Source organism: Pseudoalteromonas agarivorans (assembly GCF_024518735.1).
GTDB lineage: Bacteria > Pseudomonadota > Gammaproteobacteria > Enterobacterales > Alteromonadaceae > Pseudoalteromonas > Pseudoalteromonas atlantica.
Genome location: NZ_JANIGJ010000015.1, coordinates 1 through 83110 on the forward strand (window position 1 = coordinate 1; position 83110 = coordinate 83110).

The 83110-nt window shown below is 41.9% G+C and carries 103 protein-coding genes and 1 pseudogene; 97 read left to right on the forward strand and 7 right to left on the reverse strand.

What is annotated here, in order from left to right; genetic code table 11:
- The first annotated feature begins 152 nt into the window (after positions 1-152).
- The 9 genes from NQT65_RS18805 (at position 153) to NQT65_RS18845 (ending at position 7333) form a co-directional block, all read left to right on the forward strand.
- Positions 153-1433, forward strand: a complete 1281-nt coding sequence (locus NQT65_RS18805; protein WP_256851777.1) for an adenine nucleotide alpha hydrolase family protein — start codon at positions 153-155, stop codon at positions 1431-1433.
- A 146-nt stretch (positions 1434-1579) separates the two neighbouring features.
- On the forward strand, positions 1580-2074 hold the full coding sequence (locus NQT65_RS18810; protein WP_256851778.1) for a JAB domain-containing protein: 495 nt from the start codon (positions 1580-1582) through the stop codon (positions 2072-2074).
- 123 nt (positions 2075-2197) lie between these two features.
- On the forward strand, positions 2198-2632 hold the full coding sequence (locus tag NQT65_RS18815; protein WP_256851779.1) for a DUF6908 domain-containing protein: 435 nt from the start codon (positions 2198-2200) through the stop codon (positions 2630-2632).
- Positions 2633-2651: 19 nt separating this feature from the next.
- Positions 2652-3170: a L5-gp82 domain-containing phage-derived protein gene (locus tag NQT65_RS18820; RefSeq protein ID WP_256851780.1), complete on the forward strand. Its 519-nt coding sequence runs from the start codon at positions 2652-2654 to the stop codon at positions 3168-3170.
- A gap of 12 nt (positions 3171-3182) precedes the next feature.
- Positions 3183-3536, forward strand: coding sequence for a hypothetical protein (locus tag NQT65_RS18825; RefSeq protein WP_256851781.1), 354 nt, complete (start codon positions 3183-3185; stop codon positions 3534-3536).
- 138 nt (positions 3537-3674) lie between these two features.
- A complete protein-coding gene (locus NQT65_RS18830) occupies positions 3675-4013 on the forward strand; it encodes a hypothetical protein (protein ID WP_256851782.1) in 339 nt (112 codons plus the stop codon).
- A 133-nt stretch (positions 4014-4146) separates the two neighbouring features.
- A complete protein-coding gene (locus NQT65_RS18835) occupies positions 4147-5745 on the forward strand; it encodes a DNA sulfur modification protein DndB (RefSeq protein ID WP_256851783.1) in 1599 nt (532 codons plus the stop codon).
- Between the two features lie 130 nt (positions 5746-5875).
- The gene (locus tag NQT65_RS18840) at positions 5876-7027 is read left to right on the forward strand and encodes an adenine nucleotide alpha hydrolase family protein (RefSeq protein ID WP_256851784.1); all 1152 of its coding nucleotides are present in this window, start codon (positions 5876-5878) and stop codon (positions 7025-7027) included.
- A 54-nt stretch (positions 7028-7081) separates the two neighbouring features.
- Positions 7082-7333 (forward strand): hypothetical protein, encoded by a 252-nt coding sequence (locus NQT65_RS18845; RefSeq protein WP_175079833.1) that lies wholly within the window; start codon positions 7082-7084, stop codon positions 7331-7333.
- A 19-nt stretch (positions 7334-7352) separates the two neighbouring features.
- Here the strand turns inward: NQT65_RS18845 and NQT65_RS18850 are convergent, their stop codons facing one another.
- Positions 7353-7796 carry a hypothetical protein gene (locus NQT65_RS18850; RefSeq protein WP_256851785.1) on the reverse strand — a complete coding sequence of 148 codons (444 nt, stop codon included), beginning with the start codon at positions 7794-7796 and terminating at the stop codon, positions 7353-7355.
- 360 nt (positions 7797-8156) lie between these two features.
- On the opposite strand from NQT65_RS18850, the gene NQT65_RS18855 reads away from it, so the two are divergent.
- The 3 genes from NQT65_RS18855 (at position 8157) to NQT65_RS18865 (ending at position 9000) form a co-directional block, all read left to right on the forward strand.
- Positions 8157-8330: a hypothetical protein gene (locus NQT65_RS18855; RefSeq protein WP_256851786.1), complete on the forward strand. Its 174-nt coding sequence runs from the start codon at positions 8157-8159 to the stop codon at positions 8328-8330.
- 5 nt (positions 8331-8335) lie between these two features.
- Entirely contained in the window at positions 8336-8689 is a 354-nt protein-coding gene (locus tag NQT65_RS18860; protein ID WP_256851787.1) for a hypothetical protein, read from the forward strand.
- A 95-nt stretch (positions 8690-8784) separates the two neighbouring features.
- Positions 8785-9000: a hypothetical protein gene (locus NQT65_RS18865; RefSeq protein WP_256851788.1), complete on the forward strand. Its 216-nt coding sequence runs from the start codon at positions 8785-8787 to the stop codon at positions 8998-9000.
- A 45-nt stretch (positions 9001-9045) separates the two neighbouring features.
- Here the strand turns inward: NQT65_RS18865 and NQT65_RS18870 are convergent, their stop codons facing one another.
- Positions 9046-10116: a J domain-containing protein gene (locus tag NQT65_RS18870; RefSeq protein WP_256851789.1), complete on the reverse strand. Its 1071-nt coding sequence runs from the start codon at positions 10114-10116 to the stop codon at positions 9046-9048.
- Positions 10117-10318: 202 nt separating this feature from the next.
- On the opposite strand from NQT65_RS18870, the gene NQT65_RS18875 reads away from it, so the two are divergent.
- The 8 genes from NQT65_RS18875 (at position 10319) to NQT65_RS18910 (ending at position 16078) form a co-directional block, all read left to right on the forward strand.
- Complete coding sequence (locus tag NQT65_RS18875) at positions 10319-11695, forward strand: DNA cytosine methyltransferase (protein ID WP_256851790.1); 1377 nt, start codon at positions 10319-10321, stop codon at positions 11693-11695.
- A 174-nt stretch (positions 11696-11869) separates the two neighbouring features.
- Positions 11870-12091, forward strand: a complete 222-nt coding sequence (locus tag NQT65_RS18880; protein WP_256851791.1) for a hypothetical protein — start codon at positions 11870-11872, stop codon at positions 12089-12091.
- A gap of 47 nt (positions 12092-12138) precedes the next feature.
- On the forward strand, positions 12139-12414 hold the full coding sequence (locus tag NQT65_RS18885; RefSeq protein WP_256851792.1) for a hypothetical protein: 276 nt from the start codon (positions 12139-12141) through the stop codon (positions 12412-12414).
- On the forward strand, positions 12407-12619 hold the full coding sequence (locus NQT65_RS18890) for a hypothetical protein (protein ID WP_256851793.1): 213 nt from the start codon (positions 12407-12409) through the stop codon (positions 12617-12619). Before NQT65_RS18885 ends, NQT65_RS18890 begins: the two co-directional genes overlap by 8 nt.
- A 54-nt stretch (positions 12620-12673) precedes the next feature.
- The gene (locus NQT65_RS18895) at positions 12674-13036 is read left to right on the forward strand and encodes a hypothetical protein (protein ID WP_256851794.1); all 363 of its coding nucleotides are present in this window, start codon (positions 12674-12676) and stop codon (positions 13034-13036) included.
- A 90-nt stretch (positions 13037-13126) separates the two neighbouring features.
- Entirely contained in the window at positions 13127-13402 is a 276-nt protein-coding gene (locus NQT65_RS18900; RefSeq protein WP_256851795.1) for a hypothetical protein, read from the forward strand.
- Between the two features lie 246 nt (positions 13403-13648).
- The gene (locus NQT65_RS18905) at positions 13649-15082 is read left to right on the forward strand and encodes a hypothetical protein (RefSeq protein ID WP_256851796.1); all 1434 of its coding nucleotides are present in this window, start codon (positions 13649-13651) and stop codon (positions 15080-15082) included.
- A 318-nt stretch (positions 15083-15400) separates the two neighbouring features.
- Positions 15401-16078, forward strand: a complete 678-nt coding sequence (locus NQT65_RS18910) for a DNA adenine methylase (RefSeq protein WP_256851797.1) — start codon at positions 15401-15403, stop codon at positions 16076-16078.
- A 61-nt stretch (positions 16079-16139) separates the two neighbouring features.
- Here NQT65_RS18910 and NQT65_RS18915 read toward each other — a convergent pair whose 3' ends face one another.
- Entirely contained in the window at positions 16140-17075 is a 936-nt protein-coding gene (locus tag NQT65_RS18915) for a DNA-binding protein (protein ID WP_256851798.1), read from the reverse strand.
- A 198-nt stretch (positions 17076-17273) separates the two neighbouring features.
- Here NQT65_RS18915 and NQT65_RS18920 point away from each other — a divergent pair, with 198 nt between their 5' ends.
- From NQT65_RS18920 to NQT65_RS19150, 48 genes and pseudogenes are all read left to right on the forward strand, one after another.
- The gene (locus NQT65_RS18920) at positions 17274-18128 is read left to right on the forward strand and encodes a ParA family protein (protein ID WP_256851799.1); all 855 of its coding nucleotides are present in this window, start codon (positions 17274-17276) and stop codon (positions 18126-18128) included.
- A 44-nt stretch (positions 18129-18172) separates the two neighbouring features.
- A complete protein-coding gene (locus NQT65_RS18925) occupies positions 18173-19243 on the forward strand; it encodes a ParB/RepB/Spo0J family partition protein (protein WP_256851800.1) in 1071 nt (356 codons plus the stop codon).
- Positions 19244-19246: 3 nt separating this feature from the next.
- Positions 19247-19657, forward strand: coding sequence for a hypothetical protein (locus NQT65_RS18930; protein WP_256851801.1), 411 nt, complete (start codon positions 19247-19249; stop codon positions 19655-19657).
- A 109-nt stretch (positions 19658-19766) separates the two neighbouring features.
- A complete protein-coding gene (locus NQT65_RS18935) occupies positions 19767-20222 on the forward strand; it encodes a hypothetical protein (protein WP_256851802.1) in 456 nt (151 codons plus the stop codon).
- Positions 20159-21787 carry a hypothetical protein gene (locus NQT65_RS18940; RefSeq protein ID WP_256851803.1) on the forward strand — a complete coding sequence of 543 codons (1629 nt, stop codon included), beginning with the start codon at positions 20159-20161 and terminating at the stop codon, positions 21785-21787. The genes NQT65_RS18935 and NQT65_RS18940 overlap by 64 nt, the downstream gene beginning before the upstream one ends.
- A gap of 169 nt (positions 21788-21956) precedes the next feature.
- The gene (locus tag NQT65_RS18945) at positions 21957-22886 is read left to right on the forward strand and encodes a DUF2857 domain-containing protein (protein ID WP_256851804.1); all 930 of its coding nucleotides are present in this window, start codon (positions 21957-21959) and stop codon (positions 22884-22886) included.
- Between the two features lie 98 nt (positions 22887-22984).
- Positions 22985-24817, forward strand: a complete 1833-nt coding sequence (locus NQT65_RS18950; protein ID WP_256851805.1) for a DNA topoisomerase — start codon at positions 22985-22987, stop codon at positions 24815-24817.
- Positions 24817-25248 (forward strand): PFGI-1 class ICE element type IV pilus protein PilL2, encoded by a 432-nt coding sequence (gene pilL2, locus NQT65_RS18955; protein ID WP_256851806.1) that lies wholly within the window; start codon positions 24817-24819, stop codon positions 25246-25248. The genes NQT65_RS18950 and pilL2 overlap by 1 nt, the downstream gene beginning before the upstream one ends.
- Positions 25241-26086 carry a hypothetical protein gene (locus NQT65_RS18960; protein ID WP_256851807.1) on the forward strand — a complete coding sequence of 282 codons (846 nt, stop codon included), beginning with the start codon at positions 25241-25243 and terminating at the stop codon, positions 26084-26086. The genes pilL2 and NQT65_RS18960 overlap by 8 nt, the downstream gene beginning before the upstream one ends.
- Positions 26083-26325, forward strand: coding sequence for a putative periplasmic lipoprotein (locus NQT65_RS18965; protein WP_256851808.1), 243 nt, complete (start codon positions 26083-26085; stop codon positions 26323-26325). Before NQT65_RS18960 ends, NQT65_RS18965 begins: the two co-directional genes overlap by 4 nt.
- A complete protein-coding gene (locus NQT65_RS18970) occupies positions 26307-27116 on the forward strand; it encodes a hypothetical protein (RefSeq protein ID WP_256851809.1) in 810 nt (269 codons plus the stop codon). Before NQT65_RS18965 ends, NQT65_RS18970 begins: the two co-directional genes overlap by 19 nt.
- Positions 27117-27144: 28 nt before the next feature.
- Positions 27145-27618 (forward strand): transglycosylase SLT domain-containing protein, encoded by a 474-nt coding sequence (locus tag NQT65_RS18975; protein WP_256851810.1) that lies wholly within the window; start codon positions 27145-27147, stop codon positions 27616-27618.
- Positions 27531-28118 carry a PFL_4695 family integrating conjugative element protein gene (locus tag NQT65_RS18980; RefSeq protein WP_256851811.1) on the forward strand — a complete coding sequence of 196 codons (588 nt, stop codon included), beginning with the start codon at positions 27531-27533 and terminating at the stop codon, positions 28116-28118. The genes NQT65_RS18975 and NQT65_RS18980 overlap by 88 nt, the downstream gene beginning before the upstream one ends.
- Entirely contained in the window at positions 28115-30205 is a 2091-nt protein-coding gene (traD, locus tag NQT65_RS18985) for a type IV conjugative transfer system coupling protein TraD (protein ID WP_256851812.1), read from the forward strand. The genes NQT65_RS18980 and traD overlap by 4 nt, the downstream gene beginning before the upstream one ends.
- The gene (locus NQT65_RS18990; RefSeq protein ID WP_256851813.1) at positions 30205-30945 is read left to right on the forward strand and encodes a TIGR03747 family integrating conjugative element membrane protein; all 741 of its coding nucleotides are present in this window, start codon (positions 30205-30207) and stop codon (positions 30943-30945) included. The genes traD and NQT65_RS18990 overlap by 1 nt, the downstream gene beginning before the upstream one ends.
- A gap of 221 nt (positions 30946-31166) precedes the next feature.
- Positions 31167-31469 carry an RAQPRD family integrative conjugative element protein gene (locus NQT65_RS18995; protein ID WP_256851814.1) on the forward strand — a complete coding sequence of 101 codons (303 nt, stop codon included), beginning with the start codon at positions 31167-31169 and terminating at the stop codon, positions 31467-31469.
- On the forward strand, positions 31453-31668 hold the full coding sequence (locus NQT65_RS19000; RefSeq protein ID WP_256851815.1) for a hypothetical protein: 216 nt from the start codon (positions 31453-31455) through the stop codon (positions 31666-31668). Before NQT65_RS18995 ends, NQT65_RS19000 begins: the two co-directional genes overlap by 17 nt.
- A 21-nt stretch (positions 31669-31689) precedes the next feature.
- Positions 31690-32055: a DUF2976 domain-containing protein gene (locus tag NQT65_RS19005; protein ID WP_256851816.1), complete on the forward strand. Its 366-nt coding sequence runs from the start codon at positions 31690-31692 to the stop codon at positions 32053-32055.
- The gene (locus tag NQT65_RS19010) at positions 32055-32441 is read left to right on the forward strand and encodes a TIGR03750 family conjugal transfer protein (RefSeq protein WP_256851817.1); all 387 of its coding nucleotides are present in this window, start codon (positions 32055-32057) and stop codon (positions 32439-32441) included. The genes NQT65_RS19005 and NQT65_RS19010 overlap by 1 nt, the downstream gene beginning before the upstream one ends.
- A 2-nt stretch (positions 32442-32443) precedes the next feature.
- Complete coding sequence (locus tag NQT65_RS19015) at positions 32444-33049, forward strand: PFL_4703 family integrating conjugative element protein (protein WP_256851818.1); 606 nt, start codon at positions 32444-32446, stop codon at positions 33047-33049.
- Between the two features lie 2 nt (positions 33050-33051).
- Positions 33052-33849 carry a DUF3438 family protein gene (locus NQT65_RS19020; RefSeq protein WP_256851819.1) on the forward strand — a complete coding sequence of 266 codons (798 nt, stop codon included), beginning with the start codon at positions 33052-33054 and terminating at the stop codon, positions 33847-33849.
- Complete coding sequence (locus NQT65_RS19025) at positions 33840-35210, forward strand: hypothetical protein (RefSeq protein ID WP_256851820.1); 1371 nt, start codon at positions 33840-33842, stop codon at positions 35208-35210. The genes NQT65_RS19020 and NQT65_RS19025 overlap by 10 nt, the downstream gene beginning before the upstream one ends.
- Complete coding sequence (locus NQT65_RS19030; protein ID WP_256851821.1) at positions 35173-35544, forward strand: hypothetical protein; 372 nt, start codon at positions 35173-35175, stop codon at positions 35542-35544. The genes NQT65_RS19025 and NQT65_RS19030 overlap by 38 nt, the downstream gene beginning before the upstream one ends.
- Positions 35534-38392 carry a conjugative transfer ATPase gene (locus tag NQT65_RS19035; protein ID WP_256851822.1) on the forward strand — a complete coding sequence of 953 codons (2859 nt, stop codon included), beginning with the start codon at positions 35534-35536 and terminating at the stop codon, positions 38390-38392. Before NQT65_RS19030 ends, NQT65_RS19035 begins: the two co-directional genes overlap by 11 nt.
- A 249-nt stretch (positions 38393-38641) precedes the next feature.
- Positions 38642-39328 carry a hypothetical protein gene (locus tag NQT65_RS19040; protein ID WP_256851823.1) on the forward strand — a complete coding sequence of 229 codons (687 nt, stop codon included), beginning with the start codon at positions 38642-38644 and terminating at the stop codon, positions 39326-39328.
- Complete coding sequence (locus tag NQT65_RS19045; RefSeq protein WP_256851824.1) at positions 39325-39903, forward strand: hypothetical protein; 579 nt, start codon at positions 39325-39327, stop codon at positions 39901-39903. Before NQT65_RS19040 ends, NQT65_RS19045 begins: the two co-directional genes overlap by 4 nt.
- A 12-nt stretch (positions 39904-39915) precedes the next feature.
- Positions 39916-41436, forward strand: a complete 1521-nt coding sequence (locus tag NQT65_RS19050; protein ID WP_256851825.1) for a secretin GspD/PilQ domain-containing protein — start codon at positions 39916-39918, stop codon at positions 41434-41436.
- 8 nt (positions 41437-41444) lie between these two features.
- Positions 41445-42707 carry a hypothetical protein gene (locus tag NQT65_RS19055; protein ID WP_256851826.1) on the forward strand — a complete coding sequence of 421 codons (1263 nt, stop codon included), beginning with the start codon at positions 41445-41447 and terminating at the stop codon, positions 42705-42707.
- Positions 42704-43408, forward strand: coding sequence for a hypothetical protein (locus tag NQT65_RS19060; RefSeq protein ID WP_256851827.1), 705 nt, complete (start codon positions 42704-42706; stop codon positions 43406-43408). The genes NQT65_RS19055 and NQT65_RS19060 overlap by 4 nt, the downstream gene beginning before the upstream one ends.
- A 9-nt stretch (positions 43409-43417) precedes the next feature.
- Complete coding sequence (locus NQT65_RS19065) at positions 43418-45046, forward strand: GspE/PulE family protein (RefSeq protein WP_256851828.1); 1629 nt, start codon at positions 43418-43420, stop codon at positions 45044-45046.
- A 172-nt stretch (positions 45047-45218) separates the two neighbouring features.
- A complete protein-coding gene (locus tag NQT65_RS19070) occupies positions 45219-46406 on the forward strand; it encodes a type II secretion system F family protein (RefSeq protein ID WP_256851829.1) in 1188 nt (395 codons plus the stop codon).
- 24 nt (positions 46407-46430) lie between these two features.
- Positions 46431-46496, forward strand: a pseudogene (locus NQT65_RS20320) (prepilin-type N-terminal cleavage/methylation domain-containing protein); the annotation flags it as partial.
- A gap of 21 nt (positions 46497-46517) precedes the next feature.
- The gene (locus NQT65_RS19075) at positions 46518-46871 is read left to right on the forward strand and encodes a type II secretion system protein (protein WP_256851830.1); all 354 of its coding nucleotides are present in this window, start codon (positions 46518-46520) and stop codon (positions 46869-46871) included.
- A 4-nt stretch (positions 46872-46875) separates the two neighbouring features.
- Positions 46876-47373, forward strand: coding sequence for a type II secretion system protein (locus tag NQT65_RS19080; RefSeq protein ID WP_256851831.1), 498 nt, complete (start codon positions 46876-46878; stop codon positions 47371-47373).
- Between the two features lie 14 nt (positions 47374-47387).
- Entirely contained in the window at positions 47388-49112 is a 1725-nt protein-coding gene (locus NQT65_RS19085; protein ID WP_256851832.1) for a prepilin-type N-terminal cleavage/methylation domain-containing protein, read from the forward strand.
- An 11-nt stretch (positions 49113-49123) separates the two neighbouring features.
- A complete protein-coding gene (locus tag NQT65_RS19090) occupies positions 49124-51544 on the forward strand; it encodes a beta strand repeat-containing protein (protein WP_256851833.1) in 2421 nt (806 codons plus the stop codon).
- 6 nt (positions 51545-51550) lie between these two features.
- The gene (locus NQT65_RS19095) at positions 51551-51811 is read left to right on the forward strand and encodes a hypothetical protein (protein WP_256851834.1); all 261 of its coding nucleotides are present in this window, start codon (positions 51551-51553) and stop codon (positions 51809-51811) included.
- Positions 51812-51861: 50 nt separating this feature from the next.
- Entirely contained in the window at positions 51862-53901 is a 2040-nt protein-coding gene (locus NQT65_RS19100) for a Calx-beta domain-containing protein (protein WP_256851835.1), read from the forward strand.
- Positions 53879-54178 carry a helix-turn-helix domain-containing protein gene (locus NQT65_RS19105; protein ID WP_256851836.1) on the forward strand — a complete coding sequence of 100 codons (300 nt, stop codon included), beginning with the start codon at positions 53879-53881 and terminating at the stop codon, positions 54176-54178. Before NQT65_RS19100 ends, NQT65_RS19105 begins: the two co-directional genes overlap by 23 nt.
- 4 nt (positions 54179-54182) lie before the next feature.
- Positions 54183-54398, forward strand: coding sequence for a hypothetical protein (locus tag NQT65_RS19110; protein ID WP_256851837.1), 216 nt, complete (start codon positions 54183-54185; stop codon positions 54396-54398).
- 154 nt (positions 54399-54552) lie between these two features.
- The gene (locus tag NQT65_RS19115) at positions 54553-55014 is read left to right on the forward strand and encodes a TIGR03757 family integrating conjugative element protein (RefSeq protein WP_256851838.1); all 462 of its coding nucleotides are present in this window, start codon (positions 54553-54555) and stop codon (positions 55012-55014) included.
- Positions 55007-56092: a TIGR03756 family integrating conjugative element protein gene (locus NQT65_RS19120; protein WP_256851839.1), complete on the forward strand. Its 1086-nt coding sequence runs from the start codon at positions 55007-55009 to the stop codon at positions 56090-56092. Before NQT65_RS19115 ends, NQT65_RS19120 begins: the two co-directional genes overlap by 8 nt.
- A gap of 35 nt (positions 56093-56127) precedes the next feature.
- Positions 56128-57456, forward strand: coding sequence for an integrating conjugative element protein (locus NQT65_RS19125; protein ID WP_256851840.1), 1329 nt, complete (start codon positions 56128-56130; stop codon positions 57454-57456).
- Positions 57456-57800, forward strand: coding sequence for a hypothetical protein (locus NQT65_RS19130; RefSeq protein WP_256851841.1), 345 nt, complete (start codon positions 57456-57458; stop codon positions 57798-57800). The genes NQT65_RS19125 and NQT65_RS19130 overlap by 1 nt, the downstream gene beginning before the upstream one ends.
- 9 nt (positions 57801-57809) lie before the next feature.
- Positions 57810-59420 (forward strand): conjugal transfer protein TraG N-terminal domain-containing protein, encoded by a 1611-nt coding sequence (locus NQT65_RS19135; protein ID WP_256851842.1) that lies wholly within the window; start codon positions 57810-57812, stop codon positions 59418-59420.
- The gene (locus tag NQT65_RS19140; protein WP_256851843.1) at positions 59417-60196 is read left to right on the forward strand and encodes an EAL domain-containing protein; all 780 of its coding nucleotides are present in this window, start codon (positions 59417-59419) and stop codon (positions 60194-60196) included. The genes NQT65_RS19135 and NQT65_RS19140 overlap by 4 nt, the downstream gene beginning before the upstream one ends.
- 450 nt (positions 60197-60646) lie before the next feature.
- Positions 60647-61045 carry a single-stranded DNA-binding protein gene (locus NQT65_RS19145; RefSeq protein ID WP_256851844.1) on the forward strand — a complete coding sequence of 133 codons (399 nt, stop codon included), beginning with the start codon at positions 60647-60649 and terminating at the stop codon, positions 61043-61045.
- An 83-nt stretch (positions 61046-61128) separates the two neighbouring features.
- Entirely contained in the window at positions 61129-61419 is a 291-nt protein-coding gene (locus NQT65_RS19150) for a hypothetical protein (RefSeq protein ID WP_256851845.1), read from the forward strand.
- A gap of 47 nt (positions 61420-61466) precedes the next feature.
- On the opposite strand, the gene NQT65_RS19155 is transcribed toward NQT65_RS19150, so the two are convergent.
- Positions 61467-61679, reverse strand: a complete 213-nt coding sequence (locus NQT65_RS19155) for a hypothetical protein (RefSeq protein WP_256851846.1) — start codon at positions 61677-61679, stop codon at positions 61467-61469.
- Between the two features lie 329 nt (positions 61680-62008).
- Here NQT65_RS19155 and NQT65_RS19160 point away from each other — a divergent pair, with 329 nt between their 5' ends.
- The 5 genes from NQT65_RS19160 to NQT65_RS19180 all read left to right on the forward strand — a co-directional run bounded on the left by NQT65_RS19160 (position 62009) and on the right by NQT65_RS19180 (position 65491).
- Entirely contained in the window at positions 62009-62677 is a 669-nt protein-coding gene (locus NQT65_RS19160; RefSeq protein WP_256851847.1) for a hypothetical protein, read from the forward strand.
- A 279-nt stretch (positions 62678-62956) separates the two neighbouring features.
- Positions 62957-63484 carry a hypothetical protein gene (locus NQT65_RS19165; RefSeq protein ID WP_256851848.1) on the forward strand — a complete coding sequence of 176 codons (528 nt, stop codon included), beginning with the start codon at positions 62957-62959 and terminating at the stop codon, positions 63482-63484.
- Between the two features lie 129 nt (positions 63485-63613).
- The gene (locus NQT65_RS19170; protein WP_256851849.1) at positions 63614-64201 is read left to right on the forward strand and encodes a hypothetical protein; all 588 of its coding nucleotides are present in this window, start codon (positions 63614-63616) and stop codon (positions 64199-64201) included.
- A 225-nt stretch (positions 64202-64426) separates the two neighbouring features.
- Entirely contained in the window at positions 64427-64864 is a 438-nt protein-coding gene (locus NQT65_RS19175) for a hypothetical protein (protein ID WP_256851850.1), read from the forward strand.
- Positions 64865-64990: 126 nt separating this feature from the next.
- Positions 64991-65491: a hypothetical protein gene (locus NQT65_RS19180; protein WP_256851851.1), complete on the forward strand. Its 501-nt coding sequence runs from the start codon at positions 64991-64993 to the stop codon at positions 65489-65491.
- A gap of 124 nt (positions 65492-65615) precedes the next feature.
- On the opposite strand, the gene NQT65_RS19185 is transcribed toward NQT65_RS19180, so the two are convergent.
- Both NQT65_RS19185 and NQT65_RS19190 read right to left on the reverse strand, forming a co-directional pair.
- Positions 65616-66527 (reverse strand): site-specific integrase, encoded by a 912-nt coding sequence (locus NQT65_RS19185; protein WP_256851852.1) that lies wholly within the window; start codon positions 66525-66527, stop codon positions 65616-65618.
- A gap of 5 nt (positions 66528-66532) precedes the next feature.
- Positions 66533-66823: a hypothetical protein gene (locus NQT65_RS19190; protein WP_256851853.1), complete on the reverse strand. Its 291-nt coding sequence runs from the start codon at positions 66821-66823 to the stop codon at positions 66533-66535.
- Between the two features lie 635 nt (positions 66824-67458).
- On the opposite strand from NQT65_RS19190, the gene NQT65_RS19195 reads away from it, so the two are divergent.
- The 16 genes from NQT65_RS19195 (at position 67459) to NQT65_RS19270 (ending at position 77823) form a co-directional block, all read left to right on the forward strand.
- Positions 67459-68652 (forward strand): hypothetical protein, encoded by a 1194-nt coding sequence (locus tag NQT65_RS19195; RefSeq protein ID WP_256851854.1) that lies wholly within the window; start codon positions 67459-67461, stop codon positions 68650-68652.
- Positions 68653-68695: 43 nt separating this feature from the next.
- On the forward strand, positions 68696-68899 hold the full coding sequence (locus NQT65_RS19200; protein ID WP_256851855.1) for a hypothetical protein: 204 nt from the start codon (positions 68696-68698) through the stop codon (positions 68897-68899).
- 210 nt (positions 68900-69109) lie between these two features.
- Positions 69110-70282 (forward strand): primase/helicase family protein, encoded by a 1173-nt coding sequence (locus tag NQT65_RS19205; RefSeq protein WP_256851856.1) that lies wholly within the window; start codon positions 69110-69112, stop codon positions 70280-70282.
- A gap of 694 nt (positions 70283-70976) precedes the next feature.
- Complete coding sequence (locus NQT65_RS19210) at positions 70977-71246, forward strand: hypothetical protein (RefSeq protein WP_256851857.1); 270 nt, start codon at positions 70977-70979, stop codon at positions 71244-71246.
- Positions 71243-71488, forward strand: coding sequence for a hypothetical protein (locus tag NQT65_RS19215; RefSeq protein ID WP_256851858.1), 246 nt, complete (start codon positions 71243-71245; stop codon positions 71486-71488). The genes NQT65_RS19210 and NQT65_RS19215 overlap by 4 nt, the downstream gene beginning before the upstream one ends.
- A gap of 156 nt (positions 71489-71644) precedes the next feature.
- Positions 71645-71986, forward strand: coding sequence for a hypothetical protein (locus tag NQT65_RS19220; RefSeq protein WP_256851859.1), 342 nt, complete (start codon positions 71645-71647; stop codon positions 71984-71986).
- A 440-nt stretch (positions 71987-72426) separates the two neighbouring features.
- Positions 72427-72783 carry a hypothetical protein gene (locus NQT65_RS19225; RefSeq protein WP_256851860.1) on the forward strand — a complete coding sequence of 119 codons (357 nt, stop codon included), beginning with the start codon at positions 72427-72429 and terminating at the stop codon, positions 72781-72783.
- Positions 72784-72801: 18 nt separating this feature from the next.
- Positions 72802-73500 (forward strand): DUF2786 domain-containing protein, encoded by a 699-nt coding sequence (locus NQT65_RS19230; protein WP_256851861.1) that lies wholly within the window; start codon positions 72802-72804, stop codon positions 73498-73500.
- Between the two features lie 277 nt (positions 73501-73777).
- Positions 73778-74305, forward strand: a complete 528-nt coding sequence (locus NQT65_RS19235) for a hypothetical protein (RefSeq protein WP_256851862.1) — start codon at positions 73778-73780, stop codon at positions 74303-74305.
- Positions 74306-74404: 99 nt separating this feature from the next.
- Positions 74405-74869 carry a hypothetical protein gene (locus NQT65_RS19240; protein ID WP_256851863.1) on the forward strand — a complete coding sequence of 155 codons (465 nt, stop codon included), beginning with the start codon at positions 74405-74407 and terminating at the stop codon, positions 74867-74869.
- Between the two features lie 175 nt (positions 74870-75044).
- On the forward strand, positions 75045-75260 hold the full coding sequence (locus NQT65_RS19245; RefSeq protein ID WP_256851864.1) for a hypothetical protein: 216 nt from the start codon (positions 75045-75047) through the stop codon (positions 75258-75260).
- Positions 75261-75277: 17 nt separating this feature from the next.
- The gene (locus NQT65_RS19250) at positions 75278-75502 is read left to right on the forward strand and encodes a hypothetical protein (RefSeq protein WP_256851865.1); all 225 of its coding nucleotides are present in this window, start codon (positions 75278-75280) and stop codon (positions 75500-75502) included.
- Positions 75503-75691: 189 nt separating this feature from the next.
- Complete coding sequence (locus NQT65_RS19255) at positions 75692-76075, forward strand: hypothetical protein (protein ID WP_256851866.1); 384 nt, start codon at positions 75692-75694, stop codon at positions 76073-76075.
- A gap of 123 nt (positions 76076-76198) precedes the next feature.
- On the forward strand, positions 76199-76408 hold the full coding sequence (locus tag NQT65_RS19260) for a hypothetical protein (protein WP_256851867.1): 210 nt from the start codon (positions 76199-76201) through the stop codon (positions 76406-76408).
- On the forward strand, positions 76405-77157 hold the full coding sequence (locus NQT65_RS19265) for a hypothetical protein (RefSeq protein ID WP_256851868.1): 753 nt from the start codon (positions 76405-76407) through the stop codon (positions 77155-77157). Before NQT65_RS19260 ends, NQT65_RS19265 begins: the two co-directional genes overlap by 4 nt.
- Positions 77158-77499: 342 nt before the next feature.
- Positions 77500-77823, forward strand: a complete 324-nt coding sequence (locus tag NQT65_RS19270; protein WP_256851869.1) for a hypothetical protein — start codon at positions 77500-77502, stop codon at positions 77821-77823.
- Positions 77824-77830: 7 nt separating this feature from the next.
- On the opposite strand, the gene NQT65_RS19275 is transcribed toward NQT65_RS19270, so the two are convergent.
- Positions 77831-78526, reverse strand: coding sequence for a tyrosine-type recombinase/integrase (locus tag NQT65_RS19275; protein ID WP_256851870.1), 696 nt, complete (start codon positions 78524-78526; stop codon positions 77831-77833).
- A 419-nt stretch (positions 78527-78945) separates the two neighbouring features.
- Between NQT65_RS19275 and NQT65_RS19280 the strand changes: the two genes are divergently transcribed.
- The 8 genes from NQT65_RS19280 (at position 78946) to NQT65_RS19315 (ending at position 82999) form a co-directional block, all read left to right on the forward strand.
- Positions 78946-79221, forward strand: a complete 276-nt coding sequence (locus NQT65_RS19280; RefSeq protein ID WP_256851871.1) for a hypothetical protein — start codon at positions 78946-78948, stop codon at positions 79219-79221.
- A gap of 130 nt (positions 79222-79351) precedes the next feature.
- Entirely contained in the window at positions 79352-79774 is a 423-nt protein-coding gene (locus NQT65_RS19285; protein ID WP_256851872.1) for a hypothetical protein, read from the forward strand.
- A gap of 8 nt (positions 79775-79782) precedes the next feature.
- Complete coding sequence (locus tag NQT65_RS19290) at positions 79783-80112, forward strand: hypothetical protein (RefSeq protein ID WP_256851873.1); 330 nt, start codon at positions 79783-79785, stop codon at positions 80110-80112.
- A gap of 141 nt (positions 80113-80253) precedes the next feature.
- On the forward strand, positions 80254-80448 hold the full coding sequence (locus NQT65_RS19295) for a hypothetical protein (RefSeq protein ID WP_256851874.1): 195 nt from the start codon (positions 80254-80256) through the stop codon (positions 80446-80448).
- Between the two features lie 83 nt (positions 80449-80531).
- Positions 80532-81278 carry an N-6 DNA methylase gene (locus tag NQT65_RS19300; RefSeq protein WP_256851875.1) on the forward strand — a complete coding sequence of 249 codons (747 nt, stop codon included), beginning with the start codon at positions 80532-80534 and terminating at the stop codon, positions 81276-81278.
- Positions 81279-81411: 133 nt separating this feature from the next.
- Positions 81412-81858, forward strand: coding sequence for a hypothetical protein (locus NQT65_RS19305; RefSeq protein ID WP_256851876.1), 447 nt, complete (start codon positions 81412-81414; stop codon positions 81856-81858).
- 404 nt (positions 81859-82262) lie between these two features.
- Positions 82263-82457, forward strand: a complete 195-nt coding sequence (locus NQT65_RS19310; protein WP_256851877.1) for a hypothetical protein — start codon at positions 82263-82265, stop codon at positions 82455-82457.
- Between the two features lie 131 nt (positions 82458-82588).
- Positions 82589-82999 (forward strand): hypothetical protein, encoded by a 411-nt coding sequence (locus NQT65_RS19315; protein ID WP_256851878.1) that lies wholly within the window; start codon positions 82589-82591, stop codon positions 82997-82999.
- The last annotated feature ends 111 nt before the right edge of the window (positions 83000-83110 follow it).

The window sequence follows — 83110 nt, forward strand, 5'->3', positions numbered from 1 at the left end:
AAAACCATTTTCCAGACCTCAGAAAAGTCCAAATTTCTTTGCAATTTTTCACTTTTTCTGAAAAAGCATTCTAGGTTATGTAAAACGTAGCTTTCCAGACTTTCTTCAGATTTTAAATGTAACAGTAGTTTGTGGACTGGAAGGTTAAGCCAATGGAGCGCTTTCTTAAATCACTTCAGCAAAAACATCAAACCACTAAGATTGTTTCTATATCAGGCGCTAGGGATAGCGAATCAAAAGTAAGGGCTATGAACCTGAAAAAAAGAAATGAATCAGCTACAAAGGTCGTGGCTACAGGCCTTGGGTGGACGCAAGCCATCATCAAGGATTGGTCATTAAACGATGTTTGGCAGCTTTTTAAGGTTGTTGATGAATGTGAAATTGATAGCTATTCAGACCGTTTTGATGCTATGAAACGGCACTACAGCGCCGGTAACGGTGGGACCTGTGATCTGTTTGCTGGTATTCAAAACAACAAGGAATGTGGCGCTCGTTTTGGTTGTGTACTATGTGCAATGAATCCAACTGACCGTAGTTTAGAGGCGCAACTAGCTGTATCGCCTAAAACATATGGTTTTATGAAGCCTCTTAATGACCTTCGTACCTATATGATCAATACCTTGTTTGACTATAACAAGCGGTCATTACTGGGAAGGGAAATGAGGGACGGTTTTATTAAAGTTGGAATCAACCAGTATTCTATGGAGTATCGGATGGATCTCTTGCGATATGTGCTGACAATTCAGCAAGACGCCTTTGACCAGCATGGTTATCACCCCATTGACTTAATTGACTATCGTGAATTGCTTGCAATTCAGTATCACTGGTCAAGAGAAGGTGGGGAGCCTGAACCTGGTATGGCACTGAAAATATGGCACGAAATTGTTGAGGATGGTATGCGTTACCCCATCCCTCACACGGAAAAGATAGAGGCTGCATTCAGTCCTGTTTATATGTACTTTCCGCTTGAAGATTATATGAATAAAGACAACAGTATTGGGCTTGATGATGAAGGTTTGTACGGTGAGTACAAGCATTTAGCGAGAGTTTATTACCGTAACGGTATCAAACATCAAGTTGTCAAATACGATGAAAACAGCTGTTTTGAGGTTGTAACAGAAAATAGTAAGGCGATGATGTTTGTAGACTCTTTTTATCCCGATTTGGTTGAAGGGGGTTATTTAAAAAACAAATGCCCTACTGTTATGCTGAAGCACTTACTTGAAAGTGGCGTTGTCCGTATAGCTAAAGGAAGTATTGACCGATTGAACCGTGATGCGAAACGAGCTCAAGCCCTGTTTTCGCTCAGGACCACAACCGGCATTCCTGTGGACGAAGCTGTTCTTCGACTTTCTGTGCCGAAGAAAATCAAGGATAGAGTGGTTGAATTGACGAATAATACGTCACAAACTGAACTGGACTTCATACTATAACGAAAGCCCCGCATTGTCGGGGTTTTTTTATTATTCAAAGATGACTTAGTGATAAATGCTATATATACTGAATGTGATTATTGGCTTCTAGCCACAAAAAAAACAGGCGCTTTCGAGCTGCCTTCAACACGTAAAGAGGACTTAATATGTCAGTTAAATTTAATGTATGTGAAAATTCTTGTGATTATACGCTTACTGGTTCTGTTAATGAGCTTGAGATTATAGAGTTTGCTAACATTTTATCTAAGAAAAAGCTTCAAAAAGGCCAATTTATAACTAGCTCCTGCGATATAAAGATGCACTTACAGTGCCTTCTTTCAGATCTGGATTATGAGATTTTTGGCGTTGTTTTTTTGACAAATCAAAATCAAATAATTGAATCTAAGCAGCTTTTTAGAGGGACTATTAATGCAGCTTCTGTGTACCCACGCGAAGTTGTAAAAGAGGCGCTTTTTTTAGGTGCAAACAGTGTGATTTTCTATCACAACCATCCTTCAGGGATGACTCAACCATCAGCCGCAGATAAGGCGATAACTAATAAGTTGGTAAGTGCCTTAAAACTTGTTGATATTGATGTTTTAGATCATATAGTTGTGGGTTTTGAGGGATGCTTTTCTTTTAGTGAGAATGGGATTTTATAACAAAGAAGATTTCCTACGCTTTCTTTTATATTAAGCGCAGACATATAAATTTATTTATCGGCCATCGGCCAAAATCAAAACAGGCGCTTTCGAGCTGCCTTCAATACGTAAAGAGGAAATATTATGAAAACTGTATTTGAGAAAAACTACGATCTAATGGTTAAACTTGGAATTATTCTGGAAGACAATACGGTTCCTTTATACCGTAAAAGTATCTCTTCTGGTGTGATGGACTTAGTAGTTGAGCGCAATGAACTCACTGATGGTTTTAACGACCAGAAGTGTATTGGTTTTTCAATTGCACACTACTTTGTTCAAAGTGGTGATTTATGCTCAGACCCAATTATGGAAATCCTTTATTACCCTGATACTAAGATGGTTGAAGCTTATTCATTTGAAATGAGTCTTCCTCCAATGTACGAGGTGGTATACCCCCTTCCTGGAAAAGTTAATGTGAAAACCAAAAAGATGCAAAACTCATTTTTGCATAGCTGGTTGAACAACTTGGTAGCACAGGGGCATGGTATTAAATGGGAAGATCGCAGCGCTGCTGCCTAACATGGTATAGGAGCGCATTATGTTTCAAGCAACTATGGATTTGCCTCTAGGTGATTTTGCAGTATCAAACATTAAACCAAAGTGTTTACGCAATTCACTGTTTAAAGATGGGCAGTTTGAATCAAAAGTGGGTAAAGCTGATCGTATTTGCCGCCGCCTAATGAGAGTTAGGGTTTATCGAAATTTAAACAAGCCGGAATTCTATTCAATTCTGGCTATGGAAGGTGAAGATAAAGGTAAAGTGATTGGTTATGCTCGCTCGGTATTGCTCGAAAATTGCCAGTTGGTAGTTTCTGAGAAATCTAGGCTACGTGTATTGAGGGATAAGCGTAAGAACGTCCACGCTTTTTGCCAAGGTGTCATCGTTGATGCGTCAGAAGTGGTTCAGACGCTAGATGGAACTGAATGTGCGATTACATATAATCCGTACAAAATGGGCTCCTTCTTTCGTCGGGATGATGATTTACCGTATACTAATGATTGTACTCAGGCTCTATTGCAAGGTAGTGACGTGTATATAACAGAAAGCGCCTATTAAGGCGCTTTTTTTATGCGAATAGCGCTGGTATATTTAAGATGTCTATTTGGCTTCATAGCCACAAAAAAACAGGCGCTCTATGAGCTGTCTTCAACACGTAAAGAGGAAAATATGATTGTTGCACGACCTATTAATGAGCTAGAACCTTGTCTACTGGAAGGTAACAGATGTAAAGATTTGTATCTTTATGATTTGGACGGTAACTTGGTGGTTAGACAAAATTCACCCTATGAAGGGTGGACCTATGACGCACTGGAACACGTCAGCGAATCCTTAACGACCGATTATGAAACCCTGCAATTTGGGTGGGATGCATATTTGGGAGATAAAAAGGACAATTGCTGGGTTGGTTCGTCTGAAGTTTAGATTTTAAATAGATAAAAAGCTTCCATTAGGAAGCTTTTTTTATGACCCAAATTTGATATAGTCACAAGGTATATTTGGCTCCGGCCACAAATAAAACAGGCGCTTTCGAGCTGCCTTCAACACGTAAAGAGGAAACTTATGAATACTAAAAATGCAACAAAAGCCCTTGTACACTTTTACTTTGCTACAGAGTTACTAAAAGACCTGAGTGAAAAAGAATTATCGATAGGTGATGTTATTGGGGTTGGTGAAGATGTTTTCTTATTAGATTTATACCCTTATTCAAACCTCATTTATAAGGTCATGATTGACTTTGATATTGATGTTTGTGATATCAGGACGCATGAGCTTTACGATAGTTTGGCTGATTGCTTTTGGGGGATTGTTGAGAGAGATACCCAAGCGAACGAATTAGCAGTGATGCCGGATAAAGATGAATTTGAACTGGACGTTAACCGTCTAATCGATTCGCTCTAGTGAATAATTAAGCTTCCCAACAGGAAGCTTTTTTTATGTCCAAAATTTGATATAGTGGAATGGTTAACCGGCCTCCGGCCACAAAAAAAACAGGCGCTTTCGAGCTGCCTTCAATACGTAAAGAGGAAATATTATGAGTGTTACTATGTTCTATCGTGTATGTGTTACTGATTTCAATGCTGACCTGGCAAAGTGTGGTTATGACTTTGGTGAAATTAAAAGCCGTCATAAGGACGCATTCACCGCAGATCGTGCCGCATCTAAAGCCAGCAAAGGTGATTCAAGCCCTTCGCAAATGGCTTTTGAACTTACTACTGATGAAAAGTTGGAAGTGGGTGATAAGCCTGTAGAGTTGGTATGGAATGCTTATATCAAATGTAACCGCCAACGCGAAGTACGAAAGTGTGCAGACATCATGGAAAAAATGAAAACAGGCGAAAGCGCTGAAGAGGCGTGTAAATACCTGGTCCCACTTGATGAGTACAATCGCGATATGGAGTTTGATGAGTGGTGCGATAAGTTTTCAGAACCCGCGCAAAAACTCATTGAAGAAAATGAAAAGCGTATTCAGCAAAAAGCAGAGGAAGAAGCCAAGCGAGCTAGTATCGTTTCAAGCTTTGAAAGTGCTGCGAGTGAAATGACCTATTCGTTCCCTGCTGTAAAAGGCATCCAGGCGAAAAAGGAATTTTACATTGCCCAGGTGCCATTTAAGTATCTGGTTAAGTTTTTCACGTTTGCAGATGAGAGTCTTCCGGCAGAGCTTCGAGCTCAACGAAAAGTCAACATTAAGCATGCCAATGAAATAGGTCAATACGTAGTCGATAATCGTGAAGATTATGTGCTTCCGTGTTTGACTGTTAGCGTAAATGAAGCGATGGTATTTGACCCATTAAATGTAAATGGACTTGCAGATCGTTTAGGTGTTATTCGTATACCTTTGACTGCAAAGCTCCTTATAAATGATGGGCAGCATCGACGCCAAGCTGCTGAATTCTTTATGAAATATGATAAAACTCTAGGGGACGAAACCGTGCCTGTGACGTTTTATTATGATGAAGGACTTGAGCGGTCAAAGCAAATTTTCGCTGATTTGAATGCAAACCTGTCAAAGCCAAGCGCTGCGATAAATGCGCTGTATGATTTGCGTAACCCCTTCAATAAATTCGTTCTGGACGCTTTAGAGCGTCATCCAGAAATAAACGAGTTGGTTGATAAGGAGCAAACAACAATTGGTGGTAAATCTGAAAAGGTATGGTCACTGGTGCATTGGAAGAAGTTTGTTGAAAAGCTTCTCAACGCCAAAGAAAAGTCTTTCATTAACATCGATGATGAAAAATTGGATTCAATGAATCAGTTTTTCGACTTGGTGCTAACTGAATTGACCGGAAAAATCCGACTGTGGCAAAAGGTCATTAATAATGAGATCAGTTCAGAAGAATTGAGAAATTATAATGTGGCCGGTCACGCAGTATTTTTGGAGTCAGTAGCGCTTGCCTTATCGGGTATGTGCGAAAGCGATGAAGAAACTGTTAAGGAGGCAATTGACAAAATTGCGAGCGTTCCGACAGCCAAAGATGCATCACACTGGAATAACCGTTGTGTTGTAGCTGGGCGAATGGTTAAGACGGTCGATAGCGTCAAAGTGACAGCAGCCTACTTGCGACAAGTAGCTGAACTTGATTTATCCGAGAGTATGAAAGAAGCGGTAAGCCGACACGGTTTAGCAGCGTAAAAATAAAGGCGTCCTTCGGGGCGCTTTTTTTTTGCGTGAAATACGGTAGTATCTTAAATGTAACTAGCTTATTAGCTTACAAAAAAAACAGGCGCTTACGAGCTGCCTTCAACACGTAAAGAGGAAAAATATGGAAGCACTTCAATGTGAAGAGCCTATAAGGTTCGTATCTGGAAATGCGTATAGTCTTGATCTTGATTATTTGATTGAGAAAACTGACGGTGTAGACCTCCAAGCTTATGATATTTATGTCGTTTTTCTAAGTGGTGGCAAAGATTCGGTCGCGTGTTTGCTTGAGCTCATAGAGCAAGGCATACCCAGGGATAAAATTGAATGTCATCACCATTTAATCGATGGTGAAGGTCCTGAGTTTATGGACTGGCCTTGTACTGAAGAATATTGCAAAGCGCTGTGCAAAGCATTGGGCGTTAAGTTGTATTTTTCATGGAAGGAAGGTGGTTTTCTTCGGGAAATGGAAAGGGATAATGCGCCTACGGCGGCTGTTCTTTTTGAAACTCCGGAAGGTGAAACCAAAAAGGTCGGCGGTGATTCTGATAAGTTAGGAACCCGTAAACAGTTCCCAGCCCTGAGTGCAGACCTTAGAGTGCGTTGGTGTTCAGCATATCTCAAGGTGGACGTGGGGAAAAAGGTAATTAGTCATCAAAAGCGATTTGAAGGAAAGCGCACCTTAGTTTTAACGGGTGAACGCGCTGAAGAATCGCCCAGCAGGGCTCGTTACGCTAGTTTTGAACCACATGCCAGCTCAGCGACGAAAGTTGCTCAGAAGGACGCACAGGGCCAAAAACGAATAGGGCGCGATGGTAAAGTGATTTTCGATATTAAACGCAACAAAAAGCGTTTCGTGGATCACTATCGAATCATACAAAATTGGGAAGAAGAGCGAGTGTGGGATCTTATGAAGAAATACCGCATTTTGCCTCATCCTGCATATGTTTTGGGGTTCGGTCGATGCTCATGCCTTATTTGCATCTTTGCCAGTCCAAACCAGTTAGCAACCATTCAAACGTTCATGCCGAATCGGTTTGAGAATATTGAAGCGGTCGAAGCTAAATACGGTAAGACAATTCACTTTTCACGCAACAGCGAAAAAGAGGTTGTTCAAATTCCGTTAGCGGAAGTTGCTGCTAAGGGTAAACCTTATCAGGTAGATAAAAAGTGGTTAGAAATAGCCATGAATAGAGGTACGTTCGCTCATGACATCATTGTAGACAACTGGGAATTACCAGCTGGTGCATTTGGTGATAGTTGTGGACCAACGTAATTTTGAAAAAAAAAGGGCGCTTTCGAGCTGCCCGTTAAACGTAAGGAGGTCGCTATGAAAGCGAAGCAACGTGATGGGCCTCGGCTCGTCAAAAAGATGTTGATAGTGTTCGCCCACGGCTTACTAATTGACATCGCGGTTGGTGCGATATTTTTGGGTTTAGGTGCGTTACTTTTTGGGCCTACAACTGACACTAATATTGTAAAAGCTGTGTTTATACTGGGTATCGGAATAGTCTGCATAGTGGTAGCGCTGTTCATTCTGATCATTAAAGCGATTTTGCTTATGCGTTCAGATAAAGATTGATAGCCAAAAAAAAGCCCCATTAATGGGGCTTTTTATTTTTCTTCAGTTCTACTCGTTCCTGCTTGAGTTCAGCCAGTTTTGATTTGGCGTGTTGGATGGATTCAAGTGCCGTTACTCGCTGCATTAGCAATGAGCTCACGGACTCTTCTCGCTCCATACCCTTCAGACGTTTTTTTCTGGCATTGGTTGTTTCCTTTGCAATTGCGTCAGAAAGCTCAAAGGCCTCTTTCAAAGTTTTGCAAATGGATAAACTAGCCAGGTAGCTTTTATACATTTCTTGGTTGGGATGATCTGTATAAAAATCTACGGCTTCTTGGTACTTCTCAAGTGATATATCGATTGGTTTTTTAGTTGGCTTTGGCTTAACGGTCGGGGTGGATACTTTGCCTTTCAAGTTATAGCGTAGAGCTAACAGAGTATCGATTGAGACAGCTTGATTAACCGGTTGATTACTCGGTGTCATAGTATTACCTCATTACGTGTTGAAGGCAGCTCGAAAGCGCCTATTTTGCTTTTTGCCATTCATGGCAGGAGACGTTTAAATACTAGCCAATTTAGTAAGTGCTGGCAACTGGCATATTAGGCATGCCTAATTTCTTGATGAGAAAAATATTTCATATGGGCAAGTTTCGCTAAAACCGACTATTCCAATATTCCCAACAAGAACGCGCCTTATAAAATTTATAGGTTAAAAATGATGCCATGTTGGAAATTACGTAAATTGCTGGGGATTCCAATGTTATTTACCAGTGCCATCTTGTTTGGTATAAACATACACTAGACATATTTGACAGGTTAGGCTAGAAAGGTATACTAGACATATATGGCAGGTAGAAAGATTACAGAATTTCAGCGGATAGCTAACGCCAAAGGCTGGAGATTTGAAGATATAGCGAAGCGTTGGGAGCTATCCGAAAGGCAATTATCTCGTGTTGCCAGCGCTGGAAAAGTGAGGGATCTGGATGCTGTAAAGGGCTTGCCAGATAAAAAACAATAGCTGGAATGGAGGATATTTGGGTTGTGCAGAGAGTTTACGAATTAATAGGGTTGCTGGTTATATGCTCGCTTTCCTTATCGGTCGTAGTGGGTATTCCTTCCTTTGTTGCCCAATATTTTGCGTGGGATTTTCTAGCAGCAATATTTGAAACCAAGCAAGCCTTCTGGTCGGCTATCGCTGGATTTTGTGTCGTTGCCACGCTTCCCGTTATAGCTCTTACAGGGCTTAGTTCGTTGCCGGATGAAACCCAGGAAGATATTAAAATAGCAGGTATAGTGTTCGGTGAAGTTGTTTCCTGGATCGGCAAAGGGGTGCTTATCGCCGTAGGCATAGCACTTGTTTTTACGTATTGGAATTAAGCGAGGTACAAACGATGGCTCAAATATTGGTAAGAAAACATAGTGATTTTCTCGTCAATAAAGAAAGTAAATAACAAGTATTGGAAGGCACATAGATGAAAAACCATGTAAGACTACAGGGAATAGCTTTAATCACGGCTACTGTCATTTTATTTATCTCTTTGTTAATCAAAAATACGACTTTCATATGGCTTTCTGTAGCTGTGATTGTTTTAGGTGTAATTTCATTTTTTGTTACTCCATACATTGAATTAGTAATTAGAGCAAAACGAATTAACCGGTATCAACCACAACCATCTAAGAAAGTCTAATTTGGATTACAAGCAAAAAAAACAGGCCCTTAAAGGGCCTGCTTGTTATTGGAGATAGGCTTGTTCGTTTAGCTTAGTAGATATCAAATCTACGGCTGGAAAACGGTTGTCAATCACCGGCACGATAGACTTACTATCGTTCATATGATCACCAAAGCTGTAGACCCCATGACCACTATGAAAGAAGTGGAAACCTCCGCTGCGGTCCTCGATGAGATCAGCCAGAAGAGGGAAGGGGTTTTCATATACTTTTGCACCGTGATTGTTCGCGGCATCATAAGCATAATCATCAGTAAGGTAACTTTTTCTATGCAGTTGACGGTATTGGCCGTTAGCGAGCATTTTGATTAAGTGTAAAGCACGAACCTTTTCAGGTATCTCAGTTAGAGGCTTGAGTTTGTGAAGTTTGAAAGGTGAGAACACCTGACCTGACTTTACTTCTCTTCGCGTTACTGTGAGCCCTGGCATCAATTCAGCTTCAAATACACCATCGCGGCGTTCTTGATAGTTTGCGATATACAGATGAGCAATAACACCTGTAATGCACTCTGTTTGGCTTATATTGCGAACCCATTCAAGAAAGCAGCTGTAACCTTCAGCGTCTGATCCCACGTTCCAGTGAATTGTGTATTTCTCACAAGTCTTTCTGGCCTCAAGCGCATTGGCAAGAGTTGTTATGTGGATTGAACTACTGTAGGTGTGTACACGCACCTGGTACTTGCTAAAGTAAACCGTTTTAAAGCGAACATCCGTCCAGTTATTCCATTTTTCATCATCGATGATCATGAATGCTTCACGGAGTAGAGTTTCACGGCTCGCAAAGGCCGGTAAGTTAGAGTGGGTTAGTTCGTGTGACTCAATAGGGTCGTTGACCTTAGCAGTACGAACGTTATTTGATGTGCCGTTAAGTGTGTAGTTTACTAACTCCACCTTGCCGGATACAAAATCCCACGCTTCATTCAATGTTTTCATTGATACTGATGATTCATTGCTGCTAACTCGGTCTGGATGACAAGTTAAGGCTGCACGTTTGTACAGACGTTTCAGTTCAGTAAAATCAGCAGCAATGCCATTGCCAGCAGATGCGATCAACTCAATAGCGCTATGTATATTCATAGTGTTTCCTCTTTACGTGTTGAAGGCAGCTCATAGAGCGCCTGTTTTTGTGTTGCCAAAAATGGCGTAAATCACTTTGATTATAGGTGTATGTGCGTCGAGATACTAGACATTAGGGGGAATTTTGCTAACCTGGTGTTGATTATTAAATGACTAAAAAGGGCGCTTCCCAGCTGCCCGTAATACGTAAAGAGGTGAATGTATGTTGACAGTAATTAATACTCGTCTTGGCGAAAATCGCGGTGTACCTAGAGTGTGGCTTGAAGGAAGTAAGCTAAGTAGTAGCTTCCAAATAGGTCAAAAGCTAGACATCCAACTTGATCATGAAAAGAAAGTCGCTGTACTGAAAGTTGTACCTGAAGGTCGATTTTCAGTTTCCAAGCGTGACCGGAATGGCCGAATTTACCCGCTTATTGAAATTAAAGATGATGAGCTTGGTGAAATGTTTGGTGATGTAGGTGTTCTTCTTCGTGTGGTGGTCAAGAACGGTGTGGCTACTATTGAGGTTCATGGTATTGATCGTAAAACAGCAGAGCGCGTTGACCGCTTTAATCGTAAGGTTAAAAAAGGTGAAGCGCTTACTATCGGTTCGTTATTTTCAGGGGGCGGTATCATCGATGCTGCACTACATGAAGGTTTAACAAAGGCCGGTATTAACTGCTATACAAAATTCATCGTAGAACAGGAACGTCAGTACCTGGATACGATGGTAGCGAATCAACCAGAACTTTTCCGTGAAGATTCAATTCTTATCGAAAGTGGAATTGAATTTGTCGAGCTAAAGAACCCGCCAAAAGTGGATGTTCTAATAGCTGGCATACCATGCACAGGAGCTTCTAAGGCAGGAAAAAGTAAGAACAAAATAAAAGCAGCAGAGTTTCACGATGCAGCCGGTGCTTGTTTTTTCCACGCTTTGCAGTTCATTGGTCAGTGTCAACCAGGGTTAATAATTCTGGAAAATGTGCCTGATTACTTATCGTCTACAAGTATGGCTGTAATTAAGTCTGTGTTGGAAACCTGGGGCTATGAACTTGAGGTTGATGTTCTTAATGGCAATGAGTTTGGTTGCTTAGAGAATAGAGACAGAATGTGCGTAGTAGCTACGAGTAAAGGAATGCCTAAATTCAATATGGAGCTAGTCAAACCTTTACAGCAAAAACCCAGTAGTGTTTCTGAAATACTTGAAGATGTGCCGCTAGATGACTCTCGATGGAAAACTTATCAGTACCTAGTTGACAAAGAGGTTCGGGACAAGAAGGCCGGTAAGGGCTTTAAGCGAGCTTTATTGGATGGTACAGAATCATCTGTGCCTACAATTCGACGCTTGTACCATAAAGCCGGTTCAACGGATGCGTTTGTTAAACATCCTGACGGTGTACTGACTAGACTATTTACTGCTACAGAGCATGCAGGGGTGAAAGGAGTGCCGGTACGGTTGATTAAAGGTGTCTCTTCGACAATTGCGCATGAGCTGCTGGGTCAGTCCATTGCATACCCAGTCTTTACGGCTGTTGGCTTCGCGATTGGCAAGTGGGCTTCTGAAGCTTCAAACGACAACGATATGTTAAAAGCTGCCTAAAAATAAATGCATCCTTCGGGGTGCATTTTTTTATCGAGCATAGTTAAAAATGACTATGATGGTCATTAGTGCATTTTGATCTTTCTGTGATATATTTAAGATGTCTAATTGGCTTCACGGCCACAAATAAAACAGGCGCTTTCGAGCTGCCTTCAACACGTAATGAGGAACGCAATGAAATCATGCAACCGTATTTGCGATGTTGCTAACGATGGAATTTGTATGGGCGTTTGTGTGATGGGGCTGAATACTCAAGGGTATCGAGTCGCCTACCAAAGCAATAACGTCTATTTACTTCACACTTCACTTAATGGTTCACTAACTCAGTTCCCAAAGTCCGATACTGAGAAACACGACCGTTTAGTACAATTCGTTAAGCAACAACAAGCAATTTAATTAGAAGGCGCTTTCGAGCTGCCTGTTATACGTAATGAGGAATCACTATGAACAAGAGAATATCTTTAGCGGATACTATTTCACTGGGCGCTAAGCACTTTACAGACAGAGCAAATAAAGCTTCTTCGGAAACTGAAAAGCTTAGTCTACAACGTTGTGCTGAAGCTTCTGCCCGACTGGGTGCGAAGGTGAAGAAATTGCAGCAAGAACACACTGGTATGCCTTTATTTCAGGTAGTGAATGAACTTCCCGAACATCAAGTTTTGGTGCGAGAGCGTAAACTACGGTTTTCCCTCATCGATGGGGGGGAAGCTCATGCATAATACCTGGCAAGCGTTTCAGTGGTTTGATCTTGAAGCAGGGCCCGCAAGCCAGCTTGAATTAATGTGTAATACATTGAAGCAGGCTGGTAAGCAGTTCGACAATCAAATTGTCGAGCAATTGCTAAAAGATAGCCCCTTTGATGGCGATGTTGATGTGCAGCAGTTGGTTGATCAGTTCAACGATATGTTACACACTCTACATTAACTACGGGCATATATAAGAAAAAGGGCCGCGTTTATAGCGGCTTTTTTGTATCAAATGGAAAAAGAAAACAAGAATAATCGATTGATTAAAGGGTTGTGGAGTCTGACAGCTCTTAAAAGTAGTGACTACATAAGAATGGCTAAACAGTTACATCCTGATTTAACAGGCTCAAGATTGAGAGGTCTGATGTCCGGAATATCCAACAGGAATTATAGGCCAGCGACTAACCATGATGTTTTTCTGTGTGTTGTCGTTGTAAGCCACTGGGCTGGAATAGATAGCGGTTTAGTGGAAACTGTAAGCGATAGCGCGGTTGAAACCCTGCTAGATGAAGTGGATCGATTGATAGCGAACGCTGATACCGATCATTTTTCTAACCAGGAGAGGGTAAAAAAAGCACTAGGAAAACTTTTTTAGTTTTAAAAATGTTTTTTTGCCAAAAAAAACTTGATCGAATGTAAAAAACTTGCAACACTTAGGGTCGAGATATTTCCATAGGAGCTAGGTATGCAGATGCAACCATTAATTAGTCAAGAACGCATTCAGGAGCTAACGCGCATGCATTTGGCTGTGGAAGCTTCTTTGCTGCCCGATCCTGAAGGTAAGAAACAAGTAATGCGTGTACGCAGCCAGAACGGTGAAATAGACGCATTTTTGGCGATGGTTAATAAGCCCGAAGCAAGAACGTTTTCAACGATTGAAAGCGCATGGAAGCTAACAAGAAAATTGGGGATTAAAAATTTTGTAATTGATAATGAAAAGTTCGCCGGAGTAGCGGCATGATTTAGAAAAAACAAAGCCTCGTAGAAACGAGGCTATTTGTTCGAGTAGCAACAAACCGGTAATGGTTGGAAGCACTAGATATTGAATTCGCACCTCAAATATTAGTCGTTTCCCCCCAACTGGTCAAGTACCTTTTTGCCTAATAAAAGCAACTAGAAGTAAATATAAGTAAAAAAAGGGAAATTATGGGAAGCACAAACCCACGTTACTACTCGATTCCGTCAATATGGCAGGGGTCGAGTGGTGATGTCAGAGAATAGTCTATTAAAAAGCACTAGGCAGCTTCAGGATTACCAGAAGCGCCCTTCGACTGATTTCAATCAGATGATGGGCATTGGTAAGGAAGAACATTGCCGTTATGTGTGGTCATATCGTATAGCTGACGATAATTCGCCTTGGCGAGCTATTGGTACACGTCAATCAGGTAAAAAAACGTGCAAGCTGTTTCAATTCTATCTTGATGCATCTATCGGGCGTGATTGCTCGATGGACTGTTTTGTGTCACCTAATCAATTTTTTGATTGGCGCAATTCAAAGCAATTGGCTTCGCTGCATGCCAATTGGTTAGAGATTGATATCAATACGCCAGCTGGAACTACCAGAGAAACCAAAAAATCGCTTTCTAAAGAGCAAGAGGCTCAAGTAGTAAGCGAAGTATTTAATCAACTGGAATCACAGGGCGTACCTCTGCCAAGCGGCTATGTACTATCGGGCTCCGGCGGTGTTCATCTTTACTGGATGTATGACGGTGTTGACGCGTATAAATGGCGTGTTGCTGCATGGCGTGATATAGCCTCTTCTTTAGTGGGTAAGTTAAAAGGTGGAAACCTTTGGCATGTAGATCTTGGCGCGAGCAAAGACCCTGCGCGAGTGCTAAGAATGCCAGGTTCAAGACACGGCTCAACGAAACGAACTGTAGAGTTTTATTCTTGCGGCGATGTGTTTAGCTTTGAGGAAATTGCAAAGTCTTTAAATGTGCAAATTGCAAAACCTAAGCACCTCACGTTAGTTCAGCCTGTATCTACCCCTGCCAAACCACGCAAATCTCCCCCAAAAGATCCAAACGTATATAAAAACCCTAACGGCGGGAAACATACGATAGGCCAATGGTGGTTCAAGATATACACCCATATCCTTCAGCACATTAATAACAATCCTGTAAAAGAAGGGATGCGTGATAGTACGGCGTTTATATTGTTTGTGGCGCTAAGGCATATTCAGGATGAAGAGACTGCTTACCAGCGAGTAAGGCAACTTAATGAGAGTCATATTGGCCTAACGGACGAAGAGCTAGGCAAATACCTGAAGACGGCAAAAACAACTTTATACAAATACAAAAAGGATTCAATAGCGGGTTATCTACAACGTCAACTGGGTATGGATGTTTCATTTCTGTACCAAGACAAAGCCAAGCTAACACCCGAAGAAGTGAAGGCTGCTAGACAAGCTGCTGCGGTATCTACAGCCAAGAAGAAAGCCGAATCAACTCTAAGTCGCATCCTACGAGCGGTCAGAGAGCTTCTAACTCAAAATGTCACCCCAACTCAAGTAACTGTAGCTGCGATATGTGGCCGGAGTGAAAGAACGGTTAGACGTTATTGGTCGGAGGTAATGGGTCATCCGGTAATTAGGTCCGCTTCTATATATTCCCCCCCACAGATATGTCCGGTAGGTAACTAAATAAGGATTAAATTTGAGGTTATACGGTTACTACATAATAAAATAAAAAGAAGATTATTATTATTTCTTTGGGCCTGTGGAATTAGTGAATTAAGCCGTGAGTGTGGTCAATGCGTGTGGGTAACTTGTGGTCGGCTTGCCCGTCCATGAGTTATCCATATGCTTGTCCATACGGTAAGGCTGTTCCGCGTAGCGTAAATTCACAAGTCCATAGGTCGTAGCTTTGAATATTGAAAAATTAGGCATGCCTAATTTTAATTTATAGCATAGACATAACTGACTATGTTCGTTGGTATATTGTAATATGGGTTTTTACTTATGCAAAATTACTTAGGCTCTAAAAATGGTAGCGGTGTTTATCAGCGTATTGTGCAACTCATCCCGCCACATGATACTTTTATAGAGCCTTTCCTTGGTACTGGTGCTGTCTTACGTCATAAAGCGCCTTCTGGACGTGATATTGGAGTAGATTTAAACCCTCGTTGTTTATCTTCTTTAGAACATCCCAGTGCTGAACTTGTTCGTATGTGTGCCTTTCAGTTCTTGCGTGATTTTGATTTTCAAAATAATGGTCGCGTTTGTCTTTATTTAGATCCCCCCTATTTACCTAGTACGCGAACTAGCAATGCTCGATATGAACATGAGCTTACGGAAGACGAACACATTACTTTACTTGAGTTAATTCAGTCATTACCGGCCAATATCATCCTTTCTGGATACCCTAGCAAATTATATGATTCTGTTCTCGTTGACGGCGCAGGGTGGTGGTCCGATACCTTTCAGGCAATGTCCAGGGGAGGGGTCCGAACGGAAAAACTCTGGTGCAATTTTATTCCTGGGGAGGTTCACTATCACACGTATGCGGGAAAGAACTTTACAGATAGGCAAAGAATTCAAAGGAAGGCGGATAGGTGGGCCGCTAAAATAAAGAAGCTACCTATAGGCGAGCGCCAAGCAGTTATGGCCGCGATGATTCAGGCTCTTTCAGAAACATAGTTATAAATAACTATGCCAGCTGCAGCTGGCATAATAGGTATCGATAGGAGAGGGGAAATTATTATTCAGTCTGATTGGTTAATTTATCTATTACTTTATCTTGTTGTATTAACCGGCGCTCTTTGTCTGCATTATCTTTAGCTAGTTTTTCATTATCTACTTTCAACGCTGAAAACTTGTCTTCAGATCCCTTTTTAGCAGCTGTTAGCTCAGTTTCAAGCTCCCTAATCTTATCTTCAAATTTAACAGCCCGTTTTTCACTTTCTTCCATTAACCGGCGATAATCAACCGTACTGTTGCGTAAATCTTCGATTTGCTTTGCATCACGTTCGGTATTAGTTTCTAGCTTAGCAATTGTGGCTGTTTGCTCAGTGATTTTTTGATTAGCAACTTGAAGTTCTTGCGTTACTCTGCGCTGATTTTCTTTTACTTCTGTGACGTATTCTTCATTATTTTCAAGTTTAAGCTGCGATTTAGCAATTTCAGTGCGTAGCGCTTCGTTAGTTTCAGCTAAATTAGATTTGTCTTTATCGAGCTGAACAATACGATTCCTCAGCTCTGTTTCGATTCGTTGATGTGTATTGCCATTTTCACGACTTTGTTCTTCAAGCTGGTTGATTGCCTTTTGGCTTTGCTCAAGTAATGCTTGCTGCTTATGATATTTCTCTTCAATACGTTCCAGATCTTCAATTGCTTCTCTGACCTGCTCCCTGGCTTGCTCCGCAGCCTCCCTCCAGCGCTTTTCTGCTTCGGTATTAAATCGGCTAAATTCCTCTAAAAAAGACTGAGTAAATTTTTCAGAAAAACCAAGTCGTTCCATTAGGGATTGCTGATTTGCGTGCAACTCATCCCTCCACGCTTTGACATACTTATGAACGGTACTTGTACTACTTACATCCGGAATTAGAGATAGCACAGCTCTTACACTGATTTTTTCACCTTTGCCGTACAAGTCATTGCATATTTGACTTACTCGCTCTTGTAGATCTGCACTCATAATTTTTACTCTCATTCTATCGATAATTTGAGTTTATAATATAAACAAACGAACAGCAAACTTAGAACGAACGGTGTTCGTTCGTTTTTTTTGTTTGGGGTATTGTATCCCAGTTAAAAGTCAGTTAATGTATGTCTAACCAATACATACTGTATGGTTTATAAAACGGGTTTAAAGCCCACGCTCTAGGAGTTAATTATGGAAACTATTACACCGGTTAAGCCGTCCTTTGTCTTAAAAAAGGTGGCTAAATCATGCGTTCACTCAAATGAAAAGGGTGGAGTCGGCAAAACAACAGTTGAATTCAACCAGGCATACAGGTTGGCTGAACAAGGTTATCGAGTATTAGTGGTCGATTTCGACGGCCAGCGCAATATGAGCAAGCTTTTACTAGGTTCAATCAAAGAGGTTGAATGGGTAGAGAAAAACGGCTTTACGTCAGCTGAGCTCTTCAACTCGGATTTAGAGCAAGATGATATTGTTATGTATCAGTCTCCAATTCACCAAAACCTTCACGTTATTCCCGCGCATAAAGAGCGCATTGCAAATGTGCTTGCTGCTGGTAGGGAAGCGAAAAGTTTCATCGGTAATCCAAAAAGATATCTTGATAAAATTGATGTTGATTACATTCTTATTGATACGCCGCCATCGCTCGGTGTCACTCAGTTGGCAGCAATCAATACTGTTGATTACATTTTCGTGCCGGTCACTGTTGATGATTTCTCAAACGAAGGTCTGATTTCATTATTGAAGACCGTAAAGGCCGTTAAGACTGGCTTACGAGCTGGTGTTCAAATTGGCGGTGTATACATTAACTTCTTTAAAAAGCCAACTACACGTAAAGGTGAGAACCCTTACGCTGAAATTTTGGCTCAGATTGAACGGGATTATAAGCAGTTGTTAATACCAAATTATTTGCCGGATTCCCTGAGTATCAAAGAGGCGCGTATGGCTGGTAGAGCGTGTTGGGTTAGCCCTCCAAACGGTAACGCCGCTACGGTAGGTCGCGCATTCCGAAGCGCTATCGACGCTATTAACGACAGAATTAAGTAAGGGGATTGGTCATGAGTAAAAATAATTTAGACACTGGCGGTTTTATGGACCTCATTAGTGGTGTTCAAGGTGGTGACGTTGAATATGGCGTTGAGCTACCTATTGATGATGTTTATCCAGATCCAACACAGCCACGTACAGAAGGTCTTAATGATGAAGGTATTATGGGGATTGTAAACACCTTTCCTATAACCGGAGGAATTATTTACCCGCCTCTTGTTGAAGAGCAAGAAGATGGGCGATACATGATTATAGATGGTGAGCGTAGATGGCGAGCTGCTAAATATGCAGGCCACGACACTATTAAAGTAAGCGTTCGATTAAAAAGTTTTGATGCAAAGCATGCTGTTCAGGTAATTTCTAATCAAAGCGCAGTGAAGCTTGCGCCTAAAGACTTGGCTAGGTCTTACGAGGTTCTTAAAACTGCGGGTTTAACTCAGAAACAAATTGCCGATTGCGATCCCAATAAGTCTGTTGCTGATATTTCAGAAATCATGCAATTAAACAAGCTGGGAGTGGATAAAAAACTTAACTTCCTTGATGAGTTATACGAAAAGGGGGTTTGTAGGGATTATAGCACCTTAGCTGTACTGATTCGTTTAGCTCGCAAAGATGCTGATAAGACTAAGCAATTAATCGAATGGGCTGTTCAGAATGACAGCCTTACTAGGAAATGGGCAAAATCGCTGAGTGTTAAAGATTTAGAAACGCCTATTGATGACCAAATTGCAGCACTTGAAGAGCGAAAAGAGCACGAAAAGCGCCCTAATTCAAAAACCCCTACACCAGATGGAATGACCGGTGGTGGGGATGCTGATGCTGAAGAAGAGTTTCAGCTAGAAACCGAGCAAGATGGTGTTGATGCGACTGAAAAGGTACAAGCGGAAAAAGTTGATGAAGTTGATGAAGTTGATGAAGTTGATGAAGTTGATGGAAGTCTATTTCAGAAAAAGCGCGTGACTGAAATCAACGTTATGCACAATTCAAAGGTCGCTAAGTTGTTACTCGACCGTGCAGACAAGGAAGAGGGTTTTGCTTGGGTTCAATACGACAATAGTGAAGAACCGGCCTTTCGTGTTGATGTGTCTGAACTTGCTCTTATTTTTGTGGGTTAGACTATGAGAGTCAATCCTAACGCTTGGCAAAATGCAATGGGACTTCGGGGCTTCCTTGCCTCGGAGTTCCTTAAATATCATGGTCCTACTGATTTGGCTGCGGGTGTTTGCTTAGTAAAAAAAGCTAAACTTTATGGCTATTCAGAGCGCGATAGGGCTGTGCCAGGGCGAACGCTGCGAAACTGGATGGGCGGTGAGTCTGTTCCGCAATGGGCAGTAAAAACAATGGTTCGTTATATCTTGTCGAAAGGGTATGTTCCTGATAGTGATGAACAACTAGATGCTTTACTTGTTTACTTATTGGTAGATGCCGCAGATGATGAAGTGAATAATGTTTTAACAGCTACAGGTTTGAGCAACCTGAATCCAAAAGAGGTCGAAAACGCTCTTGATAGAATAATTAGGCATGCCTAATTTTACTATTATTAAATAAAACCCCTCGAAGTTCGGGGGTGTTTTCCTAGTACTCCTTTCCCCAAACTGTGATTCAATTGTTCCACTAAATATCAATGTGGGGTTTTGAATGTCCAGTAGTACACAGCTTAGAGCCCAGTTAATCTCTGAAATTGAAGATATTCTTGCTCAAACAGATGAGCTAAGACCCTTTCTTTCTGCATGGTCTGTAATAGAGCAAAGGTTTCGGGGTGTGGCTGATGTGGATGAGTCCTTTGATCCTGTTATGCAGGTTCATTGTCAACTTATGAAAGAGCAGACGCGAACGGCTCTAATTACTGAAGAGTTATTTTTTAACTGGTTATGCAGGCTTCCAGTTTTAAATAAAAACATTGTTTGTAAATCTACAGGTAGGGTATGGGAACCACTGATGGAGTCTTTTGAAGATTTCAGGGCGCATGCTGTAAATGTAGTAGCCAGTGATTGTCTGAATAACAGCGAAAAAATATATGAATTTCAACTATGGGTGGTGCAGTTATGCAACTGGGATGGCCTTGGAGCAGAAAGCAGCGTGAGCCTGCATTAGACGTAGTTCCATTAAAAAAAATAATAGCGGTATCAGATGAATATTGGGAGGCTTTATATTTCCCAATCATAGATTCTGTTGTTCGTTCTTTAGGTGTATATGAAAAGCAAAAAGGCAAACTGTATTCTGATTATGTTGATCAGTTTGTTCGTTTAGTCAGGAGAAGTAAGGGAACTGTGCAGGATGACCCGCTTTTAGTGCATCTTCATACGTTTAGCTTGTCAGTTGCGTTTTCATCCTTATATGTGGCAAGGCTTTGCCATTCCTTTGAGTTTACAGCCATTTCAAAGGTCAAAAAGACAAAAGGGGAGCGTTCGCACTTTTACCCCTGGGTGAATGTGCCGGTAGATTGCGAAATTAAATTGGCGAAGGTTAGCCGTCTTTATCCTGCTTATGTCTACGCGATATCCATATTCAATACAATGATGAACGATACTGGGTGGAAGTGGTTGCACAGTAAGCCTGAAGTTTTGAAAGGGGTAATCGATTCTATTTATAGTAATGGTGAAAAAGGGCTTTTTTCAGGCTTATTGGCCGATATGCGAGCAGCGCCATTAGGTCGTTCCGTTGAAAATTTACCTCAAGTTGAGACTTCTGATCCTGCTCCTGTGGAAAGTGAGGGGCCTGATAAAAGTGATTCACTCGACGATCTGATTAGTGGGCTTGGCGGTGGCGATGATAATGTTTCACTCGATGATTTACTTGATAGTAGTAATCAGCCTAAACAGTCTGAGGAAGACAAACTTGTAGCCTCTGATAAAACACCGAGTAATGACGGATTCGATTTGTCTATATTTGATAGTGAACCTGACAATAAAGGCACTGAGCAAGTGCCAGTAGAATTTCAGAGTATTACTGATAATCAAGTCGCACCAATAAATAATGACTCGGAAGAAGTCGTTTCTTCATCTGTAAATAAATTATCACCCCAAACTACTGAAGAGGGAACGCAGGTAAATTCGTCAGCTGATGCTTTGGATGAATTCACGGCATTCCTTGCTGCAACAACATCTTCGCCAGGTCCTGATAATGCTGCGGAAACCGAAGAGGACGAACCGGCATCAAATGAAGTGAAAAATACGAGTAAAGTACCAATTTCACACATTGAAATTAGTGATTCACCGAGTAATCTTGACAACCCAGGGATAAAAGAGGATGAATCTGCTTTGCTGTTCAGTTCGGAGTCATCTATCACCAATGATTTATTAAAATGGTGCTTGGAACAAGTGAGTGATCTGCCATCGCAAAACGGTGTTCATGTTCTATTGCGAGACAATGAAAAGGTTATCGTAGTAGAACGTGATAAAGGTGTGATGGAATTTGTTCGCAGTGACTACGATCTTGATAATGATGCAGCATACAAAACCGTGGCAGAGGAAGTGTTAACAGACCTAGAAATGTCACAGTCCTGGGTTGAAAATGAAGAAGGTGGAGACATTTGGGAAATGTCAATACAAGACGAAGTTGTGAATGTATTGTTGCTAAATGTTCAGGTGCCTACTTCCTATCAGTCCCTTGATGCTAATACGTATGCTTGGGTGGTAAAAAAGGATGGGATTGTTTAATATAGGTATGATAATTAATACCAAAGCATTATTAAATATCCGAAAAAAAGGTGTTCTGACAAATTCTGTCGTATTTTTTTGGTTAAAAATGTGGATAATTCCTGTTCAATTTTATCACCCGCGTATATAATTGTTAGTGGGTTTTTACAATTTAATGTGGGAAGGCAGTATGGACGCACATGCATTTGCGCGTACTCCATACCTAGTACGTGCGCCTCTATTAGTGAGGGAAATACTGCTGGCTCTTCTATCCGAAGCGGATAATAGTCAGCATCCTCTTATTGGTGTTTTTGGGTATGACGAAAAAACGTTCGACTTTGTTAGGCAGGGTACTTCATCGTCTCTATTGAAGCTTGCTAATAACTACGTGAAGGCGAACGCTGTTACTTTTGAAGTGAATGAGCGACTGCTTAAAACACTTCTTAAAAATATTGGGACTGAACAGGTTCCGTCTTGCCGCGAAACGTCTGAAATGGACTGTATTTATGGTCATCGTCAGGTTGTTCGTGAGCTTGTCATGTTTATGGCCGACTCTTTAACTGACACTTCTTCATGCGCAAACATGGATGGGATCATTAAATTTGACCCTGAAGTTCGTCGTATGCTTTCTCGCGCCGATGCGCGAAAGCTCGAATGGTTAGCTAATCAGATGGTTGAGCGCCGCTGTGTTAAATTCGCTTTCAATAAAGATAAGATACGTGAACGTACCTATTCCCATATGCGCTATGAGCGTAGAGAGGGAATTAAGGATATATTAGTGTCAAAGAAAGCGACTTACGCAATGATGTCTTTCCTTTTCTCTGAAGAAAATGAAGATTCTGTGAAAGCTCGTCGTTTCCGTTTGGGTGTTACTCCCCTTAAAGGTCGGCCAAAAACGGCTCCCCCATGTGACTACGCAGATTTTATTTGTTTATGGACAGCTAACCAAAAAATGTCTGAATTAGAGCGTTTCCTAATGGCACATCGTAAATTTGGGTACGGCTTTGATGTGTTGTGGTCGCTTTACCAACGTGCGCAAGATAGTGGTGAATTCGACCAACGCATCTTGGATGCGGTTAATAGGGAGCCAAATGTAGCAAAATTAGGCATGCCTAATTAGGCTACAGAAAAACCCCCCGAAAGTTCCCCTAGCTTTTCGCTGAATCTTATTGAAACTGACGCTATTGTAGTGTCAGTTTTTTTTTATGTGGTGCAGAAATGAAATTATATCTCTGTGAAAAACCTAGCCAGGGTGAGGACGTTGCCAAGTTTTTGGGGATGTCACCTGTTCATAAGAAGCAGGGATATTACCAAAATGGTGACGTGGCTGTTACCTGGGCGAGAGGGCATCTATTTAAGTTGCAACCGCCTGAGCATTATATGCCTGAGCTAAAAAAGAAATGGGCCTTCGATAAATTACCGGTAGTGCCTGAAGAGTACAAGTATGCTTTAGATGTAAAAGCTAAAGCGCAGTGGCGTGTTATTAAGGGCCTATTGAAAAAGGCGAAAGAAGTTTATATCGCAACTGATCCTGATCCAGAAGGTGAGTGTATTGCTCGAAACATTCTCAAATTCGCCTCATACAAAGGTGATGTATTTAGAGTGCTTTACGGTTCTACAGACAAAAAGACCTTAACTAAAGCGTTTTCTAATCCATTACCTGGTTGGGAAACGGAGTGGATGTATCATTCTGCGCAAGCGCGAGCAATGGCTGACTGGGTTGTGGGCATGAACCTTACAATGGCTATGACATTAGTTGTTCAAAAGCTTGAATCATCCGGAGGCTTTAAAAAGGCATTCCCTGTTGGTCGTGTAAAAACGCCAGCTGCAATGCTGGTTTATTTGCGTGAGCAAGCGATTAAAAACTTTAAGCCTGTGAAGTATTACGAGGTTGAAGTAGATGTTTATACGCAGGGTGGTGATCAGTTTACGGTATCGTGGGAAATTCCTGAGCGCGGATTAGTTGATGGCCGTTTGCTTGAGCGAAGCTATGCTGAAAAAGCGGTGGAGTACATTAAGGCGCAAAAGGTTGGGGTGATTGACTCCCTTACGAAAGAGGATAAGAGTCAGCAACCTCCTTTGCCTTATGAATTGACATCCCTGCAATCAGCTTGTGAGAAATATAATATCAGTCCGGATGAAGCGTTAGAAATTGCTCAGTCACTTTATGATAAGCCAAATTCTGCCACTACCTACCCGCGAACAGATACTGCTTATTTAACCAGTGGTCTAGCTGAAGATATTATTGAAACTGTTACGCACCTGGTTAAGTTGGATGCTTTCAGTACACTTTCTGACAAGCTTGATTTGAAGCGCCGTACAAAGGCGTGGAACGATAAGAAAGTTAAAGTGCATTATGGGATTATACCAACGGTAACAGCACTTAATTTTTCTCGTCTGACTGATAAACAAAAAGCCGTCTACTTGATGGTAGCAAAGCGTTATCTTGTTCAGTTTTTGCCGGATTATGTATACGAAAGTACGAATGTAGGTATCAAATTCGGGAATGTCGCTTGTAAAGCCACTTGTAACATTCCTAAATCGATGGGCTGGCGTTCTATTGAAGAGGGTGAAGATGAAGATAATTCACCTGAATTGCCAACTTTAAATCGAGGTTTGAAAGTGGGCGTTAAGGAAGCTCGCATTGTGGAGAAAACGACAAGAAAACCGTCACGTTATACGCAGTCCTCATTAGCGAAGGCGATGGTAAATATTTCATCTGAAGTCGAAGACACTGAGCTGAAAAAATTACTTAGTGATAAGGATGGAATTGGTACTGTAGCTACACGTCCCGCGATAATCAAAGATCTTATTAAATCAGGCCTTTTAATGGAAGAAAAACGCAAATTAAAGCCTTCTCGTTGGTTTGAAAAATATATGGTCCATGTACCTAAGCAAATGAAAGAGCCTGCAAATTCGGCGCTGTGGGAACGTGGTTTTCAGGCCATCAAAGAAGGTCAAATTACAACTGATAAATTCGTTGAATTTCAAGCCAAGTTTGTTCGTGGTGCGGTCAGTGAATTACACCAGTTATTTTCGGAGATTAAATAATGAAAAATGGGGTTCTTATATCAATAGCGTTTGGAATAGCAATTCTTAGCGCTTCAGTGCATGCGGAACAAGTAGCCACTGACCGGTATACGTTAATTACACCTACACCGGAAACTAAAGAAATTGATCCGTTATCGGTCAATATCCAATTGTCGTTTCCGCCAAGTGTGAAAACAGTGCGTGATGCAGTGAATTTTGTGCTGATGAATTCTGGTTGGGTGCTGGCACTTGATAAGTCAAATGATGAGGCGCTTGGTATTACGCTTGAGCGCCCATTACCACAGGTACATCGCAAGCTATCTCTAATGCCTCTGAGAACTGTTCTGCAAGTATTGGTGGGGCAGTATTACGTGCCTGTTGAAGACCCACTTCGTCGCATTTACACATTTGATTTAAAAGATGAATACAAAGGTTTGGTGAACCATGACTGAAAATAATATTGAACAAGAAGAAACCGGTGCAGACGGTTTGCCGGAGCTCGAAGAAAGCGCGAGCAAAGATAAGCCTAAAGGTGGCAATAAAAAGCCTCCTATTGGCTTTGTGGTTGGTTTAGTAGCCTTGTTAGGGGTTGCGGGTTTTGGGATTCAATACGCCATTAACCACTTAGGTATTTTTGAAAAAGAACCACAGGTTGTAGAAGAGCCTCCCGTGCCGGTTGTTTCAAATGACGTTATGGATAGCCCTTCAGGAAGCGACTTTTTAGTTAACGATCCTGCATTAGTAGCCGGTAGTTCAATGATGACCGGTAATAACGCTAATAACACCGATATGCAAACACAGGACGTTCAGGGTGATATCCCCCCTGAGCAGTTAAAGGGTATTAATGACTCTCTGGTTATGCTTGCTGAAGAGGTAGGCGGGATTGCTGGTCAGTTGAATAAGCAGCAGGATTCGTTAATTAAGGTGATGCAAAATCAAAATGCCTTGCTAAAGCAGTTTGAAATGGAAGTGGCTAGACGCGAGGCAAATGACGAAACGTTAACGAATAACGTTAAGGAAAATCAGCGGTGGTTAGGTGGTATTTCTAATCAGCTAAAAGAAATCGGTGTTGATGTGAAAGAAGCGTCTCAAGAATTTCCTATCGTTGTTTATAGCAAAAACGTATGGGGTGATGACGTTTTTTTAACAGTTGCTCAAAAGGTTGCACCTGACCAAACAAGTTTTCTTCGTGTGGGTGGCATTGTTGGCCGTTGGCGCTTAGTTGAAATTTCTGAGCATAAGGCTCTATTCGAGCATTTTGAAGGTAATAGAAAAGAGGTGATGCTATGAAGCGTATAGCTTTAATTTTGCTGTCAGTAGCGGCCTTGGGTGGGTGTGCATCAAGTTACGATACTCAACAGTCTACTTTAGTTGTAGATGATCGTATTGATGTTTTACAGGCCTCAGTTTCAAATCCGTATCCTGAATGTGATGCGGCGAAAGAATATCGTCGTGTTGCAAATCTTAGCGTTGAGCGTTCTGAGCGGGTTTATCTTCAAGAGGGGGCTTTATGTCAGCGTTCAGATTAAGCGTTTCTGCTATTGCTTTAGTGGTCAGTGTGGGCGTGTTTGCTAATCAGTCTAATGAGTCGGCTTCCTCGATCAAAAAAACGGATACTTCTGTAACGGAAAGCTCATTAACTAAGGCGGATATTGTTCATGCAAAACAGTGGAAGCTAACTGAAAAAGAGTATGAGCGTTATAAGCAGATCTTAAAATCTCCCCGTGCTTATTTTACGCCTGACCTGGATAAAAACCCTTTGCTCGCATTGGCGCTTGAAAGTGAGTCTGAAATAGATAAACAGCGCTACGCAGATAAGTGGGTTCAAATTCAGTTTGAAAACAATATCAAGGTGGTTAGCTGGCAACTTGAGGTAAATGAAGCATGGGAACGTGCTTTTCCTGGTGTGCCAAGGTTTGCGTACAAAAATCCTGAAACGTCTCATTATGCGGTGGCTAATATGAATGCGCCGGTCGCTAAATCCAATATGTCAGACATATTCAGTACAGCAAACAATCAACCATCATTAGATGAACTTTTACAGAGCAAGCCTAGAGCGCAATTATACCTTGCTATTGCCAATTGCGATGGATGTGTTGAAGCGTACCAGCGCCAGTATGAATTGCTTAAATCGGGCAAATATTCTGGTCTTGATATCCACTTTGTTGCTGACCCGACAAAGAAGCAGATTATTGAATGGGCTAAAGCTCGTGTAGCAGATAGTGGCCTTAACGCAGCGGATGTTAACCAAAGTCGTGTTGTGACATTGAATACTGCAAAAAAAGAAGTGAGCAAAGTGCCGTTTGTGGAGTTTGATTAGCATGTTCCGAAGGGTTGTTTGTTGCTTAATGTTCATTCTGTCACTGCCAGCGATGGCAAGCTTTAATGACCTTTTGGAATCGGTGTCTGATGAGACAGGCGTACCTACCGAAATTATTAAAGCGGTATGTACACACGAAAGCCAAAGTTATCACAACGGCAAGCGTCAGCCTTGGCCTTGGACACTAAATATTGGTGGAAAAGGGTTGTGGTTTAAAACTAAGCATAGCGCAGTGGCTTATGCAGAACTTGAACTGATGGATGGGACTGAACCCGTAAAGCTCGACGTAGGCATGTGTCAGATTAACTGGTATTGGCATGGAAATGAATTCGCGTCTGTTGGCGAATTAATGGACCCAAGGGCAAACATTCAGTATGCCGCTAACCATCTAAAAGATTTAAAAAAAGGTAAGTCATGGGAATACGCAATAGGCGCTTATCATTCGCCTTCAAATCAAGTAAGAGCAAAGAAATACGCTTCAGCGGTATTGTCTTCGTTCTAGCGTTTTTAAGCGCTATACCGCCGGTTAATGCCTCACAGTTAACCGAATTGGCTACGGTTGGTAAAACGAAGCCTGCTGAAGAATATTACACTAATCTAAGCTTCAGAGATTCAAAGGTTGATGCCGAAAAAGCGTCAAAGCTTCTGAAGGAGGCAAGAAAAAGTATATCGCGTGAAACGTTCTTTCCTCTTGTCCCAAGCAATATGCAGCCAGGTGTAATGAAGGGCTTTAAATTTAAAGAAACTAAGAGAGTTCAACCTTTTGCTGTTGTTGGGACCGACCCTTTATCTATCAAATGGTTGCGTTTTCGTTTTGATAAGTTAGCAGAGCTCAATGCTCCTATATATGTTGTTGAAGCTGAATCGTTCCAACAATTACAGGCGTTCTCGTCTGAATTTTCAGGTTTGAAATTTGTTCCATCTTCTGGTGATGGAATAGGCAAAGAATTAAAAGTAGGCGCTTATCCATTTTTAGTTACTTCAACGGGGGTTTGGCAATGAGTAATGATCATCCTATCGAGCGTTTGTTAAGACCAATTGCTGAATATAATGCAGCAACGGTATCGGGTGTTGCTGCTGGGTTAAGTGTTACCGCCCCTTATTATTGGATGATGACAGAGCCGGTATCGTATGCATGTGCTAGTGCCTTTAGTTATATAGGTTATAAGTATTTAGATGATGCCTTGCGCCTTAGTAAATACCAAAGAAATATCAAAACACTAAAGCCTTACTCTATAAAACCTGCTGACCTCCCAGTTTCAAAGTCGAAGTCTTTTTTGGGGCAAGGGTATCGATGGCAATCCATTCATACTCAGCGGCTATATGACACGACCAAGCCAGAAAATGAGGATTACACTAAACCGCCTGCTCGTTATGAGTGGGCAAGGCGTAAAGAGGTCAATTGGGAAAACACATTTGGTCTTTCTATGATTGCAAAAGCACTCAGAAGCCAGTCTCCCTACAATCCTTTAAAGTTATTTGATCTGACTCCTTATCCGGATATAGGTGGTACAGCTGCAATACATGGTGTTGGTGCTGATGAGGAAAATGAAACTTACTGGGACTTGGGCGAGCGAAATGGTCACGCGATTGTGCTGGGTACTACCCGTGTGGGTAAAACTAGGCTAGAAGAAGTTTTGGTGGCTGGTGATATTCGTCGGGGAAATAATTGTGTAATTGTTATAGACCCTAAAGGCGATGGTGAGCTGTTTCGCAGGATGTATGTGGAAGCGAAACGAGCTGGTAGAGAAGATGATTTTTACTTTTTCCATCTTGGTTATCCCGATGCATCGTGCAGATATAACCCTGTAGGTGAGTTCCAACGCATTACTGAAGTTGCTGGTAAAACTACTGCTCAACTTGGTGATGAAGGTAGCTCTTCTGCTTTCAAAGCGTTCAGCTGGCGTTTCGTTAATGTAGTAGCTCGCGCCTTGGTTGATGTTGGTGTAAGGCCAACAATTGATAATATCAACCATTACGTTCAGGACTTGGAAGATTTACTTTACTTGTACGCGAAAAAGGCCCTACAAACTGTTGATGATGATCCTGAATCATTAATAGAAGAACGTGCCGCGATGGTGCGTGATAAGCATCCTATGGTAGAGCGCAAAGGTAAAACTAAAACTACGGTTGCAATCATCGACTTAATGAAAGAACTTTTGCCTAAAGATAATCTAGGCCGTCAACTGCTACTTGCCAGTAACTATGAAAGGTCATTCTATGAAAAATTGGTTGCCAGTTTACTTCCGTTCTTGGACAAAATGAATACGGATAAAATTGGTAAGCTTCTTAGTCCGGAATATTTCAATGAAGAAGATCCGCGCCCAATTTTAAGTTGGCGTGAAGTGATACAGCGAAGAGGTATCGTATATATAGGCCTTGATGGTTTGACTGATAGGGAAGTAGCTACTGCTGTTGGAAATGCAATGTTCAATGATCTAGTGTCAAACGCAGGTCTCATGTACAAGCATGGTAAAGACGTTGGCCTACCTTCTCTTGATGGAAGTAAAAAGCTTAAATTCCCTGAGATTTACCTTCATGCTGATGAGTTCAATTCTTTGGTTGGTGATGAATTTGTTCCAATGGTTAACCAATCGGGTGGTGCGGGTGTCAGGATATGTGCGTATACCCAAACACTACAGGATATCGATGCGAAGTTTGGTAGCACTACCGGCAACCCTAAATCAATGCAGATCATAGGTAACTTTAATACCACCATTATGATGAGGGTGCAGAACGAGGAAACGGCTTCACTGCTTACGAGTCGATTGCCGAAAGTGCCTGTTAAAGAAGCTACATTAGTTTCGGGGGCAAGTAAGAAAGATGGCACTGGTGTAGGGCGTTTCGATGACCAAAACCAAGATCGTATATCTGAAGATAAAGTTCCAATGGTAGAGCCTTACCATGTTACGAGCTTGCCGAAAGGTCATGCATTTGTATTGAAGAATGGTAATCAGCTATTCAAAGTACGCTTGCCTTTATTTGATGATAAGGGGGATATAGAGCTTCCACAAAACCTTGTCGATATATGCGCGGATATGAATGAGCGTTATCGCACTGGTGAACTTTGGTGGGAGGAAGCTGCATAATGGCTAAAGCTAAGTCAGAACAGCAAAAGCAGACAGATAAAACGAAACGTCATGGTGTGTTTACCAAGATTGTTCTTTTTGTTATGGCACTTCCAATTACCGTGATGGTGACAATGATTATTTCTATTCTGGTTGAGTGGGGGTTAATCTGGCATTGTGATGATGGCCCAGGAACAACTGTGTGTTCATTTGCTGATTTTCAACCTGGTATGGGTGTTGATCATTCAAGAAACATGCTTAGAGCTGAAGCAGGGTACGTTAACCAACATTTCAAAGATAGTCTGATGGGATCTGCCCCTGTGAAAGTTGCGGGTGAACTTATTACTTGGACGGACGATAATATATTTCACCCTATTGGTATTGATGACTACATTCGCAAGTCCAATCAAGAAAAAGGGTGGGCGTGGAATTATTTTGTTTCTGCTTACACGATAATAAAAGTTGTGTTGCTTCGGCTTTGCGTTCTTTTCCTATCGATACCGGCTTACATATTATTTGCAGTTGTTGGTCTTGTGACGGGCTTGGTGCAACGTGACTTGAGAAAATGGGGCGCAGGCAGAGAAAGTACGGATAAGTTTGAGCTTTCAACTAAGCTTATCAGCCCTTCAGTAGTGTTGTGTTTTGTTATCTATTTGTCATGGCCTAACAGTATTAATCCGGCGCTAATAGTTGTGCCTTTTGCTGCAATGTTTGGCTATGCATTACATTTAACGGCATCTAATTACAAAAAATACTTCTAACGCATCAAAATTAGGCATGCCTAATTTTAAAAGCCTCCAATACGGGGGCTTTTTTGTATCGAGCATAGTTAAATATGTCTATGATGGCCACAAAACATAGTCAAAAATGACTATGCTGCAGCGGTATAGAAAAAACCCCCCGAAAGTTCCCCTAGCTTTTCGAGTACATCCGGAAATAAACCCCTTTACAATGCCCTCAAGTGATATTTGCGGGGTGCAATATGAAAAAAATATTGATGGTTTCAGCGGTTTTGCTCGCTGTTTTTACTGGTTCGGCTAATGCCTCTACTGAAAAGGAGAAGGTTGAGTTGGTAAGGATTGCGAGTGAGCTGAAATATTTGAAGCATGATGTGCTTCAGATAAGTGAGCTTCGTCGTGCCGACGATACAGAAGCTTTCAATTATGAGGCTCTTGTAAGTGACCTTGACGCTGTTCAAAAGGCAGTGGAAAGACACATTAACGGGCCTTCTCGTCAACCAAAGGCGCTTAAGCCCCTAGAGGCAGAATATGGAAATATTCAGTGAAACTTTTGGGATGGATGCTGACACGTTGAAAGCATTCATTGAGTGGATGTTGACGTTTGTAGTCAGTCTGTTTTGCGTAGTGGTCCTGAAAGGTTCTTACGCGCGCTTGATAGAAGGTGATATGCAAGCTGTTGACGTTTTGGTTGATGTGGTCATCGCTGTTGCGGTCGCCACTGGGGTTTTTACGGTAATCAATTAACTTCAAATACAGAGGTAAACAATGAAAGTTATTAAGGTATTCAAGGCGGTGACGGAGAAATCTAAATTAGCCTTTTGGTCATTGATGGCGTTTACGTGGCAAGTTCGCGCAGATATGCCAACCACTGACGATTTTGCAGATGGATCGGATGATAAAGACGGTGCTGAAATGCTGATGTGGTTAATGGAGAAGTTTGTACAGGTGGTCATTGTCGGTATGACTGCGTGGTTCGCTATTCTCATTATCAAAGGCGCTATGAAGAAATATAACGATATTTCGGATGAGCGTGGTAGCTGGATGGACCTTGCTGGTCACGTAGTTGGCGGCTTGGCGCTGTTAACGTTAGGTATCATTCTGTTCAACCTGGCTGATAATTGGGTCGATTAATGAAACAGGACGAAAGCGATTTTACAGATAGCTTTACCGGCGACTTCATTAATGAAGAGCCGGTTGTATTTAAAGGCCTGACGGATGGAGAGATCAAGAGCGTATTCTTAATATCCCTTTTTATAGGTTCGCCTGTAGGGGTCTTGCTTGGAATGTTAAGTGGCTTTCCGATGCTCATGATCGTTTTCGTCTTTGTTATACCGATGATGGTGGTTTATTTCCTTGCTGGTTGGATGGAAAAAGCAAGGCGCGGCAAGCCTTCTGGCTATGTTGAACATAACCTTCACGCTTGGCTTGTGGCTAATAAATTAGCTAGGCCTAATTTTATTTGTGAAAGCACCAAATGGAGTTTGGGGCGAAGCAGTAGAGGGGCTTCAAAACAGTGAATATGAAAAGTAAAGCAATTAAAGAAAGTGACCGCAAAGATAAGGTTATTCGTGGCCTGACGATCTTTGCAGTAATCCTGTTGGGGCTAGTTCTGCATGCTCACTGGCTGTTAGCGACACTTCCTAAAGAGTTTGAGTGTCATTTTCCACCAGACCTATCGCGAGGTGGAATGGTTAAGGTAAATGAGTTTCAACGTCATGAAGTTTATGCGTTCGCTTACAACGTTTATCAGCAATTGAATCGCTGCGAGCAAGATTGCGCTGTTGAGTTTCAAAACAATATCCGTAAATACGGTTACTTCGTTACTGATTCATATCGTCCACAGTTGATGAATTTGGCGAAAGTCAAAGAGTCAGATAACCGCCGTAAGGTGCGCGGTATCTCTGAGTATGGAGCTTACTCAGACAGTAAAGTGGTCCCTTTAGGAAACAATACCTGGATTGTTTATCTTGATGTCGTAGAGCGTGAGCTTATTGGCGGCAAGGTTGTCCGTGATGCTGTAATGCGTTATCCGCTGATTGTGACGAAGTACGATGTTAATAGAGACAAAAACCCTTGGCGATTGGCTATCGATGGCATGAAGGGTCAGCCGAAGAGGTTAAATTAATCATGATACGTTTCCTGTTACCTTTAATCATTATGCTTTGCTCTTTTGGTGGGTATGCTACCGAACGAGTGAAGTGGGAACAAGGTCAAGAAATCGGCGTTGAGCTCAAAGAAAATGTAGAGCGTAAGGTTACGTTCCCTGAAAAAGTGCGGTTTGCAGTAAAAGCGCGTTACGCTGAGCAGTTCAAGCATTCTTTGATTGATAACATGCTGTACATAACACCGGTCACGGAGTTTACAGAAAAGCTTACACTGCAAGGTTTAGATAGCGGTCGATTTTATGTCCTTCAGGCCTCAGTGTCTGAAGGGGCCGCTAAGGCCGGTGATGATTTGATTATACATATCAATGAATCAAAAAACGAACCAGAGCAAGGTGTAGTTGGTGGGAATCGTCTACCAATTCAAGCGCCTCAGTTGACGCCTATGGATCTGGTGCAGTTCGCTTCCCAAAGTTTGTATGCGCCATCATCTGAGCTTATTGAACCTACCCCTGGCGTTCGTAGGGTTGTAGTTAAACAACGTGAAATGGCTAATTTATATCGAGGGGGGGCGCTCAAGTCTGAAGTTTTAGCAAGTTGGATAGGTGGAGGTTTATACGTAACAGCGTTGAAACTTATCAACGTTTCTACACAGGCTGTAACGTTTGAACCTTGTCGTATTAGAGGTGATTTTTACTCTGCAACTGCTCAGTTCAAGTCAGCTATGCCAGCTGGTCATAAAAAAGACTTTACAGTGGTATATCTATTGAGTGAAAAGCCCTTCGATATTGCTGTTCAAAGTAGGGAGTTGTTATGCGTATAAAGCAAAACCCTATCGTTAAAGGTTTAGCCGCCTTAATGGTGATCATTCCTATTTACTTTTTGGCGACCGATTCTAAAGAAGAATCAGATGTACAAACATCACCAAAAGAGTCAGAGAAAGGCACTGGTAGACCGGTGCAGACTGAAAATGAAGCGATTGCCGCGATGTCTGCATATCTTTCTACCGTTGAGGGTGAGCAAAAGCGCATCAAAGAGTCGCTTGATAACGCAGTTACAAAAGATGATCTTCAACAAATAATTGAGTCATCTAAGAATAATACCGGCGACAGCGTTGATGAAGTAGCGTTGTTAGATAAAGTCTCAATGCTTATTGATGACAGAACAAGGGCTATTAAAGAAAAATTCATAGCTGAAAATACTGTTAATCCTAATAGCGTCGGTAATGTTGATAATGAAATGCCGTTCGCTGATGCTTTTGAAGTGAATACCGGTTCTTCTTCACAGGGTAAAAACAAGAACTCAGAAGAAATTCAGTGGGCCTATCCAGTTGGATTTACACCAGATGAAGGTAAAGGCGTTATGGATGGACTTCTAGGCAATGGTAGTGCTTTCAGTCGAAATGCCGGTGACTTCGCGGATAACGTTAAAGATAGAGCAGCTGAAGCTAAAGCAAAGTTGGAAGAGGAATTGAAGCCGATTCCATACGCCACAATTCACTCTGATAGCTCTATTCATAATGCTACGGCGCTCACTGCATTAATAGGTCGAATTGAACGCAAAGGTCAAACACATGATCCATTCCGTTTTCAAGTAATGCTGTCAGGCGATACGTTGATGGCAAACGGTCATACGATGCCAGGTGTTGCAAACGCAATTGTAAGCGGGGTAGGTACTGGTGATATGGCTTTTAGTTGCGTTAGGGGCCGTGTTACTAGCGTGACATTTAATTTTGAAGATGGCCGGATTTATAACCAGAAAGGCACGTATGAAAAGCCAATTGCTGAGCTTGGCGACCGTTGGGGAAATCCATGCATTAAAGGTATTCAAGTTGATGATGTGGGTAAGTACATCACAGCCCAAGGTGTAGTGGCTGGCCTTTCAAATTATGCGGAAACAATTGCAAAGCAACAACAAACGCTTACTTCTTCAGGTAATAGCACAAGCATAGGGCTTACTGGTAATGCGGGTAAATTAGCAGCTGGAAGCTTTGCTTCAGGAGGTCTAAACAAGACTGGTGAAATGCTATCTGAGCGATATGAAAATTACTACGAAGCCATCTATGTTCCGCCAGGTGAGAAGGTTTCTTTATTGTTCGTTGAAGACGTACCTATTGATTACATACCGACAAACAGAAAGGTTAGTTATGAAGAAAATTACAGCCCTATTACTGCTCTTGATTAACACCGTTGGGTGCGCGAGCAAAACGCCTTTTGAAATGGCAAAAGAGGGTCCGACAATGAAGCAAAATTATGAAAATCACATGGTCGGTGAAGGCGCTGATGTTTCTCAAGGGACAGGAGCTGTAGGCATTAGTCGTCCACTTGAAAATGACATCAATTACAAAGCAGTAGGCGAATACGCTTATCGCCGGTTACAAAATCCTGAATTGGAAATGTTTATTTATCCGCATCGTTCGACTCGCCTTGGTGTTATTGTTCCTGGTTACACAGTGCGTTTTCCAATGTATGAGAAAGTACAGTATGGTTTAGTGGGGGATGTCGTTAATGTTTTCTAAGAAAATCAGTAATAACCTGAAGCGCTCTGCGAGCATGATTGCAGATAGTTTCAAATTGTATGATCGGGAACCGGAAGAAATGGTAACTGAAGGCGATATGGAAAAAATGTATTCTGTTCGCCGTAGTTTTACCGACCGTTTACCGTGGATTGAGTATCTCACAGAAGATGAGTGTTTCTTGCTTAACGATGAGCGCAGTGTAGCAGCCGTTTACGATATATTTCCGACCAATGCCGAAGGCGTGATGCTAAGCGAGTTAGCACGTATCAGGGACAACTTTAAATCGTTTCTTAATGAAGTTTTCCCCCAACATGAAAAAAACCCTTGGGTTGTTGAATTTTATCAAAGTGATGTGCTTTCACTCTCGTTTTTTGCCAAAACCGTGCGTGAGTATGCCGCCAATATTCGCAAAGATAACCCACAAGTAACGGAAAGTCCCCTTTTTAAAGAGTATCTTCCTGTTATGGAGCAACATCTAAAAGATGTGTGTAAGGAGGGGGGGCTATTTCACGATGATACTGTAACAGGGGTTAACTGGCGTGGTTCAGTACGTACCTATCGAATGGTTTTTTATCGTCGTTACGGTAGTAATGGGAGTCCACCTAGAGGTAGAACGCCCATTCAAGAACTTAATGAAGTACGCCAAAAAGTCGAAAGTTCATTGACGCAATCGGGTGTTAAGTGCTTTCGTGTGGATGGTAAAAACTTCTATGAATGGCTTTTCCGTTGGTTTAATCCTCGCCCCGAAGTCACTGGCGGCGATACAGATAAATTGTTAGAGCAGTTGCCGTATACTGACAATGAAGATCTGCCATATGGTCATGACTTTGCTGAAAGCCTTTTACACCGACCTCCGGAAAGCGACAATGAATCCGGAACCTGGTATTTCGATGGCCTGCCTCATAAGGTGATCACAGTTCAAAATCTTCGTCGTAGACCAAAAATTGGGGCTATGTCAGCGCCAAAGGAAAACGGTAAGGATATTTCCGCACTCTTCGACCGTATGCCCGAAGGCACAGTAATGTCGATGAAAGTCGTTATTACGCCTTCTGATGTTATAGAAAAGCGTATCGATAAAATTGAAGATAAGGCAAAAGGGGATAGCGCTAAAATCAATCGGATTAAAGCTGAAGTAGAGCAAGCTAAACATAAATTGGCAAATGATAGCCCTATGTATCCGGTTGAAATGTGTTTTTATATCCGTGGTGAAGATGAAGAGCAATTACGACAAAACCAAATTGACGTGATATCGCTTCTTCAACTTGAGGGTTTAAATGCGCTCGATGATGCTGATGATCCCATTATTCTTGATTCTTACATTAAGAATCTGCCAATGAATTACGATCCATCAAAAGAGCAGCAGCGCCGCCGTTCACGTTTAGTATTTACAGAACATATTGCTAACCTTGCTCCTATCATGGGGCGGGGTAAAGGTACTGGCAATCCAGGTTTGCTGTGGTTTAACCGTGGCGGTGAACCGATGAGCTTTGACCCGCTAAATCCTATGGATAGAGCCAAGAACGCGCATTTATGTCTGTTTGGCCCTACAGGGGCGGGTAAATCGGCTCAGATAACCGGCATGCTTCTCTTTTTAATGTCTATTTATAATGCGAGGGTGTTTCTTGTAGAAGCCGGTAACTCGTTCGGTATGTTACGTGAATATTTAAAAGAATCAGGGGTATCAACCCACAAGGTCAGAATGCGTTCTGGTGAAAACACGGTCATACCTCCATTTGCTAATGCTTTGAAAGCGCTTGAACGTGAAGAGAAAGAGCAAGAGCTATACGGTAGAACGACCGTTACACCCGATATGGATGTTGTTGAAGAAGTCATGAATGACTTCGAGACAGGGAAGTTAAGCCCTGATTACGAGGAAGACGATGATGATGGTCAGGAGTATGAAAAGGATTACCTGGGCGAAATGGAAATCATCACACGCATTATGGTTTCAGGTGGCAACAAAGATATTGCCAAGGGTATCCGGTTAGGTGATCAGCAGTTAATTCGTGAAGCGATTCTTAAAGCTGCGAAAGCGTGTCGTGATGAAGGTCGTAATCAAGTTATCACGGAAGACGTTGCTGAGCATATCTACAATGTATCGCAAGATGATACGGTTCCAGAGGATATCCGAACACGCTTTTATGAGTATGCCGCTGCAATGCGTAAGTTCACGCAAGGTTTAGCTGGGCAAATATTCAACCGTGAAGGTGACTTGTGGCCGGAGTGTGACTTTACTCATATTGACTTAGCTGAATTCGTCAAAGATAACACTGAAGCTGAATTGGCCGTTAGCTATATGTCAATCCTGAATAACGTGAACGATATTGCGGAGCGTGATCAGGAAACCGGTCGGCCAATTATCTTCCTTACGGATGAGGCCCACTTGATAACCAAAAACCCATTGCTTGCGCCAGGTGTTGTCAAAATCGTTAAAATGTGGCGTAAATTAGGTGCGTGGCTTTGGTTGGCAACGCAAAATATGGGTGACTTCCCAAATGAAGCAGAAGTTATGTTGTCACTGTTTGAATGGTGGCTTTGTTTGGCCTTGGAGCCCCAAGAAGTTGAAGAGGTAGCCAGGTTTAAAAAGTTGACTGACGAACAGAAGCACTTGCTTGCCAGCGCCAAAAAGCAAGAGAGGTGCTATACCGAAGGTGTAGTGCTTAGTAGTCGGTTAGCTGAAATATTCAGAGCTGTGCCGCCTAGCCTTACTCTGGCTTTGGCAATGAGTGAATCACACCAAAAAGCTGAACGCCGTAAATACATGGATGAGCATGGTATTTCTGAAACAGATGCTGCCAAATTGGTAGCTAAGGCTCTTGATAAAGCGCGGGGTATTTATCGAGATTAAAATTAGGCATGCCTAATTTTTAGAATTCATTTTGGGCAAGGGGCGGTCAAATTGGCCGCTTTTTTTTACCTTCAGAAAAACCCCCCGAAAGTTCCCCTAGCTTTTCCCAGCAAACCTTTGTTGACACAAATAGAATGGCTTCATCAAAAAAAGTCGGGTGGAGTCATGAAACAAGTTAAAAAGCTCAGTCTCTGCGTTTATGCAGCGTTTTTACTGGTGTCAGGGTGTTCCTCTGTACATCAAGAACGTGTGCATCCAGTCGCAGACATATTTGTACAGTTTGATGCGGGTCAATCTGTGTTTAACAATCGATACGCGCTCACAGAGCGATTAAGCAGCGTGTTGAACGGTTACGAAAAGCGCCCTGTAGTCGTTGTTGTAGCCTCTGGCAATAAACAAGAAGATTTTACTCTGGCTGTGTCGCGTCTTTATTCCATTGTAAATGCTGTAGACGTTGATGCTGATTACAGAGTGCTCGTAAAGCCATTGGAGCGTTTTGAACAGCGCGACCGTGTTGGTATCTACCATGCGGAAAATTGGGGGGTATTTGAAAAAACCTATATGCATGACGGTGATTATTCGTGGGTAGATGGCTCAAATGGTATTTACCGTTCATCTGATGAGCGGTTGTTTATGGCCGTACCAAATATGCGTCATTTGCAGCCGGTAGGTGCTAACGGCATGCAGCAAGCAGCAAGTTTGCTTGAAGCGCTTGGGTGGTCTTTGCAACTCATTGGCGAAGAGCCGGAGCCTTCGGATGTACTTCTTAACGATATCCAGATAGTCACGCTTGAGAAAGTTGCGTCTCGTATCGAAGTTTCATTGCTTCTTGATGACGTGATAGGCCAGTTAATGCCTGGTTGTGACTATGAAGTGGTGGCCGGTGAGCGACTGGTCAAGGTTTGGAAAAAAGATTTAATTGGGAAAATATTATGAAATGTTCGCAAGTTGCCAGCCTTGTCGTGGCGTTAGGTTTTGCATTGCCGGTTGTTGCACAAAATAGTGTTGTCCGTTCCTCGGATTTCTTGGATCAAGATGCGGTCACTGTATCGTCTAAAGTGGCAGCTGCTTACCAAAAGCCAGTTGTTGCAGTGGCGCAAATTCCTACGGTTACGCCCGTTGAAGCCAGTGATAGTGTTGAGGTTTATTCAATGTCAAATGATGAAACGCCTCAACCAAGACCCCGCACTGTTGTAGCAGATAGCGATAAGCCTGCACCGCCAGCTGTAGTTACAGATGGTCCTTATCGCTTTTTTCCGGAAACCGGCGCTGTTGATTTTAGTCTTCGCAAAGGTTTGTTGAAGCCTCAAGTTGTCGAATTACTTATGCATCACCGTCTCATCGATTCTACAGATGACATTCAGTGGCAAGCCTCTGACAATTTTATGTGGCCTAATAGTCACACATTGTCCGGAGCTTCATTAGATCACGTTATTAATGCTGTTCTTGCGCCTTATAAGTTAGTTGCTGACTTCAAGGGTAACGGCAGCGTTATCATTAAAAAGCTGTAGTAGGGGGCAATAATGAAAAATCTTAAACTCAGTATCATTACAGCAACGGCCACGGCTATATTTTTGGCTGGTTGTGCGTCTTCTGTCTCATCATTCAAAGAAGTAAAACAGGAAGGTGAGGCTGTTGTAGCCAAAGCGTATGAACACGCTATCAATGAAGAAGAGCTTCCCCACGTTCGGTATTCAGATGAATTTTATGTGCCTGAATTAAAAGAGCGCGATCAGGATAAGCCTCAGTGGTTCTTTCAAAAAGCAGAAGGGTCATATCTTGACTATACGCTTGAAGAAGTTATGCGGGATGTCCTAGCGCGTGAAGGGGTAAACATCCGTTACCTAGATAGTTTGGATAAAGGTCGCAGATTCTCGTTGGTACATAAAGGTACAATCGGCGGCTTGCTGGATAAAATTTCTTTCGCTACTAAGTATTCATACGAAATTGACGGTGATTTGCTTACGTGGAGTAAGTTTAAAACGGCAGAATTTGATGTGTCCTTTATTGCTGGACAAACGGAATACCTGTTCGGTGCTAAAGAGAATTCAACCGGTTCTGCTAATGCAAGCGGCGGTGGCGGGATGAACACCGTTGTCACGGATACAGGCTTTTCCAGTTCGGACGAATATATCAATTTCTCTACTGAAGGTCTTTCTATTTGGGAAGATATGAAATCCACTCTTGAGCTTTTAAAAAGCGAAGAGGGGAAGTATGTCATTAACCAAGCTACTTCTACTGTAGTGGTGAAAGACTACCCTGATAATGTCTCGGCAATAGCCGATTACCTAAAGCGTGGAAACGATAAAATCACGCAAATGGTCGCGGTTGATTTTCAGATTATCGAATTCTCTTCAAATGAAGGTGATCAGCGCGGTATCAACTGGAATGTTATTAAGCAAGACTTAGCTACTGGGGGAGTGTTTGGGCTTCAAACTGCTTTCAACACATTGGTAGATAATGATTTAGCTCCGACAATTCTTGGTTATAGTCAGGAAACAGGAAAGTATGCCGGTTCTCAGGTGCTACTTAATGTGCTGGATCAATATGGTGCAGTGACAACGGTTAAAAGCCGTCGAGTCGTTAGTTTGAACAATCAAGTAACAAAACTTTCTCAAGGTGGTGAGTTCGCCTACTTGGCGCAAAGTGGCGGTACTGCTACTGCGAATGTCGGTTCACAAGATAATCTAATGCCAGGTATTTTAAGAACCGGTGATACGATTTATATGCTGCCTAATTATGTAGGTGACAAAGTTGTAATCCAATTATCTACGTTTCTATCAGATCTCACAAACGGAAAGTTTAGACGTATTGAAAGCGGCGATAAAGCCATTGAAGCCCCTGAAACAAGTTTTTCAGATATGTTTATGAAGTTTGCCGTAAAGGATGGTCAAACCCTACTTATCTCTGGTAGCAGTGATAACAAAAACCAATATACAGAAAATTCTACAGGCGGTTTTGTGGCTTTAGGCGGTGAGCTGGGTGGCACTAAGAGTAGGAAGGAAACGCTCATTCTTATCACGCCAAGAATTGTGTTTCAGTAGGGGGTTGAATGCGAATTTATACGAGCCCAAAAGAAGATTATCGCTGGATATTTCAGCCCTTCAGGGCAACTTTTAGAGGTGCTGGCAGAGAAGAAAAAATTCGTCAAAAGGCGAAGGAGTTAGATTTTCGGTATCTGTCTGTCTATTCAACTGGTGATGCTCTTCACGCTGCTTATACGTCTGAGCGCGATGGATATGATTTTGCTGCAAGGTTTCACTCATATTGTTTGAAGGCAGGTATGAGTGATGTTGTATATGTAGAGCGTTCTAGCGACGAACATAACATTATAGTGATTGTTCGTGAGGGTAATATCAAAAGAGACAAAGTAGGTAAAACCGAAGAAATTAAAGCTGATCTCGAATCTATGATGGGTTCAGCTAATCTTGAAAATGTAAAGTTAATCAACTACCAGTTTCTCGAAAATGGAGTGTTAGAAAAAGCAAACAGTATCTTTGGGGGGCGTATTGAGAATTTGTCAGCTGCTTTGACTGACAAACTTGAACCTACTGAAGAGTTTTCCTTTTTAGCTGAACGTGATGCGATGTCTAAGATTAAGAGTCGTAGGCCTTGGCTTCTTTACTCAGTTATTGTTGGTATTGTTCTTATGGGTGTAAATCAACTAGCTTCGTTAACGAGCGAACCGGTTGAAAAAACAGTGGTTGTAGACCCTTATGCTACGTTTTATCAAGCAATGTCCTCTGATGTCATTCAAGTGCTGAATCGTATGGCTCAAGACTATAACACTCATGTTGGTTTAATGACGCTACCTGGATGGACAGTCACTAAGGTTACGCATACGAAAGGCCAAGTGAGTTACCGTATGATGTCTACTGAAAATGGTGATGTTAAAACGCTTAAAGCTTTTGCAGGACAAAATGGGCTTCACGTTATGATTGATCCCAATGAAATTGTTTTGCTCGGCCTTGGCGCTAACGTCACGTCTACAGATGAAAGCCTAGTGAAAATGTACAACGTTGAAGAGGTGCATCATTTCCTTCGCGATGCGGTGAATGAATATATTCCTGGGGCGGAACTTACTTTTATTCGTGACGTGCCTAAAGGTACAGATACAAAGTGGACGATACGGGAGCTCATGTTTCAGTTCAGGGGTATATACAAAGAAGATTTAATGACATTGGGCGCAATAACAAAAAACCTGCCTGTTAGTATCGGTGGTGATAGTGCAGACCCTAATGCTGGTCAATATATCATCGACGATGAGCGATTTACCGGCGGTTTAAAAATATCAGTATTTGGAGAGAAATTATGAACAAGCGTACCAAAGTTTTGGCGATAGGTGCGGCGGTCATTCTATCAACTGCAATAGGTTATAGGGTTTATGACAGCAATGCTCGAAGCGCCGCTGCCACGTTAAAAAGCAGTCCTGAAGCAACAAAATCAACAGAGTCAAAGTCTAAAATGAAATCAGTGGTGAGAACTCCTGATAAGGGGCGTATTTCTCAAAGCATTGATTCGCTTGCAAGACAAATAGTGGCTAACTCACCTAATCAAGAAGAGGCCTTTACGTTTCTTGTTGAGGCGAAGTCCTATCGCATTCAAGAGTTACGAGCTCGACGCGCAAAAGAGCGTGCTGAAGAAGCAAAAGCTCAATATGATGCAGATCTTTGGAGTCGCAAGCGTGGACAAATTGATGTCGAGCTTGCGAGGGAGGCTGAAAAAGGGTCGGTCGATACACAAGCTGGTCAAAACCTGTACCAAGGTAATGCGCCGGTTAGCCAGCAAGTAAGCCAATACAGTGATATTAAGAAGGAAATAACCCTAGCTGACTTTTCATTAAGGGCCATCATCAAAGAGGGTGCAGACTATGTTGCCCGCCTTGCCTACAGGGACCGAAATGTACCTGCTAAAGAAGGGTACACCCTTTTTGGCAAAGTCGATGTTAAGAGCGTTTCATCAAACGAAGTAGTGCTTGTGAAAGGCTCTGATGAAGTCACGCTTTATGCTTACTAAGAGGGCGTTATGACTACAGTAAAAGAAGTTATCTCTGGCACGTCCCAGCTATCCTACAACACATTTAAAGACAACGGCTATCGCTTTTTCAAACCTTTGCTGGATGTTTGTATGGCCTATGAGGGGAGTGGCGACCAAGAGGATGAAGATACCGTTTTTGTTGCGGTAATCATTCCTCCTAGCACTGACAAAACGGCGTTGATTATGACTACGCGCCGAGCTCACGATAGAAAGTCTTTGGAAATACAAAATATCGAAACGCTCCTATCGTCAAAGCATTCTATCAACAATGTGTCCGTAATTTATTCGCACCCAAAAGATATTCACGCCATCTTGCATGATGCGAATTCTAAGAAAGGAAAAGGTGAAAAATCTGAAGCTGATGAAACGCATAGTGCGGCTTTGCAGGACTTGGAAAATATTGTTACTGAAGCTGTTGTAACCGGCACATCGGATATTCACTTTTACGTTTATGAAGACCGTGCTGAAGCAGTATTTCGTATTGATGGTTTGTTTAGTCAAAGAACCCCCCTGGGAAGAGAGCAGGCTATCTCAATTATCGCCGCTGGCCTAAATACTAAGTCGCCGGATTACCGGTCTGTAACTGACGATAATGAAATGGCTGATGTTTCGATATACATGAATGTTGAAGTCCCTGACCCAAAAGGGGGTCAGAAACCTAAACGTGAAAAAATCAATCTTCGCACCTCTAAAAGTGGCTCACTTGAAGGGCCGCACACGGTAATGCGTGTAATCAGAACGTCTCAGGAGGCCAAGAAGACCATTTCAGACCTTGGGATGGATAGCGATATTCGTAGTATGCTTGTCCGTTCTACAGAAGCCCCTACGGGGATTATTCTACTCACTGGTCCAACGGGTTCGGGTAAGTCTACGACTTTGGCCGCGCTTTATGAAACGATAGATGAAGAGAGAAAGATTCTGTTACTCGAAGATCCGGTTGAATATCGGATTAAGCGTAAAAATACAGTGCAAAAACCGGTGTTTCCAGAAGTTAAAGGGCAGGGTTTTATTGATCACCTTAAAAACGCTCTTCGTCAAGACCCTGATATTATCGGTATCAGTGAAATGCGTTCTAAAGAAGTGGTGGAAATTGTGATTAAGTCGGCGCTCACTGGTCACTTGATGGTTTCAACGCTTCATACGAATGATGCTATTGGTGGTATAAGCCGTTTAATTGATGAAGGTGTAAGCCCTAAAGTGCTTGCTGAACGTAATTTGTTCCGCTGCATCGTCGCTCAACGCCTGATACCGGCGCTCTGTCCTAAGTGCAGAGTGAAGAAATCAGTAGAGGGCTTTGCAAACTCATATGTTAGAAGTGAGCATGGCTGTAAACATTGTGGTGGTACTGGCACTAAGGGGAGGGTGCTTATTGCAGAGTTGATCATGTTTGACGATAAATGCCGTGAATATATTGCAAACCACAACCTTGCTGCCCTAGAAAAACACCTATTGGATAATGGTTGGAAAGGCATGGCTGCGCGAGCTCGTATGCGGATAGAGCAGGGAGTTATTGACCCGTATGAAGCTGTTAAGCATGTGACTAATCTCTTTGCAGAAGAAAGCGCTGTTAAATATCCAGAAGTTGAATTCGTCAATATTGGATTAGAGCCTGCTTAATCATAATTAGGCATGCCTAATTTTTAAAGGCCCTTTTAGGGCCTTTTTCTATCGAGCATAGTTAAATATGTCTATGTGGCGACTCGTTTATTACGCCAAAAATGTGATTCAAAAAAACCCCCCGAAAGTTACCCCTGTTTTTCCAGCTCATTTTTTAAAAAGGCGCTTTACAATGGATTCATTGAGATTAATGGGGGCTTTTATGGCGCTGTCTAAAGAGCAAATACAAGATGCCGCAAAGCGTGGTGCGTTAATAGTACTTGAGTATGCTGGCATAAATTACCAGACCTGGGACCGTGCAAGGCGGTTTTTCCGGACGTGGGGATTTAGTAAGCAACGTCAATTTGAGTTTGTGCAAGACTTTTCTAGCTGGTTAAACGATGGGTGTAGCCCTAGTCAGGCGTGTCGCTCAATTATGGAAGCCGGTAAGGGTGATAAGCGCTTGCAGCAAGAAGTGAATGCAGCGACCTCTATTTATGAAGCTTTGAAGCGTGGTCAGTCTATCAGTGAAGGTATGGTGGATTGGTTTGACCCTGAAGTGGTTACGCTTTTTGATGCGGGACAGCAGGCCGGCTCTAAAGCCTTAACTCGCGTAGTGAATGAGTATTTAAAGCAAGAGGCTGAGATTAAAAGAGCAAAGGGAGAGTTTTGGAAGCCGGTGAAGCAACCATTGACATATTTTTTGATGGTTCTTGCTTTCATGATGGTGATGGGGTTGTTTATTTTACCGCAATTCTCTGATCTAATGCCGCCGGAAAAAATGACGTTTCCCGTGCGTTTCGTTCTTGGTTTCAGTGAGTGGGTGAAAGCGATGTGGCCTTATGTGTTTCTTGCGTTTTTGGTGATGTTTATGGCGGGGTTTCACTTTATCACCAATAACACGTCAAAAATGCGCCTGTCTCTTGATGGGTGTTTTCCTTTGAATATTTACAAAAATTTTGCGGCCATGAAAACGATGAAGACGCTGGGGATTCTCGTTGAGACTCGTTACAACCTTCATAAAGCAGCGACTGAGCTCAAACGTAATTCTAATGGCTACATGGTTCATCATCTTAATTACATTATTCGCGAAACGCAGTTTGGTGAAAGTGATTTGGGTGAAGCTCTAAATTCTGGTTTGTTGAGTAAGCGTCTCATGTTTCGTTTGCGAAACGCTGCAAATTCTCCGGACCAGGATAGAAAGAAGTCTGCAATATCTATTGCAGCGGATAGAAGTGGGGATGAAGCGGTTCGTGCGCTTATCGGAACTCGTCAGTTCGTAGCTTTCTTTCTATGGATAACAATGTCTCTGGCGTTGTTAATGGTGATTAGCTCGTTTATGGGCGTTATATCTTCTCTATTTAATATGTCTTATCGATAAATAAGGAGCCGAAAGGTGAAAATGATGAAAAAACAAAAGGGTTTCACCCTAATCGAGTTATCAATTGTGTTGATATTGATAGTTGGTCTTACAATTGTAATGTGGCCTCAAATGTCGCAAATGTTCGGTGTTGGTGATGCCGCCAAGACGCGAACGCAAATCAGTGAAATACAAAATGGTGCAGCGCTTTACAAGCAGCGAGATAATGTGTTTACCGGTGTTTCAATGACTGTATTGGATGAACAAGGCTATGTGTCTGATCGTATGGGTGATGGTACAGCGCGTAACCCTTGGGGTGGAAACTACACTATCGCGGTAGATGCAGCTGATGCCACACGTTACACGGTTACAGTTACTGGTATTCAAAACGCTGACATTGGGGCGCAACTTGCCGCTGACTATGCGACATCTGCGGTAAATGCCGATTTCAACGGTACAACAATGACAGTTACATTCCAGGGGTAGTTTCATGAAGCGGGTTCGTGGATTTACGTTAATTGAGCTCCTTATCACTATTACTATAGGTGCGGGAATGTTGATATGGGCAAGCTCGTTTAGTCAAGTAAATGGCAGGGTCTTTACTGCAAAACGGTTAGATCAAGATGCGCAGTTATTACTTGAGTCCATGAATCAGTATTACCATCGCCATTGCACTGAAGCTGTTTTCCCCGCCATCACAGAAGCTCAATTAAGAGCTGAAGGAATACTTGTTGGCGGGGGGTTCAATAATCCCTGGGGCGGTAATTACCAATTAGTAATTGACCGAATCAGACCAAGGAACCCGCTATTGCGGGTTTCAGTCGTTTTTAATAATGCCACTGATGCCGGTTTTGTTGCTGGATTTTCAGAGAATGCAACAGTCGCCGGTTCGACAGTTACATGGACGGCAAATAGTACCTTTAGCCGCACTGCTGATGGGGTTCGTAAGCAGTTGGATAGAGAAGCCTTTGGTACGCCATTGTGTTAAGCAGGAGTTTGATTATGAAAACTAATAAAAAGTCACAAGGCTTTACTCTGATAGAGTTGATTCTTGTGCTGACAATCCTATCTGGCCTTGCGGTCACGTATGGCCCCCAGTTAATCCAGCAGCAACAACCAATATCACAAGCTGATGATGCGAAGAATGATATCTCAGAGCTAAAGGCGGCGGCGAACGGTTACTACATGGAAAATCGTGCATGGCCTGCATCTGTAAATGAACTCATTGCCACTGGATATTACACTGGTTCGGGAGTATCGCCGTTTGGTACTAATTATGTCATCGATACAAACGGTGAGAACTTGGTGGTTAGTATTGATACTAATCGCAATCAGTTGGCAAACATGCTGGCTGGTAAAGTCTCCTTTGGCAATGTGGCGGCTGATGGTGAAACCGTTAGCACTGAAATGGGAACGCCGTCAAGAGAAGCCATTCAGTCATTTTTTCTTGCGCGTAAAGCAGTTGACGGTTGTGCTGATTGTAACCAGTTGGCACCTGGCACAAACATCGATGTTAATAACAACAATCTCAACAATGTCGATGAAATGGATGCTAATCAGGCAACTATTACTAATGCGACAATTACCACGGCAAATATTGACAGGGTGGAAGCTGAATCAATTCATCTTGGCAATAATAGTATTACCTATTCGGGTAATCAGTTAAATTTGAATGCTGGTACGGTTCGTATGAATGCGAACCTGTTTATGAACGGAAATATAGTGGGTAATGGTAATGATATTACCGGCTTTGACCGCTTGGAGGCTAATACGGGTGACTTTACCAACCTTTCCGCTACTACGGGTAATATCACTTCATTGAGTGGCAATAGCCTCGATTACAACACTGGTACTATCGATACCTTGTCTGGTGATGTTCTGAACTATGGTAATGGTACAATCACTTCATTGAGTGGTAATACCCTGTCTTATAATTCAGGTTCTGTAGGAAGCCTTAGTGGTAACACCTTAAATTACGGTTCGGGAACCATTGATAGCATTGGCGGTAACTCGCTGTCTTTTGGTTCTGGTGCTGTGAACACGTTAAGCGGTAATACCCTTACATATACAACAGTGAACGGCACTAACGGTAATTTTAACGGTCTATCAGCCAACAGCGCAAACTTCGACAACCTGGGCGTTACTGGTACAACTACGTTGAACCGCTTTACTGCCAATAACGGTACAGTAACTAACCTCACGAGCAGCAGTGCTGATTTTAATACAGTGTCGTTTAACTCACTTGATGCGGATAATCTTACTGCTTCAAATGCAAATTTGGCGACTGTGAATGCGACGAACGTAGATACCAATTTCCTAACCACCGGTTCGTTTAGCGCTAGTAGTGTGAACGTTACCGGTAATTTTTCGGTAGGTGGTACGCTAACGGCCAGTAATGTAACGGTTAGCAATAAAACCACGACTAATCAGTTACAGGCCTCTAGTAGTACGCTGGGCAATGCAACAGCAAGTGACATGAATGTGTCGGGCAACGTTACTGCAAATTCAGCCAGTGCAAATACTGTGAGCGCAAACAGCGCTACCATCGCCAATCTTTCTGGAACGAACGCCAATTTCAACGCGGTAACTGCTAACCAGTATAGTGGCGGCACGTTTAATGGCTCTAATTTTACGACCAGTCAAAGTAGCGTGAACAACAATAAATCTCTGATTGACCAATACATCAATAAATGGGACTCCTGCCAAAGCGCAGGCGGTTGTCAGTAAAGGTAAGTGCTATGAAAAGCTTGAAACGTCAAGCCGGTTACGGCTCATTGCTCATCATGGCCCTTGTGGGCATTTTGGCTTTGGGTAGTACGGTTTACTATAAAACACGAATGCAGCAGCCAGAAAGTGTTAGGGAAACTTATGAATCTACAGCTGAAGAGCTCAGAGAAATATCGAGCGCACTAACGGCTTATTATCGAGATAATATGGCGTGGCCCGCCACAATTAACGATTTGGCAGTTGGCGGTTACTTTACAGGTGATGCGGCGCGATGCGGCGGTGGTGCATTTCAGTCGCCTTTTTGTACGGCAATATTTGGTGGGCAAGTCGGTGACGATTACGCTCTGACTGTTAACCTTCTGAAAGAATCGATAGCGCAAGCTGTAGCAAACCAAATACCAGGAGGTTCGTCAGCTGGGACTACTGTTACAGCAACCATCAACAGACCTTTTCAGTCAGCGCTTTATGACGACTACCTACAGCGTGTAGAAGATCCTGATAATCCGCAACGTACTCAGTTAGAAGTAGACCTGGATATTAACAATAATGATCTGGTTAATATTGGTTCGCTTAATGTACAACGCGCCACTTTCGATGATGCTGAGTTTACCAATGCCGATATAGAAAGAATTAACACCGAAGAGGTTCAACTAGGCAGCAACGGCATTACCTATGCGGGTAATCAGCTAAATGTTAATGCTGGAACGGTGAGAACTAACGGTACTCTATCTATGAATGGCGATATTGATGGTAATGGCAACGATATTACTGGAATTGACTCTGTTTCAGTAAACTCCGGCCAATTTGATTCTGTAAGCGCTGATAGCGCGGCAATCAATAGCCTTAGCGGTAACTCACTGGATTATAATAGCGGAAATATTGATTCAGTGACCGGCAATAGCCTTACGTTCGGTAATGGTTCAATCACTGCGCTTGACGGTAATACATTTAGCTACAACTCAGGAACTATAAGCTCTGTATCCGGTAATATTTTGGACTTTAATACCGGTAATATCGGTTCTTTATCAGGTGATTCATTGTTGTATGGGTCAGGTACTGTGAATACGTTAAGTGGTAACACGCTTACTTATGGTACGGTAAACGGCACGAATGGTAATTTTGATAGCGTGTCAGCCAATAGTGGGTCTATTGGTAATATGAGCGTTACAGGAGCGGCAGGGTTAAACAGACTGTCATCATCTAACGGTGATGTGACTAATTTAGATGTTACTACGGGTAACATTAATAGCGGTGAGGCCAATAGCGCTTCTGGTACATCTGTATCGAGTTCAGGTACATCGTCATTTGATGAATTAGACAGTAACCGCATTGATACGAACAGCTTTAAAGGTCAGACTGTGCAAGCATCGAGCGGTAGCACTTCAGGCAATGCTTCTGCGGGGTCTCTATCGGCATCAAACCTAACGGTGAATAACCGTCTTCAAACCAATGTTATTGAATCTAACAGCTCATCTGTAGGCAATGCATCTGCATCAAAATTGACCGCCCTGGGGGCGCTTAGCGCTTCAGGTATCAACGTCACTACAGCTAACTTCAATACAGGTAACATTGCCAGCGTAAGTGGCACTAGCGCGAACTATAACACTGTCACAGCAAATCAATTTAATGGTGGCTCATATACCAGTAATGATGACTTCTACACGTCTCGAAGCTCGGTCAATAACAACTATCTACTGATTACTGAGCAACGAAGTAAGCTGGATAACTGTGTTGATGTCACTAAATACTGTATACCGGAAACGCCAAGTGTGAATTTAACCTGTTCTTCATGTAATTCAGCTGCTGCGCGTTCAAGCTTTTCTGGCACGGCGACTGGTTCAGTTTCGGGGTGTCGCCAAGGCTGTTCTTATAGCTGGGTCACATCAGGTAGCGGCCTTAGCTTTTCTGGTTGTAGTGGCGGTACTATTGCCAAAGGTGGTAGCGCATCACCTTCTTGTAGAGTTTCAAGTTCGCTAGGGCCTCAAGAGAGCGCTTCTGGTAGTATTGAATTAGTTGTAACTAATAGTCATTATACAAGCCGTTCGGCATCGAGCAATGTTGGCGTATCTTATACAAACACCACTCCCAATGATCCATTCAGAAATGTTGAAGCTGGTTGTTACGTTGATACAGCTGCATTTGACAGAGCTAAACCTAATACATGTATGTCCTCTGGTTGGCCTAATAACTCATACGTTGCGATTATGAGTGTTGGGGAGTATCTAGGCGCGGAAAACTTTCAATTTTATACAAATTCAGACTGGGATGTTTCTTGGGAAGGAGCTTGTGACTCTAGCTCTTATCAATGCAGATTAGAATATACACCAGGTACAGGTGATAGAACTTATACATCTACCGCTACCGTTCTTCATAAAAGTACAGGTGAAGAAAGGACATTTAATGTAACGGTTAGATTTAATACACTTGAGTAAAAATATATGAATGAAAAATGTCTTTTTTTGCAATGGCTTGAAATTGAAAAGCAAACTAAAAGCCAGAAAGCGGCCATAAAAGAGCTAAATAGCCACTGTGGTACTAAGTATACCGAAAGCTGGCCTTCCAAAATGGAAGGTCGGGGGTACACGTTAGAGCGCATACCCACTGAGGTTAGACGCTACATGATGGCTATTGTTCTACCTGAGTTGCTACCAGGTAAATCAGAGAATGAATATAAAAAACTAATAATTTCCTTGACGTAACTATACCGCAGCGGTATAGTTTAAGGGAGCTTTAATTTTGGGGATTCGCAATGAAAAATCTAATCAGCACAGTATGTTTTTCGGTAATGGCTGCTTCTGCAACTGCGGGAACAGGCACTGATATTCGTGGGCTTCATGTTAATGAAAGTCCGGTTCAATATTTGCCAAAGGTGGCAATAAAAAGCACAGCTCAAAGTTATTCAGTATCAACTACGACCGCTGTCGAAAGTGCTGCTGTAGCTGATGTTGTTGTGTTTTATCAGCCATCATACTTTGCAAAATATGGCGCATACGAAGCACACAAACGAATTGAGGCATGGGTGGCGACTGCTAACGAAAGTTATGAGGCGCATGGCCTGAATTATCGTTTGTCAGTCTCTGATATCATCGCAGTTGAATCGGTGTCTGATGATGTGCCTTATCAAGATGTTGTTGATGGTGATGGCAATATCGTTCAAGACGGTGCGGATTATCTTTTCTCACTGGCGGCATTGAATGAAGGTAGTCCTGAATACGCTGCTTATCAGGGGAAGTGGAAAGGCGATCTGGTTGTTTATGTTCGTGAGCAACGCCCTGAAGATACGGTATTGGGTCTTGCCGGTATTGGCGGTGAGTATTCAAGTATGGTTGACAATGATGTTGCGCCTGAGCAATACACTACGTTTGCACACGAAGTTGGTCATAACATAGGTATGAACCACGAAGAAGCTAAGGCGTATGTGGGTCCAGAATACGCGAGAGCAACGATGTGTGGTGGTAATTACACAATCATGTATTCGGCTTCGCCAGCTGGCAAAACGCTGCATCATTATTCTTCGCCTGACTTATCTAGCGGTGGTGAAGTTTGTGGTAATGAAGATACAGCTAACAATGCTCGCGTTATTGAAGAAAACTTTGTGGCAACTACACAGCGCCGCGCAGGTGTTGAGTCGTTGGGCGTGGTATCATTTGCTGAAACCGCTTTTTCAGGCAATGAAGAAGATGGCGTGTTGATCACACTGCAACGTGATGGTGACTTATCACAAGCTGCATCGGTTAAGTTGTTTGCTGAAAGTGATACTGCGGAATGGGGTGTTGATTTCGTAGATGCTTATGTGCTGGCAGAGTTTGAGGCGGGTGCTGCCACTGCTGAAGTGTTCTACCCAGTGGTGAAAGATAGTGAGAGTGAAAGCACTGAATCTTTCTCAGTGACAATGAAATACGCTTATAAGTTGAGTGTTAGTGATGTGGCTACTGCAACGCTAAATGTTGCTGATGGCGCTCAAACTGGTACAGCTGGTATGTTCTCGGTTGCTGGGTCTTCAGAGTTGAATGAAGGTGATTCAGGTACTTATGTTGTAACTCGCGTTGGTGGTACTGGTGAGGCGGTGGTTAATGTCTCTTCGGTAGCTGGTAGTGCAGTTGCTGGGTCTGACTATGTTGCCCTAAATGAACAGCTTGTATTTATTGAAGGTGAAGTTGAAAAATCAGTTACTTTGGTGACGATTGATGACCAAAAAGCAGAAACGAAAGAAAATCTGACTATTGAAATTAATAGCCCTAGCGAAACTGCTGAGTACGATGTTAAGAGCGTAAATGTTGATATCATTGATAATGATGATTCGGTAGAGCCTGATGCTGGTACGTTTTCGTTAAGCGCTTCAGCGACCAGCGTCTCCGAGGCTGCTGGTAGTGTGACGCTAACGGTTACTCGAAGTGGTGGTTCTGAAGGAACGGCTGTGGTTCGGGTTTACACGGTTGCTGCTAGTGCGGTGGCTGGTATTGACTTTACGGCGCTAGATCAAGAATTGACATTCGCTGATGGTGAAATTGAAAAAACACTCACTCTTCAGATTCTGGACGATTCAGATGATGAATCTGGTAACACTTCCTTTGATATTGTTCTTGAGGGGGCGGGTGTGGAAGTGACTGCAAGTACAGTTACGATCACTTTGACTGATAATGATAATGCCAGCTCTGGCGGTGATACTGGTAGTAGCACTGGCGGCGAAAAGAGTGGCGGCAGCACAGGATATGGGTTTGTGTTACTATTGGGTCTGATAGCGATATTCAGAAACAGTGGTTTCAATGCAAATAAAAAATCTATTTGAAAGTGCTTACTATAGGAGGTTGATTCTTGCACACATTATCGATGAGCAAGGACCAATCTCCACAGTTGAAATAGTGGGCTTGCTTAACTGGCCTAAAAACACAGTTAAGGCTAATATTAATGGTATACGAGATATGGGGATTGAAGTTGAGTACGTTGGCTCGCGAAAGACTGGCGGTTATCAACTTCACTCCTGGGGACCAATCAAAAAAAGCTGGGTTAAACAAAGATACAACGAAATGATTGAGTCTTTGCAAAACTTTAAAGCTAAGGAGTGACATTATGGGTATTGCGGGATTTTTTGGAGTGCTGGCCGTAGCTGTGTTCTTCTTGGTTAGCTTTTTTTTCGGTTCAGATGATAAGACTTCAGAAGATAAGCGCCAATTAGACGGCTTGGATGACGGTATTGGTGGCGTATTTGTTAATGGTGAGCATATGACTCGTCAAGAGGCTGAAGATGCACAGTCGCGTGGTGAATTCTACGATACTTACTATTAAAAATTAGGCATGCCTAATTAAAGCTCAATTCAAACCCGCTTTTATGCGGGTTTTTCTTTGCCTAAAAAACCCTGTTAAAGTCACTGGGGTTTTTCCCAGCATTTCTTTTTTTATTACTAGACAATGCCCTTATAGAAATATTTGGGGGTGTCCTTTGTACCTATCGAAGCATGTTTTATTTTTTCTGACGCTTGTCTCAACTTGCGCGGTTGCAAGTACGCAGCCTAAAAGCGGGTTCTCAGACTCGCCGCCTAAAAAAATCGAAGTCTTCTATGACTATAGTGCCGGTAACATTTCTGAAATTGAAGTGGCTGGAATTGAGCTTGTTTATTATCAATTGGATAAGCCTGCTGGCCTGCAAGGTGAAATTAGCAAAAAATTGCCTACGAACCTTGATGATGCGGCAGCTTTCATGAGTCGGTATGCAAACAGTGAAGAGGGTAAGAAGAAAATACAAGCTATTGTAGATGGTTATCAGGGTGTTGGTAGGGCCTATGGGTTAGGGGTTAAAAAACTGCCTGCTACAGTGATTGATGAGCGTTATGTAGTGTACGGAACTACTGATGTTAATCAGGCCTTGCGAATCTATCAAAAGGAAGGTGGGATTCATGAATAAGTTTTTATTGTCTGTAATAGCCCCAGTAGTGCTTATTTTTTCTTTCAACCCCCTGCCTACTAAAGCAGATATCAATAGTGTTGAAATAATACAGGAGAGTCTTTCATTTAGTTGTGTTGCATGGCGACCAACAGGTGTTTGTTTTTGGTTAAAGTGTAGGGCCTTCCCGCCTAGCTGTAGTGTGGAAACAAGTATAAAGGTTAAACATTACAACCCTGATGCAATAGTGCAAGTGTATCAAACGCCAGGTGAGACGCCGTGGGGTGAAATGTCGTTTGTGTCTGAACTTGTATCTTTAGGGCAGTCTGGTAGCACTCCGGCAAATGCTGATCGAATTACTGCTAAAGATCGCTCAAAAGATAAGGGCAAGGATAAGCGTAAGCAGTCTTCTAAAATAATTTCTCGTCATGTTGATATTATTGGTAGCCCTGGTTTGTTACCTATTTCTGAATTACTGGGTAGTACCGACTATGGCTGTGAAAGTGGTGTGCAGCCGTTTCAGCCTTATTATGTTTCTACGCTCGATTACTTTTCATGGAAATTTCCTTATACAGAGTTTCTTAATCCAGCTACTTTTGTACCAGGTATGCGTGAAGTTGGTGAGCGCAATGATGGACAAAATGAAACGTTCCTGTTTACAGGGCGTTTTGGCAACGTATATCCCCGCATTGGTAGCCTGATGCAAAACGATACCTACAAGGCTTCTGCTGTTTTTGCTCAGCGGGCTGCTGATATCGCTACAGATAGCTCCGCGTTACATGTTTACAATTTTCTTGGTGAGAAAAATAGTAAGAAGGGTTGGTGGCCCCCTGGTCAAGTTAAGGAGTGGACTTCAAAAGAGGGTAAGTGGCAAATGCTTTACCCTAGGGCTGAAAGTCAATGCCATATTTTTGGTGAGGACTCTACCCGCCAAGACCGCACTATTGATACCGGCATGCCGAACATGACCGAATACGTTTATGACGGATATCAGCACAGACGTTCTGATGATGGCAATTATGCTTGGCAGTTATGGAGGCCGTACACATGCTGTGAGAAAAAAGGCCAAGTGTTCTTGTTCTCCATTGATACAGATTAGACAGGAAATTAATGATGAAAAAAAGTCTTATTGCATTGGCCGTAACAGCCTTCTTTTTTACGAATGGGGCAGTGGTTTCAAAAGCATCGGCGGCAGAGGATAAGTTAGATCCAAGATTGGTATTTGAAATTGGTGGAAAAGCTAAAATTAAGCAGCGCCGAAATAGAAATATACCAGTAGGGGCGGGAGTTCGTTGGAAAACACCAATGTGCGGCAACTTTGATATGTCACTGTCTGTTACCAACATTCTTAACGGCGTAACCGGCCAACTTGAAAAGTTGGGTGATGATCTACTTGCCAGTGTGACCGGCGCTATATCGAATTGGCCTATGATGGAAATTGCGCGAGCTGACCCGCAACTGTATGAGTTTATTCAGCAAGGTAAGCTTGAAGCAAGTGAGTTGTTCAATGCGTCAGTCGCAAGCTGCGAAGAAATGACCGATAAAATGGTTAGAGAAGGATATGGTACAGGCGGCTCACCTGGTAGTTGGGTTGAAGTCTCAGGTTTTGAAGACTGGGGGGATTCAAATCCTGAATCCGATGATGTTGTTCAGGTAGAAGAAAACGTTGATAAAGAGAAAGGTGATGGAGGCGTAAAATGGGTTGGGGGGGACAAAGCAGCGGGTAAAGATCAACCACCTATTGATACTGTAGCTGACACTGTAAAAGCGGGTGTTAATTTGCTGGCTGATCGTGATGTGAAAAGTGGCTCTAACTTAGCGCAAAACGATGATTCGCCTTGGTTTGCTAAATATTGGAAAGACCCTCAAGAGGCTGCTGAGTGGGTGACTGATATCGTAGGTGAAACTACGATAAGAACATGTGTTGATTGTCAGCGTTTGACTACTACCCCAGGAACCGGCGTCTATGCAAAAATGGAAACAGAACAAAGGCGTATTGAGGAGCGATTGATTACCCTGTTAGATACGCCTATTACTGTTTATGACTCTGAAGATTTAGCAGAAATTTCAGCTCCAGGGTATGCCATAACCCAACAAGTGATGGAGGCTCTTAAAGGAGAGTCTTTGTATAAAGAGGCCTTGGTTGAGCGTTTAGCTGAAGAGGTTGCGATTGCTGATATTGTTGAGCGTTTGATAGCAGCGCGTCGAATTATGCTTGCTGGTTTAAAGGAAGCGCATGTGGCTCAAAATCCTGATGCCGTTCAAATAATTACATCACGTATCACTGAGCTTGGTGAGGAAATGGATTTATTACGTCAAGATGCCGAGTTAAGAGCCTCCACTAAACAATCGGTTGCTGTGACACTACTAAACAGAAAAGCGGGGCGTGAGAAGTATAACGGCGTTGCCCCAAGTGATGATGTTGCAGATGCCATCCGTAAAATGACAGGGCGAGGTCAGTAATGAATATTGTGAGAGTGGCAGTATTCAAATGGCTGCTGATTGGCGGTGGGGTTTTGTTGCTAGCTACCTTGGGAGTCAGCTTTTTGCTTAACCTTGCGGTCTCTTTGATGGAGCAGAAAGAAGCGGTATTGGAAGTTGGTAAGCGCATAGATGGTGTGGGTAGCTATTTTGCGGTTATACGCCTATCTATTGTGGTTCTGTTGATTTTTTATTGGAAAGAACTAGTAAGGTGGTTTGGGCGTGTCCAAGGCCTTAACCTAAGACAAGTGTTCTATCTTAAAACGCTCTATCCATATGTTGTTGGAACGTTAGTTTTAATAGAGTTGCTAGGTTTAGTGTTTTAAGGGGGCGGCATGGTAGTTGATAGCACGATAGATGCTTATGGCATTTCACTCGCATTTTATATCTATAATGTACTGTGGGATATTTTTGCTCAAACAGGTTTAGTGTACTTCCCGATGATCGCATTGATATTTGGGGCGGTGAAAAGTGCTTCTGAATCATCAATGGAAGACTTTAATACAAAATCTTCATTACGAACGGTCGCTATGGGCCTCTTTTTTATGTTGCTTGCACTAGAGTTAGCGCTTTACCCGATGGTACGCCTCAAGTTTGATGATATTAAATATTACGCTCGGCAATGTACGTCAGACACTACCGGTGCCGGTACTATTTCAACTGAAATTTTAGGTGAAGAAGCTGAGTTTGTTGCTGAAAATATGGAGGTTCAACTAGGTGGCCGTGAAATACGTTTGCCTGTGTTGTTCTCTGTAGCGTTACGTATATCTCAGGGTATAAAAAACTGGGCGGTTGAGGATTTGCCGTGTTCTACGGATATCCGCTTGCTTTCTGACGGTATGTTATCTCAGCGTATTTCTGATGAGGCTTTGCTTAACGAAACTAAAGAGTTTGTTCAAACGTGCTACAACCCAGCAAGGAGAAAGTATTTGTCAGATTGGGGGATGGGTTTAAGCGATGCGCAGAATTGGCCTGGAGGCCGAAAGCTGGTCATGGATAGAGGTTATTACGATAATTTTGATGGCGAGGGTTTTTATTCAAGAAAAGCTCGCCCTGGTTACGGTAACTCTGTCAATGAGCTACCAGAGAGCGAGCAACTCCCCTCTGGCTATGGTTTTCCTACGTGTAAAGAGTGGTGGCTCGGTGAAGGTGTAATTAATACGCCGTATGTTGCAGAGGAAGCGCTTTCCACTAGGCTTTATGCAAGCGTAGAAGAATGGTTAAGAGATAAAGAAGATGAAATATACGACACTTTAACTACACAATTAAATCGTGTGAAAAATAGAAGTTATGCTTTCATAGCCAAAAAAGACGTAGTGGTTATGCAGTCTTTATTTACGCCTATCAAGTTGTCTGAGCTTAATTCGCTTTCAACTACTGATTACGGTACTCAGGGGGATGACGGTTTTACTGACTGGGCGTTTAGGGCAATGGGGACGCTTGGTGTAGCTAGTAAATCGATTGAACAATTTAGCGGTGCTAGTATGCTTCAGCTATCTATGCCAATGGTAAAACCATTCATCATTATGGTGATCATAATTTCTTATCTACCTGCAATATTAATGGCCGGATTTAAGTGGAAGTACATTGGCCTGTTTCACGGTGTTGTAATGTCAATGATGTTCTGGCCGTTTTTTTGGGAGTTGTCTCGACTGATTGATGACACGATGATGACAGCATTAGGTGTGGATTTTGATGAAGTGAACACTCAAATGCTATCCCAGTGGATTGCTTCAGGTCTGTATCTCTATGCGCCGTTGCTTTTCTCAACAGCGCTTGGGTGGGTAGGCATGGCTGGTGCAGATAGTGCATTCCAAAAAATGGCAGGGGGTGCTGGTAGTGCCGGTCAAAAAGGTGGTTCGGCTGCGAGTAATAAAGCAAAAGGAATGGGCAAAAGCATGGGCAGTAAAGCTATGGGTGGTATCAAAGGAAAAATGGGCAAATGACCGTTATGCGTCCATCTCGAATTATTGAGCCCTATAAAAGTAAGCATATCGATTTGCGGTTAGCTGGACACTTTAATTATTTCTATCAACCGCAATTTGCGCTTGGTTCAAATAAGCTGAAAGGGTTCGAATGTTTGCTAAGGTTGAGTCATCCGGAAACCGGCATTGTTGAGCCTGGTCGATTTATCGACCGGCTCAATAAAAGCACTATTTGGAATCGGCTATGGCCTGTGATGTTGAATAAAGTGAGTGTTGAGCAAAAGCGCCACGGTAAGGCTCTGAAGTTGGCAATTAATGTTTCGCCTAACGAATTAGAAAAGGGTGAAAAAAGTATCTTTTTGCAGTGTTTTTACAATATGGCGAAAGGTGGTCAACTTGATGCTACAAGTATTGAGATTGAAATTACTGAAGACTTTCAGATAAAAGATTATGAGCAAGTTAATTGCTCTATTTATATGCTTAAACAATTAGGCGCTAAAGTCGTTGTAGATGACTTTGGGGCCGGATTTTGCAACATGGTCGCTATTGATAAATTGAATATTGATGGCGTAAAAATCGACCGTAGCTTAATTAACGGTATCGATACTAGCGAAATGAAACAAACCATTGTAAAATCATTGGTAAGTATCGCAAATGTGAAAGGGTGTTACGTCTTGGCTGAAGGGATTGAAACAGATTCTCAGCGTCAGATGTCAGAACAACTAGGTTGTAAGTATGGGCAAGGTTTTCTATTAGGCCGCCCCTCCCCCTCTTTCGTTCATTTGATCCAGTTTTAAAAAGGCCACGCGCCGAGATTCGTTGCCTATAGCAACGTCCCCTACCTGGGAGGCTTTGACCTATGGTACAACTAGGTGCGACCTGGGAGGCTTGTAATTCAGTGTATCTGCTAGCCAGAACACAGCCTTAGAGGATAGTCGTGTAGTTCCTACACGCGCAGCTCATTATATTGAGCTGTTTTTCTTAAGAACTGGCGCGTGTAACCTTCTGATCTAATTTGTAAAAAGTGGGCGCTTATAGCTGCCCTCCCCATGTAGAGCCTCAATAGCTCGTAGACTTGCCAATAGAAACAATTAATCAAAAATGACAAAAAGATCGTTTTTTACGGGCGGGTTTTCGAGGGTTTGTGTTTGCACAAGAAGTAGCCATGTATTACTATGTGCATGCTACTTTTTTAAACAAAACAGGCGCTTTCGAGCTGCCTTTAACACGTAAAGAGGAAATATCCCATGAAAAACTTAAAGCAAAATCTTGTACTTATCGCTGGTAATGTATCATTCGTTGACATCAAAGAATCAACTCAAAAGCCAGGTGAATACTTTGGCAATATGAGCATCGCCTATGATGATGGTTTTTTTGATAAAAACAACAATAACCAATGGGTTGAGCGAGTTTCGTTTATTGACGTTAAGGTTACTAACCGCTTCCTCAAGCAATGTAAAAATACCTTTAACCCTGGCGATCAAGTCAATATTGAAGGTAAGTTGATTGTTGAGTCTTGGCAACAAGATGGTCAGAACAGAAAGGCGATGAAAGTTCAAGCTGAAAAGTTAGTTGGTCACGCTACTAAACAAGAAATCGAATGCTTAAAAGCTGCCGGTTTACTTGGTGGTAATCCCCAAAGCTAATCATTTCGATTGGTAACTAATAAAGGACGCTATGCGTCCTTTTTTAATTAGGCATGCCTAATTTTAATATTCAAGGGGGACGTATGAAGTGGTTAAATTATAGCAATAAGGTAAGTTCGACCGTCTTGTTTGTCACAGCTGTATTTCTTTGGTATGTGCCGTTTAGTGGAGCTGATGAACTTGTCTATTGGTACGCGTATCAAGAAGGTAAGCGAGATAACTTGATAAAGCGCTATCGCAAATTCTTACCGAAACTGTTTATCAGAGTTTATTTGGAATCCAAGTTCGAATTCAGAAAATGGACCATTGAAAACATGAAAGATGAGTTTGAACAATGCAGAATCGTTGATAACTGGAAAGCTAGCAATGCTTAATATACATGCACCTTCGGGTGCATTTTTTATTTCCGAAGGTACATTGTTTAGTAGTAAGTATCATACATTTCACCAAGACTTTGAGCTGTTTCAGCTTCTTGCCAATTCATATCGTTGTTGTCAGCGATGATATTGCCAAAGCCATCATTGAGTTGGTCAAGCTGGCTATTTGTCTTTTTATTTTCAGTGTTATCAAAGAAAACTTCGTCAACTGATTCCAAGAAAATTTTGCCTGAAAATTTGAGTGCTGAAGTAAACATTTTTATTCTCCTTTTGTTGAAATCGGCTTTAAAAATAGCGCTGGAAGTGAAATAAAGGCAAATGGCTCAACGGAAGCCGCAGCTAAGTGAGCAAAGCGAATCTGAACGGGTGAGTAAGCGCGAAGCCTTGCATTGGCGCTTTATTAACAAAGCGCTTTACTTGCCTTGATTGAGGCAAGGAGATCAAAAAAATGAAAACGCACGTATTCGTGCATGAAGTTGGTGCGATAGTGAATTAATTTGGTATAGTGAAATGGTTAATCGGCCAGCAGGCCACAATAAAAATAGGCGCTCTATGAGCTGCCTTCAACACGTAATGAGGAAGATGTATGAGACAGAATGCAATCACACTTGCTAGTAATGTTGATGTGATTATGGCTAAAGCACGTTCTGAGGGTGCTGATATGCAATCTCGAAGTGCGGTTTTATCTGCACTGTATGGATGTGTAATGGCCGGTGCTTTATGCGAGCTTACCGAATACTCTTATATTGTATATGGTGGCTTGGTTTCTCCCATACCTAAAAATATAACCCCTGAAATTCGTTTGCAGCAAATAGAGACTGATTTGATTGCATTAGAACAGGACTTTGCAGTATCGATGTACGCAGTTATGGATCATCAAATACGTTGCAAGGAATTAGGTATTCGAGGGGCTAAGCGTTCCAGAATGCTTAAAGAGGTTTGGGCGCTTGCTGCTGAAGCTGAAGCTATCAGTTTGATTAATAAGCTAGAAGGTTTTTCAGATGGTTATCGGGCATATTTTAATGGACACATTAAACGTTCACCTTTATCCCAGGGAACGCTTAGTTATTGGGAAAAAGGGCAAATTGCCGCTGAATCTTTTTCAAAATCCGGACATAAATTCTTGATCGGTGATGGTTACAGCATAAGGTATAACCCATTGTGGGAAGATTACCAGGTATCACATGAAGAGATTGGCTGTGTTTGTAGCTGTGAATATTTTCATGAAGCGCTTGAGCATTGTCGAAAGGGGTAAATATGTTACTTAAAATTGCAGAAACAGAGGAAGTAAACACTTCTGAAATAGAACTAGGGCAAGAAATTGATGCTGGTTCAGATGAATAAATAAAGGTCCCTCGGGACCTTTTTTTTATCGAGCATAGATAAAAATATCTATGATGGCCACAATCTATATAGTCGAAAATAACTATGCTGCAGCGGGATAAATTTGCTAAGCTGTAAGTGTTCAATCAGGCCATAGGCCACAAAAAAACAGGCGCTTTCGAGCTGCCTTCAACACGTAAAGAGGAAACTTATGAATATTTCAGAACTGCAACAACGTATGGCCCCAATTCAAAAAGAAATGCCTAAGCCTGTATCAAGTGCTTTGATATCAGTTTTAGGTGCAACCGCTTTTTTAGAAATGATTACGCCAATATCTGAAAGTATCCGGAAGGATGCTTTAGATAAGTTCAAGCCAGTCGTTGAGGACAGTCAATGCGGTCGAATTACCGAAAGTGTTGGTAAAGTCATAACTCGTTGGGATGATCTCTATCTAGCTTCAGATATTTCAGCTAAAGAGCTTTACGTTTATCACAAACGGGAAATGGCATTGAAGGGCTTCAAAGCTGACAGTGAGTGTTGCCCGTTCTTGGTAGCGGAAACTACTTTACGAGAAGCTAAGCGTATTTTGTTTAGTGTGATGGAGCCTTATACCGGTATTGCAGAACGTCAGATACTTCGCCTTGATATTCGAGAGAAGTACCTACAAATACTGCTTAACATGTTGGTCCCTTTGGCCTCCCAGCAAGGCATTGAGCTAAACATTCTGAAAAGAAAGTAATAGTAAAGCTTCCTTCTGGAAGCTTTTTTTATACCTGGCATATGGTATATTGGAATTTCTAAACCGGCCATCGGCCAAAATCAAAACAGGCGCTTTCGAGCTGCCTTCAACACGTAATGAGGTAACAGTATGACTACTGACGTTCTATTAAAAAACCCTGAGAATATCGATCTTATCTGGAAACATACAAGTGATGATTTTCGCGGCATAACCGGTGGCACTAAAACCGTTTTGTACAACCAAAATGGCGGTACGGTTCTTGGTTCTATTGAAGGGATGCCCAGTGATGTTTTTGCGAAGCAGTTGAAATATGCGAAGTGGAAGGAAGTTTGTTTTCAGCGTGATAAGAAGCTTAAACCTATCTACAAAACCTTTGGGCTTGAACCTATGTTTACTGGTACGAATCAGTGGCGTGGTGACTTTAAGACTGTTCTTGAAATCTTCAAAGCACAGAAAGGTGAAGATGTAGCGAAGCGCGTTGGTGATGCAATACGTGATGCTTACGTCCCCTTCCCTGATGGTCCTGACAGTGATGGAATACAGTTGTTGGATGGTGTGTCAGAGGTAATAAAGCCAGGTCGAGGAATGCTTGAAATTGTTATTCAGCGCCCGACAAATAAAGTGGTTCGTATATTTGAATGTACCATAGACGCACTACAGGAAATGTATAAGCAAGCGATTAGTAACCCCTATGTTGCTCAATATCAAATCTTGTAGTCAACTGATTTGCAGGCTAATCGGTTTGCAACTCTAAGGGTGATTTTTAATGCACAATCAGAGTTGTTATAATTAAAACTCCAGCAGTGAATATTAATAAAAACCTCACGTTGCTGGGGTTTTTTTATATCTAGTACATGGTATATTGAGGTTTCTAAATCGGCCTACGGCCACAAATAAAACAGGCGCTTTCGAGCTGCCTTCAATACGTAAAGAGGACTTAATATGTCAGCACGTAAAACAATGACAATTATCGTTTTGCCAAACATCAAAATGTTTCACTTCACTGAAAAAACATTGGTAGGTATTAGAAATGAAGCATGGTATCCATATTCTGAAGGTAGGCTTTTTGAGTATGTTGAAAAGTACCTAGTTGATGCTGGTGTAGCGCATAATATTACTCGTCTCGATGAGAGGCAGCGTTGCGGCCAGTCAGTTGATTATGTAGTTACATACAATGTAGCTAAGCCAACTGATCGTAAAGGCAATTTCAACCATGCGTTTGATATCGCGTTTGAAGTTGTTTCAGATAATAACGGTGACAATGTTACTGGCGCTGAGCTACGCGCCGGTCTTCTGCGACGACTTTTAATTACTTCGGATGAAGAGTTAGAAGAAGCTTGCGGTAAACCACATGATACGTTTGAAACAAACATTAATTAAACAAGATGCACCTTGCGAGGTGCATTTTTTTTGTCTGGTGATATACTGAAATTTCTAAATCGGCCTCCGGCCACAAATAAAACAGGCGCTTTCGAGCTGCCTTCAATACGTAATGAGGTAAACCCCATGAGTAATACTAAATACATTGTTGATGCAAACGCACCTATATCTAACTATTATGCAACTGAAAGCATTATCTATACAGACCTTGAAGGTGTAGAGCGTGTCGCATACAGCGGAGCTCTTTACTTACACGGTGCTTTAGATATGACTTGGCCTGAATACAAAAAGTATATGGCTGATATTAAACCTGAAATTAGTTTAAAGGTAATTGATTCAGAAGAGCAAAACGCTCGAATAAATCTTTATCGACAAGAGCAAATGAAGGAAGAGAAAGAAATCAGTTCAGAAGATTATTGGTGGTTATTAGAATGCTTACCTCCGTGTCGTTGGCGCAAGGTTTCTGGCGTTGAACTATTTCATGTAAGTGAGCGTATTTGTTTGGACCTAGTTCAATGGGTTGGGCAAATTGGAGACAAGTATTATAAATTGGTCGATTCTGAAAAGGCTGAATTGTCCGATATTGCAGAGCGCTTTATCAATCTTGATAAAACGTTAGCTGCCTAATAATTAAACCCCGCTTAGTCGGGGTTTTTTATCCTTAGATAATAATCTTTCTAAACATGCAGTACATATATTAAGACTAAAACTGTCCATTGGTTTAGCTCCTAAAATTAGGCATGCCTAATTTTTAACGTAAATACACTTCTGTAATATCACCACGGAAATGCCCAAGCTCTTGAGCTACGATGTCTCTTGCACTGTCATGGTCTACATTGAATTTAAGCTTTATTTCATCAATACGTTCCTGAGCATACCTATGTCGTACACCGTGAAGGCCATGAGAAAATGTTAATGCACGTTGACTGGCACGAGTAAATGAAGAGGACAGTGCGTTACCGCCGCCAATATCATAGCGTTGAAGGTAGTTAATCCCTCTGTCCATTTTCGTTTGTGGTTGTTCGTGCCTTCTGCTTTCCAGCTCTTTTGCTAAGTCGTTTGAAATAAGTACTTCTCTTGTTAAACCGCCCTTCCCTGTCACAAGATAAACAGTACCATCCCGCCCAGCGAACCGGTCTTCTGTCCATGTTCTTGATGTTGTTTTTGTACCTTCATTTGCGCGTTTGAGCGTTAATAGCTCATGCGCTCTAAGGCCTGCATTGTATGCTATCTTCACTGCCAGCGCATTTCTATCAGTCATAGATTTGGTGACGTTATTTATTTGTTCAGTGCTGTAAGCGCGTGAGCTTAAAATTTGTTCAGAAACAGCTTTTAGTCGTGGTATTTCAACACCAAGAGCAATAGATAATGCCTTTCGGTCCCTATCTAGTGCTTTTTGCGAAGCAAAATTGTCTCGTTTTAAGCCTAAATATTGCTCTGCGTTATCTGGCGTGATTTGCTTGATGCGCTGAACATTCATATCCTCTGCTATCTTAGCTAATGCCAACACTGTTTCGTTAGCTGATCGCAAAGATTGCAAAGATTTATAATTGCCAGGAACCGATTTTGAGTCGGCATTTACACCTTTTTTGCTATCTGTATTGAAGGCTGTTTTTGAGCGAATAACTGCTACTGCCTGCTGCCTTAAAGTTTTTTTTGCCATAGAAACTACTCTTCAGACTGGTCGATTTCAAGTTCCTTTTCTATACGACGATACGACGATCTGACTCCATCAGCTGTCATTTTTATACGCTTCTTTTGACGCAACCATAGTGCGATATCATCAAAGGAAAACCCAAATTCCTCTTTTAACCTTTTTGCTTCAGCAAAGTGTTTTCGCAATTTAGAGCGCGAAAAATTTCGCTTTTTACGCCTCTGTTTGATGTCTTCTTTTAACTTTAAAATTTCTTCAGCCTCTAGCGCTAATACGTCTTTGGAGGCCTTTATAATTGGTTTCATGAGCGTTCACATATACCGTTCAAACTGTGCGTTCATAATAACCTTAAAAATCTCGTTCGTAAACACCGTTCATTATGTTATAATTTTAGAAGTATTTATGCGTTCAGGAAAAGCACGATAGCTTTTCCGTGCGCCTTTTGCGCTAAAGCTCACGAACCCAGCCGCTCTAGGTTGGCGCGATAGCGCAACCTAGAGCGGCTGGGCCGCCAAAAAAGGAGGGGCTATTGCTCGTGATGCCCCTCCCAACGGGCGGGTGAGCGACGGGCTTGCGTAGCAAGGCCGATGAACCGTAAAACCTCGATGGTTTTTAAGGTTCACGCATGCCGCAGGCATGCAGCGCAAAAGGCGCAATGGAACTTGTTACATGAAGCCGTAGGTAAAGAGAGAGTGAGTTATCCATATATCCACGCGCATCGGAGAGCTTTCTTTTTCTCGTAGATTTAGTGTGGGTATGTGGGTAACTCGCTCTTCCTTATTTTGCGCGGCAAAAATATCCACAGGAGCAGGCCTGGTGAAAAAGAAGTTGATACCAGTTAAAAAATGTGCCAATGTTTAAGTGCCTAACCAATGTTGTTAGGCTCCAAAAAAAGGCGAGGGTTTTACCTCTGCCTGTTACACGTAAAGAGGAAATGAAAATGTTACAAACTCAATATTTAGATCAAGACTTAATCGCAGATTTCAATTCACTGCTTTCTGGCACTCAGAAAGTGCTTACTAATTTGTATCAAAAATTTGTTAGGAAAAATTCTATGCATCCAGACGTATTGAAGCCGTTTGGTGATGGATGGGTTGCGCCTACAACAGCGGAACTGGCTGAGTTCAAAAATGTTGTGGGTTGGTCCACTAATGAGCTCGCGCAGCTTGCCGATGTGAGCCCCAAACATCTTCGAACCTATTTTACAGACCGTAACTACGTTAAAGGCAAGCGTATTCAGTACACCACTTGGCGTTTATGGCTTGAAAGTTTTGGCATTGCAACGCCAGTAAAGCTTGAGCCTCAAAAGCCTTTCCTTCGTTCTCGTATCTTTAGCCATGACGCTAAGGAATGGGTAAAGCCTAATATTTCGGAAGTGCGCGTTCTTGCAACTCGCTCTGGTATGTCAGATTCGGCTATCGCTCGAATTCTCGGTATGGAAGAGCCATTGGTAAAGCACTTGTTGCATAGCCATAAGGCGCAGCCTACCAACCCTTTCCATGTTACACATGAACAATGGATGGATTTATTGGACAAGGGTAGCATTCGTTCTCTGCATGAGTATATAGAGGCCCCTAAGCTGCCTCCTGAGACGTTATTGCCTTTAGGTGAAGGTTTTGAGCCCCCTAAGCCCAAGGTCCTTCGACAATTCATTGCGTGGACAGGTTGCACGGCTGAGCAGTTGGCCGCGCAATTTGGTGTTGAAGAGTCAAAGTTAAAGTTTTTCACTTCGAACCGTTCAGCGCGCAGTCATGATGTCACTATCGATGAGCGTGTATTTGGTGTTGAAAATTGGCGAGCGCCAACGTTTGTTGAGTTGCGAACTTTTATGAATATCTTGTCACTTGACCCAATGGAAATTGCGCATCGATTGAAGTTTGGTAATCAGGAAATGAAGGTTGCGTTAGCAACCAGGGATAATGAAGCATGGAAAAAAGAGCCAATGGAAATATCGCAAGATGTTTGGTTTAAACTCTTGGATTCGCTTCGCATCTTTAATACGGACAAGATTAACAAACTTACTGAACGTGAAGGTCGTGCATACCATATTCACTACAGTACCTGGCGCTTAATGCTGCAAGCATTTGGCATTGTTGAACCCCTGAAGTTAGAGAGAAAGTTAAGCGAAAAATAAATTTAGCTTTCACTCTGCCCCTGAGTCGTTAGGAGCAGTTTTAGTGATTAAAGATATTATTGATGAATTCCATGAACATCGGCTGGCCGATGAGCATGAAAAGGCTATGGAGCCTATTAAGATCCTGAAGTCGCGCTATACCTTTTCTGAAGATGAAATTGTTGCCACGCTGGTTAACGAAGATTTTTTGGAAGATGAATGTGTGGAATATTTGGAGACGCATTCACAAAAGAGGGTAAAAGAGTAAAGATAGGTTGCGGTGTGACCGTGGGAACAGCCACACCGCTTCATCCATGAAATATGGGTTTTTACATACTCCTTGGCACAGAGGCCGGTTGCGGTCAGCTCGAAAGCGCCCTTCTTTTTCTTTCTGGTAAATGACCAGAGGCATATATTCCTTTAATTGTACGCGATAGAACGAATAAGGGCGATAGTAATAAGCGGAGGAAAATTAGGCATGCCTAATTCAAACGAACAAAAAAGCGAACACAATAGCCGGTTTTATGGCTTTGTAATGGCCTATTACCGCAATGATCCTTACTTAATGTTAGATAAGTTCGCCTCACAAATTGCTGATAAAGCAAAGGAAGTGTCAATTGATTGGTATGAATCGAGAGCTAACGTAACGCTGTCAGGTGAGGTAATCAAAGGCCGTGATGTTACCGGTCTTGAAAAAGCAGACAACAACAGAATTTCAATTATTGGTTTTGAAAATACTCATACCTGGGAGGTGGATGGGGAGAGCTATACCATTAAATACCCTTCTGTGCGCTTTAATAATTTCCGTAAGCACTTTCCAGAACCTGTGCTTTTTGATGGTTATAAAGCTTTGATGGACGAATATGATTCATATCGGGGCGGGTCCAGGGTATCGAGAGTAAAGCCTGATAATACTCGACGAAATGAGTATTTGAAGAACGCAGAAAAGAGAAGAGAAGAGGAAAGAGCTTTAAAAGCTGAAGCTGTAAATAAAGATTTTAGATGGTTGAAAATGCTGTCTAAGCTTCAAGGCCCTTGCCCATATTTTGCAAAAAAAGGCGTTGCTGATTTATTTCAGTGGGTTGAGCTCTTTACTGGTGAAACCACAATGGGGAAGTTGACTGGACAATTTACAGCGTTGAAATTGGTGGAGCTCGCGCAATGGAAATTCAAGGGTATCCAACGTATTTATCCGGAATTGGGTGCTAAAACGTTTCGTAAGGGGTTGGATACATCGGGTGCATGTTTCCCTGTTCCATGCCGTCCACCGATCAATGGAGAGGATATTTACGTTATGGAAGCCCCAGCTGATGCGGGGATGTCATATAAGCTCACAGAGGCCTACAGCGTTGCGGCAATGTATGCTGATAATATACCGCTCATTGTTGCTGTGCTACGCGAAATGTGTCCAGACTCTGCAATTATTCTGGTGGCAGACAATGACCAGTATGGTGATGCTCCTAATAAGGGTGTAGAAGTTTGTGAAACAACACTTAGAGCCACACCAGGGAAGACGTTCATGCTCGTTCCTCAGTTTGATGAAGAGGCGAAGCAAAATAAATATAAAGATCTAACCGATTATGTAGCAGCGTATGGCGAGGAAAAAGGTAGAGCGCTTTTGAAATCCTTTCAGGGCGGGACTGATCGATAGTTATACACGGGGTTTTCCACCGAAATTGTGGATAACTGTCGCCTTGAACGGTATAGATTGGTTTGTGCTATGCGTTAAGCGTATATCAAAATATAGGATGTATATCTGCTTTCATGGCTAGATCAGAGCCAAGCAAGTTTAAGTCGGACTGGGTTGGTAGAATTTCTGGCATACATTCTTTGGCATGACGTTAATGGTGAACCAAAGTGGGGTATAACCCCTGAACAGCTGTCAGATTTTTCAAAAGAACATTCAATTACATAGAACAATTGGGGTGCATCATCCTCATTTTAAAATTAGGCATGCCTAATTTTAAAGGTGTTGACCAGGCGGATCGTCGGGGCTAAACTAAGGGTTCTTATAGCTGTTTTCACAGCATAAAAAAAACAGGCGCTTTCGAGCTGCCTTCAACACGTAAAGAGGAAATCCTATGTATATCATCGATATGATACAGTCTATGTTCACGTCTGCCGTTTCTATCTCTGTTTTGGTTTATGTTTGGTATAAGTTTCGCCAAGCTCGCAATATGAAGTATGAAGTGACTCGCGCACATTTTTGATAGTCGATAAATAACCCAGTTTAAACTGGGTTTTTTTATGTCTAAAACTCCTGATAAGTAACAGGGGTTTTTCCGGCGCATACCCCCTAGATATCTGTTCTAATTTATCTCATACAATTGATGGAGAGTAATGGGATGAAACAAGAGCGTGTACAGATACTCAAGAAAGCGCTTAGTGCGTTAAAGCGTCAAGCAGAAGTTGTTACTAAGTCATATCCGGATATACCCGAACGCCTACCTGACAGGAAAGAACTGGTTGAAGCTCATAGAGCTTTAAACGCTGTTGGTTTAGTTGCACAAGAGGTAGTGCATTGCTCCTATTCTCTAAACATTCCTATTCCTAGTTTATCTGAAGAGCAAATGTTAGCGTGGTTCGAGCCGTCAGAGTTTAGAGCTTTTTCATGAATCAATCATCAGTAGACCAAAAATGCAGCGCGGAGCCAGTGCATGTTCAGCTGCCTGAAGGTAAAAGACTCGTATGTTCCATTACTATGGATTTTACTAAAGCACTGCGTCACTATTCTGATAGTCCAGAAGTGGCATATAAATTGCTTTGTGAGTACGTCAGTCATGCCAAGTTAGATGATTGTACTTTGCTTGATTTAGATCACGTAGTTAAACTAAAAAGCTTCGTTAAATCTAAATAAACGGACAATAATTCTATAATTCATATTGTTTTCATGATTTAGTAGTATGTTTATTGCTAAGTTCAGCCAGAGGTACAATGACTAACAACGCAATCCTGGCTTAAAATAATGGAATACAAATAAGTGAATATGGCGCTATGAGCGAGAGAGTTGCAAATGAGTGAAGTTAAGGTCAGATTTGAGTCTGATAATTTTAATAAAACAGTGGAGTACATACGCCAGTATAAGCTTGATGATATTGATGAAGAACACCGGTCAAACATAGAGGATTACCTACAAGGTGAAGTAAAAAAGCTTGTTGAAGGTGATCTTAATCGCTGGTGTAAGAAGGACTATGGTTATTTTGAGCATCTATGTCACCACCCAATTCAGGGCGTAGCATGCTTATATATCATTGGTGATGACCCCAAAGTTTCCATAAGAGAGTTTACAGTAGGGGTACAAAATAAAAGTTTTAAGGGGAATATAGTAGCTTGTCTTTATACTTACCTAGTTTGAATGGTAACGATTCAGATAAAAAAAGGGCTCATGCATGAGCCCTTTTTTTTGAAGTACGAAGTATTGCTCTATTGTAAGCTCTTCTAACCGCAGTCGCTTCGCGATAAGCACGATAACGTCCTAGTATGTAGAACCCTACACCGGCAATTACGCCACACTTAAACAATACGCCGATTAATTCAATTACTGCCAATACATTTTCCATTTTTGTCTCCAAGTCACCAGTGGGTTTCCGCTGGACGCTTATGGAAACGCCCACTGAAAACCCACTGGAAGAGACAATGTAAATGCTGGCTTGCGGTCAGCTCGAAAGCGCCCTTCTTTTTCAATTAGCCGATGGCTAAATAATGTATTTATTATGGCATTTTTTGATGAGTTTGGTAAACTTCTTTTATGGGCCGTATAGTATGGCTTATAAATAACACGTTATGGAGTATTAAATGACTGATAATACAGTTCAGTGTCCCTTTTGTGACACGCAATCAAAATTCGGTGTTTGTGTATGTACGGGCTGTCAGGCGACTATTGTGTACGGTGCAACTCAAACTGAGTTGACCAATACACTGAAGCAAACTGGTTTCGGGATATTTGCTATCGCTATGTTGGCCTTGTTTATGGGACCTACTTTGTTAAATGGTCAGTTTGGTTGGTCTATCGCCCCTATGTTTGGGACTGGATTGTGGTCGTTGGGGATTGCAGGTGCGCTTGGTGTGTGGCTGGGGTTCCGTGCTAGTAATTCATTAGAAACATCGATGCGCGGCCAAGTGCGTTACTTCAGACAAATGGCTAACGTGTAGTTGCGTGGTGGCTTAGTGATGACTGATGAGCAAAAAAAATACCTAGAAAAAATTAAGAAGCTTCTTAATCTAGCTAAGTCGCCTAATCCTAATGAGGCAGCTATAGCTTTATCAAGAGCTCAAGCGATGATGCGTAAGCATGGCTTTGAAATTGGTGATGTCATGTTGAGTGAAGTTGGTTCAACTACGATATTGGTAGATAAACTTAATCCTCCTGGCTGGGTCCTGAAATTGTTAAAGGCGGTAGATGATGCATTCGGTGTGACTCATGTTCTAACCGAAGAATATGATCATGCTTCGTGGAAGCGAAGAGGGGCTGTAATGTTCATTGGGATTATGCCAAACGATGAAATTGCTTCGTATTGTTTCAACGTTCTATACCGTCAGTTAATGACAGATAGAAAGGTTTTCATTGCTGGTCTTCATAAAAACTGTAAGAAGCCCACGAAGACTAATCGAGCTGATTGGTATTGTTTAGGATGGATCTCAGAAGTTAGTTCAAAGGTTCAGCCGCTTGTTGTGCCAACTGAGCAAAAAGGCCTGATCAAAAGTTGGAAAGATAAAAACCTAAATATCACTACTTATCAAGCACGACAAGCAAAGGAGGATAAGCGTGCAATTGATGCCTATTTGAATGGGAAGCGTGACGGGGCTGGTGTATCTATCCATGCCGGTGTTTCTGGTCAAGAGTCAGCTAAATTAGCCTATATAGAGTAGGAGAGTGAAATGTTAGTTTATGCGATAAGTTTGCTGTTTGTTCTTTGTGTTTCTGTTACATGCTTACGGATTGCTGTGATTAAACAGGGTTATTCAAAAGTAACAAGGGTGCTCATACTGGCCGTGAATTCTGGTGCGTGGGTGCTGATATTTGGGCTTCAATTTGAATCAATTAATATTTGGGTAAGTGGCTTGATCTCAATTTTGTGCTTTGAATGCGCTCTGTGGGTTTCTTCTAAAGCTGAAACTCGTTATCTACAGGTAGGGTAGTAATTATATGGAAAGGCAAATTTATCCTAATTCAAAAATTAAGGTTGGCGCAGTGCTGTACGGTGCAAGGGGGTATGAGTGGAAAGGTCGAATAATACTGGATGTTAATGAGTGGGTTGTTCGGTCGATACAAAAAAAACGCGGTAGCCAAACAAGGTATGGTCGGGCTTTATCTCAGGCTTTCCGCAACGATGATGTCTATGTAAATCTTACTGAGAAAGTAAAGGATATAACCTGGGGGAAGCGTTCTAAGAAAAACGGTGATTTTGGTTGGTTATCCTCAATTTCTCAGCAATATCGTCAAAGCTTCAAGGTGGGTGAGCGCTTGCCTTATGGCATTTACACAACCAAACTGGCCGCGCTTAAACATGCGTTACAGAGTGAGCAGGAATCGGTTAAATGGTATGAAGATAAACTATCTAAGGGTATTGATGATGCTGATGTATCTATATACCAAGAGGAACTTGAAGAGGCCAAAAGGGTAGTTAAGGTGATCAAGGCGAGGATTACCAAAGAGCGAAATAAAACCCCCTAAAACCTACCCTTGTTTTTACCCTCTTAAAGATACTCACTTTGATATGGTTTCTCCTGAATTTACAAATTAGGCATGCCTAATCGAAAAGAGGATATCCATATGCAAAGTTATCAAGGCTCTAGCAGCAATAAAAACGCCCCTTTACCGGCTCACTGGTCAAGCATTGAGGCTTATGACCTTCATCTGATACAGCATGCTATCGACCGTGCTTTTAAAGATGGCAAGGTTGTAGCGCTAACCGGTGACAGTGGGGTAGGTAAATCCGTTTTGGCAAATAAAATCTGTCCTGACTCTTTACTGGAAGAAACTGCTATCCGAAAAGCGATGCTTCACGATAAGCCAATTACTTCAAATGCAATTCCTATCGCGACCAAAGGGGAGCTTGTAATTGATGAAGCTCAATTACTTTGTGCAGAATCAGACTGGAACAATTTCATAAACGTTACCAAGTCGCATGATATGAAGGTTCTGGTTGTTGCTCAGCAGCCTAGTGACTTCCCACAAGCGTTCATGGCTTCTCCGGACGTGGTTAGAGTTCATATCACAAAACCTATTTATAAATAATTTGTTATTAGCTTAGGGAGTGACAACGTGCGATTAAGGCGGGAAAAAGTGTGTAGTGCCTGTGGTCAATACGGCGGAACGCTGTTTGTCCATCAGGGAATGCACCTTTTATCCCCTGGTATCCCGTAGGGAAAAATCCCCGTTGTTGAGCGACCATTGCTTTTAGAGAATGCCAATGTCTTTAGATCAGTATCTTACTAACGTTCAAAGAGAGCGTCTGACCTTTAATGAAGGTTTATCGGTAGCAAGGGAATACGTAGTAGGCCGTGGTGGTCAATGCGAAGAAAAAACCGTGGATGGGAGTACGTTATATGTTCTTACACTGGGACAAGATGAAGCTTTTTGCTTTCAGTTATATCCAGATATTGATCGCTTCTATTTTGAAACGTAATGAGGTGGTAAGTGATTATGAAATTCTCATCTAAAGAACAAAAAATTGCGAGACACCAAGCAAAGCGAGTAGTGGCTAGAGTAAAGCGATATCAAAACAAAAAAGTAAGTTCATTTGTTGAATTGCTGTGGGCGCTAGTTGATTTAGGGGAAATCGATGGTGATAGCTTTATCGATGTGAATATTGACAAACAGTTTGCGGTGAATGAATTGGTGAAGTGGTCAGAAAACAGGCGAGTATAGAATTAGGCATGCCTAACTTTAGATATCTCAACATTGGGGATTTTTTTGTATCGAACATAGTTAAAAATATCTATGATGGCCACAAAATGTAGTTGAAGGTTAGTGCGCCTTAGAGATGCATAAAACCCCGTAAAAGCTCCCCTAGTTTTCCAAAGTGTATGTATTCAACATTAAGTTATGGTGTATTAAGTGATAAACAAAAAAGAGGTTGAAATGAGTATAAAAACTGCATTAGTAAGAACGTTAGAAGGCGAGGGGAAAAGTCAATTTGTAGGGGTGTTCTTTTATACAAATATTGATGAGCTGATACTTGCTGTTGATGAGACTATAGATCCCTCTGTATGCGAGTATTTGCCAGGTAAGATTCAAGGGGCAGCAGGGTTCAACATGGGGGGGGAGTTTTCGCGTGCTGATGAAAAAAACCTACGAGATTACCTAGATGGAAACTATGAGGATGAGGAAGAGCCTCCTAAGTTCCCATTGGACTCGATAGAATTTGAAGGGTTTACTGGGGACCTATCCCAAACATTTATTAATGGGATGCATCGAGAAAAATGGAAAAAATTTACCTGATAACAGGTATTGATAGTGAAAAAAAGACACCGTTGAGTGTCTTTTTCTCGTTTAAGGGCTGAGGAAAGTTACTACTAACTACTTCTACTTACTAGAACTTACTAGCAGTTAATGAGGAAGATTATGATCGACAAAGAAATGGATATTGATGAAGTGATGGAACTTGTTTATATGCTTCAAAAAAGAATAGATGAACTTTGGGCGGCGTTTATGGAGAAGCTTAGCCAAGGGGAGAGTTCTGAATATGAAATTGAATGTATGTATGCGTGTTTAAGGTTGGGTGAAAAAATTGGGTTTAGACCGTCACCATTTTTTCGTGTGGGGGAATTATGATATCAACACTTGAAAACGAATGGCTCAATAATGAATTTTTACAGGATCTTAGTAATGGAGAATTGGCTTACTTAGCTATGGAAACAACGGCAATCCCAAGAAAAATAGCAAGGAGTAGAAAGAAGTACGCTTTCTTTAATAAAGGAAGGAAGTATTGGTTTGATGACTTAGATCCTTCGTTGGGTGTGGTATCAGATAACTCTAAATATAAGTGGGTTTGTGAGCTAGAGTTATCAGAGAGTAAGCGCATTGAGGTCAATGAATTGTCATTATCGATTTTGCGGAAAAGAAGTGAAGAGCGGCCATACATAACTAATGTGCTGATTAGATATGCATTACTTACTGATATATTTGATCATCTTGTTTTAGGGGATAGAGATCTTAGACATCTAGTTAGTAATTATTTTAATTATCCAAAAAAGGACGCTGCCCTTCTATATAAATATGCTGATCTCTGCCTTTTATTTGTTAAACATTATAGCATTTCGAGTGGGTATAGTTTTCTTCGTATACACAAGACAAAGCTACGAGAATCAGGTTCTTACGCTTGCTGGGAGGTGTATGAAGAACTGCTAAAAGAGTTGACTGTCAGTGTGTTAGAAAAAAGGAAAATCCGAAAGAGTGAATCAAGAGAGTCGGACTACAAACCTAATCACTTTGTCTATTTTGTTATGAATAAATTTATAGGTAGGGATGGAGACTATTGGTTTGATATGCCTTTGGATAGCTTGCTTGTTTGTAATAAATAATACAATCCAACCTTCATTTAGGTATTGCTGTACGTTTATTTTTACAATTAGTGTCGATTAGTGATTGTGCGTGATGAATGGTGACTGTGCGTGAAGTTTTATTATTTTTTCATATTTTTGGAGTTGAACATTTTCCTGATATAGCATGGAAAATATAAATTCCTTTTATTTAATTGGGTGTTTGTATATTAAGGTTTACGTTTTTCAGTTCGTGATTAGCTGTGATTAGTTTTAATTATTAACAAGTAGTTCTAGTCAGTTGGAATTAATTTTACGTTGAAAAATTCACGATGATGGATAGATGTAATAGCCTTATATAGAGCTAAATCCATAGGTTTTGATATGAAAAAAATTAATAAGGAAGAGGCTGTAAAAAGCCTTCCCCCGATAGATGACGCAGCGCTACGTGACGCAGTTGAACTGGCCTTGTGGCTTTACTTGGATAAGAAGTGGACGTTAAAAGGGGCTGTTTCTAAAGCTTCGGAGAAACGCTATTTTAAACCCAAATCTAAAATTGAAAAGCTTGTTAGATACGCTATTCCAGATGAGGAAATTTTGAGCCGTAAAAAAATACCCCAAAATAGCCAAGATAAGAATGTGGTACATCGTAATGCGATGATGAAAAGCATGGAAATTGATGCGGCTTATCATATGAAAAACATATAGGTAAGGATTAAGAGTTATCCGCAATCATGTTATCTTTTATATTTGGCGTGAATACCGGCCTCCATGCAATGCGTTTGGCAAACTCGAACGAGTCAGAAAACAAAACCTTCGTGTAAATTTCTGTGTTGGCCTGTGAAGCATGGCCTAACCATACCTGCAATATTTTGAGCGGTGTGAAGTGCAGTACCGCATTCACGGCGTAGCTGTGCCTGAAGACGTGAGGGCTTAGGTGAACCTGAAAAGGTCCATATTGCGCTTCGTAGTTCGATACGGCTTCATCGACCCAGCGATTGATTGTCCGTCTTGTGATACCAAAAAATCGCCGGTTATCCGGTAAACGTTCTGTCACTATGTAGGACTGAAGCCGTACCACAAATTGAACGTCAGTGATTGGGATCTGGCGTAGTGGCAAATTACCCAGCGTATCCGAATCGTTCAGGCGCTTTCGTCGTCTTTTAGTTTGGTCCGGTGTTCTGCGTTTGAGCGTTGGCATATTCACATAGCTACTCTGTCCGTTAAACACAAAATGCCTGGGGGTGAGTAATAAGAGTTCACTGACCCGACACCCTAACATCCACATCATTTCAAAGGCCATCCGCCGATTCGCATTAAGTTCACTATCAATCAAGCCGGTGATTTCAGGCATCAGCAAATAAGCAGGCATTGAATCGTTCGCTTGGATCACTTCAGCGCGGGTTTTCATTAGGTAATGCCAATTGATGTCCACAATGGGGCCGTCAGCGGCAATTTGAAGGCTAGGGGATGCGCTAACAAGGTGTTTTGAGTGCATTGTTTATAAACCTGGCAAAATGGGCAATAAAACCATTATCTGTCCGTAAAAGCGGATAAACAAGTATATTGTGACATTGTGAGTTAGTAAAAATGCGTTCTGGAATTAATAAAATCACCTGAAAGCCAGCAAATATAAGGGTAAGAGGGGGGGATCACAAAATATAAGCAACTGTGACATTGTTGATCTAAAAAATAAGCATATATAAATACGTCTGTGCCAGATCGAGTGAAAAGTTTTGTGATAATATAGTAAGGACAGTTGGTTGAGTATTCGGCCGTTAATCAAACTGGGCGCTTATAGCTGCCCCCTAAACGTAAAGAGGAAAATGTATGTTAGATGTTACTTTTGAGCATTTAGAAACGGCTCATCCTGAACTTGTTTTGGTTGCAATTGGGTTGATGGTGGTTTGGGCTGCTGTATTGTTCGTTTTTAAGTTCAAGAATTGGCTTAAAAAGCGTATCGGTGAAATACAGTGTAATCGAGGTGTTCACGATTTCGTGCCTTTGATTGGTTTTACAAACAATTGTAACTATGCATCCGGAAAGTGCTCTCGATGCGGTGAATCGGGTATGGCTGAACGTTCTGAACGGGTATATCACGATTAAATAAAAGCTTCCTTCGGGAAGCTTTTTTGTTCTTTGAAAAACCCCTGTTCATCTAGGGTAGTTTTATCCCCTTGCAGTAGTGCCAAGTTTGATATCGTCAGGCTATGTTAAATAGCTTCGGTAAAACACAATGACTGGTGAGTTATGCAATGAATGTGGCAGTGAGCTTCATGGTCCTTTAAGTGAGCATGCCGAAATATGCCGCGAGCTCATTTTTGCGAAGGAAAAGCATGGTCCAATACTGACTTCCTACAAAGCTAGAACAAGAGCCAAGCAAGAGGCGTATACGCGCTTATTTGAGGCTAATACAGCTCTTGAGAAAGGGCAGGCCTATAGAAGTGTTTTATGGGTGTATTTCAGTCGTTCGGTTGTGTCCTGGGAGGAATGTGCCGGTCTTCATCCAGACTTTAAAACATTCGCTGAAGTGATGGTACACAATGATTTGGAAGCCTCATATGTGGATGACGATATAGTATCTGTGCTTGCTGATGAATTAACTCCCAAGGCTTCAGATAAAATGCGCGCCGGTGATTCGTTTTGGAATATGTACTAGGGGGAGGTATGTATATTTCGATGAGAAAGTTGACGGAAATTTTTGAGAATGGCTACTTCAGCCTTTCACTGATTTACATTGTTATCGGTTCCTTTTTAGTTTCAATGTTTCTTTTTTCGCCTGTAGAACCTAAATTCAGCTTAATTGAATATTACCGTATCATTTGTTTTATTGTTGGTGCAGGGGCTGCATCTGTTGGCGTAATGTTTGGGTGCGTTGGTTTTTACGTCGATGAGCGACCTAAAGTTAAATTCAGGGTTAAAATATTTTATTTTGCAGCTGCGGGGGTGGCTGTGGGGTATATCAGTGAGCATTATTTTAATTATTACTATGTTTGAGTAGTATGTTCCCGCCAAAGCCTCGTTAGAGGCTTTTTTTATGGATGATACGCTGATATATTGGGGTTTATCAATCGGCCTCCGGCCACAAATAAAACAGGCGCTCTATGAGCTGCCTTCAACACGTAAAGAGGAAATATCATGAATAACTTAACGTTAAAGAACGGGCAAACAGCGACATTTCTTTATGAGGACAGTTGGGGTAGACCAGTGTACCGGTTGGAAAACGGTATTAAAGTCTGCTGTGTTAATCTCGATGGTACGTATTTGCATACTATGAGTGAGGATTACGAAGAGCCTCAAAGTCCATTAAAAGAAGAATACCAACCTGTATAACCCGTTTGCCAGGTACGCCAAATTAGGCATGCCTAATTTTAATGGGCGCTTTCGAGCTGCCCTTTCTACGTAAAGAGGAAAATATGTCTGCAAATAAACAGGCTTTTATCAAGCTATTCAAAGAGACCGCACGTTATCACCACCGGTACGAAGTGTTTAGGGATGTGATCACTTGTCAAGCGTATGCGCTACACAATGCCGTTGCCTTCAGCCAAGAAGTTGAGGAAGATTATTTACGCATCGCAAAGCGATACGATAAAGAAGATATGAAGCGTATGGCACAACTGATGGGTTATGTCATCATGGGGCTGGAAGAAAAGCCCTGTGACTTTCTTGGTTCTTTGTTTATGGAGTTGGAACTTGGCAGTTCGCAGATCGGCCAGTTTTTCACTCCTTATGAATTGTCCCTATTAATGGCACAATTAAATGTGTCGGATATAGAAGACAAGCCAGTGATAACGCTTCATGAACCTGCCGTGGGTTCAGGTGGTATGGTGATAGCATACGCGCAAGCGTTACGTGAAAGAGGTATTAACTATCAACAGCGTCTTTGGGTGCAGGCGATTGACCTAGATCCAGTGGCTGCAATGATGGCTTATGTTCAGTTTACGCTTTTGCATATTCCAGCTGAAATATGTATTGGTAACACGCTCACGATGAATATTACTAAGGTGTTCAGAACGCCTGCGTATTACATGGGGGCGTGGGAGCAAAAACTTAAATTGCATTTTGCGATAAAAGATTGTGCTGATTTGCTGGTTCCTTACGGAGAGAAAAGGCCTACGGCTATGCCGATAGAACAATTTGATTTGTTAGGAGAGCCCGCATAGTAATAAACAAGCTTCCTTTGGGAAGCTTTTTTTATGCCTAACACATGGTATATTGGAGTTTCTAAATCGGCCATCGGCCATAACAAAAACAGGCGCTTTCGAGCTGCCTTCAACACGTAAAGAGGAAAGTAATATGTCTAAAGCATATGTAGTTAAACTTAAAATTCGTTCTGGTGAATACGAAAAGAGTGTTACGAAATTAGTTTTTGCTGATACAGAAGAGCTTGCCGATGACCAAGCGTTATTGGGTGAGTGTCATGGTAGTATTGCCGATGGGACTGCCGAATATACTGAAACGGGTATTGCGGATCTTGGATGGGAATTTCACTACTCGGTAGATTGGACGAAAGAAGTGCATGCTGAGCATGTTCCTGTTCTTCGTACCTATTTCGATATGTTTGGTGAACCCAAAAATATTATAGCTGCCACTCAAAGTAAGCTTGAGGCGTTTGCAGGGTATGTAGTAGACCTATGTGAACATCGTCAAAACAAGGCTCGCACTATCAATAAGGAACTAATTAACATCCCTTCTTTGGTTCAGGAATTTATCGAAACCGAAGGGGCGCGTAATGCTAATTAACAGTCACCAGTTTGATAGTTTACTTGGTTTTTATACGCATTGTTTTTGTGTCTACCACGACAAAGTGAAAAGTGATTTCGCGTTTTGGGCTAACCGGTTGGACGATATTAAGGTTCCTTGGTCTGTTCAAAATACGGTCGCGGCGCTTGCAGAGTGCAAAGACAACCAGCGGTTTTATTTTCGGACGTTATTAAAACAAAAGGGGATAACCGTTCAATAAGATAAAGGTCCTTCGGGACCTTTTTTATTTCGTATATATAAAATATCTGTGATGGTCATTGCTAATTTTAAAGTAGGTTGATTAATGCTGCAATTCGTTCTAAGTTTATATTGATATAGCTTTTATACAGCATGAAAAAAACAGGCGCTTTCGAGCTGCCTTCAACACGTAAAGAGGAAATATTATGAGCGTAAATCTAAAATCCTTTAGACAAGCAAGTGAAAAAGAGTTTAATAATTCAATTGTCAGTAATTCGTTAAAAAAGAACATAAATTACGACTGTCATGAAATGCAATTAGACTATACAGACCCTAACGGTAATGTATTGGCTATTCATGAAATGGTAGCTTGTGCCGATTTTTATTTCGTTAAAAAGTGATAATAAAAAGCCTCATACTCTGAGGTTTTTTTATGCCTGTTACATGGTATATTGGAGTTTCTAAATCGGCCATCGGCCATAACAAAAACAGGCGCTTTCGAGCTGCCTTTAACACGTAAAGAGGAAGCACTATGTCTACTAATCATAGTATGTATGAAGAAACTGTTGAGCGAGCTACTAATCTTTTTTTGGATGGTTGGATAGTATCTTTGGGTTTGAGTGGTAAAGATTCCGGTGCAGCCAGTATTTGTGTTGTTGAAGGCTTGAAAAGAGCTTATGCAATAAACCCAAATGTTGGTCCTTTGTATGTCGTTACGACCAATACAACGTTGGATAATATGGTTCTTCATGAATACATGATGGACCTACACGAAGACCTGAATATATTTTCATCTGATACTGGTTTACCTATTATTACCAAGGAGCTAAAGCCTTCTTTGGCTAATAACCCTATGGTTGAATATGTGGGCCGTGGCAAGTTACTTAGAACGCCACAAACAGCATCAGGTGGCAGAGATTGCGCCCATACTATGACAGGCTAGTGTAGAAAACATACCAATACACTTTTAAAAAATCTGGAATAATTCAAAAGCCAACTATACTTACCTTAAAGTTAGTTGGCTTTTTTATTTCAGAAAGGAGGAAAGTGTGGC

Coding starts and splice junctions, on each gene's coding strand:
- NQT65_RS18805 (WP_256851777.1), top strand. CDS start 153: ATGGAGCGCTTTCTTAAATCACTTCAGCAAAAACATCAAACCACTAAG.
- NQT65_RS18810 (WP_256851778.1), top strand. CDS start 1,580: ATGTCAGTTAAATTTAATGTATGTGAAAATTCTTGTGATTATACGCTT.
- NQT65_RS18815 (WP_256851779.1), top strand. CDS start 2,198: ATGAAAACTGTATTTGAGAAAAACTACGATCTAATGGTTAAACTTGGA.
- NQT65_RS18820 (WP_256851780.1), top strand. CDS start 2,652: ATGTTTCAAGCAACTATGGATTTGCCTCTAGGTGATTTTGCAGTATCA.
- NQT65_RS18825 (WP_256851781.1), top strand. CDS start 3,183: ATGCGAATAGCGCTGGTATATTTAAGATGTCTATTTGGCTTCATAGCC.
- NQT65_RS18830 (WP_256851782.1), top strand. CDS start 3,675: ATGAATACTAAAAATGCAACAAAAGCCCTTGTACACTTTTACTTTGCT.
- NQT65_RS18835 (WP_256851783.1), top strand. CDS start 4,147: ATGAGTGTTACTATGTTCTATCGTGTATGTGTTACTGATTTCAATGCT.
- NQT65_RS18840 (WP_256851784.1), top strand. CDS start 5,876: ATGGAAGCACTTCAATGTGAAGAGCCTATAAGGTTCGTATCTGGAAAT.
- NQT65_RS18845 (WP_175079833.1), top strand. CDS start 7,082: ATGAAAGCGAAGCAACGTGATGGGCCTCGGCTCGTCAAAAAGATGTTG.
- NQT65_RS18850 (WP_256851785.1), bottom strand. CDS start 7,796: ATGACACCGAGTAATCAACCGGTTAATCAAGCTGTCTCAATCGATACT.
- NQT65_RS18855 (WP_256851786.1), top strand. CDS start 8,157: ATGGCAGGTAGAAAGATTACAGAATTTCAGCGGATAGCTAACGCCAAA.
- NQT65_RS18860 (WP_256851787.1), top strand. CDS start 8,336: ATGGAGGATATTTGGGTTGTGCAGAGAGTTTACGAATTAATAGGGTTG.
- NQT65_RS18865 (WP_256851788.1), top strand. CDS start 8,785: ATGAAAAACCATGTAAGACTACAGGGAATAGCTTTAATCACGGCTACT.
- NQT65_RS18870 (WP_256851789.1), bottom strand. CDS start 10,116: ATGAATATACATAGCGCTATTGAGTTGATCGCATCTGCTGGCAATGGC.
- NQT65_RS18875 (WP_256851790.1), top strand. CDS start 10,319: ATGTTGACAGTAATTAATACTCGTCTTGGCGAAAATCGCGGTGTACCT.
- NQT65_RS18880 (WP_256851791.1), top strand. CDS start 11,870: ATGAAATCATGCAACCGTATTTGCGATGTTGCTAACGATGGAATTTGT.
- NQT65_RS18885 (WP_256851792.1), top strand. CDS start 12,139: ATGAACAAGAGAATATCTTTAGCGGATACTATTTCACTGGGCGCTAAG.
- NQT65_RS18890 (WP_256851793.1), top strand. CDS start 12,407: ATGCATAATACCTGGCAAGCGTTTCAGTGGTTTGATCTTGAAGCAGGG.
- NQT65_RS18895 (WP_256851794.1), top strand. CDS start 12,674: ATGGAAAAAGAAAACAAGAATAATCGATTGATTAAAGGGTTGTGGAGT.
- NQT65_RS18900 (WP_256851795.1), top strand. CDS start 13,127: ATGCAGATGCAACCATTAATTAGTCAAGAACGCATTCAGGAGCTAACG.
- NQT65_RS18905 (WP_256851796.1), top strand. CDS start 13,649: ATGTCAGAGAATAGTCTATTAAAAAGCACTAGGCAGCTTCAGGATTAC.
- NQT65_RS18910 (WP_256851797.1), top strand. CDS start 15,401: ATGCAAAATTACTTAGGCTCTAAAAATGGTAGCGGTGTTTATCAGCGT.
- NQT65_RS18915 (WP_256851798.1), bottom strand. CDS start 17,075: ATGAGTGCAGATCTACAAGAGCGAGTAAGTCAAATATGCAATGACTTG.
- NQT65_RS18920 (WP_256851799.1), top strand. CDS start 17,274: ATGGAAACTATTACACCGGTTAAGCCGTCCTTTGTCTTAAAAAAGGTG.
- NQT65_RS18925 (WP_256851800.1), top strand. CDS start 18,173: ATGGACCTCATTAGTGGTGTTCAAGGTGGTGACGTTGAATATGGCGTT.
- NQT65_RS18930 (WP_256851801.1), top strand. CDS start 19,247: ATGAGAGTCAATCCTAACGCTTGGCAAAATGCAATGGGACTTCGGGGC.
- NQT65_RS18935 (WP_256851802.1), top strand. CDS start 19,767: ATGTCCAGTAGTACACAGCTTAGAGCCCAGTTAATCTCTGAAATTGAA.
- NQT65_RS18940 (WP_256851803.1), top strand. CDS start 20,159: ATGGGTGGTGCAGTTATGCAACTGGGATGGCCTTGGAGCAGAAAGCAG.
- NQT65_RS18945 (WP_256851804.1), top strand. CDS start 21,957: ATGGACGCACATGCATTTGCGCGTACTCCATACCTAGTACGTGCGCCT.
- NQT65_RS18950 (WP_256851805.1), top strand. CDS start 22,985: ATGAAATTATATCTCTGTGAAAAACCTAGCCAGGGTGAGGACGTTGCC.
- pilL2 (WP_256851806.1), top strand. CDS start 24,817: ATGAAAAATGGGGTTCTTATATCAATAGCGTTTGGAATAGCAATTCTT.
- NQT65_RS18960 (WP_256851807.1), top strand. CDS start 25,241: ATGACTGAAAATAATATTGAACAAGAAGAAACCGGTGCAGACGGTTTG.
- NQT65_RS18965 (WP_256851808.1), top strand. CDS start 26,083: ATGAAGCGTATAGCTTTAATTTTGCTGTCAGTAGCGGCCTTGGGTGGG.
- NQT65_RS18970 (WP_256851809.1), top strand. CDS start 26,307: ATGTCAGCGTTCAGATTAAGCGTTTCTGCTATTGCTTTAGTGGTCAGT.
- NQT65_RS18975 (WP_256851810.1), top strand. CDS start 27,145: ATGTTCATTCTGTCACTGCCAGCGATGGCAAGCTTTAATGACCTTTTG.
- NQT65_RS18980 (WP_256851811.1), top strand. CDS start 27,531: ATGGGAATACGCAATAGGCGCTTATCATTCGCCTTCAAATCAAGTAAG.
- traD (WP_256851812.1), top strand. CDS start 28,115: ATGAGTAATGATCATCCTATCGAGCGTTTGTTAAGACCAATTGCTGAA.
- NQT65_RS18990 (WP_256851813.1), top strand. CDS start 30,205: ATGGCTAAAGCTAAGTCAGAACAGCAAAAGCAGACAGATAAAACGAAA.
- NQT65_RS18995 (WP_256851814.1), top strand. CDS start 31,167: ATGAAAAAAATATTGATGGTTTCAGCGGTTTTGCTCGCTGTTTTTACT.
- NQT65_RS19000 (WP_256851815.1), top strand. CDS start 31,453: ATGGAAATATTCAGTGAAACTTTTGGGATGGATGCTGACACGTTGAAA.
- NQT65_RS19005 (WP_256851816.1), top strand. CDS start 31,690: ATGAAAGTTATTAAGGTATTCAAGGCGGTGACGGAGAAATCTAAATTA.
- NQT65_RS19010 (WP_256851817.1), top strand. CDS start 32,055: ATGAAACAGGACGAAAGCGATTTTACAGATAGCTTTACCGGCGACTTC.
- NQT65_RS19015 (WP_256851818.1), top strand. CDS start 32,444: ATGAAAAGTAAAGCAATTAAAGAAAGTGACCGCAAAGATAAGGTTATT.
- NQT65_RS19020 (WP_256851819.1), top strand. CDS start 33,052: ATGATACGTTTCCTGTTACCTTTAATCATTATGCTTTGCTCTTTTGGT.
- NQT65_RS19025 (WP_256851820.1), top strand. CDS start 33,840: ATGCGTATAAAGCAAAACCCTATCGTTAAAGGTTTAGCCGCCTTAATG.
- NQT65_RS19030 (WP_256851821.1), top strand. CDS start 35,173: ATGAAGAAAATTACAGCCCTATTACTGCTCTTGATTAACACCGTTGGG.
- NQT65_RS19035 (WP_256851822.1), top strand. CDS start 35,534: ATGTTTTCTAAGAAAATCAGTAATAACCTGAAGCGCTCTGCGAGCATG.
- NQT65_RS19045 (WP_256851824.1), top strand. CDS start 39,325: ATGAAATGTTCGCAAGTTGCCAGCCTTGTCGTGGCGTTAGGTTTTGCA.
- NQT65_RS19050 (WP_256851825.1), top strand. CDS start 39,916: ATGAAAAATCTTAAACTCAGTATCATTACAGCAACGGCCACGGCTATA.
- NQT65_RS19055 (WP_256851826.1), top strand. CDS start 41,445: ATGCGAATTTATACGAGCCCAAAAGAAGATTATCGCTGGATATTTCAG.
- NQT65_RS19060 (WP_256851827.1), top strand. CDS start 42,704: ATGAACAAGCGTACCAAAGTTTTGGCGATAGGTGCGGCGGTCATTCTA.
- NQT65_RS19065 (WP_256851828.1), top strand. CDS start 43,418: ATGACTACAGTAAAAGAAGTTATCTCTGGCACGTCCCAGCTATCCTAC.
- NQT65_RS19070 (WP_256851829.1), top strand. CDS start 45,219: ATGGATTCATTGAGATTAATGGGGGCTTTTATGGCGCTGTCTAAAGAG.
- NQT65_RS19075 (WP_256851830.1), top strand. CDS start 46,518: ATGTCGCAAATGTTCGGTGTTGGTGATGCCGCCAAGACGCGAACGCAA.
- NQT65_RS19080 (WP_256851831.1), top strand. CDS start 46,876: ATGAAGCGGGTTCGTGGATTTACGTTAATTGAGCTCCTTATCACTATT.
- NQT65_RS19085 (WP_256851832.1), top strand. CDS start 47,388: ATGAAAACTAATAAAAAGTCACAAGGCTTTACTCTGATAGAGTTGATT.
- NQT65_RS19090 (WP_256851833.1), top strand. CDS start 49,124: ATGAAAAGCTTGAAACGTCAAGCCGGTTACGGCTCATTGCTCATCATG.
- NQT65_RS19095 (WP_256851834.1), top strand. CDS start 51,551: ATGAATGAAAAATGTCTTTTTTTGCAATGGCTTGAAATTGAAAAGCAA.
- NQT65_RS19100 (WP_256851835.1), top strand. CDS start 51,862: ATGAAAAATCTAATCAGCACAGTATGTTTTTCGGTAATGGCTGCTTCT.
- NQT65_RS19105 (WP_256851836.1), top strand. CDS start 53,879: ATGCAAATAAAAAATCTATTTGAAAGTGCTTACTATAGGAGGTTGATT.
- NQT65_RS19110 (WP_256851837.1), top strand. CDS start 54,183: ATGGGTATTGCGGGATTTTTTGGAGTGCTGGCCGTAGCTGTGTTCTTC.
- NQT65_RS19120 (WP_256851839.1), top strand. CDS start 55,007: ATGAATAAGTTTTTATTGTCTGTAATAGCCCCAGTAGTGCTTATTTTT.
- NQT65_RS19130 (WP_256851841.1), top strand. CDS start 57,456: ATGAATATTGTGAGAGTGGCAGTATTCAAATGGCTGCTGATTGGCGGT.
- NQT65_RS19135 (WP_256851842.1), top strand. CDS start 57,810: ATGGTAGTTGATAGCACGATAGATGCTTATGGCATTTCACTCGCATTT.
- NQT65_RS19140 (WP_256851843.1), top strand. CDS start 59,417: ATGACCGTTATGCGTCCATCTCGAATTATTGAGCCCTATAAAAGTAAG.
- NQT65_RS19145 (WP_256851844.1), top strand. CDS start 60,647: ATGAAAAACTTAAAGCAAAATCTTGTACTTATCGCTGGTAATGTATCA.
- NQT65_RS19150 (WP_256851845.1), top strand. CDS start 61,129: ATGAAGTGGTTAAATTATAGCAATAAGGTAAGTTCGACCGTCTTGTTT.
- NQT65_RS19155 (WP_256851846.1), bottom strand. CDS start 61,679: ATGTTTACTTCAGCACTCAAATTTTCAGGCAAAATTTTCTTGGAATCA.
- NQT65_RS19160 (WP_256851847.1), top strand. CDS start 62,009: ATGAGACAGAATGCAATCACACTTGCTAGTAATGTTGATGTGATTATG.
- NQT65_RS19165 (WP_256851848.1), top strand. CDS start 62,957: ATGAATATTTCAGAACTGCAACAACGTATGGCCCCAATTCAAAAAGAA.
- NQT65_RS19170 (WP_256851849.1), top strand. CDS start 63,614: ATGACTACTGACGTTCTATTAAAAAACCCTGAGAATATCGATCTTATC.
- NQT65_RS19175 (WP_256851850.1), top strand. CDS start 64,427: ATGTCAGCACGTAAAACAATGACAATTATCGTTTTGCCAAACATCAAA.
- NQT65_RS19180 (WP_256851851.1), top strand. CDS start 64,991: ATGAGTAATACTAAATACATTGTTGATGCAAACGCACCTATATCTAAC.
- NQT65_RS19185 (WP_256851852.1), bottom strand. CDS start 66,527: ATGGCAAAAAAAACTTTAAGGCAGCAGGCAGTAGCAGTTATTCGCTCA.
- NQT65_RS19190 (WP_256851853.1), bottom strand. CDS start 66,823: ATGAAACCAATTATAAAGGCCTCCAAAGACGTATTAGCGCTAGAGGCT.
- NQT65_RS19195 (WP_256851854.1), top strand. CDS start 67,459: ATGTTACAAACTCAATATTTAGATCAAGACTTAATCGCAGATTTCAAT.
- NQT65_RS19205 (WP_256851856.1), top strand. CDS start 69,110: ATGCCTAATTCAAACGAACAAAAAAGCGAACACAATAGCCGGTTTTAT.
- NQT65_RS19210 (WP_256851857.1), top strand. CDS start 70,977: ATGAAACAAGAGCGTGTACAGATACTCAAGAAAGCGCTTAGTGCGTTA.
- NQT65_RS19215 (WP_256851858.1), top strand. CDS start 71,243: ATGAATCAATCATCAGTAGACCAAAAATGCAGCGCGGAGCCAGTGCAT.
- NQT65_RS19220 (WP_256851859.1), top strand. CDS start 71,645: ATGAGTGAAGTTAAGGTCAGATTTGAGTCTGATAATTTTAATAAAACA.
- NQT65_RS19225 (WP_256851860.1), top strand. CDS start 72,427: ATGACTGATAATACAGTTCAGTGTCCCTTTTGTGACACGCAATCAAAA.
- NQT65_RS19230 (WP_256851861.1), top strand. CDS start 72,802: ATGACTGATGAGCAAAAAAAATACCTAGAAAAAATTAAGAAGCTTCTT.
- NQT65_RS19235 (WP_256851862.1), top strand. CDS start 73,778: ATGGAAAGGCAAATTTATCCTAATTCAAAAATTAAGGTTGGCGCAGTG.
- NQT65_RS19240 (WP_256851863.1), top strand. CDS start 74,405: ATGCAAAGTTATCAAGGCTCTAGCAGCAATAAAAACGCCCCTTTACCG.
- NQT65_RS19245 (WP_256851864.1), top strand. CDS start 75,045: ATGTCTTTAGATCAGTATCTTACTAACGTTCAAAGAGAGCGTCTGACC.
- NQT65_RS19250 (WP_256851865.1), top strand. CDS start 75,278: ATGAAATTCTCATCTAAAGAACAAAAAATTGCGAGACACCAAGCAAAG.
- NQT65_RS19260 (WP_256851867.1), top strand. CDS start 76,199: ATGATCGACAAAGAAATGGATATTGATGAAGTGATGGAACTTGTTTAT.
- NQT65_RS19265 (WP_256851868.1), top strand. CDS start 76,405: ATGATATCAACACTTGAAAACGAATGGCTCAATAATGAATTTTTACAG.
- NQT65_RS19270 (WP_256851869.1), top strand. CDS start 77,500: ATGAAAAAAATTAATAAGGAAGAGGCTGTAAAAAGCCTTCCCCCGATA.
- NQT65_RS19275 (WP_256851870.1), bottom strand. CDS start 78,526: ATGAAAACCCGCGCTGAAGTGATCCAAGCGAACGATTCAATGCCTGCT.
- NQT65_RS19280 (WP_256851871.1), top strand. CDS start 78,946: ATGTTAGATGTTACTTTTGAGCATTTAGAAACGGCTCATCCTGAACTT.
- NQT65_RS19285 (WP_256851872.1), top strand. CDS start 79,352: ATGACTGGTGAGTTATGCAATGAATGTGGCAGTGAGCTTCATGGTCCT.
- NQT65_RS19290 (WP_256851873.1), top strand. CDS start 79,783: ATGTATATTTCGATGAGAAAGTTGACGGAAATTTTTGAGAATGGCTAC.
- NQT65_RS19295 (WP_256851874.1), top strand. CDS start 80,254: ATGAATAACTTAACGTTAAAGAACGGGCAAACAGCGACATTTCTTTAT.
- NQT65_RS19300 (WP_256851875.1), top strand. CDS start 80,532: ATGTCTGCAAATAAACAGGCTTTTATCAAGCTATTCAAAGAGACCGCA.
- NQT65_RS19305 (WP_256851876.1), top strand. CDS start 81,412: ATGTCTAAAGCATATGTAGTTAAACTTAAAATTCGTTCTGGTGAATAC.
- NQT65_RS19310 (WP_256851877.1), top strand. CDS start 82,263: ATGAGCGTAAATCTAAAATCCTTTAGACAAGCAAGTGAAAAAGAGTTT.
- NQT65_RS19315 (WP_256851878.1), top strand. CDS start 82,589: ATGTCTACTAATCATAGTATGTATGAAGAAACTGTTGAGCGAGCTACT.